This window comes from Thauera sp. 27 (assembly GCF_000310125.2).
Taxonomy (GTDB): Bacteria; Pseudomonadota; Gammaproteobacteria; order Burkholderiales; family Rhodocyclaceae; genus Thauera; species Thauera mechernichensis.
On the sequence record NZ_AMXB01000010.1, the window covers coordinates 1 to 112,309 of the forward strand.

Genomic DNA, 112,309 nt, shown 5'->3' on the forward strand with positions numbered 1-112,309 from the left:
CTCGCGGCTGGCGCCGCTCCTACCGAAAACCAACACGCGCGTCGCCCGTCGTAGGAGCGGCGCCAGCCGCGAGGGGTTGAAGGCGATGGGCGTTGGGCGGACGACGAGAAGCTCGCGGCTGGCGCCGCTCCTACGGCGAGCCTTGGTCAGTCAGCGGCGCCTGGCGACGAACTCGAGCGGCGGATCCCGACCACCGTTGCGCTGGATCTCCAGGCGTACCTGCAACTCACCGCCGTCCGGGGTGAGCTCGTAGTGCTGGACCAGTTCACTGGCTTGCGCCTCGCCAGCCACCACCTCGCTGCGCGTGAGGAAGTGCAGCCGACCGTCCCGCCACTCCACCGCCTCGACCACACGCGGCATCCCGAGGAAACTCGCCAGGCCTTCGATGCGACCGTCCCTGAGCTCGAAATCGTAAGTCTCCTCGAGGCTCAGATTCCAGGGGTAGCGGACTTCGGCGTGCCAGGAACCGACGATCGCCTGCACCTCATCCTGCGCGTCCGCCCCCCACAGCCACGCGCCCAAGCCCACTGCGGCAAGCGTCGCGGCCGCGGCCCCAAGCAAGCGCCCCGCTCCACGCGAGCGAGCGGCATCGGCGGGCTTCACCCATTGCGCCAGTACAGCCTCGAGCCGCATGCGGTCGGCTGCCCACGAAGCGTCACCAAGACTGAGCGCATGCCGGTTCGACAGCCCACGGATGGACGCGGGCAGCACCGTAGCTTCCGGCATCGATGCGCCACCGACCAGGATCGGCACCACGGGCCGCCCCGAGCCGAGCGCAAGTTCGATCTCGCGGCGCACGAAGTCCTGCGGGTGATCGAGCCTGCGCTCGCCCGCGGCCGAGGCGGCCAGCCAGCCAGGACCAATCAGGACCAGAACCGCCTTGGCATCGTGCAGGCGGCGCTCGATGACCGCCTCGAAATCCTCACCCGGCTGGATGTCGTCCACGTCGCGGAACACGCTCCCCACGCCGAAGCGCTGCTCGAGCGCATCGGTGAGGCGGCCGGCAAAGCCCGCACTATCCTCTCGGCGGTAGGAAACGAACAGGCAAGGCATGAACGATCGGCCCCTGCGGCGTGGTCCTTCATTCAAGCACGCCGCTTCAGCCGCCGCCAGGCGTATGCCTAGAGGAAGACGAACTTCGCCAGAAAGAGCACGAACAGTGCGTAAAGTGCGGGCGAGATGGCACGCCATTGGGCCGTGCAGAACTTGAGCACCACATACGCCACGAAGCCCAGCGCGATACCGTTCGCGATCGAGAAGGTAAGCGGCATCATCACCGCGGTGACGATTGCCGGGATGGTGTCGGTGTAGTCCTCCCAGTCGATGTGGGCGAGTCCGGTAGTCATCAGCATCGCCACATAGATCAGCGCGCCGGCGGTGGCATAGCCCGGGATCATGCCGGCCAGCGGGGCGAAGAACATCGCCACCAGGAACAGCACGCCGACGGTGATTGCCGTCAGTCCCGTGCGCCCGCCCGCCTCTACGCCCGAACAGCTCTCGACGTAGCTCGTCACCGGCGGGCAGCCGACACAGGCACCGATCACGCTCGCGCTGCTGTCGGCCTTGAGCGCCTGCGGCAGGTTCTCGATGCTGCCGTCAGCCTTGGTCAGCTTGGCCCGATGCGCCACACCCATCAGCGTGCCGGCGGTATCGAACATGTTCACGAACAGGAAAGCGAGGATGACGCTGATCATCGCGACATCGAAGGCGCCAGCCACGTCCATGGCCAGTAGCGTGGGCGCCAGGCTCGGCGGCATCGACACCAGTCCGCCGTAGTCGACGATGCCCACCAACCAGCCGATGAAGGTCACAACAAGGATGCTGATCAGGATCGCGCCGAATACGCGGTAGTGGCTGAGCACGCCGATCATCAGGAAGCACAGACCCGCAAGCGCGGCCGGCAACTCGAGCATCGAGCCCATGGTCACCAACGTTGCATCGCTCGGAACCACGATACCGGCGATCTTCAGCCCGATCAGCCCAAGGAACAGGCCAACGCCTGCCCCCATCGCAAAGCGCAGGCTGCGCGGAATGCTGTCAAGCAACCACTGGCGCAAGCGGGTGAAGCTCATCGCCATGAACAGTACGCCGGACAGGAACACGGCACCCAGCGCGACTTCCCAGCTATAGCCCATCTCGCCAACCACGGTGTAGGTGAAGAAGGCGTTGAGACCCATGCCGGGCGCCAGCCCGACCGGCCAGTTGGCATAGAAGCCCATCAGCAGGCAGCCGAGGGCGGCACCGATGCAGGTGGCAACGAAGGCCGCCCCCTGGTCCATGCCTGCCGCGGCCATGATCGTCGGATTGACGAAGATGATGTAGGCCATGGTAATGAAGGTGGTGAGCCCGGCAAACAGCTCCGTGCGCACGGTCGTGCCATGCGCGGTGAGGCCGAAGCGTCGCTCCAGCCAGCTGTCGGGACCGACCGGTACGCCCTCGGGCGCCGCGACCGTAGTGGAAGAATGGGGTTGCATGAGCGATGTCTCCTCGTGACCGGGCGAGCGCCAGCATGGGCCCGGGTTCTGGCTGGATGCAAGCCGAGCGTGGCCACAGCGGACGCGCCCGATGCACTCTCGCACTGCGCCGCCGATATTGTTAACGATTTTGGCAACGACAGAGATTGCAGTTTAGATAGCGAGGCGCGGCAGTGACCATATGGATCACCAAATACCTTGCATCAGCCTGCCCGTATAGCTGGCCGGACAGCTGCTGGTGCGCACGCCCTCAGCGCGGTCCCCGCCCGCCGTCCTCGGTCCCCAGGCCGTCCAGCGCAAGCAGACGGGCAATATCGTCATCCTCGGACGACTCACCACGATCGAGCGCGAGGCGCCCCTCGAGGTGGGCGACATGCTCGCTCATGAGCGCCCGCGCGCGCTCCACATCGCGTGCCGCGATGGCATCCAGGATGTCTTCATGATCGCTCAGCATGCAAGCCGGCGGCGACTCACGACGATGGGCCAGCACAACGAGCGGCGTGCGAGTGATGATCTCGTCGAGGAAGGCCGCGAGAACCGTATTGCCGACGCTCTCGGCGAGCTGCAGGTGAAAGTCGATCGACATGCGCAACGCCTTGCGCACATCGCCCCCGGCGTAGGCGGCACGCTCGCGCTGCACCAAGGCGCGCAGGCGCGCCAGCGCGGCCTCGTCGAGCCGCTCCACGGCGAGTTCGACGATCGCAGCCTCGATGTAGCGCCGCGCGCAGAACAGATCCCGCCCTTCGGCCGCCGATGGACTTGCGACGAATACGCCGCGATTGGGGGCGTGCGTCACCAGGCGGTAGATCTCCAGACGGGCCAGCGCCTGGCGCACCACCGCTCGATTGACGCCGAAGGCGTCGGCCAGACCCTGCTCCTTCAGCTGCAGACCGGGCGGCAGGCGCTGGTCGAGCACGGCGTTGCGCAACGACTCGAACACGCGCTGGATCTCCTCCGACGACGGCGTCCGGCCGGCCTTGCCTGCCGCCATGCGGCCATCGTCTTGCCCTTCGCTCATTCCCGACCTCCGTCCGCACCCTGCTGCCCGTCATGCTGCCAGTTCTGCCCTCCAGACGGGCGGCAGGATTATAACGGGATCGTGATTCCCCATATTGGCTCTGGCGCCGACTCGCGGCCATGGGGCGCCCCTGCGCTCGGGAGCAAACCCAATGCGGCCGGGCGTTACAGGCTCGCGGCTGCGCACCGGGGCACGACAAGCGGCAAGGGCATGTTCCGGAGCAGTCGCCCGATCGATTGTTGACAATTTTGTAATCAGAATCCACGATCAAATCACCGCGCTGCTCCCAACCACCTGGCGCTCTTGGACAAGTCGGGCAGGCCGGCGTAGAACGAATGACAGCCGCTCGCACGGCACACCCCATCAGGACGAGACGATGAACACAGACGCAATCCGCCTTCTGCTCAACGGCGAACCGGTCGACGTGACCGGCATCGCGCCCACTACCAGCCTGCTCGCCTGGCTGCGCATCCACCGCGGCCTGACGGGCACCAAGGAAGGCTGCGCCGAAGGCGACTGCGGCGCCTGCACCGTCGTCGTCGGCGAACTGGCAGGCGACACCGACAGCCTGCGTCTGTTCAGCGTCAATGCCTGCATCCAGTTCATGCCCGCGCTCGACGGCAAGGCCGTGTTTACGGTCGAGTACCTGCGCCGCCAGGCCGACGATCGGCTGCATCCGGTGCAACAGGCGATGGTCGATTGCCACGGATCGCAGTGCGGCTTCTGCACGCCCGGCTTCGTGATGTCCCTCTGGGACCTCTACAACGCCTGCGTTCCCGACGGCACGCGCCCGGACGCCGCACGCATCAGTAGCCAGCTTACCGGCAACCTGTGCCGCTGCACGGGCTACCGGCCCATCCTCGAGGCCGGCCAACGCATGTTCGAACACCCTGCGCAGGCGCTGGATCGCGAGGCGGTTCGTGCCGCACTGCTCCGCCTGCGCCGCAGCGAGGCGCTCGACTATGCCCATGACGGCGCGCACTTCTTCGCTCCGCGTACGCTTGAAGCGCTGATCGAGCTGCGCAGCCGCCATCCCCAGGCAACCGTGCTCGCAGGCTGTACCGACATCGGGCTGTGGGTCAACAAGCAGTTCCGCGACGTCGGCGACCTCCTCTACATCGGCCAGGTCGAGGCCCTGCAACAGGTCGTGGAGGCACGCGGACGGCTGCGCATCGGCGCCGCGGTCTCGCTCAGCGACGCCTTCGCAGCGCTCTGTCTGCCCTACCCCGAGCTCGGCGAACTGTGGGAACGCTTCGCCTCGCCGCCGGTGCGCAATGCCGGCACACTCGGCGGCAATGTCGCCAACGGCTCGCCGATCGGCGATTCGATGCCGGCGCTGATCGCGCTCGGCGCCGAGGTCGTGGTGCACGGGCCGGGTGGCCGCCGCAGCCTGCCGCTCGAAGCCTTCTACCTGGACTACATGCGCAAGGATCTCGCCGCCGACGAGATCGTCGAGGCCGTCGAAGTGCCGGTGCATGAATCAGCACTGCGCTTTCGCAGCTGGAAGCTGTCGAAGCGCTTCGACTCGGACATCTCGGCCGTATGCGGCGCCTTTGCGCTTCGCCTCGAAGACGGCGTCGTGCGCGGCCCGCGCATCGCCTTCGGCGGCATGGCCGCCACCCCACGCCGCGCCCTGCGCACCGAGGCCGCCATCGACGGCCGGCGCTGGGACGAGGACACGCTGACCGCGGCGCTGCGCGCACTGGCCGAGGACTACGCACCGCTGAGCGACCTGCGCGCAAGTGCCGATTACAGGCGCCGCACCGCTGCAGCCCTGCTGCGCCGCTTCTACCTCGAGACGCGGGCGCAAGACCCGCTCGACGCGCAACAGACACGCGTGTTCGCCGCCTTCGACAGCTTCGCCGCCCAGCCCTGAGGTTGCCCCCATGAAAGCCCAATCCTTCACCCAGGCACGTCAGGCCGCTCCGGCCGCCCACCACGGCCACCCGCACGAATCCGCCCGCCTGCACGTTGCCGGCGAGGCCACCTATGTCGACGACATCCGCGAGCTGGCCGGCACGGCCCACGCGGCGCTCGGGCTATCGACCCAGGCTCATGCGCGCATCGTCGCCATCGAGCTCGACGCGGTGCGCGCCATGCCGGGCGTGATCGCGGTCTTTACCGCTGCCGACATCCCCGGCACCAACGATTGCGGACCGATCATCCACGACGATCCCATCCTCGCCGACGGCGTGGTGCACTACGTCGGCCAGCCCCTGTTCGCGGTGGTGGCCGATAGCCACGAGCACGCTCGCCGCGCCGCACGCCGCGCCAAGGTGAGCTACGAGCCGCTGCCGGCGGTGCTCGACCCACTGCAGGCGAAGGCGCAGAACAGCTTCGTGCTGCCCCCCATGCAACTCGTGCGCGGCGAGCCCGCTGCCCGCCTCGCCGCCGCACCGCGCCGGCTCAGGGGCAGCTGGCAGGTGGGCGGACAGGAGCAGTTCTACCTCGAGGGCCAGATCTCCTACGCGGTGCCGCGCGAAGACGGCTGCATCCACCTGTGGTGCTCGACCCAGCACCCCACCGAGATGCAGCACGTCGTCAGCCATGCCCTGGGCCTGGCGGCCAATCAGGTGGTGGTGGAAATGCGCCGCATGGGCGGCGGCTTTGGCGGCAAGGAGTCGCAGTCGGCCCTGTTCGCCTGCGTCGCCGCGCTGGCCGCGGCGCGCCTGCGCCGCCCGGTCAAGCTGCGCCCCGACCGCGACGACGACTTCATGATCACCGGCAAGCGCCACGACTTCCACTACGAGTACGAGGTCGGCTTCGACGACGAAGGCCACATCCTTGCCGCGCGCATCGAGATGGTGGCGCGCGCGGGCTTCTCGGCCGACCTTTCGGGCCCGGTGGCCACGCGCGCGATCTGCCACTTCGACAACGCCTACTACCTCGCCGATGTCGACATCCGCGCCCTGTGCGCAAGGACCAACACCCAGTCGAACACCGCTTTCCGCGGCTTTGGCGGGCCGCAGGGCGCAGTGGCGATCGAGTACATCATCGACAGCATCGCGCGCGAGTTGGGCCGCGATGCGCTCGACGTGCGCAAGCTCAACTTCTACGGCGGCGCTGGCCGCGACCTGACCCCCTACGGCCAGCGCGTCGAAGACAACGTGATCCACGAACTGGTCGCCGAACTCGAGGCCGACAGCGCCTACCGCGAGCGCCGGCGGGCCATCACCGCCTACAACGCCGGCAGCCCGGTGCTCAAGAAGGGCCTGGCGCTGACACCGGTGAAGTTCGGCATCTCCTTCAACGTCGCGCACTACAACCAGGCCGGCGCGCTCGTGCATGTGTACACCGACGGCTCGGTGCTGGTGAACCACGGCGGTACCGAGATGGGCCAGGGCCTCAACACCAAGGTCTGCCAGGTGGTGGCGCACACGCTCGGCATCGCGCTGGCGCAGGTACGCGCCACCGCCGCCGACACCAGCAAGGTCGCCAACACCTCGGCCACCGCCGCCTCGACCGGCGCCGACCTCAACGGCAAGGCGGCCGAGGATGCCGCACGCCGCATCCGCCAGCGTCTCGCCGACTTCGTCGCCCAGCGCCACGGCATCGACGCAGACGCGGTGCGCTTTGCCGACGACCATGTGCACGCCGGCGCTGTTGCGATCCCGTTTGCCGAGTGCGTGCAGCAGGCCTACCAGGCCCGCGTCCAGCTCTGGTCGGAGGGCTTCTACACCACCCCCGGCCTGAGCTGGGACCGCAGCACGCTGACCGGCCGCCCGTTCTACTACTTCGCCTACGGTGCAGCGGTGGCCGAGGTGCTGGTCGATACCCTCACCGGTGAGTGGCGCCTGCTGCGCGCCGACCTGCTGCACGATGCCGGCAACTCGATCAACCCGGCAATCGACGTCGGCCAGGTGGAGGGCGCCTTCATCCAGGGCATGGGCTGGCTGACGATGGAGGAGTTGTGGTGGAACAAGGACGGCCGGCTGATGACCCACGCCCCATCGACCTACAAGATCCCCGCCGCGCATGATTGTCCAGCCGAGTTCCATACCCGCCTGTTCCGCAACAGCAACCACGAAGAGACCATCCTGCGTTCGAAGGCGGTTGGCGAGCCGCCGTTGCTGCTCGGCTTTGCAGTGCTGTTCGCGCTGCGCGACGCCGTCGCCGCCGTCGGCGACGGCCGCTGCGCTCCGCCCCTGCGTGCGCCGGCGACACCGGAGGCCATCCTCGACGCGATCGACGCCGTGCGTGCAGCGTGCGCACACACTGCAGCGGAGCCGCAACCATGAATACCTGGGTGGAACAGCTTGCGCGCCTGATCGACGCCGGTGAGCGCGCCGTGCTGGTGACGGTGGCCGCCGCCCGTGGCTCGACACCACGCGCAGCCGGTGCGCGCATGATCGTCAGCGCCACCACCTGTCACGGCACGATCGGCGGCGGCCAGCTCGAACTGCGTGCGATCGCCGTGGCCCGTCAGCTCCTTGCCGATGGCGCACGCAGCCCCAGCCTGGTGCGTTTCCCGCTCGGCGCCAGCGTTGGCCAGTGCTGCGGCGGTGTCATGCAGCTCGCCTTCGAGCCGGTCGGCGCGGGCCAGTGCGACTGGCTTGCGGCCGCGCGCGCATACGCTGCCACCGCACGCCCCTGGGGCCGCATCGTCGCCCTCACTGGCGATCGCCCCGCGGTGCGTGTGTTCGGCGAGCACCCCGAGGCCGAGCTTGCGGATGCGCGCGAACTCGAACGCGCGCGCAGCCTGCTCGCCGGCCGCGCCGACGACGCCGCGCTGTTGGCGAGCACGCCCGCTCGCGGCGCTGACGCGCTGCTCGACGTCAGCCTGCCGCCCGAGCTTCAGGTCGTACTGTTCGGCGCTGGTCACGTCGGCCGCGCCCTCGCCGAACTCTTCGGGCGCCTGCCGATGCAGGTGCGCTGGGTAGATCCACGCGAGGACGAATTCCCCGCCGCGGTCGCGCCGAACATCGAGGTCCGCTGCACCGACGTGCCCGAAGCCGAAGTGCGCGCCGCGCCGGCCGACGCCGTCTTCCTTGTGCTGACCCACAGTCATGCACTCGACTTCGACCTCGTGCGCGCGATCCTCGACCGCGGCGACTTCCGCTGCTGCGGCCTCATCGGCTCGCAGTCCAAGCGCGCCAGCTTCGAGCAGCGCCTGCGCGCACGCGGCTATGGCGAGCAGGCCATCGCCCGCCTCAACTGCCCGATCGGCACGCCTGGCCTGGGTGGCAAGGAGCCCGAGGTCATCGCGGTCGCCATCGCTGCCGAAGTGCTGCAACTGCGCGGCGCCTCATTCGCCGCGCGGCCCGCCCTGCGCGACTGTGCCGCATGAACACGCCCTTGCCCTGTCCCCCTCTCGCATACCACAAGACACTCCCCACATGAACACGCCCCAGTTGCACGCCGTCCGCGGCGAGATCCTGCACTTCATCGCCAACCCTGCCAGTGCCGGCGAGTCCGCCCTCGAACACTTCGCCGACGGCGTGCTGGTGCTGCGCGACGGCCACGTCGCCGAGCTCGGGCCAGCGCCGGAGCTGCTCGCCCGCCTGCCAGCCGAGCTGCCGCTGACCGACTACCGCGGCAAGCTGATCCTGCCCGGCTTCGTCGACACCCACATCCACTACGCCCAGACCGACATCATCGCCAGCCATGGCGAGCAGCTGCTGGCCTGGCTCGAGAAGTACACCTTTCCGGCCGAAGCACGCTTTGCCGACCCGGCACACGCGCGCAACGTCGCCAGCTTCTTCTGCGACGAACTGCTGCGCAACGGCACCACCACCGCACTCGCCTTCGCCACCGTGCACGCTGCCTCGGTGGACGCCTTGTTCGAGGCTGCGCTCGAGCGGCGCATGCGCATGATCTCGGGCAAGGTACTGATGGACCGCCACTGCCCCGACTTCCTGCGCGACACCGCGACGGGCGGGTACGCCGAGTCGAAGGCACTGATCGAGCGCTGGCATGGCCGCGACCGCCTGCAGTACGCGGTGACGCCGCGCTTCGCGGCCACCTCCTCGCCCGAGCAGATGACGCTCGCCGGCCGCCTTTACGCTGAGCATCCGGGGATCTATCTGCAGTCGCACGTAGCCGAGAACCAGGGCGAAGTCGCCTGGGTGGCCGGGCTCTATCCCGAGGCGCGCAGCTATCTCGACGTGTACGACCGCTACGGCCAGCTCGGCATGCGCTCGGTGTACGCGCACTGCATCTGGCTCGACGACACCGACCGCAGGCGGATGGCCGAGACGGGCGCGGCGATCAGCTTCTGTCCGACCTCGAACCTCTTTCTCGGCTCGGGTCTGTTCGATCTCGGGCGCGCCAACGAGCTTGGCCTGCGAGTGGGCCTGGGCACCGACGTCGGCGCCGGTACCAGCTTCTCGATGCTGCAGACCTTGAACGAAGCCTACAAGGTGCTGCAGCTCAAGGGCCAGAAGCTGTCTGCCGCAAGCGCTTTCCACCTCGCCACACTGGGCGGGGCGCACAGCCTTTATCTGGACGATCGCGTCGGCAACTTCCTGCCCGGGAAGGAGGCCGACTTCGTCGTCCTCGACCCGCAGGCCACACCGCTGCTGGCACGCCGCATGGCCTGCGCCCAGACCCTGGACGAGCGCCTGTTCGTGCTGATGATGCTGGGCGACGACCGCGCGGTGGCGGCAACCCACGTGATGGGCGAAGCGCGCTGGCAAAGGCCTGGGTGAGTCAGCGCCCGCCGTTGGCGCGGCGCGCGTTCCACAGCGACCACAGGCTGATCATCGCCAGCGCGCCGCCAATCAGCAGCATGCCGGCGAACTCGGCCGCGCTGGGGCGCTCGCCGAGTTCGATCCAGCCGGCGAGCACACCGATCATCGGGATCCCGAGCGCAGACAGGCCCGCCATCCCGGTCGACAGGTGCTGCAGGATGTACAGCCACAACAGCCAGGCCAGCCCGGTGGCAAACACGGCATTGAAGGCGAGCGCAGCGAAGAAGTACGGCGTCGGATCGATCGGCCTGGAGGGCAGCACCAGCGCCACGATGCACAACGCCAGAGCCCCGAACAGCATCTGCCAAGCCGTGAGCGCAAGCAGGTCGAACTCACGCGCAAGTCGCATGCGCTTGGCGACGACCGCCGAAGCAGCCCACGTCAGCCCGCCACCGACCGCAAGCAGGTTGCTGAAGGCACTGCCGCCCGCAGCCCAGGGCTCGAGTATCAGCACGAGGCCAAAGCCCGCGATCGCAATCGCCCCCCATTGCAGCCCGCGCACCCGCTCGCCCAACGCCCACCACGCCATCGGAATCACCCAGAACGGCATGGTGTAGACCAGCACCGCGGTCTTGCCGGCGCCACCCGCCACCAGCGCCCACTGGATCAACGCAGTGAAGGCAGCGGTCTGCAGCACACCGAGCAGCATCACCTGGCGCGCCGCCACCAGGGTCATTGGCTTGCGCAGCACGACAAGCACCAGGAACAGGGTGGCAGCGCCGAGTACGGTGCGGATGGCCGAGAAATCGAAGGGATCAACGTACTGGATCACCTGCTTCATCACCACCCAGTTGTAGCCCCAGATCAGGGACAGCACCGCGAGCGCGCACAAGGCGAGCCGGGAGGTACGGGATGGCGATGAGGATGGGGCGGCAGCCTGTGTCGCGGGGGAAGACATGGGTACTCCAAAAGGAAAATGCCGCGGCGCCCCTGACGGGGAACCGCGGCGAAAACAACAGCTGAGTGTCGACCGGGGAGCTCGGTGACGAGTATCAGTGCAAGTTGATTATCCACCCTGCGCGCCCGCCCGACATATGGGCGGAGTGATACGCAGGATCAGCACACTAGCAAGAGGCTCAGGCTGCCTCCGCCACCGGCGCGGGGGCACGCATGCGCATCAGGCCAAGGTGCAGCACGGCGCCGAGGAGCGCGCCGAACAGCCAGGCAAAACCCGCCCACGAGGCGAGTGCGGGCGTCCACACCGAGGCCACCGAGAACAGCGATGCGACCGAGAAGGCAAACAGTGCGCGCTTGTTCCAACCCTTGTCGAAGTAGTACGTCGATCCCGGCTCGGCCGAGAACAGGTCCTGCACGTTGAGCCTCTGCTTGCGCACCAGGTAATAGTCGGCAACCACGATGCCGTACAGCGGCGCCAGCACTGCACCCAGGGTATCGACAAAGCCGGCGATGCCGATATGGCTGATCAAGGCCACCCACAAGCCACCGATGAAGAAGGAGATGACTGCGGTGATGATGCCACCGGTGCGTGCGCTGATCTTCGCAGGGGCGAGGTTGGCGAGGCCGAAGGCCGCCGGGATGAAGTTCGCCACCAGGTTGATGCCGACGGTGGCAGCGAAGAAGGTGAGCGCAGCGATGATGGTCAGCGCCAGGTTGTCGACCTTGCCCACCATCTCGGCCGGGTTGGTGATCATCTCGCCGAACAGCACGGCGGTGCCGGCGGTGATGAAGAGCGCGAGGAAGGAGAACAGGGCCAGGCTCACCGGCAGGCCGAGGAAGTTGCCCCACTTCATCTGCGACTCGTTCTTCACGAAGCGCGAGAAGTCGCCGTAGTTGATCACCACGGCGGCGAAGTAGGCGACCATGGTACCGACCACTGCGACGAAGGCCGCGACCGGGCCACCGGGGTGCTCACCCTTGCCATCGAAGATGGTGCCCAGCTCGTTGAGCAGGCCGCCGCCGGCCTTGTACCAGATCACCCCCAGGAGCGCGATCATCACCAGGTAGACCAGCGGCCCCGCCCAGTTCAGGAACTTGGTGATCCAGTCGAAGCCGCGCAGGAAGAGTGCAAGCTGGAACACGCACACGACCGCATAGGAGAACCAGTCCACCGCCGTCATGCCGAGGAAGGTCCCCCCACCCGGGTTGCCGAGCAGCGCATTGAACAGCAGCGCGAGCGCAGTCGATGCGAAGTAGGTCTGCACCCCGTACCAGAAGATGGCGACGATGCCGCGGATGAGTGCGGGGAAGTTGGCGCCATGCACGCCCATCGAGGCGCGTGCGATCACCGGGTACGGAATGCCGTACTTCACACCGGGCTTGCCGGTGAGGTTGACCAGCACATTGACGATGATGCCCGCGAGGATGATGCCGGCGAATACCGCCCAGCCATTGAGTCCGTAGGAGATGAACAGGGTCGCGGCCAGCGTGTAGCCGAACAGGCTCTGGATGTCGTTGGACCAGACGTTGAAGATCTCGAACCAGCCCCACTTGCGCTTGTCCGGCGGCAATGGCGCGAGATCCGAGTTGTACAGGCTGGGGTCCATATGCTGGATCTTGAGGTCGATCTTTTCGCTTTCCATGGGTGGCTCCATTGCCGCCGCGCGGCTTCTGGTTATGGGGGTCGGTACTACTTGCGGAAGCAGAAAACCCCTCGCCCGCTCCGCAACGGACGATTCGTTGGGTATCAATGGCGTCGGATTCGCCTGACCCGCCGACCAGCGCCGCGGTCAGCCCCATCCTGCAGGAGCGGCGCCAGCCGCGCGGAGTTGAAGGCGATGCGGCTGGGGGCCTGGCCAAAAAAGGCTCGCGGCTGGCGCCGCCCCTACGGGGAAACGCCACGTGCGCCCCCGCCATGGGGCGGTGTGTTTCTACACGTCGCGTCGCTGCCAGGGATGGCGCTCGATCCAGTGGCGGGCGATGTCGACGCGGCGGCACACCCATACGCGGTCGTGCTTCTCGATGTGGTCGAGGAAGCGCTGCAGCGCACGGAAGCGGCCCGGGCGGCCGAGCAGGCGGCAGTGCATGCCGATGCTCATCATCGCCGGGCGCTCCTCGCCCTCGGCATACATCACGTCGAAGGCGTCCTTCAGGTACTCGAAGAACTCGTCGCCGTGCGAGAAGCCCTGCGGCAGCGCGAAGCGCATGTCGTTGGTGTCCAGCGTGTAGGGCACAACGAGGTGCGGCACGGTGTCGCCGTTGGTCTTGCGCACCTCGGTCCAGAACGGCAGGTCATCGCCGTAGTAGTCCGAGTCGTACAGGAAGCCGCCGTAGTCGGCCACCAGGCGCCGGGTGTTCACCGAGTCGCGGCCGGTGTACCAGCCCACTGCGCGCTCGCCGGTCAGGCGCTCGATGATCTGCATGCCGATCTTCATGTGCTCGCGCTCGAGCTCTTCCGGCACGTTCTGGTAGTGGATCCAGCGCCAGCCGTGGCAGGCGATCTCGTGGCCCAGTTCCTTGAACGCGGCGGTGAGCTCGGGGTGGCGCTCGAGCGCCATCGACACCCCGAAGATCGTCATCGGCAGGCCGCGGCGCTCGAACTCGCGCAGGAAGCGCCACACGCCCACGCGCGAGCCGTACTCGTAGATACCCTCCATCGACAGGTGGCGCTCGGGGTAGCTGGCGGCGTTGAACAGCTCGGACAGGAACTGCTCGCTGCCGGCGTCACCGTGCAGCACGCAGTTCTCGCCGCCTTCCTCGTAGTTGAGCACGAACTGCACGGCGATACGGGCGCGGCCGGGCCAGTCGGCATGCGGCGGGTTGCGGCCGTAGCCGACGAGGTCGCGGGGGTAGGCAGTATTCGAGCTCATGACTGACTCAGTTCTGCAGGAAACGCTTGCAGGCGCCCCAGTGATTCATCAGCAGCCAGTAGGTGAGGCCGGCCGGGATCAGGCTGGCGTACCAGGACACCGCGGAGAAGCTGAGCGCGACCGCCGCCCCCACCAGCGAGGCAACGATGCCCGCCCAGTTAACGCCGCGATAGGGGCCGTTCTCGTCATAAAGCTTGCCGAGATCGAGGTTGCGGCGGCGGATCAGGTAGTAATCGACCACCAGCACGGCGAAGATCGGGCCGAGGAAGGCGGAGTAGGTTTGCACGAAGACCTGCAAGCCGGCGGCGGACTCGTCCTTAACCAATTCCCAGGGGAAGGTGCCGAAGGCGAGCAGACCGACGATGACCGCCGCGCTGCGGAACGAGAGCTTGAACACATCCATCAGCACGTAGGTCGGCGGTACGACGTTGTTGAGTACGTTGGTCGTGACCTGGGCGAAGGCGATGAAGAGCAGCGTGATGATGAGCAGCGGCTTGTTGTCCACCGCGCTCGAGAACACCTGGATCGGATCGGCCACACCGGTGGCGCCCGACACCATCAGCCCGATCAGGCCCATGAACAGCGTGCACGGCAGGATGGACATCGCATAGAGCGTGGTCAGCGGCCCGCGCCGGATGCCCTTCTCGAGTTCGCGCGAGTAATCACTGACGTTGAGCATCATGGTGCTGTAGATGCCCAGGAAGAGCATGGTCGCCCCCCAGAACGGCAGGCCCCAGGTGCCTTCGATGTTCACCAGGTTGGCACTGATCTCCTCGCCATACTTGTCGATGACGCTGAAGAACATGTAGGTGAGCGATACCAGGATGAAGCCGCTGCCGATGTTCTCCAGCCACTTGATACCCTGGAAGCCGAGCACCGACAGGCCGATCTGCAGGATCTGGAAGATGATGAACCAGGCCACCAGGTTGTCGAAGCCGAACAGCGAGGCCGACACCAGGTTGAGCGCGCCCGCCCCGACCCAGCTCTGGAAACCGTACCAGACGATTGCCGGCACTGCCCGTACCAGCCCGGGGAAGCGCGTGCCGGCGAAACCGAAGGCCGTGCGGGCCTGGACCATGAAGGGGATGCCGTACTTGAGGCCGGCTGCGCCATTGAGGGTAAGTGCGATGCCGATCACGAAGCAGCCGATGGCGATCGCCATCGTCGCCTGCAACAGGTTGAGCGTACCGACCACGCTCGAGCCCATGGCAAAGGTGCCGATCGACACGCAGCCGCCGAACCAGGCGAGCAGATACGACCACTTGCCCATGATTCGAGTCTGCTGGGGCGCGAGCGACTCCTCGCCAAGGGCTTTTGAGTGAGTCTCGTGATGGGGCTGCGCGCCGGTACGTCCTGTACCGGCAGTGCCGGCCAGGGAGACGTCATGTGCCTTGCTTGTCATTTCGTTTGCTCCTCCAGGGGTGGTGGACGCTCAGCTGCCGAGGTAGTCGAAGCGGCCGGTGAAGGTCTTTGCGCGCGGGAAGGCGAGATCGCCATGCTTGCTGGTCCCCAGGCGCAGGCTCACCAGCGACTCGGCCAGTTTCACGGCAGCAGTCACGCCTTCGACGATCGGCAGGCCGACGGCCTCGCGAATCTCGTCGGTGAGGTCTGCCATGCCGCCACACCCGAGCACGATCGCGCCGATGCCATCCTCGGTCTTGGCACGACGGCATTCGTCAATGATTCGGCCGAGCGCGCAGGCGCCGTCGTCCTCCAGGTCGAGCACGGGGATCTCGGCCGCACGCACCTTGCGGCAGTGGTGAGCAAAGCCGTAGTTCTGCAGCAGGTGCTCGGCGATGATGCAGGTGCGTCCGAGCGTGGTGACCACCGAGAAGCGCGTACTGATGAGCGTGGCGAGATGAAAGGCGGCCTCGGCAATGCCGATCACCGGCGCGGTGGTGAGCTCGCGTGCGGCAAGCAGGCCCGGGTCGCCGAAACAGGCGATCACATAGGCGTCTACACGCTCGCCCCCATCCGCGCCCTCCCGTTCACCGCGACGGATCTCGTCCAGCACGCCCAGCGCACTGACGGCCTCGTCGAAGTGACTCTCGATCGAGACGGGACCGGCATCCGGATTGGTGGCCGAGACCTGGGTACCCGCTGCGGCGACGCGCGCGCCAGCCACGCCGATCTTGGCGGTCATCGACGCAGTGGTGTTGGGGTTGATGAGCCTGATGTGCATGGTGTCCTCTCGATTCTTCATGCTGTGATGCGTACCGACATCCTGAACGCTGCCGTTACAAAAACATTAATCGTCTTTTGTACACAAAACAAATAGTTTTTTGTGTTCATTTAAACATTTGATGAAGCCATCGCAACGACACCGGCAGACGCCCCCCTACGGCTGCAGCCGCGCCCCAGGAAAGGTCTTGCCCGCTGCGACACGGAAACGGCGATATCGCAAGGGATTCCGCCCGCCCCTCGGCATCATTCTTGAGCGCTTATTGGGCGGATCAGCGCGCTGATATGAGGCAGAACCACTCAAAAGTCGATTCAAAATGTTTTGTATACGATTATTTTTGTCTTCGCATACAATTTTCGAGAACCTCTCTCCTCACACTCAACCAGGAGCCCCCCATGGCCAGCCACACTCCCGGCGCCCCCGTCTTCGCCCCCCCTGCCGAGTTGCCCGACTGGGCGCTGCGCTCGGTCGACCTCGCCAACCCGCGCCTGGGCGCCAAGGCAATCGCCGCCTCCGACGACTTCTTCGCCGAGGTCGCACGCATGCTCAACCCCGAGCCCGCACAGTTCGTCCCCGGCAAGTTCGACACCAACGGCAAGTGGATGGATGGCTGGGAGTCGCGCCGCAAGCGCGTCGCCGGTCACGACTGGGCACTCGTCAAACTCGGCGTCAGGGGCGTCATCCGCGGTTTCGACGTCGACACCTCTCACTTCACCGGCAACTACCCGCCCGCCGTCTCGATCGAGGCCTGCGTCTCCGACGCCGATGACGTGGCCGCGCTCCAGGCCGCGACCTGGACCGAGATCCTTCCGGCCACCCCGATGGGGCCCAACAGCCATCACCTCCTCGAGTGCGCCAGCACCGCGGCCTGGACCCACCTGCGCGTGAACATGTATCCGGACGGCGGCATCGCGCGCCTGCGCGTCTATGGCCGCCCGCTGGGCTCGCTCGCGGCCAAGGCCGCCGCGGGCGAACTCGTCGATCTGGTGGCGATGGAAAATGGCGGCCGCGCCGTGTCGTGGAACGACGCCAGCTTCGGCTCTTCGGCCGCTGCGCTGTTGCTGCCGGGCCGTGGCATGAACATGGGCGATGGCTGGGAGACCCGCCGCCGCCGCGAACCGGGCAACGACTGGTGCGTGCTCGAGCTCGGCGCCCCCGGCACGGTCGAGCGCATCGAGGTCGACACCGCCTTCTTCAAGGGCAACTACCCCGATCGCTGCTCGATCCAGGCCGCCTATGTCACCGGCGGCACCGACCGCTCGATCACCACCCAGTCGATGTTCTGGCACACCCTGCTGCCCGAGCAGAAGCTGGAGATGGACGCCATCCACAGCTTCACCGAAGAAGTGGCCAAGCTCGGGCCGATCACCCACGTGCGCTTGAACATCTTCCCCGACGGCGGCGTCTCGCGACTGCGCCTGTGGGGCAAGGTCGAGGCCAAATAACAAGACCGGCGCTTCGCGGGCGCAGCCCTGCGCCCGGGCGCCCGACCGGCGTGTCGCCCCCTTCCTCACCCGAGAGCACACCATGACCGCGCACCCCGCCCTCCCCCTCGCCGTCGCGCCCCTCACCCACGAGGCCTTCGCACCCTTCGGCCAGCTCATCGAGGCCAGCGACGCCGCACAGCACTTCACCATCAACGCCGGCAACACCGAGCGCTACCACGACCTCGCTCGCATCGAGCCCGGGCCCGAGGGCCGCGTCATCGTCTCCATCTTCCGCGGACAGCCCCGCGCCCTGCCCTTCACCGTGAACATGATGGAGCGCCACCCGCTCGCCTCACAGGCCTTCATCCCCATGTCGGGCAAGCCCTATCTGGTCGTCGTCGCCCCCGCCGGCGCACCGCCCACCGCAGAAGACCTGACGGTCTTCCTCGCCCGCGGCGACCAGGGCGTCAACTACGCCCCCGGCGTCTGGCACCACCCCCTGCTCGCACTCGACGAAATCTGCGACTTCATCGTCATCGACCGCAGCGGGCCAGGGCACAACTGCGACGAGATCCAGCTCGAGACCCCGGGCAGAATCGCAGCGCCGGGCTGAAGTCACACCCCGGGGCTGCCATGCGCCAGGACAGTGCGCAAGCCCTGGACCGCACACGAATGCGGTGCATGCACGCCACAGTCAGGGCCGTGAGCACACCTGTCAGCAAACCAGAAAACAATCACAACAAACTGTTTTTACTGATTATTTTTTGTATTCTTAAATCGATACAGCGATTTTTACAATCTGGCACGAGAGATGCTTAGAGAAGATCACCTCACCCACAGGAGATCTTCATGAAGCCTCTCGCCGCCCTACGCACCCCGCGCGCACTGCGCCACACGGTCCTTGGCGCAGGCCTGCTGTCTGCGCTCGCCATCGGCGCCACCCTGCCTTCGACTGCACTCGCCCAGGGTACCGTGCGCATCGGCATGACCGCCTCCGACATTCCGCTCACCTCGGGCGCACCCAACTCCGGCTTCGAGGGCGTGCGCTTCACCGGCATGACGCTCTACGACGCACTGGTGAGCTGGGACCTGTCGAGCGCCGACCGCGCCGCGCCACTGGTGCCGCAGCTCGCCACCGAATGGAGCGTGTCGAAGGAGGATCCGCGCAAGTGGACCTTCAAGCTGCGCGAGGGCGTGCGCTTCCACGACGGCTCGACCTTCAACGCCGACGCGGTAGTGTTCAACTTCGCCAAGGTCTTCGACCAGACCGCGCCGCAGTTCGATGCCAAGCAGGCCGCACAGGTCGTCGCTCGCCTGCCGGCCTACGAGAGCATCCGCAAGGTGGATGACTACACGGTGGAGATCACCACCAAGACGCCGAACGCGATGCTGCTCAACCAGCTGCCCTTCATGTTCTTCTCCAGCCCGGCGCAGTGGGAGAAGCTCGGCCGTGACTGGAATGCCTTCGAGACCCAGCCCTCGGGCACCGGCCCGTTCAAGCTCGAGAGCCTGACCCCGCGCGAACGTGCGGTGCTGGTCCCCAATACCGACTACTGGAACCCGGCGCGCCGCGCCAAGGCCGACCGCCTGGTGCTGATCCCCATCCCCGAGGGCAACACCCGTGCCAATGCCCTGCTGTCGCGCCAGGTGGATTGGGTTGAGAACCCGCCGGCCGACATGCTGCCGATGCTCGGCAGCCGCGGCTTCACCGTCACCAGCAACGGCTATCCGCACATCTGGCCGTGGCAGTTCAGCTTCGCCGAGGGCTCGCCCTGGCTCGACAAGCGCGTACGCCAGGCCGCCAACCTGGCGGTCGACCGCGAGGCGATTCGCCAGCTCCTCGGCGGCAACATGGTGCCGGCGCAGGGCCTGCTGCTGCCGGACGACCCGGCCTTCGGCAAGCCCGCCTTCGAGATCCGCCACGACCCCGCGGCTGCCAGGGCCCTGCTCGCCGAAGCCGGCTACGGCCCGGACAAGCCGCTGCGCGCCAAGGTACTGATCTCGGCCTCGGGCTCGGGGCAGATGCAGCCGCTGCCGATGAACGAGCTGATCCAGCAGCAGTTGAAGGCGGTCGGCATCGAGGTCGAGTTCGAGGTGCTGGTGTGGGAGACCCTGTTCAACAACTGGCGCCAGGGCGCCAAGGACCCGGCCTCGCTCGGCGCCCACGCCACCAACATCACCTTCGCCACCCACGACCCCTTCGCCGCGATCATCCGCTTCATGGACAGCCGCAACGTGGCGCCGGTGTCGCTGAACTGGGGCTACTACGCCAACCCGAAGGTCGACGCCCTGATCGGCGAGCTGCAGACCGCCTTCGACCCCGCGGAGAACCGCCGCGTCTATACCGCGCTGCACGAAACCCTGGTCGAGGATGCGCCCTTCCTGTTCGTCGGCCATGACGTCGGTCCGCGCGCGATGAGCAGCCGCGTGCAGGGCTTCGTGCAGGCCAAGAGCTGGTTCCAGGACCTCACCCCGGTCCACATGAAGCCGTGATCCGGCACCGGCGGCGGTGTGCGCTAGGCACGCCCCGCCGGCCATCCACCGGCCGCGCCTGAGCGCCCCTGCTCGAATGGGGGGGCGTACGCCGGCCGCTTCCCGGACTGGAGGGCAAGCATGTTCGCATTCATCTTCAAGCGCATCCTGTATGCGATTCCGATTGCACTCGCGGTGGCCGCAGTGTGTTTCTCGCTGGTCCACCTCGCCCCTGGCGACCCGCTGACGGCGGTGATCCCCGCCGACGCCCCGGCCGAGGTGGTCGCCGCGATCAAGCAGGCCTACGGCATGGACCGCCCGCTGGTGGTGCAGTTCGGGGCCTGGGTGCAGCGCGCGCTGCAGGGCGACCTCGGCCTGTCGGTGGCCACCGGACGCCCGGTGATGGGTGACATCGCGCTCGCCCTCGGCAATACCCTGCTGCTGGCAGTCGCCGCGGCAGTGATCGGCTTTGGCGGCGGCATCGTGCTCGGCACGCTGGCCGCCTTCTTCAACGGGCGCTGGATCGACAAGCTCGCCACCGCAATCGCGATCACCGGCGTATCGGTGCCGCACTACTGGCTCGGCCTGGTGCTGGTGATCGTGTTCTCGGTGCAGCTCGACTGGCTGCCCTCGATGGGCGCGGGCGCGGATGGCTCGGGCGAATGGCGCTGGGACTGGGCCCACCTGCAGTACCTGGTGCTGCCGGCGGTGACGATGTGCTTCATCCCCATGGGCATCGTCACCCGCACCGTGCGCGCCACGGTGGCCGAGATCCTCAACGCCGAGTTCGTCAGCGCACTGCGCGCGCGCGGCCTGGGCGCGCTGGCCATCACCCGCCACGTGGCCAAGAACGCCGCCCCCACCGTGCTGTCGGTGATGGGCCTGCAGTTCGGCTACCTGCTGGGCGGCTCGATCCTGGTGGAGACGGTGTTCTCCTGGCCGGGCACCGGCTTTCTGCTCAACACCGCGATCTTCCAGCGCGACATCCCGCTGCTGCAGGGCATCATCCTGGTGCTGGCGATGTTCTTCGTCGCGCTCAACCTGCTGGTGGATGTCGTGCAGACCCTGCTCGACCCGCGCATCAAGAGGAGCTGAGCGATGACGAACGCGTCTTCCACCACGGCCGCCGCCGCTGCGGGCCCGGCCACGGTCGTGGCGCCGCTGCGCTCGCGCGGCTACTGGGCCACGGTGTGGTTGCGCCTGCGCCGCGACAAGGTGTCGATGGGCTGCGCCGGGCTGCTGCTGGGCCTGATGCTGATGGCGCTGCTGGCGCCCTGGCTGGCCCCGCACGACCCCGCGCTAGGGGTGATGAGCCAGCGCCTGGCGCCGATTGGCACCCCGGGCCACTGGCTGGGCACCGACGAGCTGGGCCGCGACATGCTGTCGCGCCTGATGCACGGCGGCCGCATGAGCCTGGTGATGGGCCTGCTGCCGGTGTTCATCGCCTTCGTCGTCGGCACCGGCCTGGGCGTGGTGGCCGGCTTCTTCGGCGGCTGGCTCAACAGCGTGATCATGCGCACGACCGACGTCTTCTTCGCCTTCCCGGCGGTGCTGCTGGCGATCGCGATCTCGGGCGCGCTCGGCGCCGGCTTCGCCAACGCGATCATCTCGCTGACCCTGGTGTTCATCCCACCGATCGCGCGCGTGGCCGAGAGCATCACCACCTCGGTGCGCAACCTCGACTTCGTCGACGCGGCACGCGCGACCGGCGCCGGCGCATTCACGCTGATCCGCGTGCATGTGCTGGGCAACGTGCTCGGCCCGGTGTTCATCTACGCCACCAGCCTGGTATCGGTATGCATGATCCTCGCCGCCGGCCTGAGCTTCCTCGGTCTGGGCGTGAAGCCGCCGGTACCGGAGTGGGGCCTGATGCTCAACACCCTGCGCCAGTCCATCTACCTGCAGCCCTGGGTCTCGGTGCTGCCTGGCCTGATGATCTTCATCACCTCGCTGTGCTTCAACCTGCTCTCGGACGGGCTGCGCAGCGCCATGGACATCAAGCGGTGAACGCCATGAACACTCCAACCCCCTCCGCCCCCCTGCTCCAGGTCCAGGACCTGAAGAAGCACTTCCCCACCGGGCGCGACTTCTTCGGCCGCCCGCGCCAGTGGGTACGCGCCGTCGAGGGCGTCAGCTTCGACGTCCATCGCGGGCGCACGCTGGGCATCGTCGGCGAATCGGGCTGCGGCAAATCCACCACCGCCCGCCTGCTGATGCACCTCATCGAACCCGACGAGGGGCGCATCCGCATCCGCGGCCAGGCGTTCGGCAACGGCGTTGGCCGCCACCCGCTGACGGCGCTGCGCAAGCACATGCAGATGGTGTTCCAGGATTCCTACGCCTCGCTCAACCCGCGCCTGACCATCGAGGACAGTATCGCCTTCGGGCCGCAGATCCACGGCATCGCCCCCAATGCCGCACGGGCGCTGGCGCGCGACCTGCTCGACCGCGTCGGCCTCAAGCCGGACGTGTTCATCCGCCGCTATCCGCACGAGCTCTCGGGCGGCCAGCGCCAGCGGGTGAACATCGCGCGCGCGCTGGCGATCCGGCCGGAGATCGTCATCCTCGACGAGGCCGTGTCTGCACTCGACAAATCGGTACAGGCCCAGGTGCTGAACTTGCTCGCCGAGCTCAAGCGCGAGTTCGACCTCACCTACCTGTTCATCTCGCACGACCTCAACGTGGTGCAGTACGTCAGCGACGAGGTGATGGTGATGTACCTCGGCCAGGTGGTCGAATCCGGCCCGGTGGCCGAGCTCTACGCGCGCCCGCTGCACCCCTACACGCGCGCCCTGCTCGACTCGGTGCCGGCGCAGACGCCGGGCGAGCGCCGCCAGCACGCGGTGCTCGAAGGCGATCCGCCCAACCCGATCGCGCCGCCCGCCGGTTGTCGCTTCCACCCGCGCTGCCCGCATGCCGAGCCGGTCTGCGCACAGCAGGTGCCCGCGCTGCGCCGTGTCACCGGTCAGCAGGTCGCCGCCTGCCATCGCCTGCAGCCGGACTCCGGCTACAGCCGCGTGATCACCCTCGAGGAACTGCCCGCATGAGCCACCCAATGGTTGAAGTCCGTGACCTGCGTGTCACCTTCCGCAGCGAGGAAGGGCCGATCTATGCCGTCGACGGCGTGGATCTGGACCTGGCGCCCGGCGAGACGCTCGCCCTGCTCGGCGAGTCGGGCTGCGGCAAGAGCGTGACGATGAAGTCGCTGATGCGCCTGCACCCGGCGCACAAGACCCGCATCGAGGGCAGCATCCGCATAGCCGGCGAGGACGTGCTGGCGATGAACGCCGGCGCGCTGTCGCGCCTGCGCGGCAAGACGGTGGCGATGGTGTTCCAGGAGCCGATGCTCGCCTTCGACCCGGTGTTCACGATCGGCGAACAGATCTGCGAGGCAATACGCCGTCACGAGGGCTGCAGCCGGGCCGATGCCCGCGCCCGCGCGCTGGAGATGCTCGAGCGCGTGCAGATCCCTTCGGCGCGCAAGCGCCTGGACGCCTATCCGCACGAGATGAGCGGGGGCATGCGCCAGCGCGCGATGATCGCGCTCGCGCTGTCGTGCCGGCCAAAGGTGCTGCTCGCCGACGAGCCGACCACCGCGCTCGACGCCACGGTGCAGATCCAGGTACTCCTGCTGCTCAAGGAACTGCAGCGCGAGATGGGCATGAGCATGATCTTCGTCACCCACGACGTCGGCGTCGCCATCGAGGTCGCCGACCGCACGGCCGTGATGTACGCCGGACGCGTCATCGAGCAGGGGCCGATCGACACCGTCATGCGCGCGCCCTGGCACCCCTACACCCAGGGCCTGCTGGCGGCGACGGTGCATCCGGGCATGGACCGCCGCCAGGCGCTGAACGCGATCCCCGGCTCACCCCCGCAGCTGACGCGGCGCATTCCCGAATGTGCATTCGCACCGCGCTGCACCCTCGCGAGTGCGAGCTGCCACGATCCGCTGCCCCCTGCACGTATGGACGGCGACCGCCTGCTGCGTTGCATACAGCCGGCAAGCGCTCGCTGAGAGGCGTGCACAAACTATTTGTGCGCAATCGGCATGAGATCCTCACCTTATCCGTTTACGTCGCGCGCAGAGCCCACGAAAATGAGGGTTGTGCGATAAACCCAGTGTTGCCACATGCCCACAACCCGCCCGGCCCGCCCCCGCAAGTCGCCCGAGACACCCGTCGTCCTTGCCGACGAGGCATCCGAACGCCGGCGCGCACCACGCGCCCGCGATGCCGGGGGCACTTCGGCTGCGCCAGCCCTCGACAACCAGCGCATCTACGACCTGATGTTCGAGGCCATCGCGCACCGCAAGCTGCCCCCCGCCACCAAGCTGTCGGAGGAGCGTCTTTGCCGGGTGTTCGGTGTCAGCCGCACGCGACTGCGCGAGATCTTCTTCCGTCTTGCGCAGGACCGCATCATCACCCTCAAGCCCAATCACGGCGCCTATGTCGCGAGTCCGAGCGCACGCGAGACCAGCGAGGTCTTCGCCGCGCGGCGCGCGATCGAGACTGCGGTAGTCGAGACCCTTGCCCAGGGAATCACGCCCGAGGCGCTCGAGCGCCTTGAGGCGCATCTCGCCCAGGAGGGTGCCGCACGCCTGGCGCATGACCACGCTGCCCTTACCCGGCTGACCGGGGATTTCCACCTGCTGCTGGCCGAGCTCACGGGCAACAGCCTGTTCATCGACATCACCCGTCGCCTGGTTGCGCTCAGCAGCCTGATCATCTCGCTGTACGACTCCCCGGACGCCAGCGCCTGCAAGGACCACGAGCACCTCGACATCGTCGAGCACATCCGCCGGGGCGACGGCGAGGGCGCGCGCGAACAGCTGCTGGTGCACCTCAAGCATGTGGAGCAGACGCTGAGACTGGACGACGATGATGAGCACTTCGATCTCGAGTCGGTATTCGAGGCCTTGCTGAAGGCCTGAACAAGGGCAGATACGCAGTCGCTGATGTGCCTTATAGGCACGCGCGCACCCTGCCCCGGGAGCTCGGGCCTAAACTTCGCGTCCAGCGTCGCCGCGCACCGGCGACAACGGCCTTCGAAACCAACGCCCAAGCCTCATGCTCCTCGGCCTCTCACTGTTCTATGTCGGCGCAGTACTGATCCTGAACGGCCTGTGGATGCTCGAACGGATCGGTGATCGCGAGATCTCGATCATCAACCTGTTTACCGGCGGGCTGACGCTGCTGGTGGCCCTCAGGCTTGCCTTCGGCGCCGATGCCGACAGCGCTTCGATTCGGGCAGCTGCACTCTCCCTGCTGTTTTCATTCACCTACCTGTGGGTCGCCTACAACCGCTTCACCGGTGCAGACGGGCGCGGCCTTGGATGGTTCAGCCTGTTCGTTGCGATCACAGCCGTACCGGTGGCGATCGATAGCCTGGGCCAGGCGGCGAGCGCCCGGGACTGGTGGCTCGGCCTGTCCTGGGCCGCGTGGGCGGTGTTGTGGCTGCTGTTCTTCCTGCTGCTCGCATTGCAGAAGCGGATCGTGCGCCTGACCGCCGCCGTCGCCATCGGCCAGGGGATATTCACGGGCTGGCTGCCGGGCTACCTGCTGCTGACCGGCACCCTGCACTAGGCGGCACCCTTTCCGCTGCGCACACCCCCTTCTGCTGCGCGCGGCGCCTCCCAGTAGCCCGGCGCGTTATAGATCGCCTTCAGGTGGTCGATGAATCGACGCACCTTCGCCGGCAAGTGGCGTTGCTGCGGATACACCGCCTGGATGTCGTAGCTGGGCACGGCGAACTCGTCGAGCACCGTGACCAGCTCACCGCGCTTGAGCTCGGCCTGGATCTCCCAGGTCGACCGCCAACCCACCCCGAGCCCCTGGCGAACCCAGTCGAACAGGAGCTCGCCGTCGTTGCAGGCCAGGTCGCCCTCGACCCGCACCGCAAACAGCTTGCCGTCGCGCTGGAAGGTCCACCCGCGCTGCTGGCCACCGGCAAGGTTGAAGGCCAGGCAGTTGTGACGGGCGAGATCCTCGGGTTGGCGCGGAATACCATGGCGTTCGAAGTAGTCCGGGGTGGCACATACCACCCGTCGGTTGGGGAACAGGCGTACCGCAACATAGTTGGGATCCGTGACCTCACCAATGCGGATCGCCATGTCGTAACCCTCCCGCACCAGGTCGACCAGGCTGTCGGTGAAGTTGAACGACATGCGCAGCTCCGGGTGCAAGGCCTTGAACGCCGTTGCATGCGGCGCCACGTGGCGACGGCCAAAGGCGGCAGGCGCGGAGACGACAAGGTGGCCCCGTACCACGTCGCGCCCCGCGCTGAGCGCGCGCTCGATCTCGTCGAACTCGCGCAGCAGGCTGCGGCCCTGGTCGACGAGCTGCTCGCCGAGCTCGGTGAGCGTGAGACCCCGCGTCGATCGGTGCATGAGCTTGACGCCAAGACGGCGCTCGAGCGCATCCAGGCGGCGTCCCATGACGACCGGCGTGACGCCCTCGACCAGTGCAGCCGCTGCAAAGCTGCCCTTCTCCGCCACCAGCACGAAGCTGCGGATTTCGGTATAGCGATCCATGTCTCCTCCAGATACTCGGACGCGGGGTGCTCAAGCCCCTGGCGGAACATACATTCGAGTCATGTTCACTTCGAATACAGCCCATAAAGGCCCGTAGATAGTGCGCGCGAGAACCCGTCAAAGCCCTCTGTCGATACTTTACATATCGACAGAACCGACCGCCAGCCCAATTCAGGCAGCTGGCGAAGGCTCGTATGCTTCAGCCATCGATTTCAACGACATCCACCCCAGGAGACGAAAATGGCCCGCATGAGAGCAGTCGATGCCGCAGCCGCGGTGATGCGCAAGGAAGGCGTGAGCACGGTGTTCGGCGTGCCCGGCGCCGCGATCAACCCGCTTTACTCGGCGATGAAGAAGAATGGCGGCTTCCAGCACATCCTCGGTCGCCACGTCGAGGGCGCCTCGCACATGGCCGAAGGCTACACCCGCGCCAATCCGGGCAACATCGGCGTGTGCATCGGCACCTCGGGCCCGGCCGGCACCGACATGATCACCGGGCTGTACTCGGCCTCGGCAGACTCCATCCCCATCCTGTGCATCACCGGCCAGGCGCCGCGCGCCCGCCTGTACAAGGAAGACTTCCAGGCGGTCGATATCGAGTCGATCGCCAAGCCGGTGACCAAGTGGGCCGTGACGGTGCGCGAGCCGGCGCTGGTTCCGCGCGTGTTCCAGCAGGCCTTCCACATCATGCGCTCGGGCCGTCCCGGCCCGGTGCTGATCGATCTGCCCTTCGACGTGCAGATGGCCGAGATCGAGTTCGACATCGACACCTACGAGCCACTGCCCGCCTACAAGCCCGCCGCCACTCGCGCCCAGGCCGAGAAGGCGATGGCCATGCTCAACGCCGCCGCACGCCCGCTGATCGTCGCCGGTGGCGGCGTGATCAACGCCAACGCCGCCGACAAGCTGCAGGCGTTCGCCGAGCTCACCGGCGTGCCGGTCATCCCGACCCTGATGGGCTGGGGCACGATCCCCGACGACCATCCGCTCATGGCCGGCATGGTGGGCCTGCAGACCGCACATCGCTACGGCAACGCCACCATGCTGGCGTCCGACTTCGTGTTCGGCATCGGCAACCGTTGGGCCAACCGCCACACCGGCTCGGTCGAGGTCTATACCGAGGGCCGCAAGTTCGTGCATGTGGACATCGAGCCGACCCAGATCGGTCGTGTCTTCGGGCCGGACTACGGCATCGTCTCGGACGCCGGCGCGGCACTCGACCGCCTGATCGAAGTGGCGCGCGAGATGAAGGCTGCTGGCCAGCTCCCCGACCGCAGCGCCTGGACCGCCGAATGTCAGCAGCGCAAGCGCACGATGCAGCGCAAGACGCATTTCGACAACACGCCGATGAAGCCGCAGCGCGTGTACGAGGAGATGAACCGCGTCTTCGGCCAGGACACCTGCTACGTCAGCACGATCGGCCTGTCGCAGATCGCCGCCGCGCAGTTCCTTCATGTCTACAAGCCGCGTAATTGGATCAACTGCGGCCAGGCCGGCCCACTCGGCTGGACCATCCCGGCCGCGCTCGGGGTGTGCGCAGCCGACCCGCAGCGCAAGGTTGTGGCGATCTCCGGCGACTACGACTTTCAGTTCATGATCGAGGAGCTGGCGGTCGGCGCACAGTTCAAGCTGCCCTACATCCACGTGCTGGTGAACAATGCCTACCTCGGCCTGATCCGCCAGTCGCAGCGCGGCTTCGACATGGATTACTGTGTGCAGCTCGCGTTCGAGAACATCAACGCACCGGAGACCGAAGGCTACGGCGTCGATCACGTGGGCGTGGTCGAGGGTCTGGGCTGCAAGGCGATCCGCGTGCGCACGCCGGAGGAGATCCAGCCCGCCTTCGCCAAGGCGCAGCAGTGGATGGAGACGTACCGCGTGCCGGTGGTGGTCGAGATCATCCTCGAGCGCGTCACCAACATTTCGATGGGTACCGAGATCAACGCCATCAACGAGTTCGAGGAACTCGCCGAGAAGGGCGCGGATGCGCCGACCGCGATCTCGATGCTCGACTGACCCCTGCCTCACCCCGCCCCGCCGCCGCGGGGGCGCAAGCGAACCACGGAGAACACGACATGCCCAAGTTCAACGCCAACCTGACCATGCTCTTCAACGAGGTGCCCTTTCTCGACCGCTTCGAGGCGGCCGCGGAAGCGGGCTTCAAGGGCGTGGAGTATCTTTTCCCGTATGCGTTCGACAAGGACGCGCTTGCCGAGCGCCTGGACAAGCACCGCCTGGTGCAGGTCCTGCACAACCTGCCGGCCGGCAACTGGGAAGGCGGCGAACGTGGCATCGCCTGCCATCCGGACCGGGTCGGAGAGTTCCAGGACGGCGTCGGCCGTGCGCTCGACTACGCCACCACGCTCGGCTGCAGGCAACTGAACTGTCTCGCTGGCATTGCGCCGGCCGGCGTGGATAGCGGCAAGGTGCACGAGACCTTCGTCGCCAACCTGCGTTTTGCCGCTGGCAAGCTCGCAGAGGCCGGCATCCGCCTCCTGGTCGAGCCGATCAACACCTTCGACATCCCCGGCTTCTACCTTAACCGCACGGCGCAGGCGATCGCGCTGATCGATGAAGTCGGATCAAGCAACCTGTACCTGCAGCACGACATCTATCACATGCAGCGCATGGAGGGCGAACTCGCCAACACGATCGCCAAGCACCTGCCGCGGATCGCCCACATGCAGATCGCCGACAACCCCGGCCGCAACGAGCCCGGCAGCGGCGAGATCAACTATGCCTGGCTGTTCGGCTTCATCGACCGGCTCGGCTACGACGGCTGGATCGGCTGCGAATACAAGCCCGCCGCAGGCACCCGCGAGGGGCTGGGCTGGATCCAGGCACTCGCGGGTTGAGACAGGCTCGCGCCTTGCGGCGCTCCTGCAAAGAATGACCCAGCTTCAATCACATCCAGGAAACAAGATCATGGCAAACATTGGCTTCATCGGCCTCGGCATCATGGGCACCCCCATGGCGGGCAACCTCATCAAGGGCGGCCATACCGTCTTCACCCACACCCACGGCGACACCCCCGCCGTACTCCTCGAAGCCGGCGCCCAGCCCTGCACCAACGGCGCAGAGGTCGCACGCAAGGCCGACATCATCATCACCATGGTGCCCGACACCCCGCACGTCGAGGACGCGCTGTTCAACCCGGAAGGCGTCGCGGCCGGCTTGTCGGCGGGCAAGATCGTGGTCGACATGAGCTCGATCTCACCGGTTGCCACCAAGGACTTCGCCAAGCGCATCAACGCCCTCGGCTGCGAATACCTCGACGCCCCGGTCTCCGGCGGCGAGGTCGGAGCCAAGGCAGCCAGCCTGACCATCATGGTCGGCGGCAGCGAGGCGGCATTCGACAAGGTCAGGCCGCTGTTCGAACTGATGGGCAAGAACATCACCCTGGTCGGCGGCAACGGCGACGGCCAGATCACCAAGGTCGCCAACCAGATCATCGTCGCACTCAACATCGAGGCTGTGGGCGAGGCCCTGCTGCTGGCCGCGAAGGCCGGTGCCGACCCGGCCAAGGTACGCCAGGCGCTGATGGGCGGCTTCGCCAATTCGCGCATCCTCGAAGTGCATGGCGAACGCATGGTCAAGCGCAGCTTCGACCCGGGCTTCCGCATCGAGCTGCACCAGAAAGACCTCAACCTGGCGCTCACCACCGCCCGCCAGCTCGGCGTGTCGCTGCCCAACACCGCCACCGCGCAGGAGCTGTTCAACGCCTGCAGCGCGCACGGCGGCGCGAAGTGGGACCACTCGGCGATGGTGCGCGCGCTCGAGAAGATGGCCAACTTCGAGATCGGGCAGTAAACGCTCGCCGGTCCGCCCCCAACCCCTTACAGCCCATAATCACAAAGCGCCGGCACGGATCGGCGTAACCCGGGTGGCACGTTCTCCCCGACGTGCCACCCACCCACCGAAGGAGATTCCGATGCGCCACCTCGCCATCGACGTCGGCTCGTTCCGCTTCGTCGCCCGCCTGGAAGAAGCTGCCGCGCCCAAGACCTGCGCCGCCTTCCTGGACCTGCTGCCGTTCTCGAACCAGGTGATCCACTCGCGCTGGAGCGGCGAGGCCGTATGGGTGCCGCTGGGCGAGTTCGATACTGGCCTGGGTTTCGAGAACCACACCAGCCATCCTTCGCGCGGCGACATCCTGCTCTATCCCGGCGGCTTCTCCGAGACCGAAATCCTGTTCGCGTACGGCAGCAGCTGCTTCGCCAGCAAGATGGGCCAGCTCGCGGGCAACCACTTCCTGACCGTGGTCGAGGGCATGGACCAGCTCTACGAGATGGGGCGGACGGTGCTGTGGAAGGGCGCGCAGTGGATCCGCTTCACCGACCTGGGAGAGCGCTGACGGAGCGCCTCGCCGGCATCCAGGCGCCGCCAAGGGCGCGGGCATGATCGCGCTCGACTGCAACGACCAAGAGACAACGACTATGAGATCAACCCACGCCCTCACCCTCGAGGATGCACGCTCCATCGCCACCGCGGCCGAGGCAGAGGCACGCGCCCACGGCTGGGCGGTGAGCATTGCCATCTGCGACGCCGGCGGGCATGCCCTTTGGCTTCAGCGCATGGATGGCGCGCCGCTGATGAGCGCAATGGTGGCACCCGAGAAGGCGCGCACCAGCGTGCTCAGCGGCAAGCCGAGCAAGGCCTTCGAAGAGATGGTCAATAACGGCCGCTACGCGGCGCTGGCAATGCCGGTGGTGCCGCTCGAAGGCGGCGAACCCATCCTGGTAGACGGCAGCGTGATCGGCGCAGTCGGTGTTTCCGGGGTCAAGGCCGGCGAGGACGCACAGGTCGCCCGTGCCGGCGTCGCTGCACTTGCAATCCGCACCGAGCCCGCCACCCTGGAGAAAACCGCATGAAACGCGAACGTAGTGCCCGCATCCTCGCCACGCTGGGCCCGGCCAGCGCCAGTCGCGAGCGCATCCGTGAACTGGCGCTGGCCGGCACGGACGTGTTCCGCCTGAACTTCAGCCATGGTAGCCACGAGGACCATGCCGAGCGGATGAAGCAGATCCGCGAGGTCGAGCACGAGCTCGGCCGCCCGATCGGCGTGCTGATGGATCTGCAGGGGCCAAAGCTGCGTGTCGGTCGCTTCGCCGAAGGCCGGGTGACACTCGGCCCGGGCGAACGCTTCCGGCTTGACCTCGACCCGACGGCGGGCGACGCCGTACGCGTCAACCTGCCCCACCCCGAGATCTTCGCCGCGCTCGAGACGGGTACCGAACTGCTGCTGGACGACGGCAAGCTGCGCTTGCGGGTGGACGCCTTCGGTGCCGACTTCGCCGATACCACCGTGCTGGTGGGCGGCGTCTTGTCCGATCGCAAGGGCGTCAACGTGCCCGGCGTGGTGCTTCCGATCTCGCCACTCACTGCAAAGGATCGGGCCGACCTCGACTTCGGCCTGGCGCTCGGGGTGGACTGGGTGGCACTGTCCTTCGTGCAACGCCCGGAGGACATCCGCGAGGCGCGAGAAATCATCGGCGACCAGGCCTGGATCATGGCCAAGCTGGAGAAGCCGGCCGCCATCGAGCAACTCGAGCCCATCGTCGCCCTGGCCGACGGCATCATGGTCGCGCGCGGCGACCTTGGCGTCGAGATGCCACCGCAGCAGGTGCCGGTGCTGCAAAGGCGCATCGTACGTGCGGCACGTGCCGCTGGCCGCCCGGTTGTGGTCGCGACGCAGATGCTGGAGTCGATGATCGGTGCGCCGGTACCGACCCGCGCAGAAGCCTCGGACGTGGCAACGGCGATCTATGACGGCGCCGATGCGGTGATGCTGTCGGCCGAATCCGCATCCGGCCAGTATCCGGTCGAGGCGGTATCGATCATGCACCGCATCATCTGCGAGGTGGAGCACGACCCGGCCTGGCGCAGCGGGCTGGAGGCGAGCCACACGCCAGCTGAGGCCAACACCCCGGACGCGATCTGCTGCGCGCTGCGACGCGTGGCCGGACTGCTCGAGCCCGCTGCCACGGTGGCCTACACGACGACCGGCTTCAGCAGCCTGCGCGCCAGCCGCGAGCGCCCTGCCACCCCGATCCTGGCACTGACGCCGCATGTCGGTACGGCACGACGCCTGGCTCTGGTGTGGGGCGTGCACGCGGTGCCCTTCGAGGAAGTACACGACGTCGCCGAGATGGTGGACCATGCCGCCAGCGCCGCGGTGGCGCACGACTTCGCGGCCCCCGGCGACGTGGTGGTGGTGATTGCGGGTCTGCCGTTCGGGCGTAGCGGTAGCACCAACCTGCTGCATATCGCCCGCATTCCCGACTGAGCACCGCACGCAGCATGAAAAAAGCCGCGGGTGACCGCGGCTTTTTTTTCATCAGTACTGCGAGGTAGCTTACTTCTTGCCTGCGGCCAAGCCGTTGACGATCTCCTGCTTGGCTTCCTCGACCGTGCCCCAGCCCAGGATCTTGACCCACTTGCCGGGCTCGAGGTCCTTGTAGTGCTCGAAGAAGTGCACGGTCTGCTTCATCAGCAGCTCGGGCAGATCGTCGGTGCTCTGCACCTTGTCGTACAGCGGGGTCAGCTTGGACACCGGCACGGCGACGACCTTGGCATCGACGCCGCCATCGTCTTCCATCTTCAGCACGCCGACCGGGCGACAACGGATCACGACGCCGGGCGCGAGCGGGAACGGGGTGACGACCAGCACGTCCACCGGGTCACCGTCGCCAGCGATGGTGTGCGGCACATAGCCGTAGTTGAGCGGGTAACGCATCGAGGTACCCATGAAGCGATCGACGAAGACGGCGCCGCTGTCCTTGTCCACCTCGAACTTGATCGGATCACCCTGAGCGGAGATCTCGATGATGACGTTGATGTCGTTCGGCACGTCCTTGCCGGCGCTGACCAGATCGAAACCCATACATCCCTCCCGTGGAAAAATTGTGCGCGGATTATAGGGGGAAACCACAATGTCTTGCACTGCACCACGCCCACCGGCCACGCTCAGGCCGGCGCATCGAACCCGGCATCCTCCACCGCTGCACGCATGGCGTCGACCGAAACCTGCGCTGGATCGAAGCGCACGGTCGCACTGCCCTGTTCGAGGGACACCTGCACGTCCTCGACACCGGCAATGCCCTTGAGCACACCGGTCACGTTCCTGACGCAGCCGCCGCAGCTCATGCCTTCGACCTTGATCGTCACTTCGCTCATGCAGCACTTCTCCTCATCATTGATTGACGGCCCGCCGCGCCAGGGCCTCAGGTAATGCACACCACGCCGCTCCACAGGTCGCCGCCGAGCGTGGGCGCGTGGTAGAGGCCGAACAGCCCGAAGCCAAGCACGAGCAGCCCCGAAGCGATGCGCACCTTGCGATTGCGGGTGAAGTCGCGGAAACGCTTGAACAGCATGCCGGCCAGCAGCAGGTTGGGGAGCGTCCCAAGACCGAAGGCGAGCATGAGCCCGGCGCCGCGCACACCCGAACCGGTGACGAGCGCAGTGGCCAGAATGGAGTATGTGAGTCCGCAGGGGATGAAGCCCCACAGCATGCCAAGCGGCAAGGCCTGCCTGGGCGACCGCGCTGGCAGGAAACGACGTGTCGCCGGCTGGATGCGCCGCCACAGCACATGGCCGGCGCGCTCGAACGGCGCAAGCGGGCGGGTAAAACCGGTGAGGTAAAGGCCGAGTGCAACCAGCATCAGGTTGGCCAGCACATAGAGCGTCATCTGCACCGGCAGCATGCCGTCGTACAGCATGCCGACCGAACCGATAAAGCCCACCGCGGCGCCGAGCGCGGTATAGGTGCCGATCCGCCCCAGGTTATAGGCGAGGTGCAGCGGCCACTGCGGCTTCCCGCCGGGCACCTGAACCTGCATGGTGAGGGCGCCGACGATGCCGCCACACATCGACACGCAGTGAGTGCCGCCGAGCAGGCCGATCAGGAAGACGGCCAGGTAACCTGTTTCGGGCATGGGGGAAGAGCGATCCGGTGCGGCGCGAGGCAAAAGCGCATTTTACGCCTGCACGCCCGCAACCGCATGCGACAAATCGCCCCGCCCTCGCGATCGCGTGACTCAGATCACCCTGGAGTAGCGCGCGCGCTCACGGTCTGCGCGCAGATAGCGGTCGAACACCATGGCGACACCGCGCACCAGCAGGCGACCAGCAGGCTCGACGCTGATCCAGTCGCCCTCGATCTTCACCAGCCCGGCCTTCTGCATCTCCTGCAGGTCGGCAAGTTCCTCGGCGAAATAGGAGCGGAAGTCGATCAGGTGGGCGATCTCGATCGACTGCATGGACAGCTCGAAGTGGCACATCAGCGCCTGTATGATCGAACGCCGCAACAGGTCGTCGGCGGTAAGTTCGATGCCACGCAGGACCGGCAGCTCGTCACGGTCGAGCGCATCGTAGTACTCGTCGAGCGTCTTGACGTTCTGCGCGTACACCGGACCGATCTTGCCGATTGCCGATACGCCGAAGGCAAGCAGATCGCACTCGGCCTGGGTGGAGTAGCCCTGGAAGTTGCGGTGCAGACGGCCCTGGCGCTGGGCAACGGTGAGTTCGTCATCCGGCTTGGCGAAGTGGTCCATGCCGATATAGACGTAGCCGGCCTCGGTAAGGCGACGGATGCCGAGCTGCAGCAACTGCAGCTTGGTGTCTGCAGTGGGCATGTCGCCGCTGTTGATGCGGCGCTGCGGCTTGAACAGGCCCGGCAGGTGGGCATAGCTGTAGAGAGAGATGCGATCGGGCGAGATCTCCAGCACCTGCTCGAGGGTACGGTTGAAGCTGATCACGTTCTGCTTGGGCAGACCGTAGATCAGGTCCATGCTCACGGACTTGAAGCCCGTGGCACGTGCCGCGTCGATGACGAGCTTGGTCTCGTCATAGCTCTGGATGCGGTTTACCGCCGCCTGCACATCTTCGGCGAAGTCCTGCACGCCAACGCTCATGCGGTTGAAGCCAAGCTCGGCGAGCAGTTTCACGGTGTCGAAGTCGACCTTGCGCGGGTCGACCTCGATCGAGTATTCGCCATTGGGAACAAGCGTGAAGTGTTCGCGCACCGCGGCCATGAGCTCGCGCATCTCGTCATGCGACAGGAAGGTCGGCGTTCCCCCACCGAGGTGGAGCTGCGTGACCTGGCGGCTGCCCTCCAGGCATTCCGCCTGCATCGCGATCTCCTTGGCCAGGTATTTCAGATACTTGGCCGAGCGCCCATGATCCTTGGTGATGATCTTGTTGCAGGCACAGTAATAGCAGATCGTGTTACAGAAGGGGATGTGGAAGTATAATGAGAGCGGTTTGCTGACGCCGCCGACCGCCCTTTTTGCGAGCCAGGCCTTGAGCGCATCGGCGTTGAAGGCCTCGACGAAGCGGTCCGCTGTCGGATAGGACGTGTAGCGCGGTCCGTTGATGTCGAATCGGCGGATGAGTTGCGGATCGAAGATGAGTTGGTTCTGGCTTGTCATGATCTTGCTGCGGCAGTGTGTGCCAAACAATGGCAGATCGCCGCGTTTTTTTGGTTGACGTGGGTCAACGGGCGTGATGTGTTGCCCGATCGAACCACTCCTGAGCCAGGTCTGGCGTCTTTTGTCGGGGAAGCAGGATTATCGTGCAGATGAGGGCGAGCGTGCCAATTACCGTGAACGGGCTCAAGTCTGCCTGTTCGCAGTGCAACCTGGTCGAGTTGTGCCTGCCCTTCGGGATGTCCGACAGCGAGTTGAACCGCCTGGACGAACTCGTTGGCGCGCGGCGCAAGGTCAAGCGCCAGCAAAGCCTGTATCGTGCGGGCGATCCGTTCGAGGCGATCTACGCCATCCGCGCCGGTTCGTTCAAGACCGACGTGCTGCTCGAAGACGGCCGCGATCAGGTGACCGGCTTCCAGATGACCGGAGAGATTCTCGGCCTCGACGGCATCAGTGCAGAGTCGCATACCTGCTATGCGATCGCCCTCGAGGACAGCGAGGTCTGCGTGATCGCCTATGACAAGCTCGAGCAGATGTCACACGAAGTGGAAGGCCTGCAACTGCAGTTCCACAAGGTGATGAGCCGCGAGATCGTGCGCGACCACGGCGTGATGATGCTCCTCGGTTCGATGCGCGCCGAGGAACGGCTGGCGGCGTTCCTTCTCAACATGTCGCAGCGCTTCAATGCGCGCGGCTTCTCGGCGCAGGAATTCCACCTGCGCATGACGCGCGAGGAGATCGGTTCCTACCTGGGGCTCAAGCTCGAGACGGTGTCTCGCGCTTTCTCCCGCTTCCAGGACGAAGGGCTGATCTCGGTGCAACAGAAGCACGTGCAGTTGCTCGATCCCACCGGGCTCAAGCGCCTGATCCAGCACCAGCACGGCGCGCGCTGACGCTGGCCGCCCCGCCTCGACGGCCGCCATTGTTCAGGCAAGGAAGCCTGCGGGATTCTTGGTGAAGGCGACCGACACGATCCATACGTACACGGACAGGGCGGCCGCAAAGGCGCCCGCACGCACCGGCTTGGTCGGGCCGCGCTTGAGTGCAAGCGTGCCAAGCAGCACGTATGCAACCAGGCCACCGACCTTGGCGGTCACCCAGTCGGCGGCAAACGGGTACTGCGCGATCATGACCGCCAGCGTGATCGCTGACAGCAGCAGCAGGCTGTCGATGATGTGCGGCAACACACGGGTGAGCCGGTGCGAGAGCATCGGATTGCCCGTCAGCATCCACATGCCGCGCAGCAGGAAACCCGCTGCGCTGAGCACGACGCAGACGACGTGAAGGTGTTTGATCGCGTAGTACATCCTTTTTCCTTGCAAGGGCTGGCAAGCTGCCGGTCTCGGGGCGACAGGTATTGTCGCCCGTCTCGGGTAAGATTACGAATCGTTCCGGAGCCAAAGCAATGTCCCAGCACCCCCATGTCGACATCCCTGCCCTGCTGCATCGCATCCCGCTGTTCAGTGAGTTGTCGGAGTCGGATATCCAGCGTGTGTCGCGCTACACCCGCGATCGGCATGTCGGCAGGGGCGAAGTGCTGTTCCAGCGCGGCGACCAGCCCCACGGCTTCTATTTCGTCGTATCGGGCCAGATCAAGCTGGCCTTCTCGTCGCCACAGGGCACCGAGAAGGTGGTCGAGATCGTGGGTGCGATGCAGAGCTTCGGCGAGGCGGTGATGTTCATGAACCACCCCTACCCGGTCTTTGCGGAGGCCTTGTGCGACACGGTGCTGATCCATGTCGGCCAGGCGGTCGTGACCGAACTCATCGACCAGGATTCGACCTTCGCTCACAAACTGCTGGCCGGCATGGCGATTCGTCTGCACAGCCTGATCCAGGACGTCGAAACCTACTCGCTGCGCTCGAGCATGCAGCGCGTCATCGGCTACCTGCTGCAGGTGGCGGACAGCGACACGCCATGCGAGATTGCGCTTCCCACCAGCAAGCAGGTGATCGCCTCGCGCCTCAACCTGACCCCCGAGACGCTGTCGCGAATCTTCCATGACCTCAGCGAAGCAGGCCTGATCAGCGTGCAGGGCAAGCGCATCACCCTGCACGACCCTGCACGCCTGGCACGGCACAACGCCTGAGGCCGTTGCAGCACGGTAGCCGTTCAGGGCTCGAGCACGTACTGCCCTGGCGCATCGGCAAGCGCGGGAAAAGCCTCGGTCGACACCGGGCGCGCCGCCACGAGCGCGCCGCAGCGTGGCTTGAGCCAGCGCATCCAATCTTCCCACCAGCTCCCCTCGCAACGCTTGGCGCGCTGACGCCAGGTTTCCGGCGTATCGTCGCGTGTGCTGGCTTCGACCCAGTAGTGGCGCTTGGGCGGGTCGACGACGGGATTGACGATGCCCAGGATATGCCCGGAACTCGACAATACCTGCCGCACCGGTCCGCCAACGTGATGCACCACTTTGAAGGTTTGCAGCCACGGCGCGATGTGATCGTCCTCGGCCGCAACCGCATAGAGCGGCTGCGAAACGGCCGCGAGGTCGAGCGCCTCACCGGCGACCTGCAAGGCCCCTGGCTGGATCAACTTGTTGTGCAGGTAGAGTTCGCGCAAATACCAGGCATGCATGCGGTACGGCATGCGGGTGGTATCCATGTTCCAGAACAGCACGTCGAATGGCGGCGGTGACTCTCCGTACAGCCAGCCATGCACGACGTAATGCCAGATCAGGCTGTTGGAGCGCAGCAGCCTGAACGAGGCGGCCATCTCCTTGCCGTCCAGGTAGCCCTTGCGAGCCATCTGCTCGGTCAGGTAGCGGATGCTGCTCTCATCGATGAAGACCTCGATGTCGCCTGGTTTGTGGAAGTCGACCAGCGTCGTAAACAAGGTCCAGTCGGCGACCGGCATCTCGGCCTCACCATAGCGCCGGTTCGCCCACGCCATGTACATCGCCAGTGCGGTGCCGCCAATGCAATAGCCGGCGGCATGCACTTTTGCGGCGCCCGTGAAGGCGCGCGCCTGACGGACGATCTCGTCGATGCCCTCGATCAGGTAGTCATCGAAGCCCACCTCGCTCATGCTGGCATCAGGGTTCTTCCAGCTGGTGATGAACACGTCGAGCCCCTGATCGAGCAGGAAGCGGATCATGCTCTTTCGCGGCACCAGATCGAGCACGTAGAACTTGTTGATCCAGGGCGTGATGATCACCACGGGCTCGGCACGCACGCGCTTCTGGGTCGGGGCATAGTGGATCACCTCGAGCAACCTGTTGCGGTAGATCACGGCACCAGGCGTGGTGGCGAGATTCTCGCCCACACGGAAGTCATCCGGGCTCGTCATGCGAACGTTGCCGGCCTGCAGGTCGGCGAGCCAGTTCTCGAAGCCACGCCTCAGGCTGTCGCCATTGGTCTCGATCGCGCGCCTGAGCGCAACAGGGTTGGTCCAGAAGAAGTTGGTCGGCGCAACCGCATTGAGCCATTTCCGCCACCAGAAGGCTGCGCGCCTGCGCTCCTTGTTCGACAGCCCCGGCGTCTCGTAGAGCATGTCCTGCGTATGGCGGGTGAAGGCGAGGTACCACTCCTTGATCAGGTCCCAGGTCGGGCGCTCGGTCCAGGCAGGATCCGAGAAGCGCGCATCATCGGCATTCGGGCTGATCGGATCCTCGCTCGGAATGCCGCGCATGCGATCCCACGTGTGCATCTGCAGCCGGAAAAGGTCGCGCGAGAGACTCAGCAGGTGCTCGCTCAGCTCCTGTGGATGCGCCATCCAGGCAAGCTGCGCGTGGACTATGGGCGCGGTCATGCCGAGCGGATCGACAGACCCCTCCACCTTGTCGTGCAGTCGACGCAGCAATTCATTGGCACGCCCGCGCGTCGCCCTCGGGTGCGACGATGGACGACTCCTGCGGTCCGGTGTAGTCATGTGCTTCGCTCTCCTCGCAACGATTCATCGGAGCTGGTACGGACGTCGGGCGACAGCCACCTCGACACCGCTCCAGCCTAGCTCACCCTCCACTGCCGAAGCCAGGCCGGCAGCGGCAAGCACCTCGCCATGGACGACGAAAGTCCTCGTTGGCGGCGGCGTGAAACCGCGCAGCCAGTCGAGCAAGGCCGGGCGGTCGGCATGCGCGGACAGGCCACCGATGGTGTGCACGCGCGCGCGAACGGGTACTCGCTCCCCGAACAGCGTGACTTGCCTGGCACCATCGACCAACCGGCGACCGAGCGTGCCGGCAGCCTGGAAACCGACGATCACGATCGCGCATTCCGTACGCGCCAGGTTATGACGTAGATGGTGCTTGATTCGCCCGGCGTCGCACATGCCGCTCGCCGAGATGATCACGCGCCCGCCACGCACGGCGTTCAACGCGATCGATTCCTCGACATCCTGGACGAAGCGCAAGCGAAAACGTTCGCCATTGGCCTGCACCCAGTCGTACAGCTCCCGCGTCTCGTCATCCCAGAGCTCGCGGTGGCGAACGGTGAGCTCGGTCGCCGCTGTGGCCATCGGCGAATCAACCGCAACGTCGAGCCGGCTCACCCGCCCGGAACGGACAAGATCGGCGAGCACGAACAGCATCTCCTGGGTTCGCCCCACTGCGAAGGCCGGAATGATCACGTTGCCCGTATCACGTGCGAGCGTGGTGTTGAGCACATCGGCAAGCTCCTTGTAGGTGTCACCCACCGAGCGATGAGCGCGATCACCGTAGGTCGACTCCACGCAAACGATGTCGGCGCGCGTAACCCGCACGGGATCCTGCAGGACAGGCCGCAAGGGCTGTCCCAGATCGCCCGAGACGACCATGCGGCGCCCGCTACCGACGAACTCGATCTCGATGATCGCCGAGCCCAGGATATGACCGGCATTGCGAAACCGGCAGCGTACACCAGGCGCGGGCGAAAACCAGACATCGTATTCGATCGCACGCAAGCGCCCCAGGCTCGCCCGCGCCTGCTCGACCGTATACAACGGCGCAAGCTCCCTGTACCGCTGCGTCTTCCTCGAGCGCGCATTGCGCAAGGCCCACTCGGACTCCTTCTCCTGTATGAAGGCCGAGTCCATCAACATGACGCCCAGGAGGTCTACAGTGGCAGCGGTAGCGTAGATCGGCCCCCGGTAACCCAAGGCAACGAGCCGTGGGACGAGGCCGCTATGATCTAGATGCGCATGGGTAAGGAGCGCAAACTGGATCTCGCGCAGATCGAATTCGAGCGCCTCCCGGTTCTTGCGATCGGCCTGCCTGCCACCCTGAAACAAGCCACAATCGACGATGAATGCACCGTCAGGATGATCCACCTTGAGGCAGGACCCCGTCACCTCGCCAGCGGCGCCGTAGAAAGTCAGTTGCATCGTCAACAAGCCTCCCTATGCGTACTGCTTGCAACGCCCCGCATGCACCTTACACGCACGCCACAAGAATCACGGAGCAATCCGCAGGCTGTTTGATCGCGATCAAGCGCCCTCAGCACGTGGCGCTGGCTATAATCGGATCGTGACACACAACAGGGAGTCTCCGTCATGTTCAAGCACATCCTGGTCCCGACCGATGGGTCGGCCTTGTCCGAAAGCACGGTGGCCCGCGCCGTCTCCTTCGCCAAGGACGCCGGAGCGCGCATCACCTTCTTCTACGCCCAGCCCGACTTTCCCATGCCCATTTATGGCGAAGGCGCACTGATCGACCCCACAACGCCGGAACAGTTCGCAAAATCGGCCGCGTCCGAGGCAAACGCCATCCTGGCCAAGGCCAAGGCCAGCGCAGATGAGGCTGGCGTGGCGTCGGACACGGACACTGCCGTCAACGAAGTCCCCTACGAGGCAATCATCGATGCAGCCGATCGCCATGGCTGCGACTTGATCTTCATGGCCTCCCATGGCCGGCGTGGCATCGCAGGTCTGCTTCTGGGCAGCGAAACACAGAAGGTGCTCACCCACAGCAAGACGCCCGTCCTGGTCTATCGCTGAAAGGGACAGGAACCCGCGCTTATGCAAAACGGCCCTCACGGGCCGTTTTTTTGTTTACCGGTGTGCTGATCAGCGCCCGGCGCTCGCCCTGCGTTCGTCTTCGGCCATGTGCCGACGCGCGAAGCGATACAGATAGATCGCCATCACGACTACGAACAGGATGGTGAACAGACTCAGCAAGCCGATATCACTGGTGAACAACAACTCCCAGGCCATGACATACCTCCTTAGCAGAAAAATCAGGCATTCGGATCAATGGTGATCTCCATCTCTGCAGGGAGGAACGCGGCCCCGTTCATGCGCCAGCTGCGGGACTCATCTTCTATCAGGAACAACCAGCGCCCGGTACCAAGGGGCGCAATCGCACTTTCATACAACCCTTCGCCCTTGCGGGTGAGAACCAACTCCTGGTCCAGACCACCCCGTGTGGGGTGCGAGATCGTGAGCCGGATCCGCTCTGGCACATCGACCGCGTTGGTCGCGCCCAGCTCGATCCTGATCTCCTGACTACGAATCCGGAGGTCGGCCTTCAGACCAAGGTCGCGGGCGTGCTCGGCCCTGCCCATGGTCTGAACGATCGCCCGGCCTTCCTTGTAGTAGTCGTCAACAACCATGCCATCGAAAGTCTTCACGGCAATGACGAAGGTTGCGATGCCGGCAATCACTGCAATTGCCGGAAACGTGATCAGAAACCAGGGCCAGCCCTGCCGATACCACGGCGGAGGGGGGGACTTGTCGGACGCAGCAGTACTCATGTCACCTCGGGATCAGGAAAGTGGTTTCTTCATTCACGCTCAGCGCCGGGTTGTCCTCGGCCGTGATGCGGAAAGCAATCGTGTTGGCACCGGGAGCACCCGCGTCGTAGGGCACCAGGACCTGAAGCGTCACCGCCTGGGTAGACGCCGCCGGCACCTCGACGCGCTCGACACCACCGATACGCACCCCGGGCATGCCGGACACCGCGAGCTGGAACGCGCGCGGCGCCTCGGTCATGTTCATGACCTGAAGCTGGTAGACGTTCTCGATGAAGCCGCCTTCGATCTCACGACCAAGCGACGAGCGGTCACGAATGATGTCGACACGCAGAGGATCGCGCGCCGCGAGCCCCCAGACGAAGGCAAGAGAGACCAGTACCAGCACGGCGCCATAGATCAATGTCCGCGGCCGCAGTACATGCAGCAGTATCTCCTTGCGCCCCCAATGCTTTTTGAGCGCGTTCTCCGTGGAGTAGCGGATCAGGCCACGGGGATAGTTCATCTTGTCCATGACCTGGTCGCAGGCATCGATACAGGCTGCGCAGCCGATGCATTCGTACTGGAGACCATCGCGGATGTCGATACCGGTCGGACAAACCTGAACGCATATGCCGCAATCGATACAGTCCCCTTTGCCGACGCTGCGCGGGTCGATGTTCTTCTTGCGCGTCCCGCGCGGCTCGCCACGCTCCTCGTCATAGGTAATGACGAGCGTATCCGGGTCGAACATGACGGCCTGGAAACGCGCGTAAGGGCACATGTACTTGCAGACCTGCTCACGCAACACCCCGGCGAAGAGGTAGGTGAAGCCTGAGTAGAAGAGGATCCAGAACAGCTCCCAAGGGCCGAAGCCAAGCGTAAGCAGGGAGGCGAGGAGCTCGTCGAGCGGCGAGAAGTAGGCGACGAAGGTAAAGCCGGTCCACAGCGCGACGAGCCCCCAGGCCGCAAACTTGCTGCCACGACGCACGGCCTTGCCGACGCTCATGGGAGCCTGGTCGAGCTTCTGCCGCCTGACATGATCACCCTCGATCTTCTGCTCGATCCACATGAAGATCTCGGTGTAGACCGTCTGCGGACAGGCGTAGCCGCACCAGAGTCGTCCGGCCACCGCAGTGAAGAAGAACAGCGCGTATGCGGAGATGATCAGCAGGATGGCGAGGAAGAAGACATCCTGCGGCCAGAACACCCAGCCGAAGATGTAGAACTTGCGCTCGGTGAGGTGAAACAGCACGGCCTGCCGATCGTTCCAGCTGAGCCAGGGCAGTCCGTAGAAAACGAGTTGGGTGAACCACACCAGGGCCCAGCGCCAATTGGCGAACAGGCCGGTGACTGCGCGCACGTATAGCTTCTTGCGTGCGGCGTAAAGCGTATCGAAACTGGCGTCGGAGTTGGCTTGCGCCGGCTTGCGGGGTTCTGGGGTCGTGCTGCTCATGGCCTAGTGTACCGATGAAGTGTTGTTATTGTTGTTATGGTAACCCCGGGGGAACCCCCATTCCCCCGGAGATGGAACTGCAGACTGCGGTGCGACTGTTACTTCTTGCTCAGGCTCAGTACGTAAGCGGTCAGGATGTGGACCTTGTCCTCGCCGAGGAACTCACCGAAGCCCGGCATACGGTTGTTACGGCCGTGCGTGATGGTCTCGATGATGACGGCCTCGGACGAACCGTAGAGCCAGATGTTGTCGGTCAGATTGGGCGCGCCAAGCATCGGGTTGCCCTTTGCATCGGCACCGTGGCAGGCCACGCAGTTGGTCTCGAAACCTTCCTTGCCGCGCTGCGCCCGCAGGGAGTCATGCGCCAGGCCGTTCAGCGAACGAACATAGTTGGCGACATCCTTCGCTCCCTCTGCACCAAGCGCCGGCCCGAACGGGGGCATGATGCCGTTGCGGCCGTTGGTGATCGTCTCGCGGATGTTGTCCGGCTCGCCGCCCCACAGCCAGGCGCTGTCGGTAAGGTTCGGGAAGCTCTTCGCACCCTGGGCAGCCGAACCGTGACACTGCGCGCAGTAGGTCAGGAACATGCGTTGCCCCATGGCGCGGGCGTCGGGATCCGCGGCCACGGCCATGACGTCCATGTCGCGATACTTGGCAAAGACGGGGCCGAAGCGCTCTTCCGCGGCCTGCATCTCGGCGTCGTACTGCGCCCACTGCCCACGGTGCTGGTTGACGTTGCCGAAGCCCGGGTAGATCGCCAGATAAACCACACCGAACACGATCGTGATCCAGAACAGGTACATCCACCAGCGCGGCAGCGGGTTGTTGTACTCGGCGAGCGTCTCGTCCCACACGTGGCCGTGAAGCTCGACCGGCCCCTTTTCGCGCTTGGTCATGTTCGACACCAGCACGAACACACAGAACAGGATGGAGAGGGCCACGAGGACCATCACATACATGTTCCAGAAACCGCTGATAAAGTCAGCCATTTGCTTTTCCCTCTTGGTCTTGCCGCCCCCCCTGGGCCGGCAGGTCGTCGTCGCTCAGGGGCAGGCGCGCCGCCTCGTCGAAGCCGGCCTTGGCGTGCTTGCTGTACGCCCAGGCGCAGATGCCGAGGAAGCACAGGAACCCAAGCACCGTGATCAGGCTTCTGAAGTCATTTATATCCATGGCGCGCCCAGCTCCTTACCTGAAGTTCGAAATCGCGGTGCCGAGCCCTTGCAGGTAGGCCACGATCGCATCGAGTTCGGTCTTGCCCTCGAGCGCTGCAGGCGCCGCGGCGATTTCCTCCTCGCTGTACTTGTGCAGGCCGACCTTGTTGAGCGCACGCATCTTCGCCTGGATGTCGTCCGCCTTGACAGGACGATCCAGCCACGGGAAGGCCGGCATGTTCGACTCAGGCACGACATCACGCGGGTTGATCAGGTGGACACGCTGCCACTCATCGGAGTAACGACCACCAACTCGGGCCAGGTCCGGACCGGTGCGCTTGGAACCCCACTGGAACGGGTGGTCGTAGATGAACTCACCCGCCACCGAGTAGTGGCCATAACGCTCGGTTTCGGCGCGGAACGGACGGATCATCTGCGAATGGCAGTTGTAGCAGCCCTCGCGCACGTAGATGTCACGGCCGACCAGGCGCACCGGATCATAGGGTTTGACGTCGAGCGCATTGCCCTTGTGGTCGATTGCAGTGGTGGTCGAGTGCTGGAAGAACAGCGGCACGATCTCCACCAGACCACCCACGCTGACGGTGAGCAGCGTGAGGACGATCATCAGGAATACGTTGCGTTCGACTTTTTCGTGTTTCGATTGAGCCATGTTGTTGTTCTCCGATCAGGCGTGGGCAGCCGCAGGCGCAAGCACCGGGGCGTCATAGGCCTTCTGGCCGGCGATGGTCTTCACCATGTTGTAGAACATGATGAACATGCCGCCGAGGAAGAGCGCGCCGCCGATGAAACGGATGGTCCAGAACGGGTAGCTGGCCTTGACGCTCTCGACGAAGGAGTAGGTCAGGGTGCCATCCGGGTTGGTCGCACGCCACATGAGGCCCTGCATCACACCGGAAATCCACATCGAGGCGATGTAGAGCACGATGCCGATGGTCGCGATCCAGAAGTGAGCGTTGATCAGCTTGACGCTGTACATCTCGCTCCGGCCATACAGGCGGGGCAGCAGGAAGTACACCGCACCGATCGAGATCATCGCCACCCAGCCGAGCGCACCGGAGTGCACGTGACCAACCGTCCAGTCGGTGTAGTGCGACAGCGCATTGACCGTCTTGATCGACATCATCGGGCCTTCGAAGGTCGACATGCCGTAGAACGAGAGCGAGGTGATCAGGAACTTGAGGATCGGGTCGGTGCGCAGCTTGTGCCAGGCGCCGGACAGGGTCAGAACCCCGTTGATCATGCCACCCCAGGACGGCGCAAGCAGGATCAGCGAGAAGACCATGCCCACCGACTGGGTCCAGTCAGGCAGCGCGGTGTAGTGCAGGTGGTGCGGGCCAGCCCACATGTAGGTGAAGATGAGCGCCCAGAAGTGCACCACCGACAGACGATAGGAATACACCGGACGATCGGCCTGCTTCGGCACGAAGTAGTACATCATGCCCAGGAAGCCCGCGGTCAGGAAGAAACCCACCGCGTTGTGGCCATACCACCACTGGATCATTGCGTCCTGCACGCCGGCGTAGGCGGAGTAGGACTTCATGCTGAACAGCGACACCGGGATGGCGGCACTATTGACGATGTGCAGCAGCGCCACGGTGAGGATGAAAGCACCAAAGAACCAGTTGGCGACGTAGATGTGCGAAATCTTGCGCTTGACGATGGTACCGAAGAACACCACCGCATAAGAGACCCACACGACAGCGATCAGGATGTCGATCGGCCACTCCAGCTCGGCGTATTCCTTGGAGGTCGTGTAGCCCAGCGGCAGCGTGATCGCCGCGAGCACGATGACCAGTTGCCAGCCCCAGAAGGTGAAGGCCGCCAGCTTCGGCGCGAACAACGTAGCGTGGCAGGTACGCTGGACCACGTAGTAGGAGGTGGCGAAAAGTGCACAGCCGCCAAACGCGAAAATCACGGCGTTGGTGTGCAGCGGGCGCAACCTGCCGAAGTGCAGGAATTCGTGAACGTTCAGTTCGGGCCACACGAGCTGTGCTGCGGCGATGACACCGACCAGCATGCCCACGATGCCCCACACCACCGTCATGATGGCGAACTGACGCACGACTTTATAGTTATAAGTCGCTTGCGATTGCATGTGAGTCACCTCTTTGTTTTGAAAGCTTTGCGAGCACGACGCGCGACGACTGCGGCGCACTTCCTGAAGACCGGCCGAGAATACGCGTTGGCGTAAATCCCAATTTGACACAGATCAACATTGTATTGCAGCCGAGGGGGGCGAGGAAGCAAAAATTGGACGAAATCCAGATCCATGCGCCCTATCAGGCAAGGCCCTCGTCACAAGGCTGAAGGCGCAGTCAGACGGGCGTTTGCGGGCAAGCGCCGCACGCAACAGGAGCGCCGTCGCCGGCATATCGGACCGACCGCAGCAACCACGGGCCGCATACCCAAAACGCCGAAATCGAGAATGACAGACGAAAAAAAAGGGTGCGTATCAACGCACCCCCAACCCCAACAGAGAGACATAAAAACACTCGTTGCCCACCGTCTTCCAAGCCCGATCGACAACCACGGCACAATTATCGCCACGCCGCCAAAGCGCGTGTTGACCTAGGTCAACCTGTCCGCATCTGCACCACCCCTGGAGCAAGCGCCGAAGCGACATGTCAGCGCTCCCCCTCGTCACGCCCCGCGGTCCGCTTCGCGTCACCCCCCTCCCGCTCCCGGGCGTCCGGAGCCGGCTCGTCACGGTCGTCCATCAGCAGCCGATAGGCTGGCCCCTCCATGTCGTCGTACTGACCACTGCGCAGCGACCACCAGAAGATCACACCGATCACGAACACCAGCAGCACCGATAGCGGGATCAACAGGTACAGGCTCTCCATGCCAGCTCTCCTATGCAAGCCTCAGGCTCGGCCCCGCGGCACGCGCTGCAGGCGCAGCGCATTGAGAACGACGAGCAGCGAACTCGCCGCCATGCCGACCCCTGCCATCCAGGGCGTCACCAGCCCGGCCATTGCGAGCGGGACGGAGGTGAAGTTGTATGTAAACGACCACCAGAGGTTCTGGCGAATGATCTTCAAGGTCTTGCGCGACAGGTCGATACCCCGTCCGAGGCTGGCAAGATTCTCGTTGAGAAGCACGATGTCAGCCTGATTGCGGGCCAGATCCGTCCCCCCACCCATGGCGACCGACACGTGGGCCTGCGCAAGCACGGGGGCGTCATTCACGCCGTCGCCCACCATCGCGACGACGGCCCGAGCATCCTCCTGCAAGACGGCGATTACCTGCTGCTTGCCCTGCGGGCTCATGCCACCGCGGGCATCCTGCACACCCAGCGCCCCAGCCACGGATTCCACCACTGGCTGGGCATCACCCGACAGCACACTCGTCGGGATCTGCTCGCCGGCGAGACGGCGCATCAGCATCCCCGCCTCCTCACGGACGCTGTCTGCCAGCCTGAACAAGCCCAGCCAGCCCGACCGCGATGCCAGCGCAATCACGGTTCCACCCTCGGACGCAAAGCCCTCGAGTGCCGATGGCATCGCAAGCCCCGTCGCGCCCGAAACATACTCGGGACGACCGATAAACACGGTCTGGCCGTCGATGAGCCCGTGCATGCCTTGCCCGGTCTCGGCTTCGACTTCGCTTGCCAGCGGCAACTCGAGCCCGGCGGCAGCCTCACGCAGACCGGTCGCCACCGGATGCTCGGAACCCTGCTCGATCGCCGCAGCCATCGCCAGCACGGCAGCCTCGTCCGCGGCACCGAGGGGCAACACGCGCTCCAGGCTCATGCGCCCATGGGTCAGCGTTCCGGTCTTGTCAAACACGAACCGATTGGCATTGGCCAGGGTCTCGATCGCATGCCCGCGCGTGACCAGCACCCCCATTCGAGCGAGGGCATCGGTGGCTACGGTGAGCGCGGTCGGTGTCGCCAGCGACAAGGCGCACGGACATGCCACCACCAGAACGGAGACGAACACCCACAACGCGCGCTCGGAATCGATGAAGTACCAGCCGACACCGGTGATGCCCGCCAGCACGAGCAAGGTGACGATGAAATAGCCGGCCACCTTGTCGGACTGCGTGGCAAGCTTGGGCTTCTCGCTCGCGGCCCGCTCCATCAACTGACGGATGGCCGCCAGGCGCGTCGCGTCACCCACTTGCTCCACCCGCAGCACCAAGGGTGAGGACACATTGATGCTGCCACCCGTGAGCCGCGCGCCAACGCGCTTGGCAACGGGCAAGCTCTCGCCGGTGAGCAAGGCCTCGTTGACCTCGCCAACCCCCTCCACCACGACACCGTCGGCGGGCACGACTTCGCCCGGCCGCACGCGCACGATGTCACCCGGCGCGAGCTGCGCTGTCGGCACGCGCTCGCTGGCTGCGGACTGCGGCCAACCGGCCAGCCGCTCGGCAAAGGATGGCAGCACCTTACCGAGCTCCTCCACACCGCGCACCGCCTTCTGCCTTGCCAACATCTCCAGGTAACGCCCACCCAGAAGGAAGAAGACGAACATGGTGACCGAGTCGTAATACACCTCGGGACCATCAGTGAGCGTGGCCCACAGGCTGGCAAGAAATGCACTGCCCACACCCAGCGCGACCGGCACGTCCATGCCCAGGCGGCGCAGACGTATGTCACGCCAGGCGCGCTGGAAGAATGGCGCGGCCGAATAGAGCACGACCGGCAGGGTGAGCAGGAGGCTGGCCCAGCGCAACAGCAGCTCGATGTCCCAGGTCATCTCGCCCTCGCCCGCCACATAGACGGGGAAGGCGTACATCATGACCTGCATCATGCCGAAGCCGGCCACGAAGACCCGCCACAGCATCGAGCGCCGCTCCTTGTTGGCGATCTGCTCCGAACGTTCGGCGTCGTAAGGGTAGGCGCGATAACCGATGGCCTGGATTGCGGCAAGGATGTCGGACAGCCTGATGCGCTGCTCGTCCCAGCGCACGCGCGCGCGCCGCGTGGCGTAGTTGATCTCGATGGCTGACACCCCGGGCAGGCGGGCGACATGATTTTCGTTCAGCCATACACAGGCCGCACATGTGATGCCCTCGAGGATCAGGGCTGCCTCACGCTCGTGCTCACCCACCGGGCGTACGAAACTCTTCTGGAAATCGGGGTGATCGAACAGGCCGAGCTCCTGCAGCTCGACCGGCATCGCCTCGCGTCGCGACTCGGGCATCGCATCGCGGTGGCGGTAGTAATCTACAAGTCCGTTATCGACGATCGACTGCGCCACCGCCTCGCAGCCGACGCAACACATGCGCCGCGATCGCCCCTCGATCCTGACGTAATGCTGCGTCTCGGCCGGAATCGGCAGGCCACAGTGATAGCAATCGACATCGGGTGCGGCGGCGTCCGCGGCGGGCAGTTCTGCAGAGGTCATCGGCGGCGATACAAAGCCGCCCCGGCGGGAAGCGCCAGCAGGGGCGGTCGGGGAAGGAGAGGCTTTTTTATCACAATCCCGCTGCTCGGGCCATTGCGCTGCACCATCGAGGCCCGCCTGCGCGCCCTGAGCGCGCCCCCATCGCCGCCTGCCCGAAGCCGACAGCGCTTACTTTGCCGCCATGCGGATGGCCCCATCGAGACGGATGACTTCGCCGTTGAGATAGGCATTCTCGATGATATGGCGGACCAGGCCCGCGAACTCGGCAGGCCGGCCAAGCCGCGACGGGAACGGCACCATCTTGCCGAGCGCGTCCTGGACTTCCTGCGGCATGCCCATCAGCATCGGCGTCTCCATGATGCCGGGTGCAATCGCCATTACACGGATGCCAAACCGAGACAACTCACGCGCCACGGGCAGCGTCAAGCCGACGACACCAGCCTTGGACGAGGCATAGCCGGCTTGTCCGATCTGGCCATCGAAAGCCGCAACCGAGGCGGTATTGATGATCACGCCACGCTCGCCACCCGCATCGGGCTCGGACTTGCTCATCACCTCTGCGGCCAGGCGCAGCATGTTGAAGGTCCCCACCAGATTGATGCTCACCGTGCGTGCAAAGCTGTCGAGCGCGTGAGCACCTTCACGGCCAACCACCTTTTCTGCAGGCGCAACGCCTGCGCAGTTGACCAGGCCCGTGAGCCGGCCAAAACGCGCACCGGCGGCATCGATCGCGGCGCGAGCACTATCGGCGTCGGTGACGTCGGTGGCCACGAACACTGCCCCAGCGCCCAACTCGGTCGCCAGAGCTTCGCCCGCCTCGCGGTTGACATCGGCCAGCACCACCCTCGCGCCCGCCTCCACCAGCATGCGAGCGGTCGCAGCCCCCAGCCCCGACCCACCTCCGGTCACCACGAAAACGCCATTCTCGATCTGCATCGCACTTCTCCTGTTCAGTGGGTTCTTGGAACTCGGCCCGGCCTGCGCAAGGCTCGGCCGCCGACATCAGCGCGAACCATAGTTATCGTTAACGTAAACGTCAACATCAGAGCGTGGTGCGGGAAGCCACTCGCCCACCCGCGCGCGCTATGCGTCGGCGAAGTCGAGATCGACCATCAACTCGTTGGCGAGCGCCTCAAGATCCAAGCGCACCGGTCCAAGCTCCAGCGTCGCCGGCACAGCCAGCTCCGCACGCGCGCGAAACAGCGGCTCACCACTCATCGACGCACTTTCGCAGGCCGTCTCGAGCGACTCGATACTGACCCCATGCCGGGCCAGCACCGCCGAGATATCGCGCACGATACCCGGCCGGTCATGGCCGACGAGATCCAGGCCGACCTTGCGGACACTCGCAGCTGGGCCGGCAGCACCACGGGCAACCGCGATGCGCAGCCCCTGCCCTTCGAGCGCTTGCAATGCGGTCTCGAGCTTATCCACCTGCCCTGCGTCAACCTCGAGTCGCACCACGCCGGCGAACTGCCCGGCCAGGTGGGCCATTCGACTCTCCAGCCAGTTCGCACCACACTCGCTGGCACACCGCGAAACCGCATTAACCAGACCGGGACGGTCTGGGCCGATAAGGGTCAGAACCAGGGACGTCTTCATTCCATTTCTCCGTCGGCGCATTGCTGCAAAAGCCCCCGCCCCACAAGCAGTTGATGGTGATCTGCGCTATATCAATACTCGGGCCAGGGGAACTGCAATAATTATGAACGCAAGCGGCGCACCAGATATAGATGCCGCTGCGCAAGGAGGCGTCGCCGCACAGGCGACGGATGCATAGGAGACCCCCGAATGAAGGTGCCGCAGTTCCATGCCCGCAAGGGTGATGGACTTTATCAACCAATCGCATTCCTGTTCGTGACCGAACGGATGTGCGCAGAGATTCTTGCCGAGCGCGAGCATATCCTCGACACCCTGCCGCCGGACATGCGCAAGCGCCAGCAGGCGCTTTTCGCACGCTACGACCCGAGCGTGAGCGCACAGGCCTTCAACAGCCTGCTTCGCCTGTTCCACGGCCAGACTGCCTGAAAACAAGGGACCACAGACGCATCAAGGCAAAAGGCCAGCCCCATGGGGCTGGCCTTTTGCCTGAATCACTGGTGCCGGTGAGAGGAGTCGAACCCCCGACCTTCGCATTACGAATGCGCTGCTCTACCAACTGAGCTACACCGGCTAAGGGCGCGCATCATACAACAGGCCCCACACAACGGCAACCATGCGCTAGCGATCGCGTCGCACCGAACGGTCCGGCATGGGATGCCCCGCCGGAAGACGCGCGTCAATACAAAAAACTTTTGGCCGCATCTTCTGTTTATATCGGGAGTCGACTAAACTTCGCGGCAATTCGGGGCGGAGGAGACAGCCCGAACCAGAACGCGGCGCCGCGGGGCATCTGACTCCGCGGCAGCTCGCGCAACACCACGGGCCCACCCCACGCTGTCGCAGCGCCACCGCCGCACTGCACCTCGCAGCCTGCCCTCCAAGACGCCCCTCATGCTCGGCCTCGACTTCCTTGACATCGTCCTCATCGGCGTTGCCGCGTTTGCAGCCGGCGCAGTCAACTCCGTAGCAGGCGGCGGTACATTCTTCTCCTTTCCTGCACTGCTTGCCGTCGGCGTGCCACCCGTAATGGCCAACGCCAGCAACTCGGTCTCGCTATGGCCGGGCAGCCTGGCCGGCGCCTGGGCCTTCCGTCGCGAACTCAAGCGCTTCTCCAGGAGCCTGCCGGCACTGTCCGTGGTTGCCTTCTTAGGTGGCATCGGCGGCGGGCTGCTGCTGTTGCAGACCTCGAATGCGGCCTTCTCCGCGCTCATCCCCTGGCTGTTGCTGCTGGCGACGGTGCTGTTCGCCTTCAGCAGCCAGATCTCAACGCTGGTGCAGAGATGGAAACCTGCGCCGGCGGGACGAGATGAACGCCACATCGGCCCAGGCGGCTATGTGTTCCAGCTCCTGGTGTCGATCTACGGCGGCTTCTTCGGTGCCGGCATGGGCATCCTCATGATCGCTGCGCTCGCCATCCAGGGCTTCAAGGACGTGCACGAGATCAACGCGCTGAAGAACTGGCTGTCGGCAATCATCTACAGCGTCGCGGTCGCAACCTTCGTGCTCGCCAATGCGGTCTCCTGGCCGCACACGGTGATCATGCTGCTCACCGCCACGCTGGGTGGATACTGGGGCGCCACCATGGCACGCCGGTTGCCGGCAATCTGGCTGCGGCGCTTCATCATCGCCGTCGGTAGCCTGCTCACGCTCTACTACTTCGGCAAGTCGGCCTGAGCGCATGCATTCCCTCCTCGCACCCCTGACCGACAGCGGCCGCAGCATATGGACCTGCTGACCCAGATCATCCTCCAGGCCGGTCGTTCGGCCGTGGAGCTCGCACTCTTCGTGCTGCTGCCGATCATGGTGGTGATGTTGTCGCTGATGCGCATGCTGGAGGCGCGCGGCGCAATCGACTGGGTGGTCGCGCGCCTGGCTCCCCTGCTGCGCCCGGCGGGCTTGACCGGGCTGGGCGTGTTCGCCGCCCTGCAGATCAACTTCGTCAGCTTCGCCGCGCCGGTCGCCACGCTGGCCATGATGGAGGGCCGCGGGGCCTCCGACCGCCACCTTGCAGCCACACTGGCGATGGTGATGGCCATGGCGCAAGCCAATGTCACCTTCCCGATGGCGGCGATGGGGCTCTCCTTCGGACCAGCACTGCTGCTGTCCTGCGTCGGCGGCCTGGCGGCCGCGGCGGCGACCTACCATGTGTTCGGGCGCGGTCTTTCGAGCATCGAAGGCCCCCTCGACGAGACACTGCGCCACCCAGTCGCCGACGACACCAAGGGCGTGCTAGACGTCATCAACCGCGCTGGCGCCGAGGCCTTCAAGATTTCGATCGGCGCCATTCCGATGCTGGTCCTCGCCCTCGTGGCCGTGATGGCGCTGCGCGCCAGCGGTGGCATCGATCTGCTAACCAGCCTGCTCACACCGCTGCTGCGCCTGTTCGATCTCGACCCGGCGCTCATACTGCTCACGCTCACGAAATACATCGCTGGGGGCACGGCGATGATGGGCGTCATGGATGAGATGCTCAAGAGCGGCAACACCTCCGTCGCGACCCTGAACGCGAGTGCTGGCTTCCTGATCCACCCCTTCGATGTGGCCGGCGTGGCCGTCCTGATCTCGGCAGGACGCCGGGTGGCGGCGGTATGGAAGCCTGCCGCGCTCGGCGCAGTCGTCGGCATTGCAGTGCGTACGATCGGCCACGGGCTACTGTAGTAGGCTTGGGCGTTACACCGACGCCCGCCCCCTCGGAGCCCACTCGACAGTCACCACGATGATCGCCGCCCTGACCCTGCTTCTCGTCTTCCAGCTCGCCGGCGAAGTCATCGCCCGCGGCTTTGCGCTGCCGATTCCCGGACCGGTGATCGGCATGGCGCTGCTCTTTCTCGTGCTCATGCTGCGCGGCGGCCCGGGCGACGACCTGCGCCAGACCGCCGGCACCCTGCTGCAGCACCTGTCGCTGCTGTTCGTGCCTGCGGGTACAGGCATCGTGCTCTACGGCGATCGCATCGCCGCCGAATGGCTGCCCCTGCTGGTCGCACTCTTCCTCAGCACCTTCCTCGCCATCGCGGTGACCGCGCTCGTGCTCAAGGCGCTCACTCGCAACCGCGCACGCACGGCCGCGGAGCGCGAACAATGAGTCCGGACCTCGAGGAAATCTGGGTCTACCTGTCGGCGACACCGCTGCTTGGTCTCACGCTGACCCTGCTCGCCTACCAGGCCGCCTTCTGGATCTACAAACGCGCGGGCTTTCATCCGGTCGCCAACCCTGTGCTGATCAGCGTGGCCATCCTTGCCACCCTGCTGCTCGCCACCGGCACGCCCTACCAAACCTATTTCGATGGCGCCCAGTTCGTGCACTTCCTGCTCGGGCCGGCGACGGTCGCGCTTGCGATTCCGCTCTATGCACAATGGCCGCGACTCAAGGCCATGGCGGGCCCACTCCTGATCGCGCTGGTCGCGGGCTCGCTCACCGCAGCACTGTCGGCTTGGGGCATCGGCGCCCTGCTCGGTGCCAGCCGCGAGTCACTGATGTCGCTCGCGCCCAAGAGCGTCACCACGCCGATCGCGATGGGCGTGGCCGAGCGTATTGGCGGCCTGCCCTCGCTCACGGCAGTGCTGGTCATCAGCGCCGGCATCATCGGCGCAGTGTTCGGGCGCGCCATCCTGCGCCGACTGCATGTCGGCGACCATGCCGTGCATGGCTTCGCGATCGGCATTGCCTCGCATGGCATCGGCACCGCGCGCGCCTTCCAGGTCAGTGAGCAGGCGGGCGCCTTCGCCGCGCTCGCGATGGGACTGAACGGTCTCATCACCGCGCTGTCCCTGCCATGGATCATGCCCTGGGTGGAGCGCCTGTTCGCAGGTTGACGGCCCCCTCGGCAAAGCTTCGCTGCCACCTCCATGAACCGACCCGACGACAAGGCCGACAGAGTGCTGCACGCCATCTACCGCTGGATCGACCGTAACCTGCTCGAACTCGGCCGCGAAATGCGGCTGTCCTACCTGCCGCCGCTGATGGTGTACTGTGCGGCCGGCATCTCGGGACTCACCGGCATCGTCGGCACCTTCTTCGTCAAGGACTACCTCGGCCTGTCGGCCGCCTTCCTTGCCGCGCTGGGGTTCTGGGCCGGCATTCCGTGGGCGCTCAAGATGCCGATCGGCCATCTGGTCGACCTGCTGTGGCGCTACAAGGCCGGCCTCGTCTATCTCGGCGCCAGCCTGATCGCCGCCAGCCTTTTCATCATGATCGGACTGATCGGCAACCCCGACGCGATGCGCGCGATCATGCCCGCCGAAGCCTGGTTCGTGCTGTCGGTGCTCCTCGCTCCGGTCGGGTACGTGATGCAGGACGCCGTTGCCGACGCGATGACGGTGGAGGCCGTTCCCCAGGTGGACGCCCACGGCCAGCCGCTCGACGAGGCGACCGTACGCCTGATGCACACCACCATGCAAACCCTGGGCCGGGTGGCCATCATCGGCGGCAGCGTGATGGTGTCGCTCGCCAACGTGGTGCTGTTCAAGGGCGCAGAGGCACTGCCCGAGGCCGAGAAGGTCGCGATCTACCTGCACATCTACGAACTGGCGCTGCTTATCCCGCTGCTGTCGGTCAGCGGCGTGCTGCTCGCCGGCTGGCTCAAGCGCCGCGAGGCGCGCCGCCTGGCTGCGCTCGGCCGTGACCGCGCCGAGATCGACCGCCTGCTGCACGGCCCCCAGGCGCGCACTGCGCCCAACTGGTGGATCCTGGGCGGCAGCGCGGTGTTCGTCGCGCTCACCCTGGGCGTCGGCCTGTCGGGCATGCCCTACGGCCAGGAGATCATCTTCGCAGGCTCGTTCACCGTCATCGCAGTGATGATGGGCCGGCTGCTGCGCGAACTCACGCCCACTGCGCGCAACACCCTGCTCGGCACCGCCATCATCATCTTCGTGTTCCGCGCCATCCCCACTCCCGGCGCGGGGTCGACGTGGTGGATGATCGACGAACTCGGCTTCGACCAGTCCTTCCTCGCCAAACTGGCGCTGATCGCCAGCAGCCTGACCCTGCTCGGCCTGTTCCTGTTCCGGCGTTTCATGGCCGAGCGCTCGATCGTCTACATCGTCGTCTTCCTGACGCTCGCCACCACAGTGCTGTCACTGCCGATCATCGGCATGTACCACGGCCTGCACGAATGGACCGCGGCACGCACGGGCGGTATCGTCGATGCGCGCTTCATCGCCGTCATCGACACGGCGCTCGAATCGCCGCTCGGCCAGATCTCGATGGTGCCGATGCTGGCGTGGATCGCCAACTCCGCCCCGGCGCACCTGAAGGCCACCTTCTTCGCGGTGATGAGCTCCTTCGCCAACCTTGCGCTGTCGGCCTCGCAACTGGGCACCAAATACCTCAATCAGCTCTACACGGTAACCCGCGAGGTGCGCGACGCCTCGACTGGTGCAATCACGATACCCGCCGACTACAGCGAACTCGGCATGCTGCTGGTCACAGTCACGGCGCTCGGTCTGCTGCTGCCGCTGGTCGCGATCGGCCTCACGCGGAGCGCCGGCCTGCGCAGCGCGTGAGGCCGCAGCGGCAGGCCGGGCGCCTGCATGCATGTTGACCTTGCGCATTGCCTTCCAGCGCCCGCGGGCGGACACTTGAGGCCATTCAACCCCAAGGGAGGCGAAACATGACACCCAGCTCGGTACACGACATTCGCAACCTCGCCCTGCTCGGCCACGCGGGCAGCGGCAAGACCACGCTGGTCGAGGCGCTGCTTCTGGCCTCGGGCGCGATCGGCGCCGCTGGCAGCGTCGAGCGCGGCGACACGGTGTCCGATTTCGACCCCCAGGAAAAAGCCATGGGCCACTCGCTGCACGCCGCACTGGTGCATCTGGAGTGGGCCGGCCACTGGATCAACCTGCTCGACACCCCGGGCCTGCCCGATCTAGCCGGCCGTGCTCTGCTGACCCTGCCAGCAGTGGACACCGCTGCAGTGGTTATCAATGCCGCCGCCGGCGTCGAGAGCGGCACCCGCCGCATGATGGCAGCCGGCCGTGACAAGTGCCGCATGATCATCGTAAACCGGATCGATGCACCCGGCATCGACTTCGGCGCCCTCATGGACGACATCGTCGCAAGTTTCGGCCGCGAATGCCTGCCGCTCAACCTTCCCGCATCGGACGGCAGCCAGGTGATCGACTGCTTCTTCGCGCCCGACGAATCCGCCGCGACCGCGTTCTCCGGCGTGAGAGCCGCACACGATGCCATCGTCGACCAGGTCGTCGAACTCGATGAAGCGCTGATGGCGCAGTATCTCGAACAAGGCGAGTCGCTCGCGCCCGAGCAGCTGCATGCCCCCTTCGAGCAGGCCCTGCGCGAAGGCCACCTCATCCCCGTCTGCTTCGTCTCCGCACGCAGCGGCGCGGGCGTGCGCGAACTGCTCGACATCCTTGGCAAGCTCGCGCCCGACCCCACCGAAGCCAACCCGCCCCAGTTCCTCAAGGGCGAAGGCAGCGCCACCGAAGCGGTCGAGGTCATGCTCGACGCCGAGCGCCACGCCGTCGCGCACGTATTCCAGATCGCCAACGACCCCTACCGCGGCAAGCTCGGCCTGTTCCGCATCCACCAAGGGCAGGTGACGCCCAACTCGCAACTCTTCATCGGCGACGGCCGCAAGCCCTTCAAGGTTGCCCACCTGCTGCGCATGCATGGGCGCAACGCGATCGAAACCACACTCGCCGTGCCCGGCGACCTGTGCGCCGTTGCCCGCGTGGATGAACTGCAGCGCGACGCCGTGTTGCATGACTCGCACGATGAAGACTACTACCACCTCGCCCCCGCCACCTACCCGCAGCCGGTGTTCGGCCTCGCACTGATGACGCGCAAGCCCGCCGACGAACAGAAGCTCTCCGAGGCGCTCACGCGCCTGCTCGAGGAGGACCCCTGCCTCGAGGTGAGCTTCGACCCGCGCAACCGGCGCACCGTGGTGCGGGGCCTCGGCGAGCAGCACCTCAAGATCGTGCTCGACGAGTTGTCGGCGCGCTGGAACCTGCAGCTCGACACGGCCACGCCGAGCATCCCCTATCGCGAGACCATCGCCATCACGGCCGAGGCGCGCTACCGACACAAGAAACAAAGCGGCGGCGCAGGCCAGTTCGGCGAGGTGGCGCTCCGCGTCGAACCGCTCGCGCGCGGCAGCGGCATCGAGCTCGCCGACGAGGTGAAAGGCGGCACCATCCCGACCAACTTCATGCCCGCGGTCGAGAAAGGCGTCCGCCAGGCGCTGGAGGAAGGCGCTCTGGCCGGGTTTCCGATCCAGGATATCCGCGTCGTTATCACCGATGGCAAGCATCACGCGGTCGATTCGAACGAAGTCTCCTTCGTCACCGCCGGCCGCCACGCGCTCATCGAAGCCGTGCTTGCCGCGCGTCCGCTGGTGCTCGAACCCCTGCTCGACATCCAGGTGAAGGTGGCCGATGCCCTGTTCGGCGAGGTTAGTGCCGAACTCGCCAGCCGCCGCGGCCGCCTGACCGCCACCGACAGCCCCGCCGCAGGCTGGACGCTGATCTCAGCGCGCGTTCCGATGGCAGGCCTGGACGGCTTCGAGGGCAGGCTCAAGGCAATCTGCGCAGGAGAAAGCGAATTCGTTCTCGAAGCCGGCGGCCACGAGCCTGCGCCGCAGGACGTACAATCCGAACTGGCCCGCCAGCACACCGGCGGCGGCAACGGCAACGGCGCGCACTGAGCGCGCCCAGGCCCGGCGTGCAGGCGCCGGGCCGCAACACTGACATGAAGCTGAGCGAACGCCAACGCGCCTACTGGCGCAGCAACCTGTTGCTGACGTTTTGCCTGCTGTTGATCTGGTTCGGCGTGACCTTTGTCGCGGGTTACTACGCCAACGAGCTCAACAGCTTACAGTTCATGGGCTTTCCGCTGGGCTTCTACATCTTCGCCCAGGGCTCGATGATCACCTATCTGGTGATCATCGCCATCTACGTCACGGTGATGAACCGTCTCGACCGCCGCTACCGAGTGAAATAACGCCCGGCGTAGCACTGCCCGCAGCCCTGCTCCTTACTTGCCGGAACCCGAGGCAGACTCGTCCGCTGCCTTCTTCTTGCGCCCCCAGGCGATCGGGTGCGCGTGGCGGCTGAGCATGAAGTCGAGCAGGAACTTGCTCCAGATGGTCACGCCGGCGGTCGAACTCCAGGTTTCGTACTCGAGCTGCAGCACCAGCACACCGTAGATCACCATCACGATGATGATGCCGCACACGAAGTTGATCACCGCGGTGAAGGGCGCAAACTTCGCCGGGTTCGCCGGCGGCATGCCACGCTTGAGCGCGACCTCCGAGAAATCGCGCTTGAAGACGATGCGCCAAGCCCGCCGCAGCCAGAAAAACGCGATCGGGAACAGGGCCACGAAGAGAATCCAGGTCAATACGGTGCTTACATCCAGAACCATTCACTGCTCCAGTCACGGCTGACGGCAAAAAGGCCGCAGCCCGCAAGGTGCCATAAAAGAAAGAACCCCGCCATGGAATCCGCTGGCGGGGTTCTCGGGAAGCCCCCTCTGGGAAGGGGCTTCAATACCAGGCTCGAGGCTTAGTGCGCGCCGTCGACCGCCTTGGCGCCACGCGGGATACGCACGTCTTCAACCAGCTGCTGGATGTGCTCCGGCGGCTCCTTGGTCACCTTATCGACCGCGAAGGCGACGATGAAGTTCACCAGCGCACCGATCGCACCGAAGGCTTCCGGCGTGATGCCGAAGAAGCTGTTCGGGCCGCCGATCAGATCGACGAACTCGGTGCCCTTCACGAAGAAGATACCCTTGTGAGCGAACACGTAGAACAGGGTGACGGCCAGGCCGGCCAGCATGCCAGAGATGGCGCCTTCCTTGTTCATCTTCTTGGAGAAGATGCCCATCATGATCGCCGGGAACAGCGAGGACGCCGCGATACCGAAGGCCAGGGCCACGGTACCGGCCGCGAAGCCCGGCGGGTTCAGACCGAGCCAGCCGGCGAGCACGATGGCGCCTGCCATCGCGAACTTGCCGACGAGCAGCTCGTTCTTGTCCGACATGTTGGGGGCGAACACGTTCTTCACCAGGTCATGCGACACCGCGGACGAGATCGCCAGCAGCAGACCGGCTGCGGTCGACAGCGCCGCAGCAACACCACCCGCGGCAACCAGCGCGATCACCCAGTTCGGGAGCAGTGCGATTTCCGGGTTGGCCATCACCATGATGTCGGCGTTGACCGTCAGCTCGCTGCCCTTCCAGCCAGCCTGCTCGGCCTTGGCCAGAACGTCGGCGCTCTTGGTCTTGTCGTTGTAGTACTGGATGCGACCGTCGCCGTTCTTGTCTTCCCACTTCAGCAGGCCGGTCTTCTCCCAGCGCGACATCCAGTCCGGACGCTCGTCGTACTTGAGGCTCGACTCTTCCGCGTACAGGTCGCCATTGCTGGTGATCGCGGTGTTGACCGTGGCGTGCAGGTTGTACTTGGCCATCGCGGCAACAGCAGGCGCGGTGGTGTACAGGATGGCGATGAAGACCAGCGCCCAGCCCGCGGAGTAGCGCGCGTCAGCCACCTTCGGCACCGTGAAGAAGCGGATGATGACGTGCGGCAGGCCTGCAGTACCGATCATCAGCGACACGGTGTAGACGAACATGTTGAGCTTGCTGCCCGGCACCGAGGTGGTGTACTCGGCGAAGCCAAGGTCGGTGACGACCTGGTTCAGGCGATCCAGCAGGGACACGTCGGTACCCACCAGGTTGGCGCCCAGGCCGAGCTGCGGCAGGAAGTTGCCGGTGAGGTTCAGCGAGATGAACACGGCCGGGATGGTGTAGGCCGAGATCAGCACGATGTACTGCGCCACCTGGGTGTAGGTGATGCCCTTCATGCCGCCGAACACCGCGTAGGCGAACACGATGCCCATGCCGAGGTAGATGCCGGTCTCGTTGCTGACGCCGAGGAAGCGCGAGAAAGCCACGCCGACGCCGGTCATCTGGCCGATCACGTAGGTGATCGAGGCGGTCAGCAGGCAGATCACCGCCACCGTGCTGGCCGACTTCGAGTAGAAGCGGTCGCCGATGAACTGCGGCACGGTGAACTTGCCGAACTTGCGCAGGTAGGGCGCCAGCCACATGGCGAGGATCACGTAGCCGCCGGTCCAGCCCATCAGGAACAGGCCGCCGCCGTAACCCATGTTGGCGATCAGGCCGGCCATGGAGATGAAGGACGCCGCCGACATCCAGTCAGCCGCAGTTGCCATGCCGTTGGTGACCGGGTGCACACCGCCGCCGGCGACGTAGAAGTCGCTGGTGCTGCCGGCGCGCGCCCAGATGGCGATACCGATGTAGAGGGCAAAGGACGCCCCCACCACCAGGTAAGTCAGAGTCTGAAGTTCCATGTCTCCCCCTGTTTATTCTTCGTGGACGTCGAACTTGCGGTCGATCTCACCCATCTTCTTCGCGTAGAAGAAGATCAGCGCGATGAACACGTAGATCGAGCCTTGCTGCGCGAACCAGAAGCCCAGCGGGTAGCCGCCGAGGTGGATCGTGTTGAGCACATCGGCGAAAAGGATGCCGGCGCCATACGAGACCAGGAACCATACGATCATGATCTTGGTCAGGAGGCTCAGCGTGGCTTTCCAGTAGCCTGCTGCATTGTTTTCCATAACGTCTCCTCGTCTGAAGTGAAACTCCCGCGCCGTCCTTCTCCGGCCGCAATACGGCCTGATCCACACGACTGCGGGCGCATTATAGAAACATCAGTCTTACTTATCCCTTACAGCGCCTTACAACAGGCTCCCGCCGCTCAAGCGATCTGCACCGTGTCGGAGCGCCCCTCTCCCCTGTTGTCGACCCAGCTCACGCTCAGCTCATCGCCCTTGGCGCCGCCCTCGAACCTGAACGCCAGACTGGGATTGGCCGACACCGAAGTGCTGAACTCGGCGGCCAGCACCACCCTGTCCTTGTGCCTGACCGTGACCGAGGTAATGAAGTGTGCGGGAATCAGCTCGCCGGACGCCGACCTGCGCTGACCGGTTTCCATGTCGTGCGACATCCGCATGCGAACTTCGGTAATGCCGTCCTTGGCGATGGCGCGGATACGCGTGGGATTTGTCATAGCCTTGCTCTCCTTTTCCAATGCACACTCAGCCGCCGCAGCCGCCGAGGGTCACCCTGACTTCCCGCTTGGCGACGAAGTACTTGCCGTCAGCCCGCACCATGGCCAGCACATTGGATGTCTGCCCCATCTTGATGCTTGTCTGCACGTCGGCCATCGTGCCCGACGCAATCACGAAGGAGGCGGCGACCATGTTCAGGTTCTTCTCGACCATGATCACGATCTGATCGGTGCCGGGCAATGTACTGAGCACACCGACCGGCACCGCTGCACCATCCTCGGCAATGTCAGGGGCGGAAATCAGGATGCCGCCACTCTCGGTCGGCGTGGTGGCGCCAAGCGCGGCGACGACCGCATCCAGGCTCTTTGCGCTGAAGGCCGCCTCATTTCGGGCCGCGTGCGCAAGCTCCGGCCTGATGAAGCCGATGGCCGCAAGCAAGCCGAAAACACCCAAGCCCCCTGCAGCTTTCAGGGCGTCCCTGCGTTGATGATTCATCCTTTCACTCCTTGTCGACCAAGCCTTTCATTGTACCCAGGCCCTTCGGCATTGGCTGCGCCACCCTTGAGCCGAGGATTTCCTCCTCGGCCGATTGGATATACTCTGGCTTGTTACGGCCCAGGCCCCAGGACCCGAAAGCGGCTCGCGCCCCATCAGAAGACTTGAACGGCAACCCAACGGAGGAACAACGCAGTGCAACTCAGGATCGCAATCGCCGCACTCGGCCTGGCCGGCCTCGTCGGCACGGCACAGGCGCAGGACGCCGACCCCCATCTCGCCCGCAACCTTGCCGCGACGTGTGCGAACTGCCACGGCACGAACGGCAACGCACAGAAGGGCATGGCGTCACTCGCTGGCGAATCGGCCGAAAAAATCATGAAGAAGCTCGCTGAGTTCCGCTCGGGCGACGCGCCGGCAACGATCATGCACCAGATCGTCAAGGGCTACACCGAGGAACAGCTGGCGCTGATCAGCGAATGGTTCGCCGCGCAGAAATAAGGCTCACAGGGGAACAACGATGATCAACAGACGCGATTTCATCAAGGCCATCGGCATCGCTGCGGGTGGCACCACGCTGACCGGTCTCTCCGGGCTGGCCAATGCAGCAGGCTCGACTGCAAAAGGGCACATCGTCGTCGTTGGCGGCGGCTTCGGCGGCGCCACCGTCGCCAAGTACCTGCGCATGTGGAGCCAGGGCAGCGTGGATGTGACACTGATCGAGCGCAACACGCGCTTCGTCTCCTGCCCGATCTCCAACCTGGTGATCGGCGGCCTGCAGCAGATGGACGACATCACGGTCAGCTACGACAACCTGCGTGAAAACTGGGGCGTCAAGGTGATCACGGACGAGGTGACCGCACTCGACCCCGACAAGCGCATGGTTACCACTGCCAGGCATGGCACGCTGGGCTATGACCGCGTCGTGCTGTCGCCGGGCATCGACTTCATCCCAGGCGCAGTCGCAGGCCTCGACGGCAACGAGGAACTCGTGCCGCACGCCTGGAAGGCCGGCCCGCAGACCGCACTGCTGCGCAAGCAACTCGAGGACATGCCCGATGGCGGCGTGTTCGCGCTCACCATTCCGCGCGCACCCTATCGCTGCCCGCCGGGGCCTTACGAGCGCGCCTGCCTGGTCGCCAACTACCTGCGCGACACCAAGCCGAAGTCCAAGGTGCTCGTGCTCGACGCCAACGACGAGATCCAGTCCAAGAAGGGCCTGTTTACCAAGGCGTTCGAGAGCTACGGCGCGCTTCTCGAATACGTGCCCGGCAGCAAGCTCGAGGGCGTGGATGCGGCCAGCCGCAAGGCACGGCTGGAGTTCGACGAGATCAAGGCCGACGTGCTCAATGTCATCCCGCCGATGCGTGCAGGCAATATCGCCGCGCAGGCCGGCCTGCCGCTGATCAACGAGCGCTGGGTCGACGTCGAATGGCTGTCGATGGAAGCCAAGGGCGTGCCGGGCGTACATGTGATCGGCGACGCGATCTTCCCCGCGCCCACGATGCCGAAGTCCGGTCACATGGCCAACCAGCATGGCAAGCTGGTCGCCGCAGCCATTCTGAACCTGCTCGAAGGCAAGGCTCCGAACGCAGCCCCCGTACTGATGAACACCTGCTACAGCTTCGTCGATGACAAGAACGTCATCCATGTTGCTTCGGTTCACCAGTACAACGCCGAAAAGCAGCAGCCGTTGCCAGTAGAAGGTGCGGGCGGCGTTTCGGCTGCAGCCAATGAGCTCGAAGGCAAGTTTGCGATGGGCTGGGCGCGCAACATCTGGGCCGACATGCTCGCCTGACGAGTCACCGCCGCTGCAGGCGCCTCCGCGGCGCCGCGCTGTCATGACGAAGGGGGCGCACGGATCCTGGATCCGTGCGCCCCCTTCGTTTCCGCCCCGAGGCCGTCGCCTTTATCAGTCCAGCGTACTGATGTAGAGCGACACCGCCTTGACCTCTAGTTCGGTGAGCTTCGAGGCGATCGAGTGCATGATCTCGTTGTCGTTGGTGCGCTGACGCTTGTTGAACGAATTGAGCTGGGCCTCGGTGTAGCGTGGCACCTGCCCTGCGAGGCGCGGCAACTGTTCGGTACCCAAGCCACGATCGCCGTGGCAGCCGGCACAGGCCGCCACCCCGGAGAACTCATTGCCGCGATGGAAGATGAAGCGTCCTACCGATGCGAGATCCTTGTCTCGTGCCTCGCGCGGCTTGGTCGGCTTGGTCTCGAAGAACACACCGAGCGCGAGCATTTCGTCCTCGGCAAGATCCTGAACCATGCCACCCATGGTGTCGCTGGCACGCCGGCCGGACTTGAAGTCCGCCAGTTGCTTGGCGATATATTGGTGATGCTGACCCGCCAGGCGCGGATAGAGCGGCGAAGAACTATCGCCTTCAGGCCCGTGGCACAACATGCAACGCCCCGCATTGATCGCGGCGGCGCGCTCGAGATCGACCTGTGGCAGCTCCCCAGCCGCCGTGGCGAGCGAGGCGAACATGAACATTGACGCCGCGACCGTGATACTTCTGCCTGCCCTCATTCCTGCACTCTCCTGTTCGCGACAGGACGGCCATCCGCAGCCTGTCAATGGTTCAAGGTTAGCAGAAGCGTCAAACGTGCAGAACGCCTCAGACCGGCGTAAGAAACCGATAGCCGCTCCAGGCGCGGACGGTCAGTCCCAACCCAGCTCGAGAAACCACGGACTCCCGCCCTGAGCCAGTGCCGAGCGCACATAAGGCACCATCTGCGTCGGCAGGCAACGCGGATCATGCCAGTCCAGCGCATCGCACTTGTCCGGTTCGCGGATCTCGGGTCGGCCAGCGAAGGCGTCGGCCCGGACGAAGAAGTCGATCCGGTTGGTGTCCGAACGTCGGTGGACAGTACCGACGTGACGCAGATCGCCCAACTCGACCCTGAGCCCTGTTTCTTCAAGCAGCTCTCGCCTCGCCGCCTCGCCGATGGACTCACCCGGCTCGACATGCCCTCCCGGCAGACTGAACAAGCCGTCGAAAAAGCCGGTGCCCGCGCGCCGCATGAGCAGGATCCCTCCTGCATCCTCGCAGATCACATGAACACCCACGGGAATGCCAGCATGCCTCATCAGTGCTTCCCGGTACTGCCGAATCCGTCGGCGCCGCGTTCGCTCTGGGCGAACTGCTCGACCAGGTTGAAGCCAACCTGCAGCACCGGCACCACGACCAGCTGAGCGATACGCTCCATGGGCTGAATAGTGAAACTCGCCCGCCCCCTGTTCCACACCGACACGAAGATCTGCCCCTGGTAGTCGGAATCGATCAGCCCGACCAGGTTGCCAAGCACGATGCCATGCTTATGCCCCAGTCCGGAGCGCGGCAGCACCATTGCAGCCAGCCCCGGGTCGGCGAGATGGATCGCCAGGCCGCTCGGCACAAGCGTCGTTTCTCCCGGATGGAGGGTGATCGGTGCCGGCAGGCAGGCACGCAGATCGAGGCCCGCAGCACCCTCGGTCGCATAAGCAGGCGGATGTGTCCTGAGGCGCTCGTCGAGCAGCTTCACGTCGATTCGATGCATATCCATTCTCCCTGCCCACCGCCAGCCCACGGCCGGGTGAGCGTCAATTCACCACAAAATCCGTCCGCCCAGCCCCCGCGCCGGTCACGCCTGCGGTCTGCAGCCATCGAGCAGGCGCGCAAGATGCGAAACAATCCCATGCGCAAGCTCTGCCTTCGGCGCACGTGGCAGCGGATGGCGGCCGGCGTCGTCATACAGGACCACGGTATTCTCATCACCGCCCATGCCGTCACTCACCAGGTTGCCGACCAGCATCGGCAAACCCTTCCTGCGCCGCTTGCCCTCCGCATACGCATCGAGGTCCCGGCTTTCGGCCGCGAAGCCTACACAGAAGGGGGCGTCCTGCCTGGCAGCCACCTCGGCAAGAATGTCGGGGTTCGGCGTCAGCGCAATCTCAAGCGTCTCGCCGCTCTTCTTGATCTTGTGCTCGGCAACCTCCAGCGGGCGGTAATCGGCCACGGCCGCAACGCCAATGAACACGTCGGCTCCAGGCAGGGCGGCGAACACCTGCTCGCGCATGCCCAGGGCACTCCCTGCGGTGACCCGGCGAACCCCCGCGGGCACCGGCAGGCTGACAGGCCCGCTCACCAGCACAACCTCCGCACCTGCCTGGGCACAGGCGCGCGCAAGCGCGTAGCCCATCTTGCCCGAGCTGATGTTGGTGATGCCACGCACCGGATCGATCGCCTCGAAAGTCGGGCCTGCAGTCAGCACCACCTTGCGCCCGGCAAGCACACGGGGCACGAAAAAGCCCTCCAGACGCTCCACGATCTCCTCGGGCTCCAGCATGCGCCCCATGCCGACCTCGCCACAGGCCTGATCGCCGGCGGCAGGGCCGAACACTTCGACGCCATCCTCGCGCACCTGAGCAAGGTTGCGGCGAGTAGGAGGAGACTCCCACATCTGGCGGTTCATCGCTGGGGCAACGATGAGCGGCACATCGCGTGCAAGGCACAAGGTGCTGAGCAGATCGTCTGCCCTGCCCTGCGCGAGCCGGGCAATGAAGTCAGCCGTAGCTGGCGCAACCAGGATCGCATCGGCATCACGGCCAAGGTCGATGTGCGCCATGTTGTTGGGCATGCGCGCATCCCACAAGTCCGTCCACACCGTATTGCCCGAGAGCGCCTGGAAGGTGACGGCAGTCACGAAGCGGGCCCCGCCCTCGCTCAGCACCACGTGGACGTCCGCCCCGGCCTTGCCGAGCAGGCGCACCAATTCGGCCGCCTTGTACGCCGCCACCCCCCCGGTGACACCGACGACGATCCTTCGACCCTTCAACATGACCATGCCATTCGCCTATAATAAAACCCGATACACATATACTGCAGCACCCAACCTGAGGAACGGCCCACGATGGCGATCACCGACTGGCCAGCCGACGAGCGCCCACGCGAAAAACTCATCGCCCGCGGCGCAGCGGCACTGTCCGACGCCGAGCTGCTCGCCATCTTCCTGCGCGTCGGCATTCCAGGCCAAAGCGCTGTCGATCTCGCACGCGGACTGCTGAACCACTTCGGCAGCCTCACCCGGCTATGCTCGGCAAGCGCAACGGAATTCTCGGCCCTGCCCGGCATGGGGCTGGCGAAGTATGCCCAACTGCAGGCAGTGATGGAACTCTCGAGCCGGGCCCTTGCCGAGACCATGAGCGAGCGCGCCCTGTTCGACTCGCCACAGGCCGTACGCGACTGGCTGCGACTCAGACTGGGGCATCTGCCGCACGAGACCTTCTGCGTCATGCTGCTCGACGCCCGCCACCGCCTGATCGTCGCGGTCGATCTGTTTCGCGGCACACTCACCCAGACCTCGGTCTATCCCCGCGAGGTCGTCAAGCTGGCCCTCGCCCATAACGCCGCCGCAGTCGTTCTTGCACACAACCACCCATCTGGCGCCGCCGAGCCGAGCACGGCAGACGAATTGCTCACCCGCAGCCTGAAAGACGCCCTCGACCTGGTCGACGTCCGCGTACTCGATCATTTCGTCGTACCAGCCCACGGCCAGGCCGTCTCCTTCGCTGAACGCGGCCTGCTGTAGGTATTCGCCCCCGCGCAACGGTAAGCACGCATCGAACCGGCGTTTTTTGTCTCACAGGGCTTGCCATTGGATGGCTGCGTGCATTATCCTCGCACGTTTTCCGCAATCAGAATTCCCTGGAGCATCGTATGGCTCGCGTCTGCCAAGTGACCGGTAAAGCACCGATGGTGGGAAATAACGTTTCCCACGCAAACAACAAGACCAAGCGTCGTTTTCTGCCCAACCTGCAGAGCCGCCGCTTCTGGAGCGAAGGCGAGAACCGTTGGATCCGCCTGCGCGTTTCCAACGCCGGTCTGCGCACGATCGACAAGAAAGGCATCGACGTCGTCGTTGCCGAGCTTCGCGCCCGCGGCGAGAAGCTGTAAGCAACCGAACTGAACGGAGAACGCCATGGCCAAGGGCATCCGCGAGAAGATCAAGCTGGAATCGACCGCCGGTACGGGTCACTTCTACACGACTTCCAAGAACAAGCGCACCACCCCGAACAAGCTCGAGTTCAACAAGTACGACCCGGTCGCGCGCAAGCACGTCCCGTACAAGGAAGTGAAGCTGAAGTAAGACCAAGCCTCGCGGGCAAGCCAGCGAGGCGCGATCCGCCGCCGGGCATACCGTCCGCGGCAGGATCGAAAAGTCACGGCAGATCGACTCCAGCTGCAACGAAAACGGCCATTGCATCAGCAATGGCCGTTTTCGTTACTACACTTCCGCTGTCACTCCCCACCTCGATCGAGGATCTCTCCTCGCCATTGGCGGACCTCCGCTCATGAGGAACTCAAGCGCGCTGGATGTTGGACGCCTGCTTGCCCTTCGGACCCTGCGTGACCTCGAAGGAGACCTTCTCGCCTTCCTTCAGGCTCTTGAAGCCACTCATGTTGATGGCGGAAAAATGTGCGAACAGGTCCTCGCTCCCGTCATCGGGTGTAATGAACCCAAAGCCCTTGGAATCGTTGAACCACTTCACGGTACCAGTTGCCATATTGCTTGAATCCCTCAAAGTTGCTTGATTAGACCGCGACGCCGAAGCAGCCTCGGTCTGTTGCGACGCCGACAAAGACCTGCACAAGCCCCTGATGCCGCTCGGGAACAAGCTTCAGCCCAGTGCGCAAGCAAACTTTTACGCATTCGAACTGGGAGCGTCAACGGCCTTGCAGGCCCATTCGATTGCGCAACGCAGCAACCTCACCCCCATTCAAAACCGGACAACAGCAGAGATTCAAGGCGCTGCATGCACTTGCACCGGTGTCGCGGCGCACTATCGAGTGCTCGCGCGTGACTCCGAAACCACACACTTGGTTCCCCGGGAAGCGCAGGATTCCGCCCTGGATACGGCTGTTGCACTCTGCCCCGACTTCATTAGAATGAGTTTCATGGGTACCCAGAAACGTGACGATTTAGTCCTGGAGGCGCAGCGGACGCGCACCCGTCCGCCGCCGTTATACAAGGTGCTTCTGCTCAACGACGACTACACACCAATGGATTTCGTAGTGCTCGTACTGCAGAAATATTTCGGCATGGATCGCGAACGTGCCACGCGAGTCATGCTCCAAGTCCACAGAGAGGGCATGGGGGTATGTGGCGTCTTCCCAAGAGACGTCGCGACGACCAAGGTTGAGCAGGTCGCCTCGTTTGCTCGTCAGCATCAACATCCGCTGGCATGCGTGATGGAGGAAAACTGAATGATCGCGCAAGAGCTTGAAGTGAGCCTGCACATGGCCTTCGTCGAGGCCAGACAGAAGCGGCACGAGTTCATCACGGTCGAGCACCTGTTGCTCGCACTGTTGGACAATCCCTCGGCCGCGCAGGTGTTGCGTGCATGCGCCGCCAACCTGGACGAACTGCGGCGCGAACTGACCGAGTTCATCAACGAGCACACACCACGTATCGAGGGCAGCGACGAGATCGACACCCAGCCCACCCTGGGCTTCCAGCGTGTGATCCAGCGCGCCATCCTGCACGTCCAGTCCTCCGGCAAGAAGGAAGTGACAGGCGCCAACGTACTGGTGGCAATCTTCGGGGAAAAGGACTCCCACGCCGTCTATTTCCTGCAGAAGCAGAACGTTTCGCGCCTGGATGTCGTCAACTTCATCTCGCATGGCATCGCCAAGGCGCCCCCCCAGGGCGCAGCACCTCAGAGCCGCAGCGAGGGCGAGGCGCCCGAGCAGGACCAGGAGGACAAGCAATCAGGCGGCGCCCTCGACAGCTACACTCAGAACCTCAACCAGCAGGCCCTGGTCGGCAAGATTGACCCGCTGATCGGCCGCGAGAAGGAAGTGGAGCGTGTCATCCAGACGCTGTGCCGCCGACGCAAGAACAACCCGCTACTGGTCGGCGAGGCTGGCGTGGGCAAGACCGCGATCGCCGAGGGGCTCGCGCGTCGCATTGTGGAGGGGCGCGTGCCGGAGATCCTCGAGAACGCCCAGGTGTTCGCACTCGACATGGGTGCCTTGCTCGCAGGCACCAAGTATCGCGGCGACTTCGAGCAGCGCCTGAAGGCGGTGCTCAAGCAACTCGTCGAGAACCCGAATGCAATCCTGTTCATCGACGAGATCCATACCCTGATCGGCGCCGGCGCAGCTTCGGGCGGCACGCTGGACGCGTCCAACCTGCTCAAGCCCGCACTGTCATCGGGTCAGCTGAAGTGCATAGGAGCGACGACCTACAACGAGTTCCGCCAGATCTTCGAGAAGGATCACGCGCTGTCGCGGCGCTTCCAGAAGATCGACGTGGTCGAGCCCTCGGTCGCGGAGACGGTCGAGATCCTGAAGGGACTCAAGAGCCGCTTCGAGGAGCATCACGGCATCAAGTACTCGAGCTCGGCGCTGTCGAGCGCAGCAGAGTTGTCTGCACGCTACATCAACGACCGCCACCTGCCCGACAAGGCGATCGACGTCATCGACGAAGCAGGTGCTGCGCAACGCATCCTGCCCAAGTCGCGGCAGAAGAAGACCATCGGCAAGAACGAGATCGAGGAGATCGTCGCCAAGATCGCCCGCATTCCGCCCCGAACCGTGTCCAATGACGACAAGACCGCACTCAAGACACTCGAGCGCGACCTCAAGAACGTCGTCTTCGGTCAGAACGCCGCGATCGAGGCGCTCGCCAAGGCGATCAAGATGTCGCGTTCCGGCCTGGGCAACCCTCAGAAGCCCATCGGCTCCTTCCTGTTTTCCGGCCCCACCGGCGTCGGCAAGACCGAGGTTGCCCGTCAGCTCGCCTATACCCTGGGCATCGAGCTGGTGCGCTTCGACATGTCGGAATACATGGAGCGCCACGCAGTCAGCCGCCTGATCGGCGCCCCCCCGGGCTACGTCGGCTTCGACCAGGGCGGCCTGCTCACCGAGCAGATCACCAAGAAACCGCACTGCGTGCTGCTGCTCGACGAGATCGAGAAAGCCCACCCGGACATCTACAACATCCTGCTGCAGGTCATGGACCATGGCACGCTAACCGACAACAACGGCCGCCAGGCGGATTTCCGCAACGTGATCGTCATCATGACCACCAACGCGGGCGCCGAGGCTATGCAGAAATCGGTGATCGGCTTCTCCGCCAAACGTGAGGCGGGCGACGAGATGAACGAGATCAAGCGCATGTTCACGCCGGAGTTCCGTAACCGGCTCGACGCCATGATCTCGTTCAAGGCGCTCGACAACGGCATCATCCTGCGCGTGGTCGACAAGTTCCTGATGCAGCTCGAGGCGCAGTTGCACGAGAAGAAGGTCGAGGCCCACTTCAGCAACGAGCTCAAGGCCTGGCTCGCCGAGAAGGGTTTTGATCCGCTCATGGGCGCACGGCCGATGGCACGCCTCATCCAGGACACGATCCGCTCCGCCCTGGCCGACGAGTTGCTGTTCGGACGCCTGGTCAATGGCGGCAAGGTCACCATCGATCTCGATGACGACGACAAGGTGAAGCTCGTGTTCGAAGAGACCGAGACGGCAACGGCCTGATCGACACCGCCGCCCCCTCGGCAAGGACTGCGAGGCCGCTCCGGTAACGGGGCGGCCTCGCTTTTTTGTATATGATGCCGCCCGGAATGCAGCCTGCGCTGCCTCGCCCACCTGACACTTCTCCCGGGAGCTAGCATGAACATCCAGACAGCCGATCTCTGCGACACCCACGGCGACGCGCTTTCAGTGGTCGCACCGATGTTCTCGTCCTACGGCGGACGAAAGTCGTTCGGCGGCCAGATCGCCACCCTCAAGCTGTTCGAGGACAATTCCTTCGTACGCAAGGCAGTGGACAGCCCCGGCGCCGGCCGCGTCCTCGTTGTAGACGGTGGCGCGTCGATGCGCTGCGCCTTGGTGGGCGACCAGCTCGCCGAGCTTGCGGTGAAGAACGGCTGGGCAGGCATCATCGTGTACGGCTGCATCCGTGACTCGGCCGCGATCGGCCAGATGGATCTCGGCGTATTCGCGCTCGGCACCCACCCGCGCAAGACGGTAAAACGTGACGTCGGCGAGGTCGACGTCCCCGTCACCTTCGGCGGCGTCACCTTCGTACCCGGTCACCATGTCTATGCGGATGAGGACGGGGTCGTCCTGTCGCCAAACGCCCTGCTTTGAGCACTGAGTGAGCCGCCTCCTGACTGAGGCGGCTCACAAGCACCTCGAATCGGCTTGCAGCGCAACACAGGACGGACGTGAACCCATTTCACTGTACCGATCTTCTTTTCACATCACGAAAAATACATCACAACGCACTGTATTTAAACTATAAATTTTTTTCTTATGTCTTATATAAGACATATTGCTGCTGCGCAGAATGCCGCCTATACTTCCACTCCATCTGCACGGCCCTTTCTCCCTCGAAGACGCCCGCAGTCCGGATAGGAGCCCGGTGCCTGAGCCGGCCCCCGATGGTTGAACCCTTCTGCTCTCTAAAGGAAGCATCATGACTCTGACCCGCGAACAGCAAATCGCCGCCCTCGAAAAAGACTGGGCTGAAAACCCCCGCTGGAAGGGCGTCAAGCGCGGTTACACCGCCGCCGACGTGGTCCGCCTGCGCGGCAGCCTGCAGCCCGAGTACACCCTGGCCCAGCGTGGCGCCAAGGTGCTGTGGGAGAAGGTCAACGGCGGCGCCAAGAAGGGTTACGTGAACGCCTTCGGCGCCATCACCGCCGGTCAGGCCATGCAGCAGGCCAAGGCTGGCCTGGAAGCCGTGTATCTGTCCGGCTGGCAGGTCGCCGCCGACGGCAACACCTCCGAAACCATGTACCCGGACCAGTCGCTGTACGCCTACGACTCGGTGCCGACCATGGTTCGCCGCATCAACAACACCTTCAAGCGCGCTGACGAGATCCAGTGGTCGCGTGGCATCAACCCGGGCGACGAAGGCTTCATCGACTACTTCCTGCCGATCGTGGCCGACGCCGAAGCCGGTTTCGGCGGCGTGCTGAACGCCTTCGAACTGATGAAGAACATGATCGCCGCGGGTGCCGCAGGCGTTCACTTCGAAGACCAGCTGGCTGCTGCCAAGAAGTGCGGCCACATGGGTGGCAAGGTGCTGGTGCCGACCCGTGAAGCCATCGAGAAGCTGATCTCCGCGCGTTTCGCCGCCGACGTGATGGGTGTGCCCACCCTGATCCTGGCCCGTACCGATGCCGAAGCCGCCAACCTGATCACCTCCGACTACGACGCCAACGACAAGCCCTTCCTCACCGGTGAGCGCACCCAGGAAGGCTTCTACCGCGTCAAGAACGGTCTGGAGCAGTCCATCTCCCGTGGCGTGGCCTACGCCCCCTACGCCGACCTGGTGTGGTGCGAAACCGGCGTGCCCGATATCGGCTTCGCCCGCGAATTCGCCCAGGCCGTGCTGGCTGCCTGCCCGGGCAAGCTGCTGTCGTACAACTGCTCGCCGTCCTTCAACTGGAAGAAGAACCTCAACGACTCGCAGATCGCTTCCTTCCAGGAAGAGCTGTCGGCGCTGGGCTACAAGTACCAGTTCATCACCCTGGCCGGTATCCACGTCAACTGGTACAACACCTTCAAGTTCGCCCACGCTTACGCTCGCGGCGAAGGCATGAAGCACTACGTCGAGATGGTCCAGGAGCCGGAATTCGCTGCTCGCGAAATGGGCTACACCTTCGTGTCCCACCAGCAGGAAGTCGGCACCGGTTACTTCGACGAAGTCACCACCGTGATCCAGGGTGGTTCGTCCTCGGTCAAGGCGCTGACTGGCTCGACCGAAGAAGAGCAGTTCCACTAAGAGGCCGTGCGCGCCCGGCGCCTTCGCGGCTCCGGGCAGGCATGACGAGAAGGCCACCGCACTCGCGGTGGCCTTTGCGCTTCTGCCGCAGGGTGACCGAATCTTCAGCCGCGTCCCGGTCCCATGCCGCTACCGTCACGCGGACCGCCATGCATGCCCCCTTTCATGCCACGCTCGCCCTTGCGCCCCATCTTCTCGAACTCGGCATCGAAAACGGTCTTCTGCGCATCGCTCAGGCTTGCATAGAACGTCTCGACCGACTTGCGCGCTTCGGCCAGTTCGACCTGGCGCAGCTTGCTCATCTCTTCCATGCGCTGCATGCGCTCGATCGCCGTCTTCGGCGGCTCGGTAGCGCGACGCTCTGCCATCTGGCTTGCCATGCGCTCGGCGCGCACCTTCATGTCGTTCTTGAAGGTGACAAATGCCGGCTTTTGCTCTGCGGTGAGTGCAAGTGCAAGCTCAAGACGAGCCATGTGCAGCTCGGCACGCTCGGTCATCCGCGCCTTCATCTGCTCAGGCGCCATCTGTGACCAGCCGGCCTTGCCGCCGCGGGGACCGTCCCCCATGCACTGCCCGCCTCCCCAGGCCAGGGCGGCACTCGTTCCAAGCGCACCGGTCGCGATGAGGGCAGCAGCAAGCGAGTTCTTGATCCAGGTCTTCATGATTAATCTCCAATCAGGTTCGGGAAGGGACTTGCCCTTCTGAGGGCGCCCATCCGTTCGGGCGACGGAGCCATTACAGCACCCGCGTGTAAGCGGCGTTTGTCCAGGCACCGGGGTTTTGCAGCCTCATGTCTCAGAGGCCGGAGCAGATACGCTGGGATACAAAACGAAGCGCCCGAGACCTTAAGATGCGCGCATTGGAGAAGCCAAGATGAGCCAGCAAGACCATATCCTGATCGTCGACGACGACCGCGACATCCGCCACCTGCTTGCCGATTACCTCGAGAAACAGGGCTTGCGCTGCACCACTGCCGCCGACGGACGCGAGATGAAGGCCGCGCTCGAACAACACCGCATCGACCTCATCGTGCTCGACGTGATGATGCCCGGCGACGACGGCCTGACGCTGTGCCGCAACCTGCGCGCAGGCGGCGGAGCGCATGCCGGCACCCCCATACTGATGCTGACCGCGCGCGGCGAGGACATGGACCGCATCATCGGCCTGGAGATGGGCGCTGACGACTACCTGCCCAAGCCCTTCGTGCCGCGCGAACTGCTCGCGCGCGTGCGCTCCGTGCTGCGCCGGACCCGCGCACTGCCGCCCAATCTCGACGCATCGCCTCCCGCCAATGCGCGTGCGCTGCACTTTGCCCACTGGCAACTCGATACGGTCAACCGCCACCTCGTCGACGCTGACGGCACCGTGGTGCCACTGTCCGGCGCAGAGTACCGGATGCTCAGCGTGTTCCTGTCTCACCCGCAGAAAGTGCTGTCACGCGACCAACTGATGGAACTCACTCAGGGGAGAGAGGCCGACATCTTCGATCGCTCGATCGACCTGCTGGTAAGCCGGCTACGCCAACGCCTGGGCGACAACGCCCGCGAATCGAGCATCATCAAGACCGTGCGCAACGAAGGCTACGTGCTCGCGACCGAGGTAAGCATCGCCGCCGGCACGACGAGCGCAAAGGCATGAAGATGCCTTGGCCGCGCAGCCTCTTCGCCCGCCTGATGCTGATCTGGCTGGTGGGCATGACGCTGGTGCTTGCGGTCAGCCTCGCGCTGTTCGTCGGCGAGCGCGAGCGCATCGGGCGAAGCGCCCTGTTCGAGGGCATTGCCCAGGAAATAGCTGCCGCGGCCGACCTGCTCGACCGCATGTCGCCCCCCGAGCGCGAACGCTGGATCGACGAGTTCGGCCGCCGCCGCCTGCGACTGAGCCTGCGGCCCGTCAGCGACGATCGACTGCGGTCACTGGCTACCGACCACCCCTTGCACCTTGCCCTGCGCACGGCCATGCCTGACCGCCCGTTCTCCATCCTCACCGTGTCCAGGGGCGACCGACCGCACCCGATGCTGCTTGTCAGCCTGCAGCTTCGCGACGGCGGCCACGTTCAGGTGCGCCTTCCCAACATCCCCCCCGCGCCGCCGCTCCACACCCCTCAGCCCGGACGCCTGTTCGCAGCCTTGGCTGCGCTCGTCGTCGGCGTCGGCCTGCTGACATGGCTTGCCGTCCGTCTCGCAACCCGTCCGCTATCGCGCATGGCCGCCGCCGCGCGCGCACTCGGCGAAGACCCCGCACGCGCGCCCATGGACACGCGCGGCCCGACCGAGGTGGCGCAGGCGGCCACGGCCTTCAACCAGATGCAGCAGCGCATCGCCGAACACGTCACCGAGCGCACCCGCATCCTTGCAGCCATCTCACACGACCTGCAGACACCGATCACCCGCTTGAGACTGCGCGCGGAGATGGTCGACGACGAGGCCCTGCGCAGCCGCATCCAGTCAGACCTCGACGCGATGCAGGGCCTGGTGCGCGAGGGCCTGGCCTATGCCCGCAGCCTGGACGAACGCGCACCGGCACAAGCCGTCGAACTCCTGCCGCTGCTCCATGCCCTGGCCGAGGACGCCCGGGACATGGGCTGGACGGTCAATGTCCCCGACTCGCCCGGTGTCCGTGTGGAAGCCAACCCTTCGGCCTTGCGTCGGGCGCTGTGGAACTTGATCGAGAACGGTATCAAGTTCGGCGGCACGGTCGACATCGCACTCACCAGACACCCATCAGGCGCCTCTGCCAGAGTCGCCATCGCCATCCGCGACCATGGCCCGGGCTTGCCAGAAGCGGAGCTGGAGAAGGTGTTCGAAGCCTTCTACCGTACAGAGGCCTCGCGCAACCGCGAAACCGGTGGCACCGGACTCGGCTTGGCCATCACCCGCAACCTGCTGCATGGTCAGGGTGGCGAGGTCAGCTTGCACAATCACCCCGATGGCGGACTGGTCGCCACTGTGGCGCTGCGCGCCCTGTAGCAGGCCGCCAGCGCTTCGAAGGCGCTCCGCTCGGCATCCGTACGGGCCTGGCTCCAGCCCCGCTGCCGCGCCATGACTGCAGCCACGCCGGGCGCGGCACGACGTGCTGCCTCGGCATCCAGGAACAGGCAGCGACTGCGTCGGGCCAGTACGTCCTCCACCCCAAGCGCCAACCCGGCTCGCACGGCATGACGCACCTCTTCGGCAGACGGCACGAAGGGCGATGCGCAGACGCCGTCCTCAGCCCCCAAAGCCGCCTCCCCGTGCATATCTGGCCGCCACAGCCCACCGCTGTCGAGTCTCAGCCTGTCGGTGACGGAGGGTCGATGGGCGAAGCCCGCGACCTCCTCGGCCACGTCTACGGCATGCTCGGCCATGCTGCGGTAAGTCGTCCACTTCCCGCCCAGGACGCTGACCAGCCCGTGCTCCGACACATCGACCCGATGCTCACGCGACAGGCTACCGGTAGCGGCCACGGCACCACCTCCGAGCAGGGGGCGCAGGCCGACGAAAACGCTGCGCACGTCCGCGCGCGTCGGCGCGCGTCGCAGGTAGCGTCCGACCGTCTCGAGCAGGAAGTCGATCTCGCCCGCCATCGGCTCGGGCTCCTCAGGCAGGTCGTCACGCGGGGTGTCGGTGGTGCCGACGAGGACCCTGCCCTGCCAGGGGATGAGGAAGACCACCCGGCCGTCATCGGTATGCGGCAGGAGCACCGCGTCCGCTCCGGACAGGAAGTCCGCGTCGATCACGATATGGACGCCCTGGCTCGGACGCAGCTGCTGCGGCGCATCGGGCCTGAGCATGCGCATCACGTTGTCGGACCACACGCCGGTGGCATTGATCACCGCGCGTGCGCCCAGCCGATACGTTCGCCCGCTCTCCCGCTCACGTACGGTGAGGCCGCCTATCCTGCTGCCATCGAGCGCGAACGATTCGAGCGCGCAGCGATTGAGCACCAGCGCGCCATGCAGGATGGCTGTGCGCGCGAGCGCAACGGCGAGCGCCGCGTCGTCGAACTGCGCGTCCCAGTAAGCAACGCCACCCAGCGCCCGCTCCGCGCACAAGGTGGGCATGGCCGTGCGGACATCGGCCGCGGACATGAGCCTGCAGCGCCCAAGGCCGTCGGCGCCGGCGAGCAGGTCGTAGAGACCAAGGCCGAGCCCCATCCACACCCGCTCGCTCCAGCGCTGCGTCGGCACAACGAAACGCAGCGGGTGCACCAGGTCTGCGGCATTGCGCAGCAGACGCCCGCGCTCGACGAGCGCCTCGCGCACCAGCGCCAGCCTGCCCTGGGCCAGGTAGCGCACGCCGCCATGAATGAGCTTGCTCGACCGCGAACTGGTGCCGGCCGCAAAGTCACGCGCCTCGACAAGCAGGATGGAGTACCCACGCGCGGCCGCGTCCAGTGCACAGCCGAGGCCGCTCGCACCGCCGCCGATGACCACGAAGTCCCAGGTCGACGATGCGTTCAGCCTGGCGAGCAATGACGCGCGTGCGAAGACCTCTCCGTTTTCGCGCGACTGCGTGTCCCCCACCCCGCTCAGCTCCCCGCCCAGCCGCGCGCGCATGTAACCGCGCGCGCCCAGCGCGCACGCGCCGCACCGCGGCGGTCCGCCCCCCAACGCGGCTCGAAGCGACGGTCGAGCCGCCACCCAGCCTCGATCTCGTGGGCATCCGCCCACAGCCCGCAGCCGAGCGCCGCCAGACAGGCTGCACCGTAGGCGGTGGTCTCGAGCAGGCGAGGACGCAGCACCGGTACGCCGAGCAGGTCGGCCTGCATCTGCATGAGCAGGTCGTTGGCCGCCGCCCCGCCATCGACGCGCAGTTCGCACAGGGGCGCGGCACCGTCCCGCACCATGGCCTCGACCAGGTCGGCGGTCTGCGCGGCAATGGCCTCGAGCGCAGCCCGTGCGATGTGCGCTGCCCCGCTGCCGCGCGTCAGCCCGAGCAGGGTGCCGCGTGCATTCGCATCCCAATACGGCGCCCCCAGGCCGGTGAAGGCCGGCACCATCACCACCCCGCCGCTGTCGGCCACGCTGGCAGCGAGAGCCTCGACCTCGTCCGAGCGGCGTACGATCCCGAGCCCGTCGCGCAGCCACTGCACGATCGCCCCGCCCATGAACACGCTGCCCTCCAGGGCGTAGCAAACCCCGCTCCCCCCGACCCCCGACCAGCCCACCGTGGTCAGCAGGCGGTTGCGCGAGGCCACTGCATGCGCGCCGGTGTTCATCAACAGGAAGCACCCCGTACCGTAGGTGTTCTTGGCCATGCCCGGTGCAAGGCAGCCCTGACCGATCGTCGCCGCCTGCTGGTCACCGGCAATGCCGGCGATCGGGATCGGGGCTCCGAACACGCGGGCATCTGTTTCGCCGCATACGCCACTGCTCGCCACCACCCTGGGCAACAACGCGGCGGGGATGCGGAAGCGCTCGAGCAGCAAGGGGTCCCAGTCCAGGGTGTGGATGTTGAACAGCAGCGTGCGCGCGGCATTGCCGGGGTCGGTCAAATGCAGCCGGCCGCCGGTAAGATGCCAGACCAGCCAGCTGTCGATGGTACCGAAGGCCAGCTCACCCCGCTCCGCACGCGCACGCGCGCCGGGCAGCGTATCGAGCAGCCAGGCGAGCTTGGTCGCCGAGAAGTAGGGATCGAGCTCGAGGCCGGTGCGCGCGCGCAGGTCGTCCGCCCAGCCTTGGGCGCGCAGGCGTTCGCACTCGGCGGCCGTGCGCCGGTCCTGCCACACGATTGCCGGCGCCAGTGCGCGGCCACTGGCGCGCTCCCACAGCACGGTCGTCTCGCGCTGGTTGGCGATGCCAATCGCCGCCACCTCGCCGGCCCGGATACCGGCGTTGGCGAGCGCCTCGCGCGCGCAGTCGAACTGGGTGCGCAGGATGTCCTGGGCATCGTGTTCGACGCGGTCGGGCGCCGGAAAATGTTGAACGAACTCGGCCTGCGCCACGCCGCGTACCCGGCCCCCCGCATCGAACACCATCGCCCGCGAGCTGGTCGTTCCCTGGTCCAGGGCAAGGAGATAAGCCATGTCGCCTCCGCACGCTAGGTTTGCCGTCACCTCTGGCTGACAGACTAACCCCGCTGCGCCAAGGCGACCACCCCGGGAAAGCCACGATATGGTTCAATGCGCCACCGTATCGCTGCAGCGCAACACCCGCCATGCCCGCCATCTGGATGATCGTCTCCTGCTTCCTGTTCGCCTGTATGGGCGTGTGCGTGAAGCTCAGCTCGGGCAGCTTCTCGACCGGCGAGATCGTGTTCTACCGCGGCGCAGTCAGCATGCTGATGATGGTGGCGCTGGCGGCCCTGCAGGGGCAGCGCCTGACCACGCCGCACTGGCGCATGCACCTCTCGCGCAGCCTGTCGGGTTCGCTCGCACTGTGCTGCTACTTCTTCGCCATCGGCTTGCTGCCGCTGGCCACGGCGGTCACGCTCAACTACACCTCGCCGATCTTCGTCGCCCTGTTGCTGGCTGCTTTTTTCGGCGAACGCCTGCGCTGGCCGGTCCTGCTTGCAGTGCTGGTCGGCTTTGCCAGCGTCGTCATCCTGCTGCGCCCCACCCTGCAACCGGCGCAGTGGCTGGGCGCCGCCGCAGGCCTGGGTTCGGGTGCAGTCGCCAGCCTCGCCTACATCAGCGTACGTGAGCTCGGACGCGTGGGCGAACCGGAGGTACGAACGGTATTCTGGTTCTCACTCACCACCACGCTGATCGGCCTCGGCTGGGCCCTGGCCAGCGGCGTGCACCGCCCTGACGGCATGCAGTTGCTGACCCTGCTCGGCGTCGGCGTGTTCGGCGGCCTTGCCCAGCTGGCAATGACGCGCTCGTACCGCTTCGGCCGCACCGTGGTGTCGGCCAACCTGAGCTACGCAACGGTCGTGTTTGCGAGCCTGTTCGGCATGCTTTTCTGGGGCGAACTGATGCCGCCCTCCTCGTGGCTGGCGATCGCACTGATCATCTCGAGCGCCATACTCATCTCGTTCGCCACCCGCAAGGCGCGCTGAACACGGCAGCGAGACTCGCAAGGCCCCATCCGCGCGCCGTCACGATTGAGCCCGGGCCTGCTCGGGACTATAGTTGAGCCATCCCCGAGCCATAGCAAGGAGGCAGTGATGATCAACACCGAGCATACCGACAAGATGGTGGCAGTCGCCGTCTTCGGCGAATTCACGCTGGCCGACTACAAGGAATTCGAGGAACTGGTCAATTACAAGATCCAGTTCTCCGGCACGGTCGACCTGCTCTTCGACCTGCGTGAGATGGCAGGCTTCACCCTCGACGTGGCCTGGGAGGAGATCAAGTTCTCGCGCCAGCATGCGCACGATTTCCGCCGTATCGCAGTGCTGACCGAGGACCAGTGGCTGACCTGGAGCGCCTGGGTCTCGCAGCTCTTCGTCGATGCCGAGGTGCGTGTCTTCGACGATGAAGGCGAGGCGCGCGCCTGGCTGGAGGCAGATGCAGCCGCAGAAGCGGCTTCCTGACCGCCGTGCAATGAACGCGTCGTATTCGACCCTGATCGGGGCGCTCGACCTGGCTCAACGCCTGCACGACCCTGACTGGGTGGTGTTCGACTGCCGCTTCGACCTTGCCAACCCGGCATTCGGCCACCAGGCCTACCTCGATGGTCATGTGCCGGGAGCCTTCTTCCTCGACCTCGACGACGACCTGTCGAGCGCGAAGACCGGACGCAACGGCCGCCACCCCCTGCCAGATCCGGCCCGGCTGGCCGCCAGGCTGGCCGCATGCGGCGTCTCGAACCACAGCCAGGTGGTGGCCTACGATGACGCAGGCGGCATGTTCGCCGCCCGCCTGTGGTGGCTGCTGCGCTGGCTGGGCCACCACCGCGTGGCTGTTCTCGACGGCGGCCTTCAATCCTGGCTGAGCCTCGGCCAGCCCCTGGACAGCACCCTGCCCGAAGCGCAACAGCGTACCTATACCCTGTCGCTGCGCTCGGAGCGCGTGGACGCCGACTACGTCCTCGAACACCTTGGCAGCGCAGATATGGTGCTGATCGACGCGCGCAGCCCGGACCGTTTCCGCGGCGAGAACGAGGCGCTCGATCCGGTGGGAGGCCATATCCCGGGCGCGATCAATCGCTTCTTTCGCGACAACCTCGACAGCAAGGGCTGCTTCAAGCAGCCGTCCGTGCTACGCGAAGAGTTCGGCGCGCTGCTCGGCGCCCACGGACCGCGACAGGTGATCCACCAATGCGGGTCTGGGGTGACCGCGTGCGTCAATGCTCTCGCAATGGAGGCGGCAGGCCTGCCCGGCTCGCGCCTGTATGCCGGATCGTGGAGCGAGTGGTGTGCGGACCCCAGCCGACCGGTAGCGCGCGGCAGCGCTTGATGCCGAAGCCATGCCTGCGCAGGCGGGCGGACATCGCATGTTTCACCAGTCGACCTTCTCCACCGCGCCGAGCGAGCGCCCGAGAAAACGCTCGCCAATGGTCTGGAAGCGCAGCGGCACGTCGCTGACGACAAACCGATACCCCGCGCGCGCGCCGGCACTGCGCATCAGGCCTGCCTGCTGCAGGCGCTCGGCCGCGAGTTCGGCGGTGGTCACCGCCGAATCGATGAGGCGCACCGACGGGCCCGCGACATCTCGCAACAGCGGCTTGAGCAAGGGGTAGTGGGTGCAGCCAAGGACCAGGCTGTCGACCTCTTCCGCCAGCACAGGCCGCAGGTACTCCTGCGCCGTCAGCCGCGTCACCTCGTGGTCCAGCCAGCCCTCCTCGACCAGCGGCACGAACAACGGGCAGGCCTGCGAATACACGCGCACCGAACTGTCGAGCTCGTGCATGCGCCGAGCATAGGCATTGCTGTTGATCGTCGTCGGCGTGCCGATGACGCCGATGCGGCGCCCCGTCGAGCTCGCCACCGCCGCACGCGCGCCGGCCTCGATTACATCCAGCACCGGGACGCTGCCCGCGAGGCGATGCACCACCTCGGCCGCCACCGCCGCCATCGTGTTGCAGGCGATGATCAGCATCTTGACCTCGCGCTGCAGCAGGAACTCGGTGATCTGTGCCGTGAAGTGCTCGATGGTGGCAACCGACTTCACGCCGTAGGGCACGCGCGCCGTATCGCCGAAGTACACGATGCTCTCCAGCGGCAGGCGCTCCATCAGGGCGCGCACCACGGTCAAGCCACCGACCCCGGAGTCGAACACGCCGATCGGACGCGCAGCCTCAGGCTTGCTCAAAAGCGTGCTCCAGCGGCGGCCGCGGCGTGGTACGCGCGGCTCACGACAACACGACCGACGCGAACTTGCGCTTGCCGACCTGCAGCACCACCGTTTCTCCGGCACGCAAGACCAGCGCCTTGTCCTCGGCACGCTCACCGTTGATGCGCACCCCGCCCTGGCCGATCATGCGCATCGCTTCGGACGTGGTGGCGGTCAGCCCCGCCTGCTTGAGCACCTGGAACAGCGGCATGCCGTCAGCGCCGACGCTGACATTGACCTGCGGGATGTCGTCGGGGATCGCGTTGCGCTGGAAGCGCGCCTCGAAGTCGGCCAGCGCCTCGTCAGCCGCGCGCTGGCCATGGAAACGAGCGACGAACTCCATCGCCAGCATCACCTTGACGTCACGCGGATTGCGCCCGCCGTCCACGTCGGCGCGCAGTTGCGCGATCTCGGCACTGGAGCGGAAGGACAGCAGATCGTAATACCGCCACATCAGCGTGTCGGAAACCGACATGGTCTTGCCGAAAATCTCCTTCGCCGGTTCGGCAATGCCAATGTAGTTGCCGAGCGACTTCGACATCTTGTTGACGCCGTCCAGGCCCTCGAGCAGCGGCACCATCACCACGCACTGCGGCTCCTGGCCGTAGTGCTTCTGCAGTTCGCGCCCCATCAGCAGGTTGAAGCGCTGGTCGGTTCCGCCCAACTCCACGTCTGCCTTCATCGCCACCGAGTCGTAGCCCTGGCACAGCGGATAGAGGAACTCATGGATCGCGATCGGCTGGTTGTTGCCATAGCGGCGCGCGAAGTCGTCGCGCTCGAGCATGCGCGCCACGGTCTGCTGCGAGGCCAGGCGGATCATGCCTGCAGCGCCGAGATCGTTCATCCACGCCGAATTGAAGCAGATCTCGGTGCGCTCGGGATCGAGGATCTTGAACACCTGGTCCTGATAGGTCCTGGCGTTCTCCATGATCTGCTCACGGGACAGCGGCGGACGCGTGGTGTTCTTGCCGCTGGGGTCGCCGATCATGCCGGTGAAGTCGCCGATCAGGAACTGGACCTGGTGGCCGAGCTCCTGGAAATGGCGCAGCTTGTTGATCAGGACCGTGTGACCAAGATGCAGGTCGGGGGCAGTCGGGTCGAAGCCAGCCTTGACCCTCAGCGGGCGGCCGCTCTTGAGCTTCTCGACCAGCTCGGCCTCGATCAGCAGTGCATCGGTACCGCGCTTGATCAGCTCGATCGCCGCCTGGACATCAGTCATTCAATTTCTCCAAAAATACCTTCCCGAACAAGGGTATTAGTTTGCTAAACTTCGGCAAATTTTTTTCGCCCATTCCAGCGGACAGCGCTCATGAAGGCCAGAAAGACCCGAATTCTAGCCGATCTACCGGCCCAGCTCCTTCTTCGCCCCCGCAGCTGGCTCCTCGCCGGCATCACCGGGGCATCGCTGCTCGGCGTTGTGGCTGCGACCGCAGTTGCACCGGGCAGCGACACGGCCGACATCCAGTTCGCGCGCGTAGTCGAAAGCCTGCCCGCGCCGGTTGCGGTGATCGAAGCGGAGAACGACCTCCCCTTCGTGTACAGCGAGCGCATCCAGGCCGGAGACACCCTGCAGTCCATTTTCAGCCGCCTGCATATCGACGACGCCGAGGCACTCGCACACCTGTCGGCCTCGGCAGAGGGCAAGCAGGCCGTGCGCCAGTTGCGCGCCGGGCGCTCGGTCACCGCCATCGTCTCCCCCGATGGCCGCATCGCATCATTCAGCGTGCCGATGGGCAACAGCGGCACGCAGCTGGTGCTCGAGCGCAACGATCAGGGGCTTGCCTTGCGTGAGTCCAGCGGGGAAACCCAGGTCACGATGACGGAGATGCGTTCAGGCACGATCACGCACTCCCTGTTCGGCGCCACCGACGCGGTCGGCCTACCCGACAACGTCGCCACCCAACTGGCGACGATCTTCGGCACCTGGATCGACTTCCATACCGACCTGCGCAAGGGCGATCGCTTCAACGTCATTTACGAAGCGATCTACGAAGAAGGCAACCCTGTTCGCGCTGGCCGCATCGTCGCCGCCGAATTCATCAACAAGGGCGAGCGCCACGCCGTCGTCCTCCACCGCGGCCCGAGCGGCAAGGAGCAGTACTACAGCGACGACGGCCGCAGCCTCCAGCAGGGCTTCCTGCGCTCACCGCTGGAATTCTCGCGCGTGAGCTCGAGCTTCGGCCGCCGCCTGCATCCGATCCACCGCAGCTGGCGAAACCACAACGGCACCGACTTTGCCGCACCGACCGGCACTCCGATCAAAGCCACCTCGGACGGCACCGTCGAGTTCGTCGGCAGCCAGCGCGGCTTTGGCAACCTCATCGTGCTCAAGCACCGCAATGGCATCACCACCCACTACGCCCATCTCAATGGTTTCGCCAAGGGCCTGAGCAAAGGCCAGCCAATCAGCCAGGGCGACCTGATTGGCTATGTCGGCTGCACTGGGTGGTGCACCGGCCCCCACCTTCACTACGAGGTGCACATCAACAAGGTGCCGCAAGATCCGATGACCGTGGCGCTGCCGATGGCAGACACGCTGAATGCGCGCGAACTCGCCGCCTTCAAGCGCGACACCGCGCCGCTGCGCAATCGCTTCGCCCTGCTCAACTACGAGCTTGCCAGCGCTGAATGAATGCTGATCGCAGCCCGCGCGCGGGCTGCAAAATAAAACGGGGCGCCGCGGCGCCCCGTTTTATTTTGCAGTGCCTACGTCTCACGCCGAGAAAGACGAACCACAGCCGCAGGTGCTGGTCGCATTCGGGTTGCGGATGACGAACTGCGAACCTTCAAGACCTTCGGTGTAGTCGATCTCTGCACCGATGAGATACTGATAGCTCATGGCGTCGATCAACAGCATCACGCCGTTCTTCTCATAGGTCGTATCGTCCTCGTTCACTTCCTCGTCGAAAGTGAAGCCGTACTGAAAGCCCGAGCAGCCACCGCCCGAGACGAAGACGCGCAGCTTGAGCTGCGGATTGCCCTCTTCCTCGATCAGCTCGCGGACCTTGTTCGCTGCGCTATCGGTGAAGACCAGGATATCGGGGGTTTCAACTTCTGCGCTCATGTTTTCTCCTCTGTTGGGGGGTGTGCCGCGAATGATGCGCTCTTCGCGACGCTACCGTGCAAATCGGATCGTCGTCCGAATACCAAGTTCCCGTCAAGGGCTGACGGGAACGATGTCCAGGCCGGCGTCCTCGTCGAAGCCGAACATGATGTTTAGGTTCTGCACCGCCTGCCCGGCCGCACCCTTGACCAGGTTATCGATGACCGACAGCACCACCACGGTGTCACCACCCTGCGGCCGATGGACGGCAATCCGGCACAGGTTCGACGCACGCACGGAGCGGGTTTCAGGATGGCTGCCCGCCGGCATCACGTCGACGAAAGCCTCGCCCGCATAGCGCCGCTCGTACAGCCCTTGCAGGTCAGATGCATCGACACCCGGCATGAGCCGCCCGTACAAGGTGGCATGGATGCCACGGATCATCGGCGTCAGATGCGGCACGAAGGTCAGGCCGACCTGCTGCCCAGCCGCGAGCGAGAGGCCCTGACGGATCTCGGGCAGATGGCGATGACCCGGCACGCCGTAGGCCTTGAATGAATCCGCTGCCTCAGGCAGCAGGGTATGCACCTCGGCCTTGCGCCCCGCGCCCGACACGCCCGACTTGGCATCGGCGATCAAGTGACCGATATCGATGAGCCCCGCCTCGACCAGCGGCAGAAAACCCAGCTGGACAGCAGTCGGGTAGCACCCCGGGTTGGCCAGCACGCGCGCACTGCGAATCTGCTCACGATTGACCTCCGGCAGTCCATACACGGCCTCGGCGACGAGTTCGGGCGAGGCGTGATCCATCCCGTACCACTTCTGCCACTCGGCAACATCGCGGATACGAAAATCCGCCGCCAGATCGATCACACGCACACCCGCGGCGACGAGCTCCGCAGCCTGCTTCATTGCAATGCCGTTCGGCGTGGCAAAGAAGACCGCGTCGCACTTCTCGAGGCCCGCATCCTGCGGCGTGACGAACTTGAGACTCACCCGACGACGCAGACTGGGGAACATGTCCGACACGGCCATGCCGGCCTCGCCACGCGAGGTGATCGCCGTGAGCTCCACCCCTGGATGCCGCGCCAGCAGACGCAGCAGCTCGACGCCGGTATATCCGGTACCGCCAACGACTCCAACCTTGATCATGCTTGCTCCTCGCAACGAAAGACCTCAGGGCCGGATTATCGCACTGCCGGCTGCGGTGCGCGCATGCCTGACGACGTCACAACGTCCGGCAAAGCTCTTCCCGAAGCCCCTGCACCGGGCAGGGTCAAGCGTGCCGCAGAAAGCACAAAAGCCGCCCCATGGGGCGGCTCCTGCAGACACGGCAACAAAAAGACGATCAGCGCTTCGAGAACTGCTTCGCGCGGCGCGCCTTGCGCAGACCGACCTTCTTACGTTCGACTTCACGAGCATCGCGAGTTACGAAGCCTGCTGCACGCAGATCACCCTTGAGCTCGGCGTTGTAGTCAACCAAGGCACGGGTGATGCCGTGGCGCACAGCACCAGCCTGACCCGACTCGCCACCGCCGGTGACATTCACCATGATGTCGAAACGGCCTTCGTTGCCGGTGAGGATCAGCGGCTGGCGCACGATCATGCGACCGGTTTCACGCGAGAAAAACTCGTCGACCGGCTTGCCATTCACGACGATGTTGCCGGTACCCGGCTTGATGAACACACGAGCGACCGCGGTCTTGCGGCGGCCGGTACCGTAGTTGTAAGTCACAGCCATTGTCGGCTCCTTCAGATCTCGAGAACTTGCGGCTGCTGAGCGGTATGCGGATGCGACGGCCCCGCATAGCACTTCAGCTTCTTCAGCATGGCGTAGCCCAGCGGGCCCTTCGGCAGCATGCCCTTCACCGCCTTTTCGAGCACACGCTCGGGGAAGCGCTGCTGGAGCTTGGTGAAGTTGGTTTCGTAGATACCGCCCGGGTAACCCGAGTGACGGTAGTACTTCTTGTCCTGCGCTTTGTTACCGGTCACGCGCAGCTTGTCGACGTTGACAACGACGATGAAGTCGCCGGTATCGACGTGCGGGGTGTAGATAGCCTTGTGCTTGCCACGGAGGCGACGGGCGACTTCGGCGGCGAGACGGCCAAGCACCTTATCCGTGCCGTCGACAACGAACCAGTCGCGCTTGACCTCGTGCGGCTTGGCGGAAAACGTCTTCATGTGAATCCTCGATCTTTGTCGGGCCCTTGGATTTGGCCGTCAAACGGAAAGCTCGCAATCCTAATGCGAACATGGCCCGCGTGTCAATCTCAACTTGCAGATTGACGCGAGCACAACAAGCAAAAAAAACGCAGTCCGCTAGGACTGCGTTAAATCCACACCAAAGGAGGAGGGTGGAGGAGACACCATTTGGATCGGCGCGTCGTCTTCGATGCCGCGTCAGCGATCCGACTGAGGCGAATTATGGCGAGACGAACCCCCTCGCGCAAGCAGTTTTTGTGCATTGCACTACAATTGTTTTGATTGTTCAATAGAGTATCCTTATCGAAAAGCAGTATATTGTTTTATATCAAATTTTCACCCCATCCCGGCCTAGTCAAAGCGCTCGAACCTCTAGCCCATGATTCCAGTGCGGTCTATTTTTGTGCACCGCATGAATACGGTGCCGTACTGGCCACTGGCACGCCCCTGCTCTCCCCGCACCACTCATATCCAAATCACTGACGGAACAGGGAACCCCGCTGAGGACCAAGCTCACCGCGCAAGCCTGCGGCACTGCGATAAAATCGCGGCCCAACTACCGCCAGACAGGACACATCGGGCGCACAGCCCCAGGAGCAAAATCGAATGGAATGCACGATCAAATGGCTTGACGGGATGAGCTTCGTCGCCGAGACCGGAACAGGGCACATGGTGACGATGGACGGCGCCCCTGAGGCGGGAGGCCGCAATCTCGCTCCTCGACCGATGGAGCTCATGCTCGCGGGCGCAGGCGGCTGCACGGCCTTCGACGTCGTGCTGATCCTCAAGCGTGGGCGGCACGACGTGCGCGGCTGCACCGTGCGCCTCGAGGCCGAACGCGCAGACACCGACCCCAAGGTATTCACCCGCATCCGCTTCATCTATACCGTGAGCGGGCGCAAGCTCAAGCGCGAAAGCGTCGAACGCGCAATCCACCTTTCCGCAGAGAAGTACTGCTCAGCCTCGATCATGCTCGGCAAGACTGCCGAGATCAGTCACGAACTGGAACTCGTCGAGGCCGACTGACCGCCATGGAGTGGACGCTCACCACGCGTCCACAGTGGACTCAAACGCGATAGGTCACGGTGGTCATCAGCCTGGCCGCGAACTTCATCGCCCCCTTCACCGGCGCGGGAAGTTCATGTGCGCCCAGCCGCACGGCCATGTCCGCATGCTCGGCTTCGTCGACTTTCATCTGCTCCACGATCGCACGCGAACGCGCATCGTCAGCCGGCAGCGTCTCCAGATGCCCCTTGAGATGGCGCTCCACCTGGCGCTCGGTCTCGGCCAGAAAACCGAGGTTCCAGCGATCGCCGAAACGCCCGGCAAGCAGACCAAGGGCGAGCGCCCCGCCGTACCACACCGGATTGAGCAGACTCTTGCGCCCGCCCAACTCTGCAATACGGCGCTCGGTCCAGGCCAGGTGCTCGGTCTCTTCCTGCGAAGCCTGACGCAAGGTGTCGCGGATCGCCGGATCACGCGACATCATGGCCTGCCCTTGATAGAGAGCCTGCGCACAGATCTCGCCAACATGATTGATGCGCATGAGGGCTGCGGCGTGCCGACGCTCGGCGTCGTCAAGCATTGCATCCGGCACTCCCTCACCAGGCACGGGACGCACGCTGCGTGCCGGTGCGAGCACGGTACGCAAAGCCTTGTCGAACTCGATGATGGCACGATCAAGCATTATCTGACTCCGAAGGGCTGAATCACGTCGCGCCGCTGTTGCAGCAGCTGCAAGGCATGCTGCCGACTACGGGGCGCGGCCGGGCCATCGCACAGGTAATCCTGCGCCAGGGCAGCGCGAGGGCGGTTGTACGTGTTATCGGAGATCGGCTGCCAGGTATCGTTCCTCGCCGGCACCCAAGACCCATCCGCGCGGCCTGTGGCGTACAGGCGACGCTCACCGGTCGCGCAGCGGATCCCCTCGAAAGTCACGTTCTGCGCCCCACCGGGCGTGCGTACGACCAGCGTGAAGCGCACTACGCCGTCATCACCAACAGCGAGACTGGCCTCGTCGACGAAAAAAGCATTGGGCGTGGCCGCACTGACGTAGAACGCCCTGAGGCGCGACTCCTCGACGGGCGGAGGCATCACCACCTCGCTCTCTTTCCAGTTCGGGTCGGCGTCAAAAAGCAGGCCTGCAGAAACACCCCCCGAAAAGCAACCCAGGGCAAGCAGGCCCGCAGGGGCGATACGACGGAGAATCGAGTTCAAACGTGCAATCTCCACATTGGGACCAAGCAGCCTGCCCCGCATGCAAGCCGGCAGGCGCCACACCCCTTAGGCTTCCCGCAGGCGACGCCTGCATTCAACATCTATGCGCCCGGCCCACCCAAGCCTTGAGGCCCCAACTCTGCCGGCTCTGCAAGGCCCGGCAGACGGTAGGGCTCGGGCAGTTCGAATGCGCGCGAGCGATGGAGAATGCGAGCGAGCTCGATGAGCGCCATCTGGTAGACCTGACGCTTGAATTCGATCACCGCATCGAGCGGCACCCAGTAGTCACTCCAGCGCCAGGCATCGAATTCCGGATGAGAGCTCGCGCGCAGGCACACGTCGGAATCCCGCCCCACCAAACGCAACAGAAACCAGATCTGCTTCTGTCCACGATAGGTGTTGCGCCATTCACGCCGTATCCAGTGCTTCGGCACCTCATAGCGCAGCCAGCCGCGCGTGCGGCCGAGGATCTTGACGTGCTCCGGGCGCAACCCGACTTCCTCGAACAACTCCCGATACATGGCCTGCTCCGGCGACTCGCCGTGCTTGATGCCACCTTGCGGAAACTGCCAGGAATGTTCGCGAATGCGCTTGCCCCAGAACACCTCGTTGCGCGAATTGACCAGAATGATGCCGACGTTCGGGCGAAAGCCTTCACGGTCAAGCATGTCGAACCTTCAAATTCGGTTTATTGACGGCAATTTTTTCACACTTGCGCCCCGTTTGAAAGCGCACCATGTCCGTGCATCACCTACGCTGAACGACGAGCGCGCGATCGTCATGCACGCCATGCGCTAGAATCGCGCGCTCGACAACGCCTTCTACGCAAAAGACCCTCATGCGCGCCAGCCAGTTCCACCTGTTCACCCTCAAGGAAGCCCCGTCGGACGCCGAAGTCGTCAGCCAGAAGCTGATGCTGCGCGCCGGCATGATCCGCAAGGTCGCCGCCGGCATCTACAGTTACATGCCGATGGGCCTGCGTGCCATCCGCAAGGTCGAGACCATCATCCGCGAGGAGATGGACCGCGCCGGCGCCATGGAGCTGACCATGCCGATGGTGCAGCCCGCCGAACTGTGGAACGAGACCGGGCGCTGGGACAAGATGGGCGACGAGCTGCTGCGCTTCAAGGACCGCCACGAACGCGATTTCGCGCTGCAGCCCACCTCCGAGGAGGTCGTCACCGACATCGCGCGCCAGGAGCTGAAGAGCTACCGCCAGCTGCCGAAGAACTTCTACCAGATCCAGACCAAGTTCCGCGACGAGCGCCGGCCGCGCTTCGGCGTCATGCGCGGGCGCGAATTCACCATGAAGGACGCCTACTCCTTCGACCGCAGCGAGGAAGCCGCCGGGCGCAGCTACGACATCATGTTCGCCGCCTACAAGCGCATCTTCGACCGCATCGGCCTGGAATACCGGGCGGTGGCCGCCGACACCGGCGCTATCGGCGGCGATCGTTCGCACGAGTTCCAGGTCATCGCCGACACCGGCGAGGACGCCATCGTCTATTGCCCGGACTCCGACTACGCCGCCAACATCGAGCTCGCCGAAGCAGTGTCCTTGATCGCGCGCCGTGCCGAACCTGCCAAGGCGCTGGAGAAGACCCCCACACCCGGCAAGGCCACCTGCGAGGACGTTGCCGAACTGCTCAAGGTGCCGCTGGCCACCACGGTGAAGTCGCTGGTGCTGGCGACCGACGACATCGACGACAAGGGCAAGCCGGCCGGCGTCACCGTGTGGCTGCTGCTGGTGCGCGGCGACCACGCGCTCAACGAGGTCAAGGCCGGCAAGCTTCCGGGCCTCAAGTCCGGCTTCCGCTTCGCCACCGAGGCCGAGATCCTCGAGCACTTCGGCTGCAAGCCGGGCTACCTCGGCCCCATCGGGCTGAAGAAGCCGGTCAAGGTCATCGCCGACCGTACCGTCGCCCACATGGCCGACTTCATCTGCGGTGCCAACGACGCCGACTTCCACTTCACCGGTGTCAACTGGGGCCGCGATCTGCCCGAGCCCGACCTGGTGGCCGACATCCGCAACGTGATCGAGGGCGACCCCAGCCCCGACGGCGGCGGCGTGCTTGCCATCCAGCGCGGCATCGAGGTCGGCCACGTGTTCTATCTCGGCACCAAGTACTCCAAGGCGATGAACGCCACCTTCCTCGACGAGGACGGCAAGCCCAAGCACTTCGAGATGGGCTGCTACGGCATCGGCGTCACCCGCATCCTGGGCGCCGCGATCGAGCAGAACCACGACGCTCGCGGCATCATCTGGCCGCGCGCGATCGCCCCCTTCGAAGTCGTCATCTGCCCCGTCGGCTGGGGCAAGTCGCAGGCGGTGCGCGACGAGGCCCAGAAGCTCTACGACGCGCTCGTCGCCACCGGTGTCGACGCCATCCTCGATGACCGCGACGAGCGTCCCGGCGTGATGTTCGCCGACTGGGAGCTCATCGGCGTGCCGCACCGCGTCACCATCGGCGACCGCGGGCTCAAGGAAGGCGTGGTCGAATACCAGGGCCGGCGCGATGCCGACGCCGCCAAGCTGGCGGTCGGCGAGGTGCTCGGCCACGTGCTCGACCGCCTCAAGCAGGGTTGAGCCTCCGGGAGCCCGCAATGCGCCGCCTGCCCACCCCGCTCCGCCAGCTTGCCGCCGCGTGCCTGCTCGCGCTCGCAGCGGGCGGCGCGCAGGCCGGCGCACAACAGTACGAGCCCATGGCGGCCAGTGTCCGCGCTGCGCTGCACGCCGCGGTGAGCGACGCTGCCGCCCCCATGCTGCCGATTCCGGACGCCGGCGAACGCGCACAGTGGCTCGCCGAGATGTCGCGCCGGCTGGCCAGGCGGATCCCGGACGAGGTCTACCGCACGGAACTCCTCACCAGCATCCACTACGAGGCGACCCGCGCCGGGCTCGACCCCCAGCTGGTGCTCGGCCTGATCCAGGTCGAAAGCGCCTTCCGCAAGTACGCGATCTCCTCGGCGGGCGCACGCGGCTACATGCAGGTGATGCCGTTCTGGATCAAGGTCATCGGCCGCGAGGACGACAACCTCTTCCACATGCGCACCAACCTGCGCTATGGCTGCACCATCCTGCGCCACTACCTCGACATCGAGAAGGGCGACCTGTTCCGCGCGCTGGGCCGCTACAACGGCAGCCTGGGCAAGGCGCAGTATCCCAACCTGGTACGCGCGGCGTGGGAACAGCACTGGAGCTGGAACCCGCAACAACTCGCTGCCGCCGGACAGGATACGGGTACGCCAGCAGTGCGCTGAGCCCCGGACCGGCCGGGGCCTGCCGGCGTCAACCAGCGGCGGCCAAGGGCCGCATATCGGCCGTGCGTTCCACTGCGCGCAGCCCGTCCTTCGCACCCGCAACCAGCGACTGCACGTCGCCCGAGATCTCGCCCCCTTCTTCAATGAGGATCTTGCCGTAGCGGATCTTGCCACTGACACGTCCGGTCGAGTGAATCAGCAATTGCACGCGCGCGGTCAGCTCTCCTTCGAAGTGCCCATGGATCTCGGCAATGTCGATACCAACCGTGCCCTTGTAGGCGCCCGCCTCGGCAATGCGAAGCACGCGGCTGTCCATGGTGGCCTCGACACGCCCCTCGACGACGAGCGTATCGCAATCAAGGATCTCGGCCCCCTTCAGCTTGACGTCGGGGCCGACGATCAAGCGGCTCTCGCCGCTGCGCTCCGTCGGCACTGCCGTCGCCGCCTCGACCGCGTTACCTTGAGCTGCCGAGACCGCCTCGCTTGCGGCGACATCGGCAGCCGCTGGCGTCGCCGGCATCTCCGGGCTCACTGGCCGTGCGCTGACCGCACCACCAAGAGGACGCGGGCTGCGGGCTGCAGGCATCTCGGCTGTCTTGTGAAACAGATTGGGCTTGTTGAACATGCTGACTCCTTGAGGTTGATGCAGTCCTTGTGCTGCCATCGTCAGCCATGAGCATGGAACGTGCCGGGCTCCTCGCCACAGGCACTTTCCGCAGGCAGTTCAATAACCTGCAGCTCATTCCCGAGCCCATTCCCAACCCAGGGCAGCTGCGCTGGCGTCGCTGCAGCCCGACACGATGCCCTCCTGCCAGCGCCATCCCCCTGATCGCGCAACGAATCTCCCTGTCGCTTGCAGGCGACAACCGACAGGCCTTCCTGCGCCGGACGTTACTTCACCTTGCATTTGCGTCCGCGCCGCCCTCGGCTGACTGACCTACACTCCCGCGTTTGCCGACGGCATCTTCCCCTTCAGCCTCCCGGGACCGCCTGCCCATGTTCCGCCCTTCGTTTCGCAGCACCATGCTCACCGCCTTCCTACTGATCGCGGGCGTGCTGGCTGCCGCGGCAGTGAGCGGATGGCTCAGTCTGGAGGCGCTTGCGCGCTCGATCCACGACGGCAAGCGCAACGCCCTGGCGCTCACCGCCGCCTCACGCGTACTCGGCGAGCGCTCAGTGGACCTGGAACGCAGCGCCCGCCAGTACCTCGTGCTGGGCGAACCTGCCTTGCGGCAGCGCTTCGACGACGCCCTCAGTGAAGCGCACCTTGCTCTGGACACGCTCGAGGCCAGTGCGCAAGGGCTTGCTGCGCCAGTCGGCGAATGGCGTGCCCTGGCAGCCGCCATCGAACGAGGCCTCGAAACCACCCCCGACGGGAGCGGCGCTCAAGCCGCAGCGGACTTCAGCGCCGACTTCCTCGCCCTGAGCCAGGTGAGCGAGGCTGTAGAGCGCACCATCCAGGCGCGTCTTGCGCGTGAGAGCGAGGACCTCCTGGCAGAGCTCGAGTACCGCCGGCACCTGCTCGCCCAGCACATTCTCGCGGCGGTCGCACTTGCGGGCGTACTCGCGGCGCTCACATCATGGTGGCTGCTGCGTCCACTCGCGCGTATGGAACGCGCCATCGCCGCACTCGGCGACAACCATCTCGAATCGCCCATCCGCATCGGCGGACCCGCCGACTTGCGCCAACTCGGCGAGCACCTGGACTGGCTGCGCCAGCGGCTGGCCGAACTCGAAGCCAACCGAAATCGGGTTCTGCGCCACGTCTCGCACGAGCTCAAGACCCCACTCGCGTCCCTACGCGAAGGGGTCGCCCTACTCAGCGACGGCATCCTCGGTCGACTCAACGCCGAACAGCGCGAAGTTGCCGGCATCCTGGACAGCAGTGCACGCGCACTGCAGGAGCGCATCGAACAGCTCCTGCACTACAACGCCACCCAGTTCGATGCGCGCCGCCTGGACCGCAAGCCAACTGCCCTGCTGCCGCTGCTGTCCGAGGTCGTAAGCGAGCATCAGCTCCTCATCCAGGCGCACAAGCTGGAGGTTCGGATCGAAGGTGACGCGCCGATCCTTTCGGCCGACGTCAGCAAGCTGCGCATCGCCTTGTCGAACCTCATCGCCAACGCAATCCGCTTCAGTCCCGAGCACGGCCGCATCCGCATCGATGTCCAGGTCCAGGAGCCTCAAGTCATCATCGACTGCCGCGACGACGGACCGGGCGTCGCCGAAGAGGAACTTGAGCGGATCTTCGAACCCTTCTTCCGCGGCAGCCGCAGCAGCACCGCAAGCACCAAGGGCAGCGGCATCGGGCTGGCCATCGTGCGCGAGTTCGTCGCCGCGCATGGCGGGTACGCCAGGGCCCTGCCGAGTCCGCAGGGCGCACACTTCCAGCTGGAGCTCCCCCATGCATGATGCACACCCGCACCGACACCCGACTGCGCGCCTACGGCACGCACTCTCACTCGTCCTCGCATGCATTGCCCTTGCTGCCTGCACGAACCTTCCGGGCCGGGACGCACCGCACGCAACAACGGTCACTGAGGAGGCGCCCCCATCCGAGCAGGCAGCCATGAATCGGCTGCACGCAGCAGTACAGGCCAGCCAGCCCGACCGCGCGCGGCTCAATGAAGCACGCCGCCAGCTCGAGCACCTGCTGGAGGACGACAGCACCGAGGCGCGCGCCCATCACCCCTTTGCACGCGCTCTGCTCACCCAGATCCGCGAACGCCAACGCCAGGCCGCCCAGCTCGAACGCCTGGAGCGCGAAATCGAAACGCACAAGGGCGAGCTCGCCACGAGCCGCAGGCACGCGGCCGAGTTGCAGCGCAAACTCGATGCCCTGACTGCAATAGAGCGCACGCTGCCTGCGCCCTCGAGCGTTCCACCCTACGGTCAGAATGGCCTCGCTCCGCGATGAGCGCCAGGGCGACAGCTCCGATCCCTGCCGCCGCACGCCTGCTGCTCATCGATGACGACACCGATCTGCTGCGCCTGCTGTCGATGCGGCTCAAGGCCAACGGCTATCGGGTAAGCACGGCATGCAGCATCGCCTCGGCGCACGCGCGCCTGGCCATGGAGACCTTCGACCTCGTCCTCAGCGACGTCCGCCTGCCCGACGGCGACGGCCTCACGCTGTTCGAAGACATCCGGCGCCACCACCCCGCGCTGCCGGTGATCATGATCACCGCACACGGAAGCATCCCGGACGCGGTGGACGCGACGACACGCGGCGTCGCCGACTATCTGACCAAACCGTTCGACGGCCAGGCCCTGCTCGACCGCATTGCCAAAGCGCTCGGAAACGCCTCCTCGACAAGCATTGCCGAAGGGGACCGGGCCGACTGGTGCAAGGCCATCATCAGCCGCAGCAGCCGCATGCGCGCGCTGCTCGCCGAGGCGAGACTGGTCGCGGCTTCCGACGCCAGCGTCCTGATCCTGGGTGAGAGCGGCACCGGCAAGGAACTCCTCGCACGCGCAATCCACAACGCCAGCGCGCGCGCGCAAGGCCCCTTCGTAGCGATCAACTGCGGGGCAATCCCGGACCAACTGCTCGAATCCGAGCTTTTCGGGCATGTACGCGGGGCGTTTACCGGAGCCACCTCAACCCACGCCGGCCTGATCCAGGCGGCAGACGGCGGCACCCTGTTCCTCGACGAAATCGGCGACATGCCGCCCGCACTGCAGATCAAGCTGCTGCGTGTCCTGCAGGAGCGCGCAGTACGGCCGGTCGGCAGCACGCAGGCGAGTCCGGTAAACCTTCGCATCCTGTCGGCCACGCACCGCAATCTGGAAGACGCGCTGGGCAACGGCCAGTTTCGCGAGGACCTCTACTACCGGATCAATGTCGTCAGCCTAGACCTTCCGCCGCTTGCCGAGCGTCGCGAGGACATCCCGCTGCTCGCCGAGCATTTCCTGCGCACACTGGCCAGGCGCTATGGCAAGGACGTGAATGGATTCGCCGCCGACGCGCTCGAGACACTGGCCATCAGCCAATGGCCGGGCAATGTGCGCCAGCTCCACAACGTGGTCGAGCAGGTCTGTGCCCTCAGCACCACGCCCCTGGTCCCGCGCAGCCTCGTCGAGCGCGCGTTGCGCGCACAACCGATCGAAGCCTTGAGCTATGCCGAGGCCAAACAGCGCTTCGAGCGAAACTACCTGATACAGCTTTTGAAACTTACCGCGGGTAACGTCACCGATGCTGCACGCTTGGCAGATCGCAACCGCACCGAGTTCTACCGGCTGCTGCAGCGCCATGGGCTCAGGCCGGAGCCGTTCCGCGCCGAGAACCAGCCAGACGAAGAACAAACCCGCTGCCCTTCAAGGAGACCCGCATGAGCATGCGTCAGACCGTAACCACCATCCTCGCCACCACCGCACTGGCCTGGTCGGTGCATAGCCCCGTGATCGCGGCAGGCCCGCAGGCGGCAGCGCCACAAGTCACCGCCAATAGCTGCGCCGACGACAAGAAGGCCGGCGCCGACGGCAGCACGCCGCAGAAGCCGACCTCGACCTGAACGCTCCAACCGTGGGCGGCCCGCTTCAGGCCGTGCCGCCCACGGTAAGACCGTCGATCCGCAGCGTCGGCTGACCGACGCCCACCGGCACGCTCTGGCCATCCTTGCCGCAGGTGCCGACGCCCGGGTCGAGCATCATGTCGTTACCGATCATCTTGACCTTGGTCAGCGCATCCGGACCGTTGCCGATCAGAGTCGCCCCCTTGACCGGGCGCGTCACCTTGCCGTTCTCGATCAGGTAGGCTTCGGCGGTCGAGAACACGAACTTGCCCGAGGTGATGTCCACCTGGCCGCCGCCAAAGTTTGCGGCATACAGCCCCTTCTTCACCGATCGGATGATCTCTTCGGGGTCCTTGTCGCCATTGAGCATGTAGGTGTTGGTCATGCGCGGCAAGGGCAGATGGGCGAAGGACTCGCGCCTGCCGTTGCCGGTCAGCGGCATGCCCATCAGGCGCGCATTCATCATGTCCTGCATGTAGCCGGTAAGAATGCCGTCCTCGATGAGCACCGTGCGTTCGGTCGGGTTGCCCTCGTCATCGATCGACAGCGAACCGCGCCGGTCCTGCAGCGTGCCGTCATCGACCACGGTAACGCCTTTCGCCGCCACCTGCTGGCCGATCCGCCCCGAGAAGGCCGAGCTACCCTTGCGGTTGAAGTCCCCCTCCAGACCGTGGCCGATGGCCTCGTGCAACAGGATGCCCGGCCAGCCCGGCCCCAGCACCACCGGCATGGTGCCGGCCGGTGCCGGGTCGGCGCCAAGGTTGACGCGGGCCTGATGCACCGCCGCGCGCGCATAGTCGTGCAGGCGATCGTCGCAGAAATAACCGTAATCGTAACGGCCGCCGCCGCCGCCGCTACCCTGCTCGCGGCGACCGTCCTCCTCCATGATGACGGTGATCGACACCCGCACCAGCGGCCGAACGTCCGCAGCCATATGACCATCGCTGCGCGCCACCATCACTACCTCCCACGAGCCGGCAACATGGGCCATGACCTGGGTGACGCGGGGATCCTCCGCACGAGCAAAGCGCTCGAGGCGTTCGAGCAGGCGCACCTTGGCGGTGTCGTCCAGCGAGTCGAGCGGGTCGTCAGCGCGGTAAAGGCGGCGCTTGAGCTTGTGCGCACGCATATCCACCTTGCGCCGCTCGCCTGCGGCGGCGATGGCACGGGTAGCCGTGGCAGCGCCGACCAGGGCATCAAGCGAAATGTCGTCGGAATAGGCGAACGCTGTCTTCTCGCCGCTGATCGCGCGCACACCCACGCCCTGCTCGATGTCGAAACTGCCCGACTTGACGATACCCTCTTCCAGACTCCAGGCCTCCGAGCGCTGATACTGGAAGTACAGGTCGGCAAAGTCGATATCGTGGCGCATCAGCTTGCGGAAGGTCTTCTCGAGCTCGGCCTCGCCCAAGCCATACGGCGAGAGCAGGTAACGGTCGGCGACCTTGAGTGGATTCTGGGACTTGCTCATTGGAATTCCTTGCAGGTGTCGCCAGCGTTGACCGGCCCCACACCAAAACGATCTTCGGGATTAAAGGAGTGCATGCTCAGCCCAGGCGGCGGTGACGCAGCGCAGGCAGGCTCTCGCGCACCGCAGCGATGCGCGCAGGATCCAGTTCGGAGACAACGACCCCTTCGCCGACCTCGCGACAGGCGAGCACCTCGCCCCAGGGGTCAATGATCATGCTGTGCCCCCAGGTGACGCGCCCGTTGGGGTGGCGACCGCCCTGGGCCGGCGCCATGACGTAGCACTGGTTCTCGATCGCGCGCGCGCGCAACAGAACCTCCCAGTGCGCTCTCCCCGTCGTGTACGTGAAGGCGGCAGGCAGGACGATCAGGTCAAGCTCGCCCATGGCACGAAAAAGCTCGGGGAAGCGCAGGTCGTAGCACACCGACAAGGCCGTGCGTCCGGCTGGAGAGTCGAAGCAGCACGGCGTGCTGCCCGGCTCGATGGTGGCAGCCTCGTCGTAGCGCTCCTCGGCACGCTGAAAGCCGAACAGATGAATCTTGTCATAGCGCGCGGCAAGCCGGCCCTGGGCATCGAACACCAGGGTGCTGTTGCGTACCTTGTCCTGTACCTCGGCCTGCAGCGGGATCGTGCCGCCGACCAGCCAGACCCCATGGCGACGCGCGGCATCGGCCAGAAAGGACTGCAACGGCCCCTCACCCTCGGCTTCACGGATGCGCACCTTGGCCATCTCGTCGCTGCTGATGAGCGGAAAATACTCGGGCAGGGCGACCAGACACGCACCCTCCGCCGCGGCCTCGGCAATCAACGCATCCACGGCCTTCAGGTTGGCGTCGACATCGGGGCCCGACACGGTCTGCACGGCGGCGATGCGGACGGGCGCCTCAGGCAGGGCGGCTTCGACAGATTCGGCAGGCTTGGTAATGGTCATATAGCGTACTCGAGGACAAGTCGCAGGGCTGGCAGGATCCCCATTCACGTCATTGAGCGGGCGGCAACTCGACGTTGCCACGCTTGGCAACCTGTGGGTCTACCCAACTGCCTGTAACGGCATACTCGAACGCGAACAGCTTCTCGATCGGGTCGCTGAGCACCTTCTGGGCGAGATAGGTGACAACCCCCACAGCCGGATTGAGCAAGCCCGCCGCCGCACCGATGGCGATCGACTCGGACAGCGTCGGCTGTACGATCACGCGCAAGTCCTGGGTCTCGGCAACGAGGTCGGTCGTACCGCTCATCCGCACCCGCGCCGCCGGCCCGCGGATCTCGAGGTCGTCGGTGCGCATCACCCCCGCGGTCACGTCGATGCTACCGGAAATGCGATCGAAGGCGAATCCTTCCGAGAACACGTCGCGAAAATCGAGTGTAATGCGCCGCGGCAAGGATTGCAGGCTGAGAATGCCGAGCAAGCGCCCGACTCCAGGCTCGAGCTTGTTGAATTGGCCGGCCCCGGCCTCAAGCTGCAGACGACCGGCCAGCGACGCGTAGTCGATCGCGGTCGGCGCGCCCTGCCAGCCAAGCTCGCCGCTCAGCGCTGCCTGACCACCGCGTACGACGTCAGGGTAGCCGATACGACGCGAGAAGCGTCCGACGTCGGCGGTATCGAAACTGAACTCCATGCGCGTGCGCTGGCGCCCTGCAGCCAGCCACTGCCCGCTCCCGGACAACCGCCCATCATCATTGGCGATCGCGAAGCGGTCCAGCTCCCATAGACCGCCACGGTTGCGGGCAAGAACCTCGAGGCGACCGAGATCCATCCCACGCAGCTCGAAGCGCTCAGCCACCACATCCAGGGCAGGCAAACGGCGGGGGGGTGTATCCCCGATCCGGGCCTCTGCAGCCTCGGTGCCACTGGCACGGCTCTGCGCATCCGCCGCACCAATGCGCAAGAAGCGCAGCCGCGCTGCCAGAGCACCACTGCCCGCACTGCGCCAGTCAAGCTCGCCGGCAGCGAGATCGCTGTCGATGCGCGCCTTCCAGCCCCCCTGGTCGGGCACTGCACGCAGGTCCACCGCGCGCAGACGATGACCGAAGGCAGTAAGCTCATCGGCCGCAAGCGCGACGGCGGCCAGTGGCAAGGCCGCCAGGCCATCACCACCACGCTCGGCCACGGCATCGTTCCCGTCATCGTCACCGGCTTCGAGCACACGCCGCCATGCATCCAGATCGAGGCCATCGAGCACGCCCGCGACCGCCACCCCGGAGGACGATCGCGGCACCGCATCAGCCGTCGCACGGCCCAGCGCGACCCCACCGCTCAGGCTCGTCCACTGCCCGTCGGAGCGCTGGAGCTCGGCGCGCACCAGCCCGCCGAGCCCGAGCACGAGCTCACTGTGCGCCTGCCCGGCCGGGTAGCTGACCGCCAGCTTCAGCGGCCAGCTCTCGCTGGCAGGCTTGTTCACCGGCGGCGGCAAGCTGGAAGCTACCCCCAACAGATCGGAGCTCACTTCCAGACGCGTACCGTCCTTGCCGACCAGGACGCTGGTCGACCACGCCGCCGTTCCCGACAGGCCATCGAGCAGGGGAATGTCGTAGGCTGCCCTGAGCGCCGCTGCGTCAGCCTTGCCTGCTGCCTCGAAGCGCACGCTGCCGTCGGTGGCGGTCCGCGCACTCAGGCGTAGCGGATGCCCGAACAACTGCGCGCGCGCCTCGGGAATGGCGAGGCTGTCAGCGGTGAAGCGCACACGCCCGGCCGCGCGTTCGAGCGCCGGCAGGCCCTCGACCAGCGCAATGCGGTTGGCCGCAAAGCGGTACTCGCCCTCCACCGTGGTATCGATCACGCTACGCAACGGCATCACCAGCTTGAGTTCAAGCTCTCCCTTCCCCTCTGCGCGCATGCCGTCGGTGAAACCTCCGATGCGCCGCGACACCGGGCTGGCGGACACGAAGCGCAGGAAATCGGCCGTCGCGCCCCGCGCCTGACCGGTGATGGTCATGAGTTCGGTGGGACGCTGGTCCAGGTCCGGCACGTCGGCCACCACCCCCGCCAAGTCGACGCCGAGGACACGCCCGCGGTCGGCAAGGATGCGCATGCCAGGCCCTTCGAAGCGCACCTCGCCATGAATGCCCTCGATCGACGGCCAGCCAGGTGCATAGTCGAGCAGGGCATCTTCCACCCGAACGCTGACCAGGAAGGTGCCATCACCATCCCGGAAGGGGAAGTCGGCCAGCCGGCCGCGCAGGCGCAGGCGCGCCTCGGGCACCACGGCGGCGCGGATGGCGGTGCGCACCCAGTCATGAGTGTGGCGATTGACCACGCGCGGCAGGTAGCGCCACACCGCCGTGCCCTCGGCACGGCTGAGCCTGGCCTGGAGGTCGATCTCGCCCGCCCCCTCGCGGCCCGGCCAGTACCGCCCGGACGCCGTACCAGCGGCGTCGATGTTGTCGAACTCTGCACCATCGAGTGCGATTTCAAGCCCTCTCTCGCGACGCAGCCAGCTCCCCTCGGCGCGCAAGCGGTCAAACGCCAGGCGGCCCGACTCGAACACATCCGGCAGGTCCAGGTGCGCCGTACGCGCATCGATCCGGTAACGGCCTCCGCGCTGGTCGCCGTCGATCGTGCCCGACACCCCGCCCAGGCCCGGCAAGCCATCGCGCGCGAGCAGGCCGAGCTCGGCAAAGCGCGCCCTCACGCGCCACGCCTGGGGTGCCGAGGCGTCGCCGTCCCAGCTCAGGCTGAGATCGTCGACACGGCCATGGGGAGCCAACCCCGCGAGGCGCGCACGCACGCCCTCATCGACCGGGAGGTAAGCCACAAGCCCTGCCAGTGCGGCGAGATCGAGGTGGCTCGCCGTCACGCTGCCGCCAGCTTGCGCGCCATCGGGCGCCTTTCGCAGCTGCACATCGAAGTCGGTTGGCGCCACGGCAAGGCCCGCCACCGTGCGCAGCGCGAGCTGCTGCCCGCTCAAGCGCAGCAGGCCCAGCTTGCGCTGAAGTGACAGGCGGCCGTCGAGATGGCTCACCGCAAGCTCCGGCAGGCCAGGCGCAAGTGTCGCCACGACGCCATCGAGCACGACGTCTGCGGTCATGTCGAGCGCACCACCGGCCGAGGCCTCGAACCAGGCCCGCACCCCTCCATGCCCGGCAAGCGGAAGCGGGTAATCGATCCAGGCCGTCCATGCACCGAGGTCGGCGCGCTCGAGCTCCATGTACATGCGCGCCTCGAGCTCACCGGCCTGCGCCGCCCCAGGCAGCTCGAGCCGGTCGAGTTCTCCGCGCACGACCAGGGTCGAGGCGAGCGCCTGTTGCGGCCGTGCCTGCAGGGCGAAACGGGCTGGCGAGGCGCGCTGATCAAGGCGGAACTCGAGCTGATCGAGCTCCAGCGCAGGCGCGCCTCGGACCTTGTCGGTCCAGCGCAGTCGCGAATCGTGGATGACGATCTGGCGCTGAGCGAGCAACCACTCGAGCCCCTTGCCCTCCTCGCCCCCGCTCGTGTCCGCCACCAGGCCGGCGACCAGGATCGTTCCATCGGCCTCGCGCCTCACATCGAGCTCGGCCGCGGCGATATCGAGGCGATGGAAGTGGGGCTGCAAACGCAACAGCGAGGACCATGCCAGGGTGGCATCTACCTTTGGCAGCACCAACGCCGGACGCCCATCGGCATCTGCGATGCGAAGGTTCTCGATCAGCAGCCTCGGCCGCCATCCGGCCCAGCGCCCCTCGACGGCCGCAATCGACACCTCGACTCCGAGGCTGGCCGTCACTGCCGCCGCGATGTCGTCGCGGAAATCGCCCACTGCGGGCATCAGCACATGGCGCACCACCAACACCGCCCCGGCGCCCAACAGCCAGGCCAGCATGATCAGCTTGAGACACCACGCGACGAGGCGGCGCCAGCCGGAAGCCGGGGCACGCGGCGTGGGCGGCAAATCGGAACTGCCGGGGGTCAGGGCATCGCTCATGAAAAGGGGTGTTGGCCTGCCGGGCGATAGCCGGCATGGATAGAATGTGTGTCTGCCGCCCCTCGCCTCAGGGCCGACCCAGCGCGCATTTTACCAACGAACACTGCGCCCGCAGCGGAGCTTCGCCATGTTTGCCTCGTCACCCGCCCCCGCGAACGAATACGAAACCGCCGTCGTCGAGGCGCGCAGGTACTCGCGCTATCTCAGCCGCATGCTCGACAGCCAGCCCTGGCTCGCCCCCGCGCTGGCGGCAAGCCTGGGCCAGCCACTCAGGGCCGAGGACATGCAGCGCTTCATCGCCGAGCGCGAAACGGCGTTCAGCGACGCCGAAAGCGCGCTCGGACCGACGCTGCGCCGACTGCGCAGCTGGGTGATGTGCAATCTCATCGTCCGCGACTTGCGCCTGGGCGCTCCCCTTGCCGAGGTCACCGAGACGATGACCGTGCTCGCCGAGGTCGCCGTGCGCCATGCCCACGACGTGTTGCGGGCAGCCCTGGTGCAGCGCTACGGACAGCCGCTGTCGCCTACCGGCTGGGAGCAGGAGCTGCTCGTCATCGGCATGGGCAAGCTGGGAGGGCGGGAGCTCAACGTGTCCTCCGACATCGACCTCATCTTCCTGTACCCCGAGGACGGCGACACCGGCGGTGCCAAGGTGATCAGCAACTTCGAGTTCTTCGAGCGCCTCGGCAAGCAGCTGATCAAGGCACTCGCCGAGGTGACCGAGCACGGCCAGGTCTTCCGTGTCGACATGCGCCTGCGTCCGAACGGCGATTCGGGCCCGCTGGTGGGCAGCCTCGACATGCTGGAGAACTACTTCATCACCCAGGGGCGCGAATGGGAGCGTTACGCCTGGATCAAGGCCCGCGTCATGCTCGGTGAGCGCTGGACCGAGCTCGAGAAGCTCTCCCGCCCCTTCGTGTTCCGCAAGTACCTCGACTTCGGCGCCATCAACGCCATGCGCGACCTGCATGCGCAGATCCGCCGCGAGGTCGCGCGCCGCGACCGCGCGCACAACGTCAAGCTCGGCCCGGGCGGAATCCGCGAGATCGAGTTCATCGCCCAGGTCTTCCAGCTCATCCGCGGCGGCCGCGACAGCGCGCTGCAGGTCCGCCCGACGCAGAAGGTGCTCGCCCTGCTCGCCGAACGCGGCATCCTTGCGACTACCGCGGTGGAGGAACTCGGCGCCGCCTACGTCTTCCTGCGGCGCCTCGAGCACCGCCTGCAGTACCTCGACGACGCACAGACCCACGACCTGCCGCAGAGCGCAGCCGACCAGCAGCTGATCGCCGAGGCCATGGGCTTCGGCAGCCATGCCGAGCTCATGACGGCGCTGGACACACACCGTCGCATCGTCAGCCAGCACTTCGACAGTGTGTTCGGCGACCCCTCGGACGAAGACCACAGCCTGGACGCAACCTGGCAGGGCGCCGAGGATATCGAGACCGTCACCCCGGTGCTTGGCGAACTCGGCTACCGGCACCCGCGCAGCGGCGCCGAGCGCCTTGCATCGATCCATGCCAGCCCACGCTACCGGCAACTGCCCAACAACATCAAGGGCCGCTTCGATGCGCTCATTCCCCGCGTCATCGAAGCCGCAGCCTCCACACCGGGCCCCGACGACACGCTGGCGCGCTGCCTCGACCTGATGGAGGCGATCGGCCGCCGCGGCGCCTATCTGGCGTTGCTGCAGCAATACCCTCAGGCCTTGCGCCGTGTCGCCGACCTGATGAGCGCCTCGCGCTGGGGCGCACAGTTCCTGACCCGGCACCCGATCCTGCTCGACGAGATGCTCGACGCCCGCAACCTCGACACCGCCCCCGACTGGAAAGCCTTCCGCGCCGCGCTCGGCAGCGAACTCGAGGCCCTCGAACCCGACATGGAGCGCCAGATGGACGTGATGCGCGAACAGCACCACGCCCAGGTATTCCGCCTGCTGACGCAGGACATCGCCGGCCTGCTCACGGTGGAGAAGCTCGCCGACCACCTCTCCGAACTGGCGGACATCATGCTGGACCTGACCCTGCCGCTGTGCTGGCGACGGATCAAGATCCGCCACCGCGACACGCCACGCTTCGCCGTGATCAGCTACGGCAAGCTCGGCGGCAAGGAGCTTGGCTACGCCTCGGACCTCGACATCGTGTTCCTCTACGACGACGAAGCCCCCGAGGCGGCGGAGATGTACACCCGGCTCGCGCAACGCACCAACACCTGGCTGTCGAGCCAGACCGCCGCCGGCCAGCTCTTCGACACCGACCTGCGCCTGCGCCCGAACGGCGAGTCGGGAATGATCGCGACCTCGCTGGAGGCCTTCCGCAAGTACCAGCTCGAATCGGCCTGGGTGTGGGAGCACCAGGCCCTTACCCGAGCGCGCTTCTCGGCCGGCGATCGAGCACTCGGCGAGGCCTTCGAGCGCATCCGCTGCGATGTGCTGCGCTTGCCCCGCGACCTCGGCACGCTGCGCGCCGAGGTGCTCGGAATGCGCCACAAGATGCGGGACGCACACTCGGGCAAGAGCGAGCTGTTCGACCTCAAGCACGACCGCGGCGGACTCATCGACGTCGAGTTCCTGATCCAGTATCTCGTGCTCGGCCACGCCCACCGCCACCCCGAACTCACCGGCAACCTCGGCAACATCGCATTGCTGCGCATCGCCGGCGAACTCGGTCTGATCCCGCCCCCCCTCGCCGCCGCCTGCGCCGACAGCTACCGTGAATTGCGCCGCCTGCAGCACCGCCAGCGCCTCAACGACCGGCCCTCGCGCATCCACCCCGAAGAGGCCGAGACCGCGCGCGAACCCGTACAGGCGCTGTGGCGACACATCTTCGACGAGTGAGGCGAACCCCCTGACCCGGCGCGGCACATGGAGATGAGAGATGAAATATTTCATGTCATGAAAGCAAGCATGACGCACCGCGTCATGGCGACTAGAATCGGCCGGATATCACTTCTCGCCCCGCCAAGGGACTGCACTCGATGAACCAGGAAATCGAACTCAAGCTGACGCTGCCCAAACGGGCACTCGCAGCCCTTCGCCGCCACCCGCTGGTGAGTGAATGCGACAAGCTGGGCAATGCCGTCACCCTCGACAACACCTATTTCGACACCCCCGAACTAAGCCTCAAATCGCGTCGTGTGGCGGTCCGCATCCGGCGCCAGGGGCGACAGCTGCTGCAGACGGTGAAGTGCGCGGCAGTTTCCAGCGGCGGCCTGTCGCAGCGCCCCGAGTGGGAACAAGCCTATTCCGGCGCATTCGATTTTTCTGCGGTCGATGCCCCCGAGGCCGCAAAGCTGCTGCACCGCCACGGCGAAGCCCTGGTGCCCGTATTCACCACCCGCTTCCGCCGCGAGACCCGGCGCTATGCCCCGCGCCCGGGGCTGAGCATCCTGCTCATGATCGACACCGGCGATGTGCTGCTGAGCACTGCCGACGGTGAGCAACGCAGCACCCCTATCTGCGAACTGGAACTCGAGCTCGAGGAGGGGCGCGCCCAGGACTTGCTCGAGCTGGCGTGCACGCTCGCGCAGGATATTCCCCTCATGCCTTCGGACATTTCCAAGGCCGAACGCGGCTACAGGCTGTTCCTCGGCGCCCCGATTGACGTGGTGCGTTCCGAACCCTCGCCGATCAGGCCCGGACAGAACGTGGTCGAAGCCTTCCGCTGCCTTGCCCAGTCCTGCGTACGCCAGTGGCAGGCCAACGCCGCCGCTGCACTGGCGCACCCGGACACGGACAGCATCCACCCTGACTTCATCCACCAGCTGCGCGTCTCGCAGCGCCGCCTGCGCGCGCTGCTCAAGTCTTTCGCGCCGGCGCTGCCCACGGATTTCGTAGGCGAGTGGAACGCACGCCTGCGCGACAATGCCAGCCGCTTCGGCGATGCCCGCGACCTCGACGTGTTCTGCACCGAACTGCTCGACGCCGTCAGCGCCGAAGGTCTGGCCGATGCCGCTGCGCTCGCAGCCTTGCTGGACAAGGCTCATCGCACCCGCGACGAGGCACGCAGCAAGGCGTCCCACAGCCTCGACATGGCCACACAGGGACGCCTGCTGCTCGAGTTCAGCGCCGCGCTGATGCGCCTGCCCACCAACAGCCTTGCCATCGCAGCGGACCTGCGCACCTTCGCCCGGCTGCGCCTGGACCGCCTGCGCAAGCGCGCACGGCGCCAGTTCGAGGCGGCGTCGGCCCTTGTCCCGGAGCGTCTGCACGCGCTGCGCATCGGCTTCAAGCAGTTGCGCTATGGGGTCGAGTTCTTCGGCCCGCTGTTCCAGGCCAAGACGATGGGGCGTTACCTCGAAGGCATGGTTCGGGCGCAAAGCACACTCGGCTTCCTGCAAGACGTCGACACCGCACATCAGCGCCTGCGTCTGTGGGCAGAGGAAACCCCGGCCACGGCCAGCGGCGCGGCCTTCGTACTGGGCTGGCACGCATCCCGTTACGCGCGCCTGCGCCGACGGGTGCTGCAGGACTGCGAGCCCCTGCTGTGGGGCAAGAAACCATGGTGAACGACACCTGCCCGGCGCGATGCCGCGCGCAACGGCATGACAAGCCGTCACGCCGCTGCAACATGCCTACGCAATGATGCCGACCCCACCATCCCGGAAGGAAGACATGGATCTCTTGCTGTGGCGTCACGCCGAAGCCGTGGACGGCAGCCCCGACCACACTCGGGAACTCACCGCGCGCGGCCACAAACAGGCGCGCAAGGTCGCTGCCTGGCTGGATGAGCACCGTCCAAAACAACTCAAGATCCTCGTCAGCCCCACCGTGCGCACCCGCCAGACGGCAACCGCTTTCACCGACAGCTTCCAGGTCGTGCCCAGCCTGGGGCCCGATGGCAACGTCGCCGACCTGCTCGCTGCCACGGGCTGGCCGGACGCGAGTGGCGCCGCACTGGTAGTCGGCCACCAACCGGCTCTGGGCCGCCTTGCCGCCTTGTTGCTGGCCGGGCAGGAGGCCGACTGGACGATCAAGAAGGGCGCGCTGTGGTGGTTCACCAACCGCGTCCGCGAGGGCGAAAGCCAGACCGTGCTGAGAGCGGTGATCCCGAGCGATTTCGCTTGACTGCAGCAGCGCCGGTGCCAGCCGACGCAAGTGTACGGCAAGGAGTGAATTCCTCACGGCACCCGCGGTCTGAAGGGTTCAGAATCGTACGACGCCGGAGCATGGCCGCCGCCTGCGCGGCCTGCGGGCGGACGCTTGTGCTTTGCCGCGCAATGCGTAAGATGCCGTCTTCGGCCCGGAACGGAACATGTTCGAACGTTTTTTGCCCTCTCGCGAAGCCATCACGCAAAGCCGCATGCTGCGCTGGCTGGGGCCGCGTATTCATGATCCGCTGCTGTGGCACATCAACCGTCGTGCAGTCGCACGCGGGGTGGCGATGGGGGTGTTCTTCGGCCTGATGATCCCGATCGCGCAGATTCCTGCGGCGGCCATCGCGTCGCTCGTCCTGCGCGGCAATCTCTGGATCGCCGCCGTCTCCACGCTGGTCAGCAACCCGCTCACTTACGGGCCCATCTACTATTTTGCCTACCGCCTCGGCGCAGGCGTCATCGGCACCCGTACGCCGCCCGACCTGACGCCCGAGGATGTCGAGGCGCCCATCCGCATGATCGACTCCCTGGCACAGGCATGGGCCTGGGTATCGGGCATCGGCCAGCCGCTACTGGTAGGCATGGTCATGATGGCAGTCACCGGCTCGCTCATCGCCTACTGGGGCGCGCAGCTGTTCTGGCGCTTCAAGGTCGTCAACAAATGGCGCCGCCTGCATCGCGAACGCCGGGCGCGCGCGGCATCTGCAGCCAGAAGGCCGCTTGGAAGCGCCTGAAGCGCGGCGTATCCTTACCAGCCCGGTCAACCGCAGAGCGAACAGCCCGATCATGGACGAGCCCATCCCCGACGGCACCCTCGCCACTATCGAGGGCGTGCGGCGCATCCACCACGACGGCTACTGGCTGAAGGTCTACGATCC

General features: G+C 65.6%; 110 protein-coding genes and 1 tRNA gene (1 of these 111 cut by a window edge). 57 read left to right on the forward strand and 54 right to left on the reverse strand.

What is annotated here, in order from left to right:
* Nucleotides 1–150 precede the first annotated feature (150 nt).
* From B447_RS06930 to B447_RS06940, 3 genes are all read right to left on the reverse strand, one after another.
* A complete protein-coding gene (locus tag B447_RS06930; RefSeq protein WP_002938108.1) occupies nt 151–1,053 on the reverse strand; it encodes a toll/interleukin-1 receptor domain-containing protein in 903 nt (300 codons plus the stop codon).
* A gap of 68 nt (nt 1,054–1,121) precedes the next feature.
* Nucleotides 1,122–2,474 carry an NCS2 family permease gene (locus B447_RS06935; protein ID WP_002938109.1) on the reverse strand — a complete coding sequence of 451 codons (1,353 nt, stop codon included), beginning with the start codon at nt 2,472–2,474 and terminating at the stop codon, nt 1,122–1,124.
* Between the two features lie 250 nt (nt 2,475–2,724).
* Complete coding sequence (locus tag B447_RS06940) at nt 2,725–3,492, reverse strand: GntR family transcriptional regulator (protein ID WP_002938110.1); 768 nt, start codon at nt 3,490–3,492, stop codon at nt 2,725–2,727.
* 376 nt (nt 3,493–3,868) lie between these two features.
* Between B447_RS06940 and xdhA the strand changes: the two genes are divergently transcribed.
* The 4 genes from xdhA to guaD are packed head-to-tail and all read left to right on the forward strand — an operon-like array spanning nt 3,869 to nt 10,139.
* Complete coding sequence (gene xdhA / locus B447_RS06945; RefSeq protein WP_002938112.1) at nt 3,869–5,368, forward strand: xanthine dehydrogenase small subunit; 1,500 nt, start codon at nt 3,869–3,871, stop codon at nt 5,366–5,368.
* 10 nt (nt 5,369–5,378) lie between these two features.
* Entirely contained in the window at nt 5,379–7,730 is a 2,352-nt protein-coding gene (gene xdhB, locus B447_RS06950) for a xanthine dehydrogenase molybdopterin binding subunit (RefSeq protein ID WP_002938115.1), read from the forward strand.
* Nucleotides 7,727–8,779, forward strand: a complete 1,053-nt coding sequence (xdhC, locus tag B447_RS06955) for a xanthine dehydrogenase accessory protein XdhC (RefSeq protein WP_002938118.1) — start codon at nt 7,727–7,729, stop codon at nt 8,777–8,779. The genes xdhB and xdhC overlap by 4 nt, the downstream gene beginning before the upstream one ends.
* Nucleotides 8,780–8,828: 49 nt before the next feature.
* A complete protein-coding gene (gene guaD / locus B447_RS06960; RefSeq protein ID WP_002938120.1) occupies nt 8,829–10,139 on the forward strand; it encodes a guanine deaminase in 1,311 nt (436 codons plus the stop codon).
* A 1-nt stretch (nt 10,140) separates the two neighbouring features.
* Here guaD and B447_RS06965 read toward each other — a convergent pair whose 3' ends face one another.
* The 5 genes from B447_RS06965 to B447_RS06985 form a co-directional block, all read right to left on the reverse strand.
* Complete coding sequence (locus tag B447_RS06965) at nt 10,141–11,079, reverse strand: DMT family transporter (protein ID WP_232431566.1); 939 nt, start codon at nt 11,077–11,079, stop codon at nt 10,141–10,143.
* A gap of 178 nt (nt 11,080–11,257) precedes the next feature.
* Nucleotides 11,258–12,721, reverse strand: a complete 1,464-nt coding sequence (locus B447_RS06970) for an NCS1 family nucleobase:cation symporter-1 (protein ID WP_002933448.1) — start codon at nt 12,719–12,721, stop codon at nt 11,258–11,260.
* Nucleotides 12,722–13,009: 288 nt separating this feature from the next.
* Complete coding sequence (gene puuE, locus B447_RS06975) at nt 13,010–13,948, reverse strand: allantoinase PuuE (RefSeq protein WP_002938137.1); 939 nt, start codon at nt 13,946–13,948, stop codon at nt 13,010–13,012.
* 7 nt (nt 13,949–13,955) lie between these two features.
* Complete coding sequence (locus tag B447_RS06980; RefSeq protein WP_232431573.1) at nt 13,956–15,350, reverse strand: NCS1 family transporter; 1,395 nt, start codon at nt 15,348–15,350, stop codon at nt 13,956–13,958.
* Nucleotides 15,351–15,380: 30 nt separating this feature from the next.
* Nucleotides 15,381–16,151 carry an aspartate/glutamate racemase family protein gene (locus tag B447_RS06985; RefSeq protein ID WP_269745238.1) on the reverse strand — a complete coding sequence of 257 codons (771 nt, stop codon included), beginning with the start codon at nt 16,149–16,151 and terminating at the stop codon, nt 15,381–15,383.
* Nucleotides 16,152–16,525: 374 nt separating this feature from the next.
* Here B447_RS06985 and alc point away from each other — a divergent pair, with 374 nt between their 5' ends.
* From alc to B447_RS07030, 9 genes are all read left to right on the forward strand, one after another.
* The gene (gene alc / locus B447_RS06990; RefSeq protein WP_002938149.1) at nt 16,526–17,575 is read left to right on the forward strand and encodes an allantoicase; all 1,050 of its coding nucleotides are present in this window, start codon (nt 16,526–16,528) and stop codon (nt 17,573–17,575) included.
* Nucleotides 17,576–17,657: 82 nt separating this feature from the next.
* On the forward strand, nt 17,658–18,170 hold the full coding sequence (locus B447_RS06995) for an ureidoglycolate lyase (RefSeq protein ID WP_002938155.1): 513 nt from the start codon (nt 17,658–17,660) through the stop codon (nt 18,168–18,170).
* A gap of 236 nt (nt 18,171–18,406) precedes the next feature.
* On the forward strand, nt 18,407–20,050 hold the full coding sequence (locus B447_RS07000; protein WP_002938156.1) for an ABC transporter substrate-binding protein: 1,644 nt from the start codon (nt 18,407–18,409) through the stop codon (nt 20,048–20,050).
* A gap of 120 nt (nt 20,051–20,170) precedes the next feature.
* Nucleotides 20,171–21,124, forward strand: a complete 954-nt coding sequence (locus B447_RS07005) for an ABC transporter permease (protein WP_002924350.1) — start codon at nt 20,171–20,173, stop codon at nt 21,122–21,124.
* A gap of 3 nt (nt 21,125–21,127) precedes the next feature.
* The gene (locus tag B447_RS07010; protein WP_002938157.1) at nt 21,128–22,036 is read left to right on the forward strand and encodes an ABC transporter permease; all 909 of its coding nucleotides are present in this window, start codon (nt 21,128–21,130) and stop codon (nt 22,034–22,036) included.
* A gap of 5 nt (nt 22,037–22,041) precedes the next feature.
* The gene (locus B447_RS07015) at nt 22,042–23,076 is read left to right on the forward strand and encodes an ABC transporter ATP-binding protein (protein ID WP_051018771.1); all 1,035 of its coding nucleotides are present in this window, start codon (nt 22,042–22,044) and stop codon (nt 23,074–23,076) included.
* On the forward strand, nt 23,073–24,047 hold the full coding sequence (locus B447_RS07020; protein ID WP_037982533.1) for an ABC transporter ATP-binding protein: 975 nt from the start codon (nt 23,073–23,075) through the stop codon (nt 24,045–24,047). The genes B447_RS07015 and B447_RS07020 overlap by 4 nt, the downstream gene beginning before the upstream one ends.
* A 114-nt stretch (nt 24,048–24,161) precedes the next feature.
* Nucleotides 24,162–24,962 (forward strand): GntR family transcriptional regulator, encoded by an 801-nt coding sequence (locus B447_RS07025; RefSeq protein ID WP_002924358.1) that lies wholly within the window; start codon nt 24,162–24,164, stop codon nt 24,960–24,962.
* Nucleotides 24,963–25,098: 136 nt separating this feature from the next.
* Nucleotides 25,099–25,614, forward strand: coding sequence for an AmiS/UreI family transporter (locus tag B447_RS07030; protein ID WP_002938162.1), 516 nt, complete (start codon nt 25,099–25,101; stop codon nt 25,612–25,614).
* Here B447_RS07030 and B447_RS07035 read toward each other — a convergent pair.
* Nucleotides 25,611–26,561 (reverse strand): LysR family transcriptional regulator, encoded by a 951-nt coding sequence (locus B447_RS07035; RefSeq protein ID WP_002938163.1) that lies wholly within the window; start codon nt 26,559–26,561, stop codon nt 25,611–25,613. The genes B447_RS07030 and B447_RS07035 overlap by 4 nt on opposite strands.
* Before the next feature lie 240 nt (nt 26,562–26,801).
* Here B447_RS07035 and gcl point away from each other — a divergent pair, with 240 nt between their 5' ends.
* The 6 genes from gcl (at nt 26,802) to pyk (ending at nt 32,847) form a co-directional block, all read left to right on the forward strand.
* A complete protein-coding gene (gene gcl / locus B447_RS07040) occupies nt 26,802–28,577 on the forward strand; it encodes a glyoxylate carboligase (protein WP_002924363.1) in 1,776 nt (591 codons plus the stop codon).
* A 59-nt stretch (nt 28,578–28,636) separates the two neighbouring features.
* Nucleotides 28,637–29,416, forward strand: a complete 780-nt coding sequence (gene hyi / locus B447_RS07045) for a hydroxypyruvate isomerase (RefSeq protein ID WP_002924366.1) — start codon at nt 28,637–28,639, stop codon at nt 29,414–29,416.
* A gap of 70 nt (nt 29,417–29,486) precedes the next feature.
* Nucleotides 29,487–30,371: a 2-hydroxy-3-oxopropionate reductase gene (locus B447_RS07050; RefSeq protein ID WP_002938164.1), complete on the forward strand. Its 885-nt coding sequence runs from the start codon at nt 29,487–29,489 to the stop codon at nt 30,369–30,371.
* Nucleotides 30,372–30,492: 121 nt separating this feature from the next.
* The gene (locus B447_RS07055; protein WP_002924371.1) at nt 30,493–30,915 is read left to right on the forward strand and encodes a DUF3830 family protein; all 423 of its coding nucleotides are present in this window, start codon (nt 30,493–30,495) and stop codon (nt 30,913–30,915) included.
* 82 nt (nt 30,916–30,997) lie between these two features.
* Nucleotides 30,998–31,432: a GlcG/HbpS family heme-binding protein gene (locus tag B447_RS07060; protein ID WP_002924373.1), complete on the forward strand. Its 435-nt coding sequence runs from the start codon at nt 30,998–31,000 to the stop codon at nt 31,430–31,432.
* A complete protein-coding gene (pyk, locus tag B447_RS07065; protein ID WP_002938167.1) occupies nt 31,429–32,847 on the forward strand; it encodes a pyruvate kinase in 1,419 nt (472 codons plus the stop codon). Before B447_RS07060 ends, pyk begins: the two co-directional genes overlap by 4 nt.
* A 69-nt stretch (nt 32,848–32,916) precedes the next feature.
* Here pyk and ppa read toward each other — a convergent pair whose 3' ends face one another.
* The 4 genes from ppa to hemN all read right to left on the reverse strand — a co-directional run bounded on the left by ppa (nt 32,917) and on the right by hemN (nt 35,989).
* Nucleotides 32,917–33,444 carry an inorganic diphosphatase gene (gene ppa / locus B447_RS07070; RefSeq protein ID WP_002924376.1) on the reverse strand — a complete coding sequence of 176 codons (528 nt, stop codon included), beginning with the start codon at nt 33,442–33,444 and terminating at the stop codon, nt 32,917–32,919.
* Between the two features lie 83 nt (nt 33,445–33,527).
* Nucleotides 33,528–33,737, reverse strand: a complete 210-nt coding sequence (locus tag B447_RS07075) for a heavy-metal-associated domain-containing protein (protein WP_002924377.1) — start codon at nt 33,735–33,737, stop codon at nt 33,528–33,530.
* A 47-nt stretch (nt 33,738–33,784) separates the two neighbouring features.
* Nucleotides 33,785–34,495 (reverse strand): sulfite exporter TauE/SafE family protein, encoded by a 711-nt coding sequence (locus B447_RS07080; RefSeq protein ID WP_002924378.1) that lies wholly within the window; start codon nt 34,493–34,495, stop codon nt 33,785–33,787.
* 102 nt (nt 34,496–34,597) lie between these two features.
* Complete coding sequence (gene hemN / locus B447_RS07085) at nt 34,598–35,989, reverse strand: oxygen-independent coproporphyrinogen III oxidase (protein ID WP_002938169.1); 1,392 nt, start codon at nt 35,987–35,989, stop codon at nt 34,598–34,600.
* A gap of 149 nt (nt 35,990–36,138) precedes the next feature.
* Here hemN and fnr point away from each other — a divergent pair, with 149 nt between their 5' ends.
* A complete protein-coding gene (gene fnr, locus B447_RS07090) occupies nt 36,139–36,879 on the forward strand; it encodes a fumarate/nitrate reduction transcriptional regulator Fnr (RefSeq protein WP_002938174.1) in 741 nt (246 codons plus the stop codon).
* A 33-nt stretch (nt 36,880–36,912) separates the two neighbouring features.
* Here fnr and B447_RS07095 read toward each other — a convergent pair whose 3' ends face one another.
* Complete coding sequence (locus tag B447_RS07095) at nt 36,913–37,293, reverse strand: SirB2 family protein (RefSeq protein WP_002938178.1); 381 nt, start codon at nt 37,291–37,293, stop codon at nt 36,913–36,915.
* 98 nt (nt 37,294–37,391) lie between these two features.
* On the opposite strand from B447_RS07095, the gene B447_RS07100 reads away from it, so the two are divergent.
* A complete protein-coding gene (locus B447_RS07100) occupies nt 37,392–38,075 on the forward strand; it encodes a Crp/Fnr family transcriptional regulator (RefSeq protein ID WP_002924384.1) in 684 nt (227 codons plus the stop codon).
* Nucleotides 38,076–38,098: 23 nt separating this feature from the next.
* Here the strand turns inward: B447_RS07100 and B447_RS07105 are convergent, their stop codons facing one another.
* Nucleotides 38,099–39,736, reverse strand: coding sequence for a PHA/PHB synthase family protein (locus tag B447_RS07105; protein ID WP_232431577.1), 1,638 nt, complete (start codon nt 39,734–39,736; stop codon nt 38,099–38,101).
* 144 nt (nt 39,737–39,880) lie between these two features.
* Nucleotides 39,881–41,284: an MBL fold metallo-hydrolase RNA specificity domain-containing protein gene (locus B447_RS07110; RefSeq protein WP_002938181.1), complete on the reverse strand. Its 1,404-nt coding sequence runs from the start codon at nt 41,282–41,284 to the stop codon at nt 39,881–39,883.
* A gap of 168 nt (nt 41,285–41,452) precedes the next feature.
* On the opposite strand from B447_RS07110, the gene B447_RS07115 reads away from it, so the two are divergent.
* Nucleotides 41,453–41,896 (forward strand): universal stress protein, encoded by a 444-nt coding sequence (locus tag B447_RS07115; RefSeq protein WP_002938183.1) that lies wholly within the window; start codon nt 41,453–41,455, stop codon nt 41,894–41,896.
* Between the two features lie 69 nt (nt 41,897–41,965).
* On the opposite strand, the gene B447_RS22125 is transcribed toward B447_RS07115, so the two are convergent.
* From B447_RS22125 to B447_RS07165, 11 genes are all read right to left on the reverse strand, one after another.
* Nucleotides 41,966–42,112, reverse strand: a complete 147-nt coding sequence (locus tag B447_RS22125; protein ID WP_002924391.1) for a DUF3149 domain-containing protein — start codon at nt 42,110–42,112, stop codon at nt 41,966–41,968.
* Nucleotides 42,113–42,135: 23 nt separating this feature from the next.
* Nucleotides 42,136–42,651, reverse strand: coding sequence for a FixH family protein (locus tag B447_RS07120; RefSeq protein ID WP_002924395.1), 516 nt, complete (start codon nt 42,649–42,651; stop codon nt 42,136–42,138).
* A 1-nt stretch (nt 42,652) separates the two neighbouring features.
* Nucleotides 42,653–44,083 (reverse strand): cytochrome c oxidase accessory protein CcoG, encoded by a 1,431-nt coding sequence (gene ccoG / locus B447_RS07125; RefSeq protein WP_002938185.1) that lies wholly within the window; start codon nt 44,081–44,083, stop codon nt 42,653–42,655.
* A gap of 98 nt (nt 44,084–44,181) precedes the next feature.
* Nucleotides 44,182–45,072 (reverse strand): cytochrome-c oxidase, cbb3-type subunit III, encoded by an 891-nt coding sequence (gene ccoP / locus B447_RS07130; protein ID WP_002924397.1) that lies wholly within the window; start codon nt 45,070–45,072, stop codon nt 44,182–44,184.
* Nucleotides 45,065–45,253, reverse strand: a complete 189-nt coding sequence (locus tag B447_RS07135; protein ID WP_002924399.1) for a CcoQ/FixQ family Cbb3-type cytochrome c oxidase assembly chaperone — start codon at nt 45,251–45,253, stop codon at nt 45,065–45,067. Before B447_RS07135 ends, ccoP begins: the two co-directional genes overlap by 8 nt.
* A 15-nt stretch (nt 45,254–45,268) precedes the next feature.
* Complete coding sequence (ccoO, locus tag B447_RS07140) at nt 45,269–45,904, reverse strand: cytochrome-c oxidase, cbb3-type subunit II (protein WP_002924405.1); 636 nt, start codon at nt 45,902–45,904, stop codon at nt 45,269–45,271.
* A 15-nt stretch (nt 45,905–45,919) separates the two neighbouring features.
* A complete protein-coding gene (ccoN, locus tag B447_RS07145) occupies nt 45,920–47,350 on the reverse strand; it encodes a cytochrome-c oxidase, cbb3-type subunit I (protein ID WP_002924407.1) in 1,431 nt (476 codons plus the stop codon).
* 529 nt (nt 47,351–47,879) lie between these two features.
* Nucleotides 47,880–48,098, reverse strand: coding sequence for a cbb3-type cytochrome oxidase assembly protein CcoS (ccoS, locus tag B447_RS07150; protein ID WP_002924408.1), 219 nt, complete (start codon nt 48,096–48,098; stop codon nt 47,880–47,882).
* A gap of 21 nt (nt 48,099–48,119) precedes the next feature.
* A complete protein-coding gene (locus B447_RS07155; RefSeq protein WP_002938189.1) occupies nt 48,120–50,609 on the reverse strand; it encodes a heavy metal translocating P-type ATPase in 2,490 nt (829 codons plus the stop codon).
* Between the two features lie 168 nt (nt 50,610–50,777).
* A complete protein-coding gene (locus B447_RS07160; RefSeq protein WP_002938190.1) occupies nt 50,778–51,545 on the reverse strand; it encodes a 3-hydroxyacyl-CoA dehydrogenase in 768 nt (255 codons plus the stop codon).
* 147 nt (nt 51,546–51,692) lie between these two features.
* On the reverse strand, nt 51,693–52,232 hold the full coding sequence (locus B447_RS07165; protein WP_332306958.1) for a glycine cleavage system protein R: 540 nt from the start codon (nt 52,230–52,232) through the stop codon (nt 51,693–51,695).
* Between the two features lie 168 nt (nt 52,233–52,400).
* On the opposite strand from B447_RS07165, the gene B447_RS07170 reads away from it, so the two are divergent.
* Entirely contained in the window at nt 52,401–52,637 is a 237-nt protein-coding gene (locus B447_RS07170) for a hypothetical protein (protein ID WP_002924413.1), read from the forward strand.
* Nucleotides 52,638–52,706: 69 nt separating this feature from the next.
* Here B447_RS07170 and B447_RS07175 read toward each other — a convergent pair.
* Nucleotides 52,707–52,782 (reverse strand) — tRNA-Thr (locus B447_RS07175).
* A 320-nt stretch (nt 52,783–53,102) separates the two neighbouring features.
* On the opposite strand from B447_RS07175, the gene B447_RS07180 reads away from it, so the two are divergent.
* The 7 genes from B447_RS07180 (at nt 53,103) to B447_RS07210 (ending at nt 60,174) form a co-directional block, all read left to right on the forward strand.
* On the forward strand, nt 53,103–53,885 hold the full coding sequence (locus B447_RS07180) for a sulfite exporter TauE/SafE family protein (RefSeq protein WP_002938192.1): 783 nt from the start codon (nt 53,103–53,105) through the stop codon (nt 53,883–53,885).
* A gap of 48 nt (nt 53,886–53,933) precedes the next feature.
* Complete coding sequence (locus B447_RS07185; RefSeq protein WP_002938193.1) at nt 53,934–54,869, forward strand: hypothetical protein; 936 nt, start codon at nt 53,934–53,936, stop codon at nt 54,867–54,869.
* 58 nt (nt 54,870–54,927) lie between these two features.
* The gene (locus B447_RS07190) at nt 54,928–55,293 is read left to right on the forward strand and encodes a CidA/LrgA family protein (RefSeq protein WP_002924442.1); all 366 of its coding nucleotides are present in this window, start codon (nt 54,928–54,930) and stop codon (nt 55,291–55,293) included.
* Nucleotides 55,290–56,024, forward strand: coding sequence for an LrgB family protein (locus B447_RS07195; RefSeq protein WP_002924443.1), 735 nt, complete (start codon nt 55,290–55,292; stop codon nt 56,022–56,024). Before B447_RS07190 ends, B447_RS07195 begins: the two co-directional genes overlap by 4 nt.
* Nucleotides 56,025–56,087: 63 nt before the next feature.
* On the forward strand, nt 56,088–57,713 hold the full coding sequence (locus B447_RS07200) for a membrane protein (RefSeq protein WP_037982537.1): 1,626 nt from the start codon (nt 56,088–56,090) through the stop codon (nt 57,711–57,713).
* Nucleotides 57,714–57,820: 107 nt separating this feature from the next.
* Nucleotides 57,821–59,878 carry an elongation factor G gene (fusA, locus tag B447_RS07205; protein ID WP_002938201.1) on the forward strand — a complete coding sequence of 686 codons (2,058 nt, stop codon included), beginning with the start codon at nt 57,821–57,823 and terminating at the stop codon, nt 59,876–59,878.
* Between the two features lie 44 nt (nt 59,879–59,922).
* The gene (locus tag B447_RS07210) at nt 59,923–60,174 is read left to right on the forward strand and encodes a DUF4212 domain-containing protein (protein WP_002924445.1); all 252 of its coding nucleotides are present in this window, start codon (nt 59,923–59,925) and stop codon (nt 60,172–60,174) included.
* A 33-nt stretch (nt 60,175–60,207) separates the two neighbouring features.
* Here B447_RS07210 and B447_RS07215 read toward each other — a convergent pair whose 3' ends face one another.
* The 5 genes from B447_RS07215 to soxY form a co-directional block, all read right to left on the reverse strand.
* Nucleotides 60,208–60,597 carry a hypothetical protein gene (locus B447_RS07215; RefSeq protein ID WP_002938204.1) on the reverse strand — a complete coding sequence of 130 codons (390 nt, stop codon included), beginning with the start codon at nt 60,595–60,597 and terminating at the stop codon, nt 60,208–60,210.
* A gap of 140 nt (nt 60,598–60,737) precedes the next feature.
* A complete protein-coding gene (locus tag B447_RS07220) occupies nt 60,738–62,543 on the reverse strand; it encodes a sodium:solute symporter family protein (protein ID WP_002938207.1) in 1,806 nt (601 codons plus the stop codon).
* A gap of 12 nt (nt 62,544–62,555) precedes the next feature.
* On the reverse strand, nt 62,556–62,810 hold the full coding sequence (locus B447_RS07225; RefSeq protein ID WP_002924454.1) for a DUF4212 domain-containing protein: 255 nt from the start codon (nt 62,808–62,810) through the stop codon (nt 62,556–62,558).
* Nucleotides 62,811–62,950: 140 nt separating this feature from the next.
* The gene (gene soxZ / locus B447_RS07230; protein ID WP_002938210.1) at nt 62,951–63,262 is read right to left on the reverse strand and encodes a thiosulfate oxidation carrier complex protein SoxZ; all 312 of its coding nucleotides are present in this window, start codon (nt 63,260–63,262) and stop codon (nt 62,951–62,953) included.
* Between the two features lie 28 nt (nt 63,263–63,290).
* Nucleotides 63,291–63,758 carry a thiosulfate oxidation carrier protein SoxY gene (gene soxY, locus B447_RS07235; protein WP_002938213.1) on the reverse strand — a complete coding sequence of 156 codons (468 nt, stop codon included), beginning with the start codon at nt 63,756–63,758 and terminating at the stop codon, nt 63,291–63,293.
* Between the two features lie 195 nt (nt 63,759–63,953).
* On the opposite strand from soxY, the gene B447_RS07240 reads away from it, so the two are divergent.
* A complete protein-coding gene (locus B447_RS07240) occupies nt 63,954–64,259 on the forward strand; it encodes a c-type cytochrome (RefSeq protein ID WP_002938219.1) in 306 nt (101 codons plus the stop codon).
* A 19-nt stretch (nt 64,260–64,278) separates the two neighbouring features.
* Nucleotides 64,279–65,556 (forward strand): NAD(P)/FAD-dependent oxidoreductase, encoded by a 1,278-nt coding sequence (locus B447_RS07245; RefSeq protein ID WP_002924467.1) that lies wholly within the window; start codon nt 64,279–64,281, stop codon nt 65,554–65,556.
* Between the two features lie 114 nt (nt 65,557–65,670).
* Here B447_RS07245 and B447_RS07250 read toward each other — a convergent pair whose 3' ends face one another.
* From B447_RS07250 to coaBC, 4 genes are all read right to left on the reverse strand, one after another.
* Entirely contained in the window at nt 65,671–66,291 is a 621-nt protein-coding gene (locus B447_RS07250) for a c-type cytochrome (RefSeq protein ID WP_002924470.1), read from the reverse strand.
* Nucleotides 66,292–66,423: 132 nt separating this feature from the next.
* Nucleotides 66,424–66,852 (reverse strand): NUDIX hydrolase, encoded by a 429-nt coding sequence (locus tag B447_RS07255; protein ID WP_002924472.1) that lies wholly within the window; start codon nt 66,850–66,852, stop codon nt 66,424–66,426.
* Entirely contained in the window at nt 66,852–67,301 is a 450-nt protein-coding gene (dut, locus tag B447_RS07260; RefSeq protein WP_002924474.1) for a dUTP diphosphatase, read from the reverse strand. Before dut ends, B447_RS07255 begins: the two co-directional genes overlap by 1 nt.
* Before the next feature lie 84 nt (nt 67,302–67,385).
* On the reverse strand, nt 67,386–68,588 hold the full coding sequence (coaBC, locus tag B447_RS07265) for a bifunctional phosphopantothenoylcysteine decarboxylase/phosphopantothenate--cysteine ligase CoaBC (protein ID WP_002938228.1): 1,203 nt from the start codon (nt 68,586–68,588) through the stop codon (nt 67,386–67,388).
* 66 nt (nt 68,589–68,654) lie between these two features.
* On the opposite strand from coaBC, the gene radC reads away from it, so the two are divergent.
* From radC to rpmG, 3 genes are all read left to right on the forward strand, one after another.
* Nucleotides 68,655–69,332, forward strand: a complete 678-nt coding sequence (gene radC, locus B447_RS07270) for a RadC family protein (RefSeq protein ID WP_002924476.1) — start codon at nt 68,655–68,657, stop codon at nt 69,330–69,332.
* A 128-nt stretch (nt 69,333–69,460) separates the two neighbouring features.
* Nucleotides 69,461–69,697, forward strand: coding sequence for a 50S ribosomal protein L28 (rpmB, locus tag B447_RS07275; protein WP_002924478.1), 237 nt, complete (start codon nt 69,461–69,463; stop codon nt 69,695–69,697).
* A 25-nt stretch (nt 69,698–69,722) separates the two neighbouring features.
* Nucleotides 69,723–69,890, forward strand: coding sequence for a 50S ribosomal protein L33 (gene rpmG / locus B447_RS07280; RefSeq protein WP_002924480.1), 168 nt, complete (start codon nt 69,723–69,725; stop codon nt 69,888–69,890).
* Nucleotides 69,891–70,104: 214 nt separating this feature from the next.
* On the opposite strand, the gene B447_RS07285 is transcribed toward rpmG, so the two are convergent.
* Nucleotides 70,105–70,308 (reverse strand): cold-shock protein, encoded by a 204-nt coding sequence (locus B447_RS07285; protein ID WP_002924494.1) that lies wholly within the window; start codon nt 70,306–70,308, stop codon nt 70,105–70,107.
* Nucleotides 70,309–70,699: 391 nt separating this feature from the next.
* Here B447_RS07285 and clpS point away from each other — a divergent pair, with 391 nt between their 5' ends.
* The 4 genes from clpS to aceA all read left to right on the forward strand — a co-directional run bounded on the left by clpS (nt 70,700) and on the right by aceA (nt 75,539).
* Nucleotides 70,700–71,008: an ATP-dependent Clp protease adapter ClpS gene (gene clpS, locus B447_RS23010; RefSeq protein WP_002924497.1), complete on the forward strand. Its 309-nt coding sequence runs from the start codon at nt 70,700–70,702 to the stop codon at nt 71,006–71,008.
* The gene (gene clpA, locus B447_RS07295) at nt 71,009–73,282 is read left to right on the forward strand and encodes an ATP-dependent Clp protease ATP-binding subunit ClpA (protein WP_002938229.1); all 2,274 of its coding nucleotides are present in this window, start codon (nt 71,009–71,011) and stop codon (nt 73,280–73,282) included.
* 135 nt (nt 73,283–73,417) lie between these two features.
* A complete protein-coding gene (gene rraA, locus B447_RS07300) occupies nt 73,418–73,897 on the forward strand; it encodes a ribonuclease E activity regulator RraA (protein ID WP_002938230.1) in 480 nt (159 codons plus the stop codon).
* Between the two features lie 328 nt (nt 73,898–74,225).
* On the forward strand, nt 74,226–75,539 hold the full coding sequence (aceA, locus tag B447_RS07305) for an isocitrate lyase (RefSeq protein ID WP_002924505.1): 1,314 nt from the start codon (nt 74,226–74,228) through the stop codon (nt 75,537–75,539).
* 104 nt (nt 75,540–75,643) lie between these two features.
* Here the strand turns inward: aceA and B447_RS07310 are convergent, their stop codons facing one another.
* Entirely contained in the window at nt 75,644–76,201 is a 558-nt protein-coding gene (locus B447_RS07310) for a Spy/CpxP family protein refolding chaperone (RefSeq protein WP_002938236.1), read from the reverse strand.
* A gap of 211 nt (nt 76,202–76,412) precedes the next feature.
* On the opposite strand from B447_RS07310, the gene B447_RS07315 reads away from it, so the two are divergent.
* Together B447_RS07315 and B447_RS07320 are read left to right on the forward strand one after the other, a co-directional pair.
* A complete protein-coding gene (locus B447_RS07315; protein ID WP_002938237.1) occupies nt 76,413–77,177 on the forward strand; it encodes a response regulator in 765 nt (254 codons plus the stop codon).
* Nucleotides 77,174–78,505, forward strand: coding sequence for an ATP-binding protein (locus B447_RS07320; protein ID WP_002938238.1), 1,332 nt, complete (start codon nt 77,174–77,176; stop codon nt 78,503–78,505). Before B447_RS07315 ends, B447_RS07320 begins: the two co-directional genes overlap by 4 nt.
* Here the strand turns inward: B447_RS07320 and B447_RS07325 are convergent.
* Nucleotides 78,457–80,073 (reverse strand): glycerol-3-phosphate dehydrogenase/oxidase, encoded by a 1,617-nt coding sequence (locus B447_RS07325; RefSeq protein ID WP_002938239.1) that lies wholly within the window; start codon nt 80,071–80,073, stop codon nt 78,457–78,459. The two genes, B447_RS07320 and B447_RS07325, sit on opposite strands and share 49 nt — an antisense overlap.
* The gene (gene glpK / locus B447_RS07330; RefSeq protein ID WP_002938242.1) at nt 80,046–81,542 is read right to left on the reverse strand and encodes a glycerol kinase GlpK; all 1,497 of its coding nucleotides are present in this window, start codon (nt 81,540–81,542) and stop codon (nt 80,046–80,048) included. The genes B447_RS07325 and glpK overlap by 28 nt, the downstream gene beginning before the upstream one ends.
* A gap of 131 nt (nt 81,543–81,673) precedes the next feature.
* Between glpK and B447_RS07335 the strand changes: the two genes are divergently transcribed.
* From B447_RS07335 to B447_RS07345, 3 genes are all read left to right on the forward strand, one after another.
* Nucleotides 81,674–82,516, forward strand: coding sequence for a DMT family transporter (locus B447_RS07335; RefSeq protein WP_002938245.1), 843 nt, complete (start codon nt 81,674–81,676; stop codon nt 82,514–82,516).
* A 108-nt stretch (nt 82,517–82,624) separates the two neighbouring features.
* Nucleotides 82,625–82,993, forward strand: coding sequence for an STAS/SEC14 domain-containing protein (locus B447_RS07340; protein ID WP_002924517.1), 369 nt, complete (start codon nt 82,625–82,627; stop codon nt 82,991–82,993).
* 10 nt (nt 82,994–83,003) lie between these two features.
* Entirely contained in the window at nt 83,004–83,858 is an 855-nt protein-coding gene (locus B447_RS07345) for a sulfurtransferase (RefSeq protein ID WP_198291756.1), read from the forward strand.
* 42 nt (nt 83,859–83,900) lie between these two features.
* Here the strand turns inward: B447_RS07345 and murI are convergent, their stop codons facing one another.
* Both murI and tyrS read right to left on the reverse strand, forming a co-directional pair.
* Nucleotides 83,901–84,713, reverse strand: a complete 813-nt coding sequence (murI, locus tag B447_RS07350; protein WP_002938248.1) for a glutamate racemase — start codon at nt 84,711–84,713, stop codon at nt 83,901–83,903.
* Between the two features lie 40 nt (nt 84,714–84,753).
* Complete coding sequence (gene tyrS / locus B447_RS07355) at nt 84,754–85,953, reverse strand: tyrosine--tRNA ligase (RefSeq protein ID WP_002938250.1); 1,200 nt, start codon at nt 85,951–85,953, stop codon at nt 84,754–84,756.
* A 90-nt stretch (nt 85,954–86,043) separates the two neighbouring features.
* Here tyrS and B447_RS07360 point away from each other — a divergent pair, with 90 nt between their 5' ends.
* The gene (locus B447_RS07360; RefSeq protein WP_002938251.1) at nt 86,044–87,366 is read left to right on the forward strand and encodes a M23 family metallopeptidase; all 1,323 of its coding nucleotides are present in this window, start codon (nt 86,044–86,046) and stop codon (nt 87,364–87,366) included.
* A gap of 81 nt (nt 87,367–87,447) precedes the next feature.
* Here B447_RS07360 and erpA read toward each other — a convergent pair whose 3' ends face one another.
* The 4 genes from erpA to rplM form a co-directional block, all read right to left on the reverse strand.
* Entirely contained in the window at nt 87,448–87,798 is a 351-nt protein-coding gene (erpA, locus tag B447_RS07365) for an iron-sulfur cluster insertion protein ErpA (RefSeq protein WP_002924524.1), read from the reverse strand.
* Nucleotides 87,799–87,891: 93 nt separating this feature from the next.
* Nucleotides 87,892–88,929, reverse strand: a complete 1,038-nt coding sequence (gene argC / locus B447_RS07370) for an N-acetyl-gamma-glutamyl-phosphate reductase (RefSeq protein ID WP_002938252.1) — start codon at nt 88,927–88,929, stop codon at nt 87,892–87,894.
* 196 nt (nt 88,930–89,125) lie between these two features.
* Nucleotides 89,126–89,518, reverse strand: coding sequence for a 30S ribosomal protein S9 (gene rpsI / locus B447_RS07375; RefSeq protein WP_002924528.1), 393 nt, complete (start codon nt 89,516–89,518; stop codon nt 89,126–89,128).
* 11 nt (nt 89,519–89,529) lie between these two features.
* Complete coding sequence (gene rplM, locus B447_RS07380) at nt 89,530–89,958, reverse strand: 50S ribosomal protein L13 (RefSeq protein WP_002924531.1); 429 nt, start codon at nt 89,956–89,958, stop codon at nt 89,530–89,532.
* 627 nt (nt 89,959–90,585) lie between these two features.
* On the opposite strand from rplM, the gene B447_RS07385 reads away from it, so the two are divergent.
* Nucleotides 90,586–91,005, forward strand: a complete 420-nt coding sequence (locus B447_RS07385; protein ID WP_002924535.1) for an OsmC family protein — start codon at nt 90,586–90,588, stop codon at nt 91,003–91,005.
* A 40-nt stretch (nt 91,006–91,045) separates the two neighbouring features.
* On the opposite strand, the gene coq7 is transcribed toward B447_RS07385, so the two are convergent.
* The 3 genes from coq7 to B447_RS07400 form a co-directional block, all read right to left on the reverse strand.
* Nucleotides 91,046–91,666, reverse strand: a complete 621-nt coding sequence (gene coq7, locus B447_RS07390) for a 2-polyprenyl-3-methyl-6-methoxy-1,4-benzoquinone monooxygenase (protein WP_002938253.1) — start codon at nt 91,664–91,666, stop codon at nt 91,046–91,048.
* On the reverse strand, nt 91,666–92,196 hold the full coding sequence (locus tag B447_RS07395) for a CNP1-like family protein (protein WP_002938254.1): 531 nt from the start codon (nt 92,194–92,196) through the stop codon (nt 91,666–91,668). Before B447_RS07395 ends, coq7 begins: the two co-directional genes overlap by 1 nt.
* 101 nt (nt 92,197–92,297) lie before the next feature.
* Entirely contained in the window at nt 92,298–92,864 is a 567-nt protein-coding gene (locus B447_RS07400; RefSeq protein ID WP_002938255.1) for an RNA pyrophosphohydrolase, read from the reverse strand.
* Nucleotides 92,865–93,034: 170 nt separating this feature from the next.
* Here B447_RS07400 and B447_RS07405 point away from each other — a divergent pair, with 170 nt between their 5' ends.
* Entirely contained in the window at nt 93,035–94,783 is a 1,749-nt protein-coding gene (locus B447_RS07405; RefSeq protein ID WP_002938258.1) for a proline--tRNA ligase, read from the forward strand.
* A 17-nt stretch (nt 94,784–94,800) separates the two neighbouring features.
* On the forward strand, nt 94,801–95,457 hold the full coding sequence (locus tag B447_RS07410; protein ID WP_002938261.1) for a lytic transglycosylase domain-containing protein: 657 nt from the start codon (nt 94,801–94,803) through the stop codon (nt 95,455–95,457).
* A gap of 28 nt (nt 95,458–95,485) precedes the next feature.
* Here the strand turns inward: B447_RS07410 and B447_RS07415 are convergent, their stop codons facing one another.
* Nucleotides 95,486–96,082, reverse strand: a complete 597-nt coding sequence (locus tag B447_RS07415) for a bactofilin family protein (RefSeq protein WP_002938264.1) — start codon at nt 96,080–96,082, stop codon at nt 95,486–95,488.
* 371 nt (nt 96,083–96,453) lie between these two features.
* Between B447_RS07415 and B447_RS07420 the strand changes: the two genes are divergently transcribed.
* The 4 genes from B447_RS07420 (at nt 96,454) to B447_RS07435 (ending at nt 99,971) form a co-directional block, all read left to right on the forward strand.
* Nucleotides 96,454–97,869, forward strand: coding sequence for a sensor histidine kinase (locus tag B447_RS07420; protein WP_002938267.1), 1,416 nt, complete (start codon nt 96,454–96,456; stop codon nt 97,867–97,869).
* Nucleotides 97,870–98,026: 157 nt separating this feature from the next.
* Nucleotides 98,027–98,374 (forward strand): hypothetical protein, encoded by a 348-nt coding sequence (locus B447_RS07425; RefSeq protein ID WP_002938272.1) that lies wholly within the window; start codon nt 98,027–98,029, stop codon nt 98,372–98,374.
* Nucleotides 98,371–99,792: a sigma 54-interacting transcriptional regulator gene (locus B447_RS07430; RefSeq protein ID WP_002938275.1), complete on the forward strand. Its 1,422-nt coding sequence runs from the start codon at nt 98,371–98,373 to the stop codon at nt 99,790–99,792. The genes B447_RS07425 and B447_RS07430 overlap by 4 nt, the downstream gene beginning before the upstream one ends.
* The gene (locus B447_RS07435) at nt 99,789–99,971 is read left to right on the forward strand and encodes a hypothetical protein (protein ID WP_002924553.1); all 183 of its coding nucleotides are present in this window, start codon (nt 99,789–99,791) and stop codon (nt 99,969–99,971) included. Before B447_RS07430 ends, B447_RS07435 begins: the two co-directional genes overlap by 4 nt.
* Nucleotides 99,972–99,996: 25 nt before the next feature.
* Here the strand turns inward: B447_RS07435 and tldD are convergent, their stop codons facing one another.
* From tldD to B447_RS07450, 3 genes are all read right to left on the reverse strand, one after another.
* Nucleotides 99,997–101,442: a metalloprotease TldD gene (gene tldD / locus B447_RS07440; protein WP_002924560.1), complete on the reverse strand. Its 1,446-nt coding sequence runs from the start codon at nt 101,440–101,442 to the stop codon at nt 99,997–99,999.
* A 76-nt stretch (nt 101,443–101,518) separates the two neighbouring features.
* Complete coding sequence (locus B447_RS07445; RefSeq protein ID WP_002938278.1) at nt 101,519–102,370, reverse strand: carbon-nitrogen hydrolase family protein; 852 nt, start codon at nt 102,368–102,370, stop codon at nt 101,519–101,521.
* A gap of 49 nt (nt 102,371–102,419) precedes the next feature.
* Nucleotides 102,420–106,340, reverse strand: coding sequence for a YhdP family protein (locus B447_RS07450; protein ID WP_002938279.1), 3,921 nt, complete (start codon nt 106,338–106,340; stop codon nt 102,420–102,422).
* Nucleotides 106,341–106,467: 127 nt separating this feature from the next.
* Here B447_RS07450 and glnE point away from each other — a divergent pair, with 127 nt between their 5' ends.
* The 5 genes from glnE to B447_RS07475 all read left to right on the forward strand — a co-directional run.
* Nucleotides 106,468–109,173: a bifunctional [glutamate--ammonia ligase]-adenylyl-L-tyrosine phosphorylase/[glutamate--ammonia-ligase] adenylyltransferase gene (gene glnE / locus B447_RS07455; RefSeq protein WP_002938281.1), complete on the forward strand. Its 2,706-nt coding sequence runs from the start codon at nt 106,468–106,470 to the stop codon at nt 109,171–109,173.
* Between the two features lie 140 nt (nt 109,174–109,313).
* Entirely contained in the window at nt 109,314–110,843 is a 1,530-nt protein-coding gene (locus B447_RS07460) for a CYTH and CHAD domain-containing protein (RefSeq protein WP_002938284.1), read from the forward strand.
* Between the two features lie 106 nt (nt 110,844–110,949).
* A complete protein-coding gene (locus tag B447_RS07465; RefSeq protein WP_002938286.1) occupies nt 110,950–111,402 on the forward strand; it encodes a SixA phosphatase family protein in 453 nt (150 codons plus the stop codon).
* Nucleotides 111,403–111,589: 187 nt separating this feature from the next.
* Entirely contained in the window at nt 111,590–112,165 is a 576-nt protein-coding gene (locus tag B447_RS07470) for a DUF2062 domain-containing protein (protein WP_002924588.1), read from the forward strand.
* A gap of 52 nt (nt 112,166–112,217) precedes the next feature.
* On the forward strand, nt 112,218–112,309 hold the beginning of the coding sequence (locus tag B447_RS07475; RefSeq protein WP_002938287.1) for a hypothetical protein. 889 nt of this gene lie beyond the right edge of the window; 92 of the gene's 981 nt are visible here — the first part of the coding sequence; the start codon lies at nt 112,218–112,220; the stop codon falls past the right edge of the window.

Bases quoted from the DNA above. Each gene is read 5' to 3' on its own strand.
- B447_RS06930 (WP_002938108.1), bottom strand. From the start codon at position 1,053: ATGCCTTGCCTGTTCGTTTCCTACCGCCGAGAGGATAGTGCGGGCTTT.
- B447_RS06935 (WP_002938109.1), bottom strand. From the start codon at position 2,474: ATGCAACCCCATTCTTCCACTACGGTCGCGGCGCCCGAGGGCGTACCG.
- B447_RS06940 (WP_002938110.1), bottom strand. From the start codon at position 3,492: ATGAGCGAAGGGCAAGACGATGGCCGCATGGCGGCAGGCAAGGCCGGC.
- xdhA (WP_002938112.1), top strand. From the start codon at position 3,869: ATGAACACAGACGCAATCCGCCTTCTGCTCAACGGCGAACCGGTCGAC.
- xdhB (WP_002938115.1), top strand. From the start codon at position 5,379: ATGAAAGCCCAATCCTTCACCCAGGCACGTCAGGCCGCTCCGGCCGCC.
- xdhC (WP_002938118.1), top strand. From the start codon at position 7,727: ATGAATACCTGGGTGGAACAGCTTGCGCGCCTGATCGACGCCGGTGAG.
- guaD (WP_002938120.1), top strand. From the start codon at position 8,829: ATGAACACGCCCCAGTTGCACGCCGTCCGCGGCGAGATCCTGCACTTC.
- B447_RS06965 (WP_232431566.1), bottom strand. From the start codon at position 11,079: ATGTCTTCCCCCGCGACACAGGCTGCCGCCCCATCCTCATCGCCATCC.
- B447_RS06970 (WP_002933448.1), bottom strand. From the start codon at position 12,721: ATGGAAAGCGAAAAGATCGACCTCAAGATCCAGCATATGGACCCCAGC.
- puuE (WP_002938137.1), bottom strand. From the start codon at position 13,948: ATGAGCTCGAATACTGCCTACCCCCGCGACCTCGTCGGCTACGGCCGC.
- B447_RS06980 (WP_232431573.1), bottom strand. From the start codon at position 15,350: ATGACAAGCAAGGCACATGACGTCTCCCTGGCCGGCACTGCCGGTACA.
- B447_RS06985 (WP_269745238.1), bottom strand. From the start codon at position 16,151: ATGAAGAATCGAGAGGACACCATGCACATCAGGCTCATCAACCCCAAC.
- alc (WP_002938149.1), top strand. From the start codon at position 16,526: ATGGCCAGCCACACTCCCGGCGCCCCCGTCTTCGCCCCCCCTGCCGAG.
- B447_RS06995 (WP_002938155.1), top strand. From the start codon at position 17,658: ATGACCGCGCACCCCGCCCTCCCCCTCGCCGTCGCGCCCCTCACCCAC.
- B447_RS07000 (WP_002938156.1), top strand. From the start codon at position 18,407: ATGAAGCCTCTCGCCGCCCTACGCACCCCGCGCGCACTGCGCCACACG.
- B447_RS07005 (WP_002924350.1), top strand. From the start codon at position 20,171: ATGTTCGCATTCATCTTCAAGCGCATCCTGTATGCGATTCCGATTGCA.
- B447_RS07010 (WP_002938157.1), top strand. From the start codon at position 21,128: ATGACGAACGCGTCTTCCACCACGGCCGCCGCCGCTGCGGGCCCGGCC.
- B447_RS07015 (WP_051018771.1), top strand. From the start codon at position 22,042: ATGAACACTCCAACCCCCTCCGCCCCCCTGCTCCAGGTCCAGGACCTG.
- B447_RS07020 (WP_037982533.1), top strand. From the start codon at position 23,073: ATGAGCCACCCAATGGTTGAAGTCCGTGACCTGCGTGTCACCTTCCGC.
- B447_RS07025 (WP_002924358.1), top strand. From the start codon at position 24,162: ATGCCCACAACCCGCCCGGCCCGCCCCCGCAAGTCGCCCGAGACACCC.
- B447_RS07030 (WP_002938162.1), top strand. From the start codon at position 25,099: ATGCTCCTCGGCCTCTCACTGTTCTATGTCGGCGCAGTACTGATCCTG.
- B447_RS07035 (WP_002938163.1), bottom strand. From the start codon at position 26,561: ATGGATCGCTATACCGAAATCCGCAGCTTCGTGCTGGTGGCGGAGAAG.
- gcl (WP_002924363.1), top strand. From the start codon at position 26,802: ATGGCCCGCATGAGAGCAGTCGATGCCGCAGCCGCGGTGATGCGCAAG.
- hyi (WP_002924366.1), top strand. From the start codon at position 28,637: ATGCCCAAGTTCAACGCCAACCTGACCATGCTCTTCAACGAGGTGCCC.
- B447_RS07050 (WP_002938164.1), top strand. From the start codon at position 29,487: ATGGCAAACATTGGCTTCATCGGCCTCGGCATCATGGGCACCCCCATG.
- B447_RS07055 (WP_002924371.1), top strand. From the start codon at position 30,493: ATGCGCCACCTCGCCATCGACGTCGGCTCGTTCCGCTTCGTCGCCCGC.
- B447_RS07060 (WP_002924373.1), top strand. From the start codon at position 30,998: ATGAGATCAACCCACGCCCTCACCCTCGAGGATGCACGCTCCATCGCC.
- pyk (WP_002938167.1), top strand. From the start codon at position 31,429: ATGAAACGCGAACGTAGTGCCCGCATCCTCGCCACGCTGGGCCCGGCC.
- ppa (WP_002924376.1), bottom strand. From the start codon at position 33,444: ATGGGTTTCGATCTGGTCAGCGCCGGCAAGGACGTGCCGAACGACATC.
- B447_RS07075 (WP_002924377.1), bottom strand. From the start codon at position 33,737: ATGAGCGAAGTGACGATCAAGGTCGAAGGCATGAGCTGCGGCGGCTGC.
- B447_RS07080 (WP_002924378.1), bottom strand. From the start codon at position 34,495: ATGCCCGAAACAGGTTACCTGGCCGTCTTCCTGATCGGCCTGCTCGGC.
- hemN (WP_002938169.1), bottom strand. From the start codon at position 35,989: ATGACAAGCCAGAACCAACTCATCTTCGATCCGCAACTCATCCGCCGA.
- fnr (WP_002938174.1), top strand. From the start codon at position 36,139: ATGAGGGCGAGCGTGCCAATTACCGTGAACGGGCTCAAGTCTGCCTGT.
- B447_RS07095 (WP_002938178.1), bottom strand. From the start codon at position 37,293: ATGTACTACGCGATCAAACACCTTCACGTCGTCTGCGTCGTGCTCAGC.
- B447_RS07100 (WP_002924384.1), top strand. From the start codon at position 37,392: ATGTCCCAGCACCCCCATGTCGACATCCCTGCCCTGCTGCATCGCATC.
- B447_RS07105 (WP_232431577.1), bottom strand. From the start codon at position 39,736: ATGACCGCGCCCATAGTCCACGCGCAGCTTGCCTGGATGGCGCATCCA.
- B447_RS07110 (WP_002938181.1), bottom strand. From the start codon at position 41,284: ATGCAACTGACTTTCTACGGCGCCGCTGGCGAGGTGACGGGGTCCTGC.
- B447_RS07115 (WP_002938183.1), top strand. From the start codon at position 41,453: ATGTTCAAGCACATCCTGGTCCCGACCGATGGGTCGGCCTTGTCCGAA.
- B447_RS22125 (WP_002924391.1), bottom strand. From the start codon at position 42,112: ATGGCCTGGGAGTTGTTGTTCACCAGTGATATCGGCTTGCTGAGTCTG.
- B447_RS07120 (WP_002924395.1), bottom strand. From the start codon at position 42,651: ATGAGTACTGCTGCGTCCGACAAGTCCCCCCCTCCGCCGTGGTATCGG.
- ccoG (WP_002938185.1), bottom strand. From the start codon at position 44,083: ATGAGCAGCACGACCCCAGAACCCCGCAAGCCGGCGCAAGCCAACTCC.
- ccoP (WP_002924397.1), bottom strand. From the start codon at position 45,072: ATGGCTGACTTTATCAGCGGTTTCTGGAACATGTATGTGATGGTCCTC.
- B447_RS07135 (WP_002924399.1), bottom strand. From the start codon at position 45,253: ATGGATATAAATGACTTCAGAAGCCTGATCACGGTGCTTGGGTTCCTG.
- ccoO (WP_002924405.1), bottom strand. From the start codon at position 45,904: ATGGCTCAATCGAAACACGAAAAAGTCGAACGCAACGTATTCCTGATG.
- ccoN (WP_002924407.1), bottom strand. From the start codon at position 47,350: ATGCAATCGCAAGCGACTTATAACTATAAAGTCGTGCGTCAGTTCGCC.
- ccoS (WP_002924408.1), bottom strand. From the start codon at position 48,098: ATGGAGAGCCTGTACCTGTTGATCCCGCTATCGGTGCTGCTGGTGTTC.
- B447_RS07155 (WP_002938189.1), bottom strand. From the start codon at position 50,609: ATGACCTCTGCAGAACTGCCCGCCGCGGACGCCGCCGCACCCGATGTC.
- B447_RS07160 (WP_002938190.1), bottom strand. From the start codon at position 51,545: ATGCAGATCGAGAATGGCGTTTTCGTGGTGACCGGAGGTGGGTCGGGG.
- B447_RS07165 (WP_332306958.1), bottom strand. From the start codon at position 52,232: ATGCGCCGACGGAGAAATGGAATGAAGACGTCCCTGGTTCTGACCCTT.
- B447_RS07170 (WP_002924413.1), top strand. From the start codon at position 52,401: ATGAAGGTGCCGCAGTTCCATGCCCGCAAGGGTGATGGACTTTATCAA.
- B447_RS07180 (WP_002938192.1), top strand. From the start codon at position 53,103: ATGCTCGGCCTCGACTTCCTTGACATCGTCCTCATCGGCGTTGCCGCG.
- B447_RS07185 (WP_002938193.1), top strand. From the start codon at position 53,934: ATGGACCTGCTGACCCAGATCATCCTCCAGGCCGGTCGTTCGGCCGTG.
- B447_RS07190 (WP_002924442.1), top strand. From the start codon at position 54,928: ATGATCGCCGCCCTGACCCTGCTTCTCGTCTTCCAGCTCGCCGGCGAA.
- B447_RS07195 (WP_002924443.1), top strand. From the start codon at position 55,290: ATGAGTCCGGACCTCGAGGAAATCTGGGTCTACCTGTCGGCGACACCG.
- fusA (WP_002938201.1), top strand. From the start codon at position 57,821: ATGACACCCAGCTCGGTACACGACATTCGCAACCTCGCCCTGCTCGGC.
- B447_RS07210 (WP_002924445.1), top strand. From the start codon at position 59,923: ATGAAGCTGAGCGAACGCCAACGCGCCTACTGGCGCAGCAACCTGTTG.
- B447_RS07215 (WP_002938204.1), bottom strand. From the start codon at position 60,597: ATGGTTCTGGATGTAAGCACCGTATTGACCTGGATTCTCTTCGTGGCC.
- B447_RS07220 (WP_002938207.1), bottom strand. From the start codon at position 62,543: ATGGAACTTCAGACTCTGACTTACCTGGTGGTGGGGGCGTCCTTTGCC.
- B447_RS07225 (WP_002924454.1), bottom strand. From the start codon at position 62,810: ATGGAAAACAATGCAGCAGGCTACTGGAAAGCCACGCTGAGCCTCCTG.
- soxZ (WP_002938210.1), bottom strand. From the start codon at position 63,262: ATGACAAATCCCACGCGTATCCGCGCCATCGCCAAGGACGGCATTACC.
- soxY (WP_002938213.1), bottom strand. From the start codon at position 63,758: ATGAATCATCAACGCAGGGACGCCCTGAAAGCTGCAGGGGGCTTGGGT.
- B447_RS07245 (WP_002924467.1), top strand. From the start codon at position 64,279: ATGATCAACAGACGCGATTTCATCAAGGCCATCGGCATCGCTGCGGGT.
- B447_RS07250 (WP_002924470.1), bottom strand. From the start codon at position 66,291: ATGAGGGCAGGCAGAAGTATCACGGTCGCGGCGTCAATGTTCATGTTC.
- B447_RS07255 (WP_002924472.1), bottom strand. From the start codon at position 66,852: ATGAGGCATGCTGGCATTCCCGTGGGTGTTCATGTGATCTGCGAGGAT.
- dut (WP_002924474.1), bottom strand. From the start codon at position 67,301: ATGCATCGAATCGACGTGAAGCTGCTCGACGAGCGCCTCAGGACACAT.
- coaBC (WP_002938228.1), bottom strand. From the start codon at position 68,588: ATGGTCATGTTGAAGGGTCGAAGGATCGTCGTCGGTGTCACCGGGGGG.
- radC (WP_002924476.1), top strand. From the start codon at position 68,655: ATGGCGATCACCGACTGGCCAGCCGACGAGCGCCCACGCGAAAAACTC.
- rpmB (WP_002924478.1), top strand. From the start codon at position 69,461: ATGGCTCGCGTCTGCCAAGTGACCGGTAAAGCACCGATGGTGGGAAAT.
- rpmG (WP_002924480.1), top strand. From the start codon at position 69,723: ATGGCCAAGGGCATCCGCGAGAAGATCAAGCTGGAATCGACCGCCGGT.
- B447_RS07285 (WP_002924494.1), bottom strand. From the start codon at position 70,308: ATGGCAACTGGTACCGTGAAGTGGTTCAACGATTCCAAGGGCTTTGGG.
- clpS (WP_002924497.1), top strand. From the start codon at position 70,700: ATGGGTACCCAGAAACGTGACGATTTAGTCCTGGAGGCGCAGCGGACG.
- clpA (WP_002938229.1), top strand. From the start codon at position 71,009: ATGATCGCGCAAGAGCTTGAAGTGAGCCTGCACATGGCCTTCGTCGAG.
- rraA (WP_002938230.1), top strand. From the start codon at position 73,418: ATGAACATCCAGACAGCCGATCTCTGCGACACCCACGGCGACGCGCTT.
- aceA (WP_002924505.1), top strand. From the start codon at position 74,226: ATGACTCTGACCCGCGAACAGCAAATCGCCGCCCTCGAAAAAGACTGG.
- B447_RS07310 (WP_002938236.1), bottom strand. From the start codon at position 76,201: ATGAAGACCTGGATCAAGAACTCGCTTGCTGCTGCCCTCATCGCGACC.
- B447_RS07315 (WP_002938237.1), top strand. From the start codon at position 76,413: ATGAGCCAGCAAGACCATATCCTGATCGTCGACGACGACCGCGACATC.
- B447_RS07320 (WP_002938238.1), top strand. From the start codon at position 77,174: ATGAAGATGCCTTGGCCGCGCAGCCTCTTCGCCCGCCTGATGCTGATC.
- B447_RS07325 (WP_002938239.1), bottom strand. From the start codon at position 80,073: ATGCGCGCGCGGCTGGGCGGGGAGCTGAGCGGGGTGGGGGACACGCAG.
- glpK (WP_002938242.1), bottom strand. From the start codon at position 81,542: ATGGCTTATCTCCTTGCCCTGGACCAGGGAACGACCAGCTCGCGGGCG.
- B447_RS07335 (WP_002938245.1), top strand. From the start codon at position 81,674: ATGCCCGCCATCTGGATGATCGTCTCCTGCTTCCTGTTCGCCTGTATG.
- B447_RS07340 (WP_002924517.1), top strand. From the start codon at position 82,625: ATGATCAACACCGAGCATACCGACAAGATGGTGGCAGTCGCCGTCTTC.
- B447_RS07345 (WP_198291756.1), top strand. From the start codon at position 83,004: ATGAACGCGTCGTATTCGACCCTGATCGGGGCGCTCGACCTGGCTCAA.
- tyrS (WP_002938250.1), bottom strand. From the start codon at position 85,953: ATGACTGATGTCCAGGCGGCGATCGAGCTGATCAAGCGCGGTACCGAT.
- B447_RS07360 (WP_002938251.1), top strand. From the start codon at position 86,044: ATGAAGGCCAGAAAGACCCGAATTCTAGCCGATCTACCGGCCCAGCTC.
- erpA (WP_002924524.1), bottom strand. From the start codon at position 87,798: ATGAGCGCAGAAGTTGAAACCCCCGATATCCTGGTCTTCACCGATAGC.
- argC (WP_002938252.1), bottom strand. From the start codon at position 88,929: ATGATCAAGGTTGGAGTCGTTGGCGGTACCGGATATACCGGCGTCGAG.
- rpsI (WP_002924528.1), bottom strand. From the start codon at position 89,518: ATGGCTGTGACTTACAACTACGGTACCGGCCGCCGCAAGACCGCGGTC.
- rplM (WP_002924531.1), bottom strand. From the start codon at position 89,958: ATGAAGACGTTTTCCGCCAAGCCGCACGAGGTCAAGCGCGACTGGTTC.
- B447_RS07385 (WP_002924535.1), top strand. From the start codon at position 90,586: ATGGAATGCACGATCAAATGGCTTGACGGGATGAGCTTCGTCGCCGAG.
- coq7 (WP_002938253.1), bottom strand. From the start codon at position 91,666: ATGCTTGATCGTGCCATCATCGAGTTCGACAAGGCTTTGCGTACCGTG.
- B447_RS07400 (WP_002938255.1), bottom strand. From the start codon at position 92,864: ATGCTTGACCGTGAAGGCTTTCGCCCGAACGTCGGCATCATTCTGGTC.
- B447_RS07405 (WP_002938258.1), top strand. From the start codon at position 93,035: ATGCGCGCCAGCCAGTTCCACCTGTTCACCCTCAAGGAAGCCCCGTCG.
- B447_RS07410 (WP_002938261.1), top strand. From the start codon at position 94,801: ATGCGCCGCCTGCCCACCCCGCTCCGCCAGCTTGCCGCCGCGTGCCTG.
- B447_RS07415 (WP_002938264.1), bottom strand. From the start codon at position 96,082: ATGTTCAACAAGCCCAATCTGTTTCACAAGACAGCCGAGATGCCTGCA.
- B447_RS07420 (WP_002938267.1), top strand. From the start codon at position 96,454: ATGTTCCGCCCTTCGTTTCGCAGCACCATGCTCACCGCCTTCCTACTG.
- B447_RS07425 (WP_002938272.1), top strand. From the start codon at position 98,027: ATGAATCGGCTGCACGCAGCAGTACAGGCCAGCCAGCCCGACCGCGCG.
- B447_RS07430 (WP_002938275.1), top strand. From the start codon at position 98,371: ATGAGCGCCAGGGCGACAGCTCCGATCCCTGCCGCCGCACGCCTGCTG.
- B447_RS07435 (WP_002924553.1), top strand. From the start codon at position 99,789: ATGAGCATGCGTCAGACCGTAACCACCATCCTCGCCACCACCGCACTG.
- tldD (WP_002924560.1), bottom strand. From the start codon at position 101,442: ATGAGCAAGTCCCAGAATCCACTCAAGGTCGCCGACCGTTACCTGCTC.
- B447_RS07445 (WP_002938278.1), bottom strand. From the start codon at position 102,370: ATGACCATTACCAAGCCTGCCGAATCTGTCGAAGCCGCCCTGCCTGAG.
- B447_RS07450 (WP_002938279.1), bottom strand. From the start codon at position 106,340: ATGAGCGATGCCCTGACCCCCGGCAGTTCCGATTTGCCGCCCACGCCG.
- glnE (WP_002938281.1), top strand. From the start codon at position 106,468: ATGTTTGCCTCGTCACCCGCCCCCGCGAACGAATACGAAACCGCCGTC.
- B447_RS07460 (WP_002938284.1), top strand. From the start codon at position 109,314: ATGAACCAGGAAATCGAACTCAAGCTGACGCTGCCCAAACGGGCACTC.
- B447_RS07465 (WP_002938286.1), top strand. From the start codon at position 110,950: ATGGATCTCTTGCTGTGGCGTCACGCCGAAGCCGTGGACGGCAGCCCC.
- B447_RS07470 (WP_002924588.1), top strand. From the start codon at position 111,590: ATGTTCGAACGTTTTTTGCCCTCTCGCGAAGCCATCACGCAAAGCCGC.